89 protein-coding genes and 5 pseudogenes (1 of these 94 running past the window's edge) are annotated in these 98,146 nt (G+C 56.3%); 54 read left to right on the forward strand and 40 right to left on the reverse strand.

All coding sequences use genetic code 11. The features are described 5' to 3' along the window. The 11 genes from lpxA to ispD form a co-directional block, all read left to right on the forward strand. On the forward strand, positions 1 to 177 hold the 3' portion of the coding sequence (lpxA, locus tag AC07V4_RS15415; protein ID WP_492637040.1) for an acyl-ACP--UDP-N-acetylglucosamine O-acyltransferase. Its footprint begins 600 nt before the window's first position; 177 of the gene's 777 nt are visible here — the last part of the coding sequence; its start codon lies beyond the left edge, outside the window; the stop codon is at positions 175 to 177. A 2-nt stretch (positions 178 to 179) separates the two neighbouring features. After that, positions 180 to 1,319: a lipid-A-disaccharide synthase gene (gene lpxB, locus AC07V4_RS15420; RefSeq protein WP_492637039.1), complete on the forward strand. Its 1,140-nt coding sequence runs from the start codon at positions 180 to 182 to the stop codon at positions 1,317 to 1,319. After that, positions 1,316 to 1,948: a ribonuclease HII gene (gene rnhB / locus AC07V4_RS15425; RefSeq protein WP_492637038.1), complete on the forward strand. Its 633-nt coding sequence runs from the start codon at positions 1,316 to 1,318 to the stop codon at positions 1,946 to 1,948. Before lpxB ends, rnhB begins: the two co-directional genes overlap by 4 nt. A 75-nt stretch (positions 1,949 to 2,023) precedes the next feature. After that, entirely contained in the window at positions 2,024 to 5,545 is a 3,522-nt protein-coding gene (gene dnaE / locus AC07V4_RS15430; RefSeq protein ID WP_492637037.1) for a DNA polymerase III subunit alpha, read from the forward strand. 128 nt (positions 5,546 to 5,673) lie between these two features. Next, positions 5,674 to 6,621 (forward strand): acetyl-CoA carboxylase carboxyltransferase subunit alpha, encoded by a 948-nt coding sequence (locus tag AC07V4_RS15435; RefSeq protein ID WP_431750495.1) that lies wholly within the window; start codon positions 5,674 to 5,676, stop codon positions 6,619 to 6,621. Positions 6,622 to 6,796: 175 nt separating this feature from the next. Continuing rightward, positions 6,797 to 8,116, forward strand: a complete 1,320-nt coding sequence (gene tilS, locus AC07V4_RS15440) for a tRNA lysidine(34) synthetase TilS (RefSeq protein ID WP_492637036.1) — start codon at positions 6,797 to 6,799, stop codon at positions 8,114 to 8,116. A 273-nt stretch (positions 8,117 to 8,389) separates the two neighbouring features. Then, positions 8,390 to 10,021, forward strand: a complete 1,632-nt coding sequence (pyrG, locus tag AC07V4_RS15445) for a CTP synthase (RefSeq protein ID WP_492637035.1) — start codon at positions 8,390 to 8,392, stop codon at positions 10,019 to 10,021. Positions 10,022 to 10,026: 5 nt separating this feature from the next. Next, entirely contained in the window at positions 10,027 to 10,872 is an 846-nt protein-coding gene (kdsA, locus tag AC07V4_RS15450) for a 3-deoxy-8-phosphooctulonate synthase (RefSeq protein ID WP_003189190.1), read from the forward strand. A gap of 157 nt (positions 10,873 to 11,029) precedes the next feature. Continuing rightward, positions 11,030 to 12,319: a phosphopyruvate hydratase gene (gene eno / locus AC07V4_RS15455; RefSeq protein ID WP_123714904.1), complete on the forward strand. Its 1,290-nt coding sequence runs from the start codon at positions 11,030 to 11,032 to the stop codon at positions 12,317 to 12,319. A gap of 184 nt (positions 12,320 to 12,503) precedes the next feature. Then, the gene (gene ftsB, locus AC07V4_RS15460; protein WP_057723188.1) at positions 12,504 to 12,782 is read left to right on the forward strand and encodes a cell division protein FtsB; all 279 of its coding nucleotides are present in this window, start codon (positions 12,504 to 12,506) and stop codon (positions 12,780 to 12,782) included. Continuing rightward, complete coding sequence (ispD, locus tag AC07V4_RS15465) at positions 12,779 to 13,486, forward strand: 2-C-methyl-D-erythritol 4-phosphate cytidylyltransferase (protein WP_492637034.1); 708 nt, start codon at positions 12,779 to 12,781, stop codon at positions 13,484 to 13,486. Before ftsB ends, ispD begins: the two co-directional genes overlap by 4 nt. Before the next feature lie 236 nt (positions 13,487 to 13,722). On the opposite strand, the gene AC07V4_RS15470 is transcribed toward ispD, so the two are convergent. Beyond that, entirely contained in the window at positions 13,723 to 14,622 is a 900-nt protein-coding gene (locus tag AC07V4_RS15470) for a LysR substrate-binding domain-containing protein (protein ID WP_431751932.1), read from the reverse strand. Positions 14,623 to 14,731: 109 nt separating this feature from the next. Between AC07V4_RS15470 and AC07V4_RS15475 the strand changes: the two genes are divergently transcribed. From AC07V4_RS15475 to rpoS, 8 genes are all read left to right on the forward strand, one after another. Beyond that, positions 14,732 to 15,844, forward strand: coding sequence for an S-(hydroxymethyl)glutathione dehydrogenase/class III alcohol dehydrogenase (locus tag AC07V4_RS15475; protein WP_025855143.1), 1,113 nt, complete (start codon positions 14,732 to 14,734; stop codon positions 15,842 to 15,844). A gap of 8 nt (positions 15,845 to 15,852) precedes the next feature. Next, positions 15,853 to 16,698 carry an S-formylglutathione hydrolase gene (fghA, locus tag AC07V4_RS15480; RefSeq protein WP_492637033.1) on the forward strand — a complete coding sequence of 282 codons (846 nt, stop codon included), beginning with the start codon at positions 15,853 to 15,855 and terminating at the stop codon, positions 16,696 to 16,698. A 54-nt stretch (positions 16,699 to 16,752) separates the two neighbouring features. Then, positions 16,753 to 17,226 (forward strand): 2-C-methyl-D-erythritol 2,4-cyclodiphosphate synthase, encoded by a 474-nt coding sequence (gene ispF / locus AC07V4_RS15485; RefSeq protein WP_010563541.1) that lies wholly within the window; start codon positions 16,753 to 16,755, stop codon positions 17,224 to 17,226. Continuing rightward, positions 17,223 to 18,281 (forward strand): tRNA pseudouridine(13) synthase TruD, encoded by a 1,059-nt coding sequence (gene truD, locus AC07V4_RS15490; RefSeq protein ID WP_492637032.1) that lies wholly within the window; start codon positions 17,223 to 17,225, stop codon positions 18,279 to 18,281. The genes ispF and truD overlap by 4 nt, the downstream gene beginning before the upstream one ends. Beyond that, positions 18,269 to 19,018, forward strand: coding sequence for a 5'/3'-nucleotidase SurE (gene surE, locus AC07V4_RS15495; RefSeq protein ID WP_431751936.1), 750 nt, complete (start codon positions 18,269 to 18,271; stop codon positions 19,016 to 19,018). The genes truD and surE overlap by 13 nt, the downstream gene beginning before the upstream one ends. A 41-nt stretch (positions 19,019 to 19,059) precedes the next feature. Continuing rightward, on the forward strand, positions 19,060 to 19,695 hold the full coding sequence (locus tag AC07V4_RS15500) for a protein-L-isoaspartate(D-aspartate) O-methyltransferase (RefSeq protein WP_431751939.1): 636 nt from the start codon (positions 19,060 to 19,062) through the stop codon (positions 19,693 to 19,695). A 209-nt stretch (positions 19,696 to 19,904) separates the two neighbouring features. Then, positions 19,905 to 20,747, forward strand: a complete 843-nt coding sequence (locus AC07V4_RS15505; protein ID WP_431751937.1) for a peptidoglycan DD-metalloendopeptidase family protein — start codon at positions 19,905 to 19,907, stop codon at positions 20,745 to 20,747. A gap of 106 nt (positions 20,748 to 20,853) precedes the next feature. Continuing rightward, complete coding sequence (gene rpoS, locus AC07V4_RS15510; protein ID WP_492637031.1) at positions 20,854 to 21,861, forward strand: RNA polymerase sigma factor RpoS; 1,008 nt, start codon at positions 20,854 to 20,856, stop codon at positions 21,859 to 21,861. A 206-nt stretch (positions 21,862 to 22,067) separates the two neighbouring features. Here rpoS and AC07V4_RS15515 read toward each other — a convergent pair whose 3' ends face one another. Further along, positions 22,068 to 22,277 (reverse strand): cold-shock protein, encoded by a 210-nt coding sequence (locus AC07V4_RS15515; protein WP_002554837.1) that lies wholly within the window; start codon positions 22,275 to 22,277, stop codon positions 22,068 to 22,070. 400 nt (positions 22,278 to 22,677) lie between these two features. Here AC07V4_RS15515 and dcd point away from each other — a divergent pair, with 400 nt between their 5' ends. Further along, the gene (dcd, locus tag AC07V4_RS15520; RefSeq protein WP_065903042.1) at positions 22,678 to 23,244 is read left to right on the forward strand and encodes a dCTP deaminase; all 567 of its coding nucleotides are present in this window, start codon (positions 22,678 to 22,680) and stop codon (positions 23,242 to 23,244) included. A 107-nt stretch (positions 23,245 to 23,351) separates the two neighbouring features. Then, entirely contained in the window at positions 23,352 to 23,549 is a 198-nt protein-coding gene (locus AC07V4_RS15525; RefSeq protein WP_492637030.1) for a hypothetical protein, read from the forward strand. A gap of 51 nt (positions 23,550 to 23,600) precedes the next feature. Here the strand turns inward: AC07V4_RS15525 and AC07V4_RS15530 are convergent, their stop codons facing one another. The 11 genes from AC07V4_RS15530 to AC07V4_RS15580 all read right to left on the reverse strand — a co-directional run bounded on the left by AC07V4_RS15530 (position 23,601) and on the right by AC07V4_RS15580 (position 37,066). Next, positions 23,601 to 24,365, reverse strand: coding sequence for an ABC transporter ATP-binding protein (locus AC07V4_RS15530; RefSeq protein ID WP_492637029.1), 765 nt, complete (start codon positions 24,363 to 24,365; stop codon positions 23,601 to 23,603). Positions 24,366 to 24,378: 13 nt separating this feature from the next. Then, positions 24,379 to 25,497, reverse strand: coding sequence for a succinylglutamate desuccinylase/aspartoacylase family protein (locus AC07V4_RS15535; RefSeq protein ID WP_492637028.1), 1,119 nt, complete (start codon positions 25,495 to 25,497; stop codon positions 24,379 to 24,381). 25 nt (positions 25,498 to 25,522) lie between these two features. Further along, a complete protein-coding gene (locus tag AC07V4_RS15540; protein ID WP_492637027.1) occupies positions 25,523 to 26,233 on the reverse strand; it encodes an ABC transporter permease in 711 nt (236 codons plus the stop codon). Further along, the gene (locus AC07V4_RS15545; RefSeq protein WP_492637026.1) at positions 26,230 to 26,958 is read right to left on the reverse strand and encodes an ABC transporter permease; all 729 of its coding nucleotides are present in this window, start codon (positions 26,956 to 26,958) and stop codon (positions 26,230 to 26,232) included. The genes AC07V4_RS15540 and AC07V4_RS15545 overlap by 4 nt, the downstream gene beginning before the upstream one ends. A gap of 59 nt (positions 26,959 to 27,017) precedes the next feature. Continuing rightward, a complete protein-coding gene (locus tag AC07V4_RS15550; protein WP_492637025.1) occupies positions 27,018 to 27,797 on the reverse strand; it encodes a transporter substrate-binding domain-containing protein in 780 nt (259 codons plus the stop codon). Between the two features lie 329 nt (positions 27,798 to 28,126). Then, positions 28,127 to 30,568 (reverse strand): penicillin acylase family protein, encoded by a 2,442-nt coding sequence (locus AC07V4_RS15555; protein WP_492637024.1) that lies wholly within the window; start codon positions 30,566 to 30,568, stop codon positions 28,127 to 28,129. 227 nt (positions 30,569 to 30,795) lie between these two features. Then, positions 30,796 to 31,440, reverse strand: a complete 645-nt coding sequence (locus AC07V4_RS15560; RefSeq protein ID WP_492637023.1) for a glutathione binding-like protein — start codon at positions 31,438 to 31,440, stop codon at positions 30,796 to 30,798. Between the two features lie 105 nt (positions 31,441 to 31,545). After that, the gene (locus AC07V4_RS15565) at positions 31,546 to 32,331 is read right to left on the reverse strand and encodes an ABC transporter ATP-binding protein (protein WP_492637022.1); all 786 of its coding nucleotides are present in this window, start codon (positions 32,329 to 32,331) and stop codon (positions 31,546 to 31,548) included. Next, positions 32,328 to 33,386 (reverse strand): FecCD family ABC transporter permease, encoded by a 1,059-nt coding sequence (locus AC07V4_RS15570; RefSeq protein ID WP_492637021.1) that lies wholly within the window; start codon positions 33,384 to 33,386, stop codon positions 32,328 to 32,330. The genes AC07V4_RS15565 and AC07V4_RS15570 overlap by 4 nt, the downstream gene beginning before the upstream one ends. A 157-nt stretch (positions 33,387 to 33,543) precedes the next feature. Further along, positions 33,544 to 34,659, reverse strand: a complete 1,116-nt coding sequence (locus AC07V4_RS15575) for an ABC transporter substrate-binding protein (RefSeq protein ID WP_492637020.1) — start codon at positions 34,657 to 34,659, stop codon at positions 33,544 to 33,546. Between the two features lie 25 nt (positions 34,660 to 34,684). Next, complete coding sequence (locus AC07V4_RS15580; protein ID WP_492637019.1) at positions 34,685 to 37,066, reverse strand: TonB-dependent receptor; 2,382 nt, start codon at positions 37,064 to 37,066, stop codon at positions 34,685 to 34,687. Between the two features lie 197 nt (positions 37,067 to 37,263). Here AC07V4_RS15580 and AC07V4_RS15585 point away from each other — a divergent pair, with 197 nt between their 5' ends. Both AC07V4_RS15585 and AC07V4_RS15590 read left to right on the forward strand, forming a co-directional pair. Then, a complete protein-coding gene (locus AC07V4_RS15585; protein WP_492637018.1) occupies positions 37,264 to 37,974 on the forward strand; it encodes a response regulator in 711 nt (236 codons plus the stop codon). Next, positions 37,971 to 39,356: an ATP-binding protein gene (locus AC07V4_RS15590; protein WP_492637017.1), complete on the forward strand. Its 1,386-nt coding sequence runs from the start codon at positions 37,971 to 37,973 to the stop codon at positions 39,354 to 39,356. Before AC07V4_RS15585 ends, AC07V4_RS15590 begins: the two co-directional genes overlap by 4 nt. Before the next feature lie 149 nt (positions 39,357 to 39,505). On the opposite strand, the gene AC07V4_RS15595 is transcribed toward AC07V4_RS15590, so the two are convergent. Genes AC07V4_RS15595 through AC07V4_RS15605 form a run of 3 tightly spaced genes read right to left on the reverse strand, consistent with a single transcriptional unit; the run spans position 39,506 to position 40,677 of the window. Then, the gene (locus AC07V4_RS15595) at positions 39,506 to 39,706 is read right to left on the reverse strand and encodes an SEC-C metal-binding domain-containing protein (protein ID WP_026136698.1); all 201 of its coding nucleotides are present in this window, start codon (positions 39,704 to 39,706) and stop codon (positions 39,506 to 39,508) included. Continuing rightward, complete coding sequence (locus tag AC07V4_RS15600; protein WP_431752041.1) at positions 39,703 to 40,185, reverse strand: LEA/WHy family protein; 483 nt, start codon at positions 40,183 to 40,185, stop codon at positions 39,703 to 39,705. Before AC07V4_RS15600 ends, AC07V4_RS15595 begins: the two co-directional genes overlap by 4 nt. A 21-nt stretch (positions 40,186 to 40,206) precedes the next feature. After that, on the reverse strand, positions 40,207 to 40,677 hold the full coding sequence (locus AC07V4_RS15605; RefSeq protein ID WP_431752042.1) for a YchJ family protein: 471 nt from the start codon (positions 40,675 to 40,677) through the stop codon (positions 40,207 to 40,209). Positions 40,678 to 41,018: 341 nt separating this feature from the next. Between AC07V4_RS15605 and AC07V4_RS15610 the strand changes: the two are divergent. Beyond that, positions 41,019 to 41,721, forward strand: a pseudogene (locus tag AC07V4_RS15610) (integrase domain-containing protein); the annotation flags it as partial. Positions 41,722 to 41,741: 20 nt separating this feature from the next. Then, positions 41,742 to 41,957 carry a hypothetical protein gene (locus tag AC07V4_RS15615; RefSeq protein ID WP_492637190.1) on the forward strand — a complete coding sequence of 72 codons (216 nt, stop codon included), beginning with the start codon at positions 41,742 to 41,744 and terminating at the stop codon, positions 41,955 to 41,957. Here AC07V4_RS15615 and AC07V4_RS15620 read toward each other — a convergent pair. After that, positions 41,954 to 44,383: a penicillin acylase family protein gene (locus tag AC07V4_RS15620; RefSeq protein ID WP_492637016.1), complete on the reverse strand. Its 2,430-nt coding sequence runs from the start codon at positions 44,381 to 44,383 to the stop codon at positions 41,954 to 41,956. The two genes, AC07V4_RS15615 and AC07V4_RS15620, sit on opposite strands and share 4 nt — an antisense overlap. Beyond that, entirely contained in the window at positions 44,380 to 45,609 is a 1,230-nt protein-coding gene (locus tag AC07V4_RS15625) for a cation:proton antiporter domain-containing protein (protein ID WP_492637015.1), read from the reverse strand. The genes AC07V4_RS15620 and AC07V4_RS15625 overlap by 4 nt, the downstream gene beginning before the upstream one ends. Before the next feature lie 226 nt (positions 45,610 to 45,835). On the opposite strand from AC07V4_RS15625, the gene AC07V4_RS15630 reads away from it, so the two are divergent. The 10 genes from AC07V4_RS15630 (at position 45,836) to AC07V4_RS15675 (ending at position 54,547) form a co-directional block, all read left to right on the forward strand. Then, on the forward strand, positions 45,836 to 46,141 hold the full coding sequence (locus AC07V4_RS15630; protein WP_492637014.1) for a hypothetical protein: 306 nt from the start codon (positions 45,836 to 45,838) through the stop codon (positions 46,139 to 46,141). 97 nt (positions 46,142 to 46,238) lie between these two features. Next, complete coding sequence (locus tag AC07V4_RS15635; protein ID WP_492637013.1) at positions 46,239 to 47,051, forward strand: hypothetical protein; 813 nt, start codon at positions 46,239 to 46,241, stop codon at positions 47,049 to 47,051. Position 47,052: 1 nt separating this feature from the next. Then, entirely contained in the window at positions 47,053 to 47,748 is a 696-nt protein-coding gene (locus tag AC07V4_RS15640) for an SDR family NAD(P)-dependent oxidoreductase (RefSeq protein ID WP_492637012.1), read from the forward strand. Continuing rightward, on the forward strand, positions 47,745 to 49,112 hold the full coding sequence (locus AC07V4_RS15645) for a class I adenylate-forming enzyme family protein (RefSeq protein ID WP_492637011.1): 1,368 nt from the start codon (positions 47,745 to 47,747) through the stop codon (positions 49,110 to 49,112). Before AC07V4_RS15640 ends, AC07V4_RS15645 begins: the two co-directional genes overlap by 4 nt. Next, positions 49,109 to 49,726: an LbetaH domain-containing protein gene (locus tag AC07V4_RS15650; RefSeq protein WP_492637010.1), complete on the forward strand. Its 618-nt coding sequence runs from the start codon at positions 49,109 to 49,111 to the stop codon at positions 49,724 to 49,726. Before AC07V4_RS15645 ends, AC07V4_RS15650 begins: the two co-directional genes overlap by 4 nt. A gap of 15 nt (positions 49,727 to 49,741) precedes the next feature. After that, positions 49,742 to 51,454 (forward strand): chloramphenicol-biosynthetic FADH2-dependent halogenase CmlS, encoded by a 1,713-nt coding sequence (gene cmlS / locus AC07V4_RS15655; protein ID WP_492637009.1) that lies wholly within the window; start codon positions 49,742 to 49,744, stop codon positions 51,452 to 51,454. After that, entirely contained in the window at positions 51,444 to 52,001 is a 558-nt protein-coding gene (locus AC07V4_RS15660) for an RBBP9/YdeN family alpha/beta hydrolase (protein ID WP_492637008.1), read from the forward strand. Before cmlS ends, AC07V4_RS15660 begins: the two co-directional genes overlap by 11 nt. A 62-nt stretch (positions 52,002 to 52,063) precedes the next feature. Then, positions 52,064 to 53,467 carry a GNAT family N-acetyltransferase gene (locus tag AC07V4_RS15665; protein WP_492637007.1) on the forward strand — a complete coding sequence of 468 codons (1,404 nt, stop codon included), beginning with the start codon at positions 52,064 to 52,066 and terminating at the stop codon, positions 53,465 to 53,467. A gap of 19 nt (positions 53,468 to 53,486) precedes the next feature. Further along, positions 53,487 to 53,849 (forward strand): hypothetical protein, encoded by a 363-nt coding sequence (locus AC07V4_RS15670; protein ID WP_492637006.1) that lies wholly within the window; start codon positions 53,487 to 53,489, stop codon positions 53,847 to 53,849. After that, positions 53,846 to 54,547, forward strand: coding sequence for a 4'-phosphopantetheinyl transferase family protein (locus tag AC07V4_RS15675; RefSeq protein ID WP_492637005.1), 702 nt, complete (start codon positions 53,846 to 53,848; stop codon positions 54,545 to 54,547). Before AC07V4_RS15670 ends, AC07V4_RS15675 begins: the two co-directional genes overlap by 4 nt. Here AC07V4_RS15675 and AC07V4_RS15680 read toward each other — a convergent pair. The 3 genes from AC07V4_RS15680 to AC07V4_RS15690 all read right to left on the reverse strand — a co-directional run bounded on the left by AC07V4_RS15680 (position 54,534) and on the right by AC07V4_RS15690 (position 56,594). Then, positions 54,534 to 55,235, reverse strand: a complete 702-nt coding sequence (locus AC07V4_RS15680) for a helix-turn-helix transcriptional regulator (protein ID WP_492637004.1) — start codon at positions 55,233 to 55,235, stop codon at positions 54,534 to 54,536. The genes AC07V4_RS15675 and AC07V4_RS15680 overlap by 14 nt on opposite strands. A 76-nt stretch (positions 55,236 to 55,311) precedes the next feature. Further along, positions 55,312 to 56,238, reverse strand: a complete 927-nt coding sequence (locus AC07V4_RS15685; RefSeq protein WP_492637003.1) for a DMT family transporter — start codon at positions 56,236 to 56,238, stop codon at positions 55,312 to 55,314. Continuing rightward, entirely contained in the window at positions 56,238 to 56,594 is a 357-nt protein-coding gene (locus AC07V4_RS15690) for a hypothetical protein (RefSeq protein ID WP_492637002.1), read from the reverse strand. Before AC07V4_RS15690 ends, AC07V4_RS15685 begins: the two co-directional genes overlap by 1 nt. 138 nt (positions 56,595 to 56,732) lie before the next feature. Here AC07V4_RS15690 and AC07V4_RS15695 point away from each other — a divergent pair, with 138 nt between their 5' ends. Continuing rightward, entirely contained in the window at positions 56,733 to 57,644 is a 912-nt protein-coding gene (locus AC07V4_RS15695) for a LysR substrate-binding domain-containing protein (protein ID WP_492637001.1), read from the forward strand. A gap of 626 nt (positions 57,645 to 58,270) precedes the next feature. On the opposite strand, the gene AC07V4_RS15700 is transcribed toward AC07V4_RS15695, so the two are convergent. Next, on the reverse strand, positions 58,271 to 58,453 hold the full coding sequence (locus AC07V4_RS15700; protein ID WP_492637000.1) for a hypothetical protein: 183 nt from the start codon (positions 58,451 to 58,453) through the stop codon (positions 58,271 to 58,273). 95 nt (positions 58,454 to 58,548) lie between these two features. Here AC07V4_RS15700 and AC07V4_RS15705 point away from each other — a divergent pair. Continuing rightward, positions 58,549 to 59,034 (forward strand): annotated as a pseudogene (locus AC07V4_RS15705) (transposase); the annotation flags it as partial. Positions 59,035 to 59,234: 200 nt separating this feature from the next. On the opposite strand, the gene AC07V4_RS15710 reads toward AC07V4_RS15705, so the two are convergent. After that, positions 59,235 to 61,610, reverse strand: a complete 2,376-nt coding sequence (locus AC07V4_RS15710; RefSeq protein WP_492636999.1) for a membrane-bound PQQ-dependent dehydrogenase, glucose/quinate/shikimate family — start codon at positions 61,608 to 61,610, stop codon at positions 59,235 to 59,237. A 696-nt stretch (positions 61,611 to 62,306) separates the two neighbouring features. On the opposite strand from AC07V4_RS15710, the gene AC07V4_RS15715 reads away from it, so the two are divergent. The 12 genes and pseudogenes from AC07V4_RS15715 to AC07V4_RS15770 all read left to right on the forward strand — a co-directional run bounded on the left by AC07V4_RS15715 (position 62,307) and on the right by AC07V4_RS15770 (position 76,962). After that, the gene (locus AC07V4_RS15715; protein WP_492636998.1) at positions 62,307 to 62,579 is read left to right on the forward strand and encodes a hypothetical protein; all 273 of its coding nucleotides are present in this window, start codon (positions 62,307 to 62,309) and stop codon (positions 62,577 to 62,579) included. A gap of 184 nt (positions 62,580 to 62,763) precedes the next feature. Beyond that, a complete protein-coding gene (locus AC07V4_RS15720) occupies positions 62,764 to 63,372 on the forward strand; it encodes a paraquat-inducible protein A (RefSeq protein WP_492637188.1) in 609 nt (202 codons plus the stop codon). Between the two features lie 23 nt (positions 63,373 to 63,395). Beyond that, positions 63,396 to 63,983, forward strand: coding sequence for a paraquat-inducible protein A (locus AC07V4_RS15725; protein WP_492637187.1), 588 nt, complete (start codon positions 63,396 to 63,398; stop codon positions 63,981 to 63,983). Further along, positions 63,976 to 65,640, forward strand: coding sequence for a PqiB family protein (locus tag AC07V4_RS15730; RefSeq protein ID WP_492636997.1), 1,665 nt, complete (start codon positions 63,976 to 63,978; stop codon positions 65,638 to 65,640). Before AC07V4_RS15725 ends, AC07V4_RS15730 begins: the two co-directional genes overlap by 8 nt. A gap of 5 nt (positions 65,641 to 65,645) precedes the next feature. Beyond that, positions 65,646 to 66,239 carry a PqiC family protein gene (locus tag AC07V4_RS15735; RefSeq protein ID WP_492636996.1) on the forward strand — a complete coding sequence of 198 codons (594 nt, stop codon included), beginning with the start codon at positions 65,646 to 65,648 and terminating at the stop codon, positions 66,237 to 66,239. Positions 66,240 to 66,526: 287 nt separating this feature from the next. Then, positions 66,527 to 68,248, forward strand: coding sequence for an SMP-30/gluconolactonase/LRE family protein (locus AC07V4_RS15740; protein ID WP_492636995.1), 1,722 nt, complete (start codon positions 66,527 to 66,529; stop codon positions 68,246 to 68,248). A 376-nt stretch (positions 68,249 to 68,624) separates the two neighbouring features. Continuing rightward, positions 68,625 to 69,599 (forward strand): LysR family transcriptional regulator, encoded by a 975-nt coding sequence (locus tag AC07V4_RS15745; RefSeq protein ID WP_492636994.1) that lies wholly within the window; start codon positions 68,625 to 68,627, stop codon positions 69,597 to 69,599. 179 nt (positions 69,600 to 69,778) lie between these two features. After that, on the forward strand, positions 69,779 to 71,323 hold the full coding sequence (locus tag AC07V4_RS15750; RefSeq protein WP_492636993.1) for a class I adenylate-forming enzyme family protein: 1,545 nt from the start codon (positions 69,779 to 69,781) through the stop codon (positions 71,321 to 71,323). Between the two features lie 133 nt (positions 71,324 to 71,456). Continuing rightward, positions 71,457 to 72,203, forward strand: a pseudogene (locus tag AC07V4_RS15755) (SDR family NAD(P)-dependent oxidoreductase); the annotation flags it as partial. Between the two features lie 16 nt (positions 72,204 to 72,219). Then, positions 72,220 to 73,398 carry an acetyl-CoA C-acyltransferase gene (locus AC07V4_RS15760; protein WP_492636992.1) on the forward strand — a complete coding sequence of 393 codons (1,179 nt, stop codon included), beginning with the start codon at positions 72,220 to 72,222 and terminating at the stop codon, positions 73,396 to 73,398. 182 nt (positions 73,399 to 73,580) lie between these two features. After that, on the forward strand, positions 73,581 to 74,513 hold the full coding sequence (locus AC07V4_RS15765) for an alpha/beta hydrolase (RefSeq protein WP_492636991.1): 933 nt from the start codon (positions 73,581 to 73,583) through the stop codon (positions 74,511 to 74,513). An 85-nt stretch (positions 74,514 to 74,598) separates the two neighbouring features. Next, positions 74,599 to 76,962 (forward strand): DUF3772 domain-containing protein, encoded by a 2,364-nt coding sequence (locus tag AC07V4_RS15770; RefSeq protein WP_492637186.1) that lies wholly within the window; start codon positions 74,599 to 74,601, stop codon positions 76,960 to 76,962. A 180-nt stretch (positions 76,963 to 77,142) separates the two neighbouring features. On the opposite strand, the pseudogene AC07V4_RS15775 reads toward AC07V4_RS15770, so the two are convergent. After that, positions 77,143 to 77,253 (reverse strand): annotated as a pseudogene (locus AC07V4_RS15775) (LysR family transcriptional regulator); the annotation flags it as partial. 305 nt (positions 77,254 to 77,558) lie between these two features. On the opposite strand from AC07V4_RS15775, the gene AC07V4_RS15780 reads away from it, so the two are divergent. Continuing rightward, complete coding sequence (locus AC07V4_RS15780; protein ID WP_123359006.1) at positions 77,559 to 78,041, forward strand: GNAT family N-acetyltransferase; 483 nt, start codon at positions 77,559 to 77,561, stop codon at positions 78,039 to 78,041. 41 nt (positions 78,042 to 78,082) lie between these two features. Here AC07V4_RS15780 and tnpC (AC07V4_RS15785) read toward each other — a convergent pair whose 3' ends face one another. The 5 genes and pseudogenes from tnpC (AC07V4_RS15785) to AC07V4_RS15805 form a co-directional block, all read right to left on the reverse strand. Beyond that, positions 78,083 to 79,630 carry an IS66 family transposase gene (tnpC, locus tag AC07V4_RS15785; RefSeq protein ID WP_492636990.1) on the reverse strand — a complete coding sequence of 516 codons (1,548 nt, stop codon included), beginning with the start codon at positions 79,628 to 79,630 and terminating at the stop codon, positions 78,083 to 78,085. Positions 79,631 to 79,691: 61 nt separating this feature from the next. Continuing rightward, entirely contained in the window at positions 79,692 to 80,027 is a 336-nt protein-coding gene (tnpB, locus tag AC07V4_RS15790; RefSeq protein ID WP_038452917.1) for an IS66 family insertion sequence element accessory protein TnpB, read from the reverse strand. Further along, complete coding sequence (gene tnpA / locus AC07V4_RS15795; protein ID WP_492636989.1) at positions 80,024 to 80,380, reverse strand: IS66-like element accessory protein TnpA; 357 nt, start codon at positions 80,378 to 80,380, stop codon at positions 80,024 to 80,026. Before tnpA (AC07V4_RS15795) ends, tnpB (AC07V4_RS15790) begins: the two co-directional genes overlap by 4 nt. Positions 80,381 to 80,449: 69 nt before the next feature. After that, positions 80,450 to 80,542 (reverse strand): annotated as a pseudogene (locus AC07V4_RS15800) (LysR family transcriptional regulator); the annotation flags it as partial. Between the two features lie 241 nt (positions 80,543 to 80,783). Then, the gene (locus AC07V4_RS15805) at positions 80,784 to 81,116 is read right to left on the reverse strand and encodes a hypothetical protein (RefSeq protein WP_492636988.1); all 333 of its coding nucleotides are present in this window, start codon (positions 81,114 to 81,116) and stop codon (positions 80,784 to 80,786) included. Positions 81,117 to 81,316: 200 nt separating this feature from the next. Between AC07V4_RS15805 and AC07V4_RS15810 the strand changes: the two genes are divergently transcribed. Then, positions 81,317 to 81,652: a hypothetical protein gene (locus tag AC07V4_RS15810; protein WP_492636987.1), complete on the forward strand. Its 336-nt coding sequence runs from the start codon at positions 81,317 to 81,319 to the stop codon at positions 81,650 to 81,652. A gap of 378 nt (positions 81,653 to 82,030) precedes the next feature. Here the strand turns inward: AC07V4_RS15810 and AC07V4_RS15815 are convergent, their stop codons facing one another. Beyond that, positions 82,031 to 82,873 carry a LysR family transcriptional regulator gene (locus AC07V4_RS15815; RefSeq protein WP_307330130.1) on the reverse strand — a complete coding sequence of 281 codons (843 nt, stop codon included), beginning with the start codon at positions 82,871 to 82,873 and terminating at the stop codon, positions 82,031 to 82,033. 102 nt (positions 82,874 to 82,975) lie between these two features. Here AC07V4_RS15815 and AC07V4_RS15820 point away from each other — a divergent pair, with 102 nt between their 5' ends. Then, on the forward strand, positions 82,976 to 83,365 hold the full coding sequence (locus AC07V4_RS15820; protein ID WP_492636986.1) for a tautomerase family protein: 390 nt from the start codon (positions 82,976 to 82,978) through the stop codon (positions 83,363 to 83,365). 36 nt (positions 83,366 to 83,401) lie between these two features. Here AC07V4_RS15820 and tnpC (AC07V4_RS15825) read toward each other — a convergent pair whose 3' ends face one another. The 6 genes from tnpC (AC07V4_RS15825) to AC07V4_RS15850 form a co-directional block, all read right to left on the reverse strand. Continuing rightward, positions 83,402 to 84,928: an IS66 family transposase gene (gene tnpC / locus AC07V4_RS15825; RefSeq protein WP_492636985.1), complete on the reverse strand. Its 1,527-nt coding sequence runs from the start codon at positions 84,926 to 84,928 to the stop codon at positions 83,402 to 83,404. A 50-nt stretch (positions 84,929 to 84,978) separates the two neighbouring features. Next, positions 84,979 to 85,314 (reverse strand): IS66 family insertion sequence element accessory protein TnpB, encoded by a 336-nt coding sequence (gene tnpB, locus AC07V4_RS15830; RefSeq protein ID WP_492636984.1) that lies wholly within the window; start codon positions 85,312 to 85,314, stop codon positions 84,979 to 84,981. Next, the gene (gene tnpA / locus AC07V4_RS15835; protein WP_307330116.1) at positions 85,311 to 85,628 is read right to left on the reverse strand and encodes an IS66-like element accessory protein TnpA; all 318 of its coding nucleotides are present in this window, start codon (positions 85,626 to 85,628) and stop codon (positions 85,311 to 85,313) included. Before tnpA (AC07V4_RS15835) ends, tnpB (AC07V4_RS15830) begins: the two co-directional genes overlap by 4 nt. A 199-nt stretch (positions 85,629 to 85,827) precedes the next feature. After that, complete coding sequence (locus AC07V4_RS15840) at positions 85,828 to 88,098, reverse strand: CHASE2 domain-containing protein (RefSeq protein ID WP_492636983.1); 2,271 nt, start codon at positions 88,096 to 88,098, stop codon at positions 85,828 to 85,830. Between the two features lie 99 nt (positions 88,099 to 88,197). After that, positions 88,198 to 89,475 carry a FecR family protein gene (locus tag AC07V4_RS15845; RefSeq protein WP_492636982.1) on the reverse strand — a complete coding sequence of 426 codons (1,278 nt, stop codon included), beginning with the start codon at positions 89,473 to 89,475 and terminating at the stop codon, positions 88,198 to 88,200. A gap of 85 nt (positions 89,476 to 89,560) precedes the next feature. After that, positions 89,561 to 90,097, reverse strand: a complete 537-nt coding sequence (locus AC07V4_RS15850) for a hypothetical protein (RefSeq protein WP_492636981.1) — start codon at positions 90,095 to 90,097, stop codon at positions 89,561 to 89,563. Positions 90,098 to 90,315: 218 nt separating this feature from the next. Here AC07V4_RS15850 and AC07V4_RS15855 point away from each other — a divergent pair, with 218 nt between their 5' ends. Then, positions 90,316 to 91,044, forward strand: coding sequence for a response regulator transcription factor (locus AC07V4_RS15855; protein ID WP_492636980.1), 729 nt, complete (start codon positions 90,316 to 90,318; stop codon positions 91,042 to 91,044). A gap of 55 nt (positions 91,045 to 91,099) precedes the next feature. Here AC07V4_RS15855 and AC07V4_RS15860 read toward each other — a convergent pair whose 3' ends face one another. From AC07V4_RS15860 to AC07V4_RS15875, 4 genes are all read right to left on the reverse strand, one after another. Further along, positions 91,100 to 91,822 carry an OmpA family protein gene (locus tag AC07V4_RS15860; RefSeq protein WP_492636979.1) on the reverse strand — a complete coding sequence of 241 codons (723 nt, stop codon included), beginning with the start codon at positions 91,820 to 91,822 and terminating at the stop codon, positions 91,100 to 91,102. A gap of 95 nt (positions 91,823 to 91,917) precedes the next feature. Continuing rightward, positions 91,918 to 93,156 (reverse strand): beta-barrel domain-containing protein, encoded by a 1,239-nt coding sequence (locus tag AC07V4_RS15865; RefSeq protein ID WP_492636978.1) that lies wholly within the window; start codon positions 93,154 to 93,156, stop codon positions 91,918 to 91,920. Between the two features lie 53 nt (positions 93,157 to 93,209). Continuing rightward, entirely contained in the window at positions 93,210 to 95,336 is a 2,127-nt protein-coding gene (locus AC07V4_RS15870) for a type I secretion system permease/ATPase (RefSeq protein WP_492636977.1), read from the reverse strand. Next, a complete protein-coding gene (locus tag AC07V4_RS15875) occupies positions 95,333 to 96,763 on the reverse strand; it encodes a TolC family outer membrane protein (RefSeq protein WP_492636976.1) in 1,431 nt (476 codons plus the stop codon). Before AC07V4_RS15875 ends, AC07V4_RS15870 begins: the two co-directional genes overlap by 4 nt. A 657-nt stretch (positions 96,764 to 97,420) precedes the next feature. On the opposite strand from AC07V4_RS15875, the gene AC07V4_RS15880 reads away from it, so the two are divergent. Further along, positions 97,421 to 98,146 (forward strand): BapA/Bap/LapF family prefix-like domain-containing protein (locus tag AC07V4_RS15880; protein WP_495029366.1); only part of this gene is annotated, 726 nt, incomplete at its 3' end.

Here is a 98,146-nt window from a genome sequence, read left to right on the forward strand (position 1 = left end):
CGTGGTTTCAGCGAAGACGCTATCCACGCTCTGCGCCGCGCCTACAAGGTGGTCTACCGCCAGGGGTTGATGGTTGAGCAGGCATTGACCGAACTGGCCGAGTCGGCAGCGCAGTTTCCGGAAGTGGCAGTGTTCCGGGACTCGATCCAGGCGTCGACTCGCGGCATCACCCGCTGATCATGGCCAATCTGCGTATAGCGCTGGTGGCCGGAGAAGCTTCCGGCGATATTCTGGGGGCTGGTTTGATGCGGGCGCTCAAGGCCCAGCATCCTGCCGTAGAGTTTATTGGGGTCGGTGGGCCGTTGATGCAGGCCGAAGGCCTCACTTCCTACTTTCCCATGGAGCGCTTGTCGGTCATGGGCTTGGTGGAAGTGCTGGGGCGACTGCGTGAGCTGCTGGCTCGCCGCAAACTGCTGATCCAGACACTTATTGAAGAAAAGCCAGACGTCTTTATCGGAATCGACGCGCCGGACTTCACCCTCAACATCGAACTCAAATTGCGTCAGGCCGGCATCAAGACCGTGCATTATGTCAGCCCATCCGTGTGGGCGTGGCGGCAGAAGCGCGTGCTGAAGATCCGCGAAGGTTGCGACTTGATGCTGACCTTGCTGCCGTTCGAAGCCAAATTCTACGAAGAGAAGGGCGTGCCGGTGCGCTTTGTGGGCCATACGCTGGCCGACACCATCCCTCTGCAAGCTGATCGTGCGGCCGCGCGTGCCGAATTGGGCCTGGCCGATGGTCCCCTTGTGGCGTTGATGCCCGGCAGTCGTGGTGGTGAAGTCGGGCGGCTGGGCGCGTTGTTTTTTGATGCGGCTGAACGGTTGATGGCGCTGAAGCCCGGCGTACGCTTCGTATTGCCGTGCGCCAGCCCGCAACGCCGCGTGCAGATCGAGGCGCTGCTTGAAGATCGCAACTTGCCACTGACGCTTTTGGACGGTCAGTCGCACCTGGCCCTGGCGGCCTGTGATGCTGTGCTGATCGCTTCGGGTACTGCGACCTTGGAAGCCTTGCTGTACAAACGTCCGATGGTCGTGGCCTATCGCTTGGCGCCGCTGACGTTCTGGATTCTCAAGCGGATGGTTAAAAGCCCCTACATCTCCTTGCCTAACCTGCTGGCCCAGCGCCTGTTGGTGCCGGAGTTGTTGCAGGACGATGCGACGCCTGAAGCCCTGGCGCAAACCGTACTTCCCCTGATCGATGGCGGCGAGGAGCAGACCCGCGGTTTTGACGATATTCACCGTACCCTGCGTCGTGATGCGTCGAACCAGGCGGCGGATGCCGTGCTCACCTTGATCGGCGCAAAGCAGGAAACCCTATGACGACGCAAATGGGGCTGGATTTCAGCCTGGTTGCCGAAGCCCACGAGTTGGTGGCCGGCGTTGATGAAGTCGGACGCGGCCCGCTCTGCGGTGCTGTCGTCACGGCGGCGGTGATTCTCGATCCGAACCGTCCGATCCTCGGTCTCAACGACTCGAAAAAACTTACAGAAGCGCGCCGCGAGAAGCTCTTCGACGAGATCTGTGAGAAGGCCCTGAGCTGGCATATTGCTCGGGCTGAAGTCGAGGAAATCGACGAGCTTAATATTCTCCATGCCACCATGCTGGCCATGCAGCGCGCCGTCGAGGGCCTGCACATCACGCCAAAAATGGCGATGATCGACGGCAACCGTTGCCCGAAATTGACGATGCCGGCTGAAGCGGTCGTCAAGGGCGACAGCAAGGTTCCTGCCATCGCTGCGGCCTCGATCCTGGCCAAGGTCAGCCGGGACCGCGAAATGGCGGCTTTCGAATTGATCTACCCCGGCTACGGCATCGGCGGCCATAAGGGTTATCCCACGCCCGTTCATCTGGAAGCCTTGGCTCGCCTGGGGCCAACGCCGATCCACCGCCGCTCGTTCGCCCCGGTTCGCCTGGCCTACGAGGCGCGGGAGAGCCTCAACGAGGTGTAGTCGCGAGGCTGATGTTTTGCTCAAGGCCCGGTACAATCCGGGCCTTGTTGTTTCCACGTATAAGACAGGATCACTATGCCGGCTTCATTCGTTCATCTACGCCTGCACACTGAGTACTCCCTGGTCGACGGCCTGGTACGGATCAAACCGCTGGTCAAAACCCTGGTGGGCATGAACATGCCTGCGGTGGCGGTGACCGATCAGAACAACATGTGCTCCCTGGTCAAGTTCTACAAGAACGCCATGGGCGCCGGGATCAAGCCGATCTGTGGCGCCGACTTGTGGCTGTCCAACAAAGACCCGGATAACCCCCTGAGTCGCATCAGCCTGCTGGCGATGAACGGCGTCGGTTATCGCAACCTCACCGAACTGATTTCCCGTGGTTTTATCGACGGTCAGCGCAATGGTTCGATCATCATCGAGCGCGAGTGGGTAGCCGAAGCCAGCGAAGGCCTGATCATGCTGTCGGCGGCCAAGGAGGGCGAGATCGGTATCGCGCTGCTCGGCGGTAATCCGCAGGAGGCTGAAGTACTGGCCAGTGAGTGGATGAAGGTTTTCCCCGAGCGTTTCTACCTGGAAGTCCAGCGCACCAACCGTCCTAACGATGAAGAGCATTTGCACGCTGCCGTGGCGCTGGCCGACAAGCTCGGCGCGCCGTTGGTGGCGACCAACGATGTGCGTTTCATCAAGAAAGAAGATTTTGAAGCCCACGAAACTCGCGTGTGCATCGGCGAAGGCCGGGCCTTGGATGACCCGCGTCGCTCGAAAAACTACAGCGAAGAGCAATACCTCAAAAGTGCCGAGGAGATGGCTGAGCTGTTCAGCGACCTGCCCGAGGCCCTGGAAAACTCGGTCGAGATCGCCAAGCGCTGCAACATTGAAGTGAAGCTGGGCAAGCACTTCCTGCCCAACTTCCCGATTCCCGATGGCATGACCATCGACGAGTATTTCCGCAAGGTATCCTTCGACGGGCTGGAGGAGCGGCTGACCGTTCTCCTGCCCAAGGACACCACCGAAGACTACGACGCCAAGTGCCAAGTGTACGTCGATCGGCTGAATTTCGAGCTGGATATCATTATCCAGATGGGGTTCCCCGGTTACTTCCTGATCGTGATGGACTTTATCCAGTGGGCCAAGAACAACGGCGTGCCGGTTGGTCCAGGCCGGGGGTCAGGTGCTGGTTCGCTGGTGGCTTACGTACAGAAGATCACCGACCTCGACCCGCTGGAATATGACCTGCTGTTCGAACGGTTCCTGAACCCGGAACGGGTTTCCATGCCCGACTTCGACGTCGACTTTTGCATGGACGGCCGTGACCGTGTGATCGAATACGTGGCCGAGAAATATGGCCGCAACGCTGTAAGCCAGATCATCACTTTCGGTTCCATGGCGGCGAAAGCTGTAATCCGTGACGTGGCCCGTGTGCAGGGCAAGTCCTACGGCTTGGCAGACCGCCTGTCGAAGATGATCCCGTTCGAAGTCGGCATGACCCTGGAAAAGGCGTTTGAGCAGGAAGAAATCCTGCGTGACTTCATCAAGGTCGATGAAGAAGCCGCCGAAATCTGGGACATGGCCCGCAAGCTCGAAGGTGTGGTGCGTAACGTCGGTAAACACGCCGGTGGCGTGGTTATTGCCCCGACCAAGCTCACCGACTTCTCGCCGATCTATTGCGATGAAGAGGGCGATGGTCTGGTTACCCAGTTCGACAAGGACGACGTGGAAGCGGCCGGCCTGGTGAAGTTCGACTTCCTGGGGCTGCGGACCCTGACGATCATCGACTGGGCGCTCAAGACCATCAACCGCGACCGCGCCAAGGTCAATGAAGAGCCGCTGGATATTGCGTTTATCCCGCTGGACGACAAACCGACCTACGCCCTGCTGCAAAAAGCCGAAACCACGGCGGTGTTCCAGCTTGAGTCCCGGGGCATGAAGGAGCTGATCAAGAAGCTCAAGCCTGACTGCCTGGAAGACTTGATCGCACTGGTGGCCCTGTTCCGTCCGGGGCCTTTGCAATCGGGCATGGTGGATGACTTCATCAACCGTAAGCACGGCCGTGCCGAGCTGGCGTACCCGCACTCCGACTATCAGTACGAGGGCCTCAAGCCAGTACTGGCGCCGACCTACGGCATCATCCTGTACCAGGAACAGGTGATGCAGATCGCCCAGGTGATGGCTGGCTACACCCTCGGTGGCGCGGACATGCTGCGTCGTGCGATGGGTAAGAAAAAGCCCGAGGAGATGGCCAAGCAGCGCGGCGGTTTCATTGAAGGTTGCGCCACCAACAATATCGATGCCGATCTGGCCGGTAACATTTTCGATCTGGTGGAAAAATTCGCCGGTTACGGCTTCAACAAATCCCACTCCGCCGCCTATGGCCTGGTGTCGTACCAGACTGCCTGGCTGAAAGCCCACTACCCGGCGCCGTTCATGGCGGCGGTACTTTCGGCGGACATGCATAACACCGACAAGGTCGTGACCTTGATCGAGGAAGTGCGCACCATGAAGCTGCGCCTCGATGCGCCGGACGTGAACGCCTCGGAGTTCAAGTTCACGGTGAACGACGAAGGCCGTATCATTTATGGCCTGGGCGCGATCAAGGGCGTGGGTGAAGGCCCGGTGGAAGCCATCACCGAAGTGCGCCAGGACGGGCCGTTCAAGGACTTGTTCGACTTCTGCGCGCGGGTTGACCTCAAGCGCATCAACAAGAGAACCCTTGATGGCCTGATCCGCAGCGGTGCCCTCGACCGTCTCGGCCCCTATTTTCATGATGAGCCGAAGGCTTACCAGGCCAACATCGACCGCAACCGTGCGGTACTGTTGACCGCCATGGAAGAAGCGATCAAGGCCGCCGAACAGACTGCCCGTACCCATGACAGCGGTCACGCTGACTTGTTTGGTGGGTTGTTCGTCGAAGAAGACGCCGATGTGTACGCGAACCACCGCAAGGCCAAGGAGCTGACCCTCAAGGAGCGCCTCAAAGGTGAGAAAGACACCTTGGGCCTGTACCTTACCGGTCATCCGATAGACGAATACGAAGGGGAAATCCGTCGTTTCGCCCGTCAGCGCATCATTGACCTGAAGCCTGCACGGGATACCCAGACTGTCGCCGGCATGATCATCGCCCTGCGAGTGATGAAGAACAAGAAGGGCGACAAGATGGGTTTCATCACCCTTGACGACCGTTCGGGACGGATCGAGGCGTCGCTGTTTGCCGATGCGTTCCACTCTGCCCAGTCGCTGCTGCAGACCGACGCCATGGTGGTGGTGGAAGGGGAGGTCAGCAATGATGACTTCTCCGGTGGCTTGCGCCTGCGGATCAAGCGGGTGATGAGCATGGAAGATGCCCGTACCAACCTTGCGGAAAGCCTGCGCTTGAAGGTCAAAACCGAGGCGCTCAAGGGCGATCAGCTACGCTGGTTGGGTGACCTGCTCAAACGTCACCGTGGCGCGTGTCCTGTGACCATGGAATACACCGGTAACGACGCCAAGGCGATGTTGCAGTTCGGCGAGACGTGGCGAATTGACCCTGCGGATGGCTTGATTCAAGCTTTGCGTGACCAGTTCGGGCGAGACAACGTCTTCCTCCAATACCGCTGACGGTCAGAGCACCTGACCTCGGCTGAACATTTAATCTCGACCTAAACGCGCCTCTCCCTTAAGGTAGGGCGCGAATAGACAACCGGCTGGCCAGGCACTCCTTGGCCGTCGACCCAAGACGGACGCTTATGAACCCGAATTTTCTTGATTTCGAACAGCCGATCGCTGACCTGCAAGCCAAGATCGAAGAGCTGCGCCTGGTCGGCAATGACAATTCGCTGAATATCGGCGATGAAATCTCCCGCCTGCAAGACAAGAGCAAAACGCTGACCGAAGACATCTTCGGCAAGCTGACCAGTTGGCAGATCGCGCGCCTGGCTCGCCACCCGCGCCGTCCATACACCCTGGACTACATTGACCATATCTTCACCGAGTTCGACGAGCTGCATGGCGACCGCCACTTCTCCGACGACGCGGCCATCGTGGGCGGTATCGCTCGCCTGGACGACCAACCGGTGATGGTGATCGGTCACCAGAAAGGCCGTGAAGTGCGCGAGAAAGTCCGTCGCAACTTCGGCATGCCGCGTCCGGAAGGCTATCGCAAGGCTTGCCGCCTGATGGAGATGGCTGAGCGCTTCAAGATGCCGATCCTGACCTTCATCGATACGCCGGGTGCTTACCCAGGCATCGACGCTGAAGAGCGCAACCAGAGCGAGGCGATTGCCTGGAACCTGCGCGTCATGGCGCGCCTGAAAACCCCGATCATCGCCACCGTGATTGGTGAAGGTGGTTCCGGCGGTGCACTGGCTATCGGCGTCTGCGACCAGTTGAACATGCTGCAGTATTCGACCTACGCGGTGATCTCGCCGGAAGGTTGTGCTTCGATCCTGTGGAAAACCGCAGAAAAGGCACCGGACGCTGCAGAAGCCATGGGTATCACCGCTGATCGCCTCAAAGGCCTGGGTATCGTGGACAAAGTGATCGCCGAGCCATTGGGCGGCGCTCACCGTGACCCGGCTGCCGCTGCGGCGACTATCCGCGCTGAACTGGGCTCGCAACTGGCGATGCTCAAGAAGCTGGACAACGAAGCGCTGCTGGCCCGTCGTTACGAGCGTCTGATGAGCTACGGTCTCTAAGGCCAACGCAGCACCCAATGTGGGCGCTGGCTTTTGTGGGAGCTGGCTTGCCTGCGATAGCATCACCTCGGTGTAACTGATGTATCGAGGTGATTGCATCGCAGGCAAGCCAGCTCCCACATTTGCTTTGTGCATGCTTTGCCAATGTATTTCAGATTTGCGGCGATAATGTGTGATGAAACCAACTTTGCACGCCAAACTCCTGCAAACCCTAGCCCCCTGGCGCAACGCCCCGGCCTGGCATATCGCATTTTCCGGTGGGCTTGATTCCACCGTCCTGCTGCACCTTCTGGCCTCTCTGGCAAAAACCGAAACGCTCCCGCCGCTTAATGCCATCCATGTCCATCATGGCCTGCAAGCTGCGGCCGATGCCTGGCCCAGCCATTGCCAGTCAGTGTGCGACAGTCTTGGCGTGCCCTTGCACGTCATGCGCGTGCAGGTTCAGCCGGGTGCAAGCCTTGAGCGTTCGGCCCGTGACGCGCGTTATCGGGCGTTTGCCGAGGTGACGGGGGTAGGGGAGGTCTTGCTCACGGGCCAGCATCGCGATGATCAAGCAGAAACCCTGATGTTTCGCCTGTTGCGTGGGGCCGGGGTGCGAGGGTTGGCGGCCATGGCCGTGCAGCGTCCGTTGGCGAGGGGGTATCTGCTGCGGCCGTTGCTGGATGTCTCGCGTGAAGAGTTGGAGGCCTACGCACGTGGTCAGCAGCTCAAGTGGATCGAAGATCCTTCCAACGCAGATTTGCGATTTTCCCGTAATTACCTGCGCCACCGCGTATTTCCGGCGCTGACAGAGCGCTGGCCGCAAGCCGTTTCCAACTTGTTCCGCAGCGCCGAGCATTTGCATGAGGCTCAAGGGCTGCTGGATGAATTGGCGCAGATGGACCTGCACACTGCCGATCAGCCTTCGCCATTTCCCTGGTTGCCCTTGCCGTCACTGGCCCTTGCTTCACTTCGGACACTTTCCGACGCTCGTCAGCGCAACGCCCTGCGTCACTGGCTGGCGCCGCTGACGCGCTTGCCCGATAGCGATCATTGGGCTGGCTGGTATTCCTTGCGCGATGCCAAGGGCGACGCACAGCCGTTATGGCACCTTGCCGACGGTCAGCTTCATCGCTGTGGTGAGCGTGTCTGGTGGTTGCCTGTCGCTTGGCAGGCATTTTCCGACGCAGCGGTGAGCTGGTCACACCCGCAAAACCCACTAGAGTTATCCGGCAACGGGCATTTGAAATTTATCGGCACCGCCCCCGCAGGCCCATTGGAGGTCCGCTATCGTCACGGCGGCGAAATCATGGAAGTGCCAGGCCGTGGCAGGCGTGACCTGAAGCGCTTGCTCAACGAAAGTGGTTTGCCGGGGTTCGTGCGTGGCAGATTGCCGCTGCTGTATCGGGGGGAGCAATTGCTGGCTGTCCCAACCCTTGCGGGGCTATGGTCCAGCCCGGTGGATGGCTGGAAATTACATTGGTTGCCACAGAACTGCGATCAAGGTTTGAGCTGATAGAGCCTTTCCGGTAGACTACGCTCCCTTCTTGATACAACTTCTGTGGATTCTCCTGAATCGCAGCAGTTGCCGATTACCAAGCAGTCTTTGCTGGGCGATTCCAAAAAATGTGTAGCGATCAACGTACCGGTGTTTCATTGCTGGTCTGTCACCACGCGGCGGTTTTTTTGAAAGGTGCACTGTGATTAATGCAGGTGATCGGGGGCTTCGGCCTTCCTTCGCTTTCCCCGGCGGCTCGGACCGCTTTAACGCAGACTTCTAGGGTTTTTCATGACGCGCTACATATTCGTCACGGGCGGTGTTGTTTCTTCATTGGGGAAAGGCATTGCCTCCGCTTCATTGGCGGCCATCCTGGAGGCGCGGGGACTTAAGGTCACCATGCTCAAGCTGGACCCGTACATCAACGTTGACCCGGGCACCATGAGCCCGTTCCAGCACGGTGAAGTGTTCGTCACCCACGACGGCGCCGAGACCGACCTGGACCTGGGCCACTACGAGCGGTTCATCCGCACGACCATGACCCAGAACAACAACTTCACCACTGGCCGTGTCTACGAGCACGTGCTGCGCAAAGAGCGCCGTGGTGACTACCTGGGTGCAACCATCCAGGTGATCCCGCACATCACCGACGAAATCAAGCGCCGTATCATCAAGGGTGCAGGCGATGCCGACGTGGCGATGGTCGAGATCGGTGGCACCGTGGGTGACATCGAATCCCAACCGTTCCTCGAAGCCATCCGCCAGTTGCGTTTCGAAGTCGGCGCCAAGCGCGCGATGCTGATGCACCTCACCTTGGTGCCGTACATCGCTACCGCCGGCGAAACCAAAACCAAGCCAACCCAGCACTCGGTCAAGGAGCTGCGCTCCATCGGCCTGCAGCCGGACGTGCTGGTTTGCCGCTCCGATCATCCGATCGACATTTCCTCGCGTCGCAAGATCGCGCAATTCACCAACGTTGAAGAACGTGCGGTGATCGCGCTGGAAGACGCCGACACCATCTACAAAATCCCGGGCATCCTGCATTCGCAAGGCCTGGATGATTTTGTGGTCGAGCGTTTCGGCTTGCAGTGCGGCGGTGCGGACCTGTCCGAGTGGGACGCCGTGGTCGACGCCAAGCTCAATCCCGAGCATGAAGTCACCATCGCCATGGTCGGCAAGTACATGGAACTGCTGGACGCGTACAAGTCGCTGATCGAAGCGATGAGCCACGCCGGTATCAGCAACCGTACCAAGGTCAACCTGCGCTACATCGACTCCGAAGACATCGAGAACCAGGGCACTGCCCTGCTTGAAGGTGTGGACGCGATCCTCGTTCCGGGCGGTTTCGGCCTGCGTGGCGTGGAAGGCAAGATCACCGCCGTTCAGTACGCTCGTGAGAACAAGGTGCCGTACCTGGGTATCTGCCTGGGTATGCAAGTGGCCGTTATCGAGTTCGCCCGTAACGTGCTGGGCTGGAAAGACGCCAACTCCACCGAGTTCGATCACACCAGCGGCCACCCGGTCGTGGGCTTGATCACCGAGTGGGAAGACGCCACCGGCGCTGTTGAAACCCGTACCGAGACGTCCGACCTGGGCGGCACCATGCGCCTTGGCGCACAGGACTGCCTGCTGGAAGCCGGCTCGCTGGTCCACGACTGCTATGGCAAGGACGTGATCGTCGAGCGTCACCGTCACCGCTACGAAGTGAACAACAACCTGCTGCCGCAGATCAAAGAAGCCGGCCTGAAAATCTCCGGTCGTTCCGGCGATGGCAAGCTGGTTGAAGTGGTCGAGGCGCCGGATCATCCGTGGTTCGTGGCCTGCCAGTTCCACCCTGAGTTCACCTCGACTCCGCGAGACGGTCACCCGTTGTTCAGCGGTTTCGTCAAGGCAGCACTGACGCAACATCAGAAGAAGGCGTAACCCTGATGGCCCAGAAGATCATTCGCGTAGGCGACATCGAGATTGCCAACGACAAGCCCATGGTGCTGTTTGGCGGCATGAACGTGCTGGAAAGCCGCGACATGGCGATGCAGGTCTGTGAAGAGTACGTGCGGGTCACCCAGAAACTGGGTATCCCCTACGTGTTCAAAGCCAGCTTCGACAAGGCCAACCGTTCGTCCGTGACCTCCTATCGCGGCCCGGGCCTTGAAGAAGGCATGCGGATCTTCCAGGACATCAAGCAAGCTTTCGGTGTGCCGATCATCACCGACGTCCACGAGCCTGAGCAGGCTGCCGTGGTCGCCGAGGTGTGCGACATCATCCAGTTGCCGGCCTTCCTGTCGCGCCAGACCGACCTCGTGGTCGCGATGGCCAAGACCGGCGCTGTGATCAATATCAAGAAAGCCCAGTTCCTCGCGCCGCAGGAGATGAAACACATCCTGAGCAAGTGCGTGGAAGCGGGTAACGACCAGTTGATCCTCTGCGAGCGTGGTTCGAGCTTCGGCTACAACAACCTCGTGGTGGACATGCTCGGTTTCGGCATCATGAAACAGTTCGAATACCCGGTATTCTTCGACGTGACCCATGCGCTGCAAATGCCCGGTGGTCGCTCGGACTCCGCCGGTGGGCGTCGTGCCCAGGTCACCGACCTGGCCAAGGCGGGTATGAGCCAGTCCCTGGCCGGCCTGTTCCTGGAAGCCCACCCGGACCCGGACAACGCCAAGTGCGACGGTCCTTGCGCCCTGCGCCTGGACAAGCTGGAGCCGTTCCTGGCCCAGCTCAAGCAGTTGGACGAACTGGTCAAGAGTTTTCCGACGGTAGAAACCGCGTAACGGCGGTTTCTCCGGTAGACTTTCCCTCGTTTTACGCTCAGGCCTGCGGGCCTGAGCCTTGTCGCCTGCAAGCCTGCCCCGTTGTTCCACCCTTGCGGTCGGTCAAAAGTTTTCCTTCAGCTGCGTCGTTTTCGTCAACTTTGGAGTGTTTACAACAATGGCAAAAATCGTCGACATCAAAGGTCGTGAAGTTCTCGACTCCCGTGGCAACCCCACCGTCGAAGCCGACGTGCTTCTCGATAACGGCATCATCGGCAGCGCCTGCGCGCCGTCCGGTGCTTCCACCGGTTCGCGCGAAGCGCTGGAACTGCGTGATGGCGACAAGAGCCGTTACCTGGGCAAAGGTGTACTCAAAGCTGTAGCGAACATCAACGGCCCGATCCGTGACCTGTTGCTGGGCAAGGACCCGCTGGACCAGAAAGCCCTGGACCACGCGATGATCAAGCTCGACGGCACCGAAAACAAAGGCAGCCTGGGTGCCAACGCCATCCTCGCCGTGTCCCTGGCCGCTGCCAAGGCCGCTGCCCAGGACCAGGACCTGCCGCTGTACGCCCATATCGCCAACCTGAACGGTACGCCGGGTGTGTACTCGATGCCGGTACCGATGATGAACATCATCAACGGTGGCGAGCACGCCGATAACAACGTCGATATCCAGGAATTCATGGTGCAGCCGGTTGGCGCCAAGACCTTCTCCGAAGGCCTGCGCATGGGCACCGAGATTTTCCATCACCTCAAGGCTGTCCTGAAGGCCCGTGGCCTGAGCACTGCCGTGGGTGACGAAGGTGGTTTCGCACCGAACCTGGCGTCCAACGAAGATGCACTGAAAGTGATCTCCGAAGCCGTGGCCAACGCTGGCTACAAGCTGGGCACCGACGTGACCCTGGCCCTGGACTGCGCGGCCAGCGAGTTCTACGAGGACGGTAAATACAACCTGTCCGGTGAAGGCCACGTGTTCACTTCCGAAGGTTTTGCCGACTACCTCAAAGGCCTGACCGAGCGTTATCCGATCATCTCGATCGAAGACGGCCTGGACGAGTCTGACTGGGCGGGCTGGAAAGTCCTCACCGACAAGATCGGTGAGAAAATCCAACTGGTGGGCGACGACCTGTTCGTGACCAACACCAAGATCCTGAAAGAAGGCATCGACAAAAAGATCGCCAACTCGATCCTGATCAAGTTCAACCAGATCGGCACCCTGACCGAAACCCTGGAAGCCATCCAGATGGCCAAGGCTGCGGGCTACACCGCCGTGATCTCCCACCGCTCCGGCGAAACCGAAGACTCGACCATTGCCGACCTGGCTGTGGGCACCTCGGCGGGCCAGATCAAGACGGGTTCCCTGTGCCGTTCCGACCGCGTCTCCAAGTACAACCAATTGCTGCGTATCGAAGAGCAACTGGCAGGTAAAGCCAAGTACAACGGTCGCGGTGAGTTTCGCGGCTGATCGCTACTTGATGGTAAAGCATGGTAAAAAGTCGGCGGATGGCGTCGGAAAAAACACGACAGTGTGGATTTCAACGCTAATCTGATGGCTATCTAGCACAAGCCTGGTTCTTCCAGGCTTCGTGCTATCAGTTGCTGCAAAAGTTCTACATGGCTGGCTTTTTTCACTGGATACCCGGATTTCGATGCGCAGTCCCAATTGGTTGTTCCTCGTCTTGCTCTTGTTGCTGGCTGGCCTGCAGTACCGCCTATGGGTCGGTAATGGCAGTTTTGCGCAGGTAGAAGAACTGACCCAGCAGATTGCCGACCAGCACGCCGAAAACGAACGTTTGCTGGAGCGCAATCGGGTCCTTGATGCCGAAGTGCTCGAGCTGAAAAAAGGTACGGAGACCGTTGAAGAGCGGGCCCGTCATGAGTTGGGCATGGTCAAGGAGGGTGAAACCCTCTACCAGTTGGCCCAATGAGCTACCGTCTACCGGCCTTCTGGGCCGTGATTCCTGCCGCGGGCGTTGGTGCCCGTATGGCTGCGGACCGTCCCAAGCAATATCTGCAACTGGGTGGGCGCACTATTCTCGAACACAGCCTCGGCTGTTTTCTCGATCATCCGTCCCTCAAGGGGCTGGTGGTCAGTCTGGCTTCAGATGATCCTTATTGGCCTGCGCTGGCATGTGCTGCCGACGCTCGCATCCATCGTGCGGACGGTGGTTCGGAACGTTCGGGTTCGGTGCTCAATGCACTGCTGCAACTCAACGCCCTGGGCGCCAGCGACGACGATTGGGTGTTGGTGCACGATGCTGCGCGGCCCAACCTGAGCCGTGATGATCTCGACAAACTCCTGATTGAACTGGCGGATGACCCGGTCGGCGGCCTGCTGGCCGTACCGGCTCGCGATACGCTCAAGCGTGTCGACAAGCAGGGTCGGGTGATGGAGACCGTCGACCGCAGCCTGATCTGGCAGGCCTACACGCCGCAGATGTTTCGCCTGGGGGCGCTGCATCGCGCATTGGCCGACAGCTTGGTGGCGGATGCCGTGATCACCGATGAGGCGTCAGCGATGGAATGGTCCGGCCAGGCGCCGCGCTTGATTGAAGGGCGCTCGGACAACATCAAGGTGACTCGGCCAGAGGATCTGGAGTGGTTGCGGTTGCGGTGGGCTAACCGACGGTAGTCAGTTAAACCGGGTCGACTTCATCGCAGGCAAGCCAGCTCCCACATGGGTTTTCCTTCTCCCCAGACAACTCGGTCTGGTGTGGAGGGGGTAGGTTTGCCTGTGGGTAGCCAGTCGCACCGGGTCGACTTCATCGCAGGCAAGCCAGCTCCCACATGGGTTCTCCTTCTCCCCAGGCAACTCGGTCAAGTGTGGGAGCCGGGCTTGCCCGCGATGAGGCCCGTCCCGACACTTAATTATCCACTGCTGTACTCCGGCCGCTCAGCCAGACCTTCCTTTAAAAAATCCACCAGTTTCCTGACCTTCGGCGACAAATGCCGTTGCTGCGGATACAACGCCCACACCGCCGTGTTCGGCGGCTGATGCGCTTCCAGCAACGACACCAACGCGCCGCTGTGCAAATGTTCCAGCACGTAATAGTCCGGCAGTTGGCACAACCCAACCCCTTGCAGCGCCGCATCCAGCACTGCCTGGCCACTGTTGCAGCGCCAGTTGCCCTGCACACGTTGAGAAAACTCGCGCCCGTCCTGGGCCAGTTGCCAGATATCCGAGCTGCCGATCAGGCAGTTATGCCGACTCAATTCCGACAAGCTATGTGGCCGACCGTACCGCGCAAGGTAGGACGGTGATGCGCACAAATACATACGACGGGGTGCGAGCCGGCTGGCGACCATGCGTGAGTCTTGCAAGCGTCCCAGTCGGATCGCCAAGTCCAGGCCCTCATGCACCAGGTCCAGCTGGCGATTGGTCAGCTCGATATCCACGCGTAATTGCGGATACAGCGCCATGAACCGCGTCACCAACGGCACGATAAACCGCTCGCCGTAAGCCACCGCGCAGGTCATGCGCAACATGCCTTTGGGTTCGCTGGTGAGGTCGCCCACCGCGCGCAGCGCTTCTTCGCGGCCGTCCTGCAAACGCTGGCAGTGCTGCAGGAAGGTCTGGCCAGCTTCGGTCAGGGTCACCTTGCGCGTACTGCGATACAGCAACCGCGTCTGCAGTCGCTCTTCCAGGCGTGCCACTTGGCGGCTGATATGGGACGACGACACCCCAAGGCGTTCGGCGGCGGCGGTGAACTGGCTGCATTCTGCGACCGCAACGAACTCATCGATGCCTTCCCAGCGATTTTCCAGCATATCGATTGTCCCTGTGCAGCAATAATGTTTTGCTTTTGCCTAGATTATTCATCAATAGGCGGTGTTTTACACTCACCGCCTCAGTTTTCAATTCCCAGGAGAAACCCGGATGATCAAGTCCCGCGCCGCCGTAGCCTTCGAAGCCAAGAAGCCCCTTGAGATCGTTGAAGTGGATGTGGCCATGCCCAAGGCTGGCGAGGTGCTGTTGCGCGTAGTCGCGTCCGGCGTGTGCCATACCGACGCCTACACCCTGTCGGGCGCTGATCCGGAAGGTATCTTCCCGTCGATCCTCGGCCATGAAGGCGGTGCGGTGGTTGAAGCGATCGGAGAGGGTGTGACCTCGGTGGCCGTGGGCGACCATGTGATCCCGCTGTACACCCCGGAATGTGGCAAGTGCAAATTCTGCCTGTCGGGCAAGACCAACCTGTGCCAGGCGATCCGCTCCACCCAGGGCAAAGGTTTGATGCCCGATGGCACCACGCGTTTCTCCTACAAGGGCCAGCCGATTTTCCACTACATGGGTACCTCGACGTTTTCCGAGTACACCGTGCTGCCGGAAATCTCCGTGGCCAAGATCCCTAAAGAAGCGCCGCTGGAAAAAGTCTGCCTGCTGGGCTGCGGCGTCACCACCGGTATCGGTGCAGTGATCAACACCGCCAAGGTCAAGCCGGGCGACACCGTGGCGATCTTCGGTCTGGGCGGTATCGGCCTGTCGGCAGTGATCGGTGCAGTCAAAGCCAAGGCGGGTCGCATCATTGCCATCGACATCAACCCGGCCAAATTCGAAATAGCCAAACAGCTGGGCGCCACCGACTGCATCAACCCGAAAGATTACGATCGCCCGATCCAGGACGTCATCGTCGACTTGACCGACGGCGGTGTGGACTTTTCCTTCGAGTGCATCGGCAACGTGCAACTGATGCGCGCGGCCCTTGAGTGCTGCCACAAAGGCTGGGGCGAGTCGGTGATCATCGGTGTGGCCGGTGCCGGCCAGGAAATCGCTACTCGTCCCTTCCAACTGGTCACCGGTCGCGTCTGGCGCGGTTCGGCATTCGGCGGCGTACGCGGTCGTACCGAGCTGCCAAGCTATGTGGAAATGGCCCAGACCGGCGAGATCCCGCTGGATACCTTCATCACCCACACCATGGGCCTGGAAGACATCAACAAAGCGTTTGACCTGATGCATGAAGGCAAGAGCATTCGTACCGTCATCCACTTCTGAGGTCGGCCATGAGTCTGGAAAACCTGTCGTGCCAGAAGAGCTTCGGCGGCTGGCATAAACGCTACAAGCATCATTCCGATGTGCTGGGCTGCGAGATGACTTTCGCCGTCTATCTGCCGCCGCAGGCGGAGCAGGGCGGCAAGCTGCCGGTGGTGTACTGGCTGTCAGGCCTGACCTGCACCGACGAAAACTTCATGCAGAAGGCCGGTGCCCAGCGCATGGCGGCCGAACTGGGGCTGATCATCGTGGCGCCGGACACCAGCCCGCGCGGCCCTGGCGTGCCGGGCGATCCGGACAACGCATGGGATTTTGGCCTCGGCGCGGGTTTCTATCTGAATGCCACCCAGCAACCCTGGGCCAAGCACTATCGGATGCATGACTACGTGGTGCAGGAGTTGCCGGCGTTGGTTGAAGCGCATTTCCCGGCATCGGATAAACGTGGCATCAGCGGTCACTCCATGGGCGGTCACGGTGCGCTGGTGTGTGCCTTGCGCAACCCAGGGCGGTACCTGTCGGTGTCGGCGTTTTCGCCGATCAATAACCCGATGGATTGCCCGTGGGGCCAGAAAGCCTTCTCGCGTTATCTGGGCGAAGAACGCTCGAAATGGCGTGAGTGGGACGCCTGCGTGCTGATCAGCGAAGCCTCGGAAAAACTGCCGCTGCTGGTGGACCAGGGCGACCGCGACGATTTCCTCGCTGTGCAACTCAAGCCTGAAGCCCTGCGGCAAGTGGCGAAGGCGGCCAACCACCCACTGGAGTTGCGCCTGCAGCCTGGCTACGACCATAGCTACTTTTTTATCGCCAGCTTCATCGAAGACCATTTGCGACATCATGGTCGTGCTTTGCTCGGTTAATGTGAGGCAAAAGTAGGTAGAATCACGCCCTGAATTAAATCGGGGCGTTTTTTTATGCGTATTGGCCACGGCTACGATGTGCACCGTTTCGCCGAAGGCGACTTCATCACCCTGGGCGGCGTGCGGATCGCACACCACCATGGGTTGCTGGCTCATTCCGACGGCGACGTTTTGCTGCATGCCTTGAGCGATGCCTTGCTGGGCGCAGCGGCATTGGGGGATATCGGCAAGCATTTCCCGGACACCGACCCGACCTTTAAGGGCGCGGACAGCCGCGTCTTGCTGCGCCATGTGGTTGGCCTGATCCACGCCAAGGGCTGGAAGGTCGGCAACGTCGACAACACCATCGTGGCCCAGGCACCGAAAATGGCCCCGCACATCGAATCGATGCGAGCGTTGATCGCCGCCGACCTGCAAATTGAACTGGATCAAGTGAACGTGAAAGCCACCACCACCGAGAAACTCGGTTTTACCGGTCGTGAAGAGGGCATCGCCGTGCACTCCGTTGCCTTGTTGCTGCGCGCATGAATGACCTGCAACTGCTGGGCCCGCGAGCCTATGGCGAGGCGTTGGGCCGCGCGGTACTGAAGGCGACGGCTGAAGACTTCCAGGTCGACGAAGTGCTGGATATCCCGCTGACCGGGGACGGTGAGCACCTGTGGTTATGGGTGGAAAAACGTGGCCTGAATACCGAAGAGGCTGCACGGCGTATCGCCAAGGCCGCTGGGGTGCCGTTGCGCACCGTCAGCTATGCCGGGCTCAAGGACCGTCAGGCGTTGACTCGCCAATGGTTCAGCGTGCAATTGCCGGGCAAGGCCGATCCGGACATGAGCGGTGCGGAAAACGACACCCTCAAGATCCTCAAGATGACGCGCCACAAGCGCAAGCTGCAACGCGGCGCGCATTCGGCCAATGGCTTTACGTTGCGCCTGACGCAACTGGCCGGTGATACCGCTGCCATCGATGCACGCTTGCAATTGATCGCCCAGCACGGCATTCCCAATTACTTCGGCGCCCAGCGTTTCGGCCATAACGGCGGCAATGTGGTGGACGCTCGTGAGTGGGCGGCGCGCAAGGCCCTGCCGGAGCAGCGCAATGTGCGCTCGCGGCTGCTGTCTACGGCGCGCAGTTTTCTGTTTAACAAGGTATTGGCCGCGCGTGTCGCGGATGGCTCCTGGCAGCGTGCCCAAGTAGGCGACTTGCTGGCGTTTACCGACAGCCGCAGCTTTTTCCCTGCGGGGGAGGCTGAGTGCAGCGATCCGCGCCTGGCCATCCTGGACCTGCACCCTACTGGGCCGCAGTGGGGTGAGGGTGACTCGCCCGCCACCGGGGCGACTTATGCCTTGGAACAGGCCGTTGCCGCTGACGAAGCCGATCTGCGTGATTGGCTGGTGAATGCCGGCATGAGCCAGGAACGTCGCATTCTTCGACTGCCCATTGGCGGGTTGACGTGGCATTATCCCGGACCTGACATTCTGCAATTGGAATTCGTCCTGCCGGCCGGATGCTTCGCCACTGTCTTGGTGCGCGAGCTTGTTGATCTGGTGCCGGTGGGGCCGACGGACAACCCATGCGTATTCTGATATCAAACGATGACGGTGCCACCGCACCCGGTCTTGCCGCGCTCCATGCTGCGCTGCAGGATTACGCCGAGTGCGTGGTGGTCGCCCCTGATCAGGACAAGAGTGGCGCCAGCAGTTCGCTGACGCTTGACCGTCCGCTGCACCCGCAAGTTCTGGCCAATGGCTTTATCAGCGTGAACGGCACGCCCACCGACTGCGTGCACCTGGCGATCAACAGTTTGTTGGACCAGGAGCCGGACCTTGTCGTCTCGGGGATAAACCTGGGGGCCAACCTGGGCGATGACGTGCTGTATTCCGGCACCGTGGCGGCGGCGCTTGAAGGGCGCTTTCTCGGGCGAACCTCGTTCGCTTTTTCCTTTGCCTCACGGCAATTGGACAACCTCGCGACGGCCGCTTATTTCGCGCGCAAGTTGGTGGAGGCTCACGGCTCTCTGGATCTGCCGCCGCGCACGGTGCTCAATGTCAATGTGCCCAACTTGCCCCTCGATCATATCCGCGGTATCCAGCTCACGCGCCTGGGCCATCGCGCCCGCGCGGCGGCGCCATTGAAGGTGGTCGACCCGCGTGGCAAGGAAGGTTATTGGATTGCGGCAGCGGGTGATGCCGAGGATGGCGGCCCGGGCACTGATTTTCACGCGGTGATGCAAGGTTATGTTTCGATTACCCCGTTGCAACTTGATCGCACCTTCAGTGATGCCTTCAGTAGTCTCGATGGCTGGCTCGAGGGGCTGCGTTGATGGCACGTGAACAAGACGAAATGCTGCGCCGTGGCATCGGAATGACCTCCCAGCGTACTCGCGAGCGTTTGATCCAGCGCCTGTATGAAGAAGGGCTGTCCAACGCCCAGGTGCTTGAAGTCATCCGGCGTACGCCTCGGCATCTGTTTGTTGATGAGGCGTTGGCGCATCGCGCCTACGAAGACACCGCATTGCCGATTGGCCATAACCAGACGATCTCCCAGCCTTATATGGTGGCGCGCATGAGCGAGTTACTGCTGGCGGCTGGGCCTCTCGACAAGGTCTTGGAGATCGGCACGGGTTCCGGTTACCAGACTGCCGTGCTGTCGCAGTTAGTGGAGCGCGTGTTCTCGGTAGAGCGCATCAAGGTGCTGCAAGACCGTGCCAAAGAGCGCCTGGTGGAGTTGAACCTGCGCAATGTGGTGTTCCGTTGGGGTGATGGCTGGGAAGGCTGGCCGGCCCTGGCGCCGTACAACGGCATCATTGTCACGGCTGTGGCTACCGATGTGCCGCAGGCCTTGCTGGATCAACTGGCGCCTGGCGGGCGGTTGGTCATCCCGGTGGGGGCTGGCGAAGTGCAACAATTGATGCTCATTATCCGCGAAGACGAAGGTTTTTCCCGGCATGTACTGGGGGCTGTGCGCTTTGTCCCCTTGCTCAACGGCCCGCTGGCCTGATCATTTATTCGAGGACAGTGAATTCTGTTGACGGCGATGTGTCTTACAGCGGGGTCTATCGTGTCAACATGCTTGAAAACCGGAATTAAACATGATGAATTTTTCGTTTCAGTCGTGTGCCGGTAAAAACTCAATGCCCAGTTATACTTGCGTCATATTTCAGGCCTGATACAGGCGTTAATGTTCAGCCACCACAAAGGGAGCGGCGGGTGAGTCTCACAGGTCTTGCGCAGCGTATGAGTAAAACAAGTTTTCAGCGACTGGTGCTTGGCCTTGTCTTGAGTTCCTTATTGGCGGGCTGCTCAAGCTCTCCCTCAAGTGGCGCGCGGGTTGTCGACCGCAACGGTGCCAGTTCAGCGCCACAAAGACCGACGGTCACCACCGGGCAATATGTAGTGCGAAAGGGGGACACGCTGTTCTCGATCGCCTTCCGCTACGGCTGGGATTACAAGGCACTCGCGGCCCGCAATAACATTCCTGTGCCATATACGATACATCCGGGACAAACCATCCGTTTTGATGGGCGCACGGGTTCTACGCCTACGACAGTTGTGACAAACACTGGATCTTCGCCGTCGTCTTCGAGCAAAACCACCATCATCACTCGGCCTGCAGGCACCGCCGCGCCTACGGTTGCGAGCAAACCGGCACCCGCGCCGTTGCCACCTCCGGGCCCGGCACCAACGGGTTGGGGATGGCCTTCAAACGGGGTGTTGATTGGAAAATTCTCTTCAAACGGTAGTTTGAATAAAGGCATTGATATCGCCGGGGATTTGGGACAGCCTGTTTTAGCTGCGTCTGATGGGACAGTGGTTTACGCCGGGAGTGGTTTACGGGGCTACGGCGAGCTGGTCATCATCAAACACAGCGATACCTACGTCAGTGCCTACGGTCATAACCGCAGGCTGTTGGTTCGGGAGGGGCAGCAGGTCAAAGTCGGACAGACAATTGCCGAAATGGGGTCAACTGGTACAGACCGGGTGAAACTGCACTTTGAGATTCGCCGCCAAGGGAAACCTGTAGATCCACTGCAATTCCTGCCCCGTCGTTGATGTGTTGCACAGCCTGTTCCCTCACGTAGAAGGAACAGGCTCCAGCGTTGCCAAGGATAGAGGCGTCGCTTGAGCTTGAGGTCGAACTCACCAAAGGACTATAACAATGGCTCTCAGTAAAGAAGCGCCGGAGTTTGACATCGACGATGAGGTTCTCCTTATGGAGTCCAGCATCGATATGGAATCGATGTCGAATGATGAAGGAGCTGCTGCACCTTCAGTTCGCACCAAATCCAAAAACTCCACCGCGTTGAAGCAACACAAGTACATTGACTACACACGGGCGCTCGACGCGACCCAGTTGTATCTCAATGAAATCGGCTTTTCCCCTCTGCTGACCCCCGAAGAAGAAGTCCATTTTGCGCGTTTGTCGCAGAAAGGCGACCCGGCTGGGCGCAAGCGCATGATTGAAAGTAACCTGCGCCTGGTGGTGAAAATCGCCCGACGCTACGTCAATCGCGGTCTGTCCCTGTTGGACCTGATCGAGGAGGGCAACCTGGGCTTGATCCGGGCAGTGGAGAAGTTCGATCCAGAGCGCGGCTTCCGCTTCTCTACCTATGCCACCTGGTGGATTCGCCAGACCATCGAACGGGCGATCATGAATCAGACCCGCACGATCCGGTTGCCGATCCATGTGGTCAAGGAGCTCAACGTTTACCTGCGGGCAGCGCGTGAGCTGACACAAAAACTCGATCATGAACCTTCGCCTGAAGAAATCGCCAACCTGCTGGAAAAACCGGTAGGGGAGGTCAAGCGCATGCTCGGCCTGAACGAGCGTGTGTCTTCGGTCGACGTCTCGCTGGGTCCGGATTCGGATAAAACCCTGCTGGACACCCTGACGGATGATCGTCCTACAGATCCTTGCGAGCTGTTGCAGGATGATGATCTTTCCCAAAGCATTGACCAGTGGCTGTCGGAGCTTACCGACAAGCAGCGCGAGGTGGTGATTCGCCGCTTCGGCCTGCGCGGTCACGAGAGCAGCACCCTGGAGGATGTAGGCCTGGAAATTGGCTTGACCCGTGAGCGGGTGCGGCAGATCCAGGTGGAAGGGCTCAAGCGCTTGCGTGAGATCCTTGAGAAGAATGGCTTGTCGAGTGAGTCGTTGTTCCAGTAAACGAAGCAGGAGCAGGCTTGTGTGGGAGCTGGCTTGCCTGCGATGGCATCAACTCGGTGTAACTGAATAACCGAGGCGATGCCATCGCAGGCAAGCCAGCTCCCACATTTTTTGTGTCCGGCATTACATTGGTGCCACGACCAAATTGCAGGCATAAAAAAACCCCGCTTTTAAGGGCGGGGTTCTTTCGACTAAGTCAGTACAAGTTAGATAACTTGAACTTCTTCAGCTTGCATGCCTTTCTGACCGCGGGTAGCGATGAAAGAAACCTGTTGGCCTTCTTTCAGGCTTTTGAAGCCGTCGGATTGGATAGCTTTGAAGTGAACGAACAGGTCGTCACCGGATTGTGGAGTGATGAAGCCGAAGCCTTTTTCATCGTTGAACCACTTAACGGTACCAGTTTGGCGATTAGACATGGTGTATCTCCTTGGACAAAGTTAACTGCGACTCAGGAAAAGCCCTGGCCGAGACTGAGTGCAAAGAGCAGGAAAAATTCTTGGAGATGGTTGGATCGAAATTCAACATATCGTGTAGAGATTCTCAGTGACACAAGCAGCACAGTGGCGCCACCTTAACCCTTTTTCCGGGACGTGCCAATGATATTTCCGAAGGTTTCTCTATTTTCGTGACTGGCGGTGGTATTTACGGTCACCAACGGTGCCAGCATGGGTCCCGGCCCCGCTGACTGTGGCTTTATGCGGTCTGTCTGTAAGGGCGGGCATCATCAAGAAAAGCCCCGCGCCCTTTGAACCCTGGGGCCGGCCCCGGTAAGATGCTCCACAGAATTTTTCCACCTCGCTATTCAGGACACCCGCCATGAGCATCAAATCGGACAAGTGGATTCGCCGCATGGCGCAAGAGCACGGCATGATCGAGCCCTTCGTAGAGCGCCAGATGCGTGGCGAGGGTGCCGAACGCCTGATCTCGTATGGGGTTTCCAGCTACGGCTACGACGTGCGTTGCGCCGATGAATTCAAGGTGTTCACCAACATCAATTCGGCGACCGTCGATCCAAAGAACTTCGACGAAAAAAGCTTCGTCGACGTCAAGAGCGACGTGTGCATCATCCCGCCGAACTCCTTCGCCCTGGCGCGCACTGTGGAGTTCTTCCGTATTCCTCGCGACGTGTTGACCATCTGCCTGGGCAAAAGCACCTACGCCCGTTGCGGCATCATCGTCAATGTGACGCCGCTTGAGCCTGAGTGGGAAGGGCACGTCACCCTGGAGTTCTCCAACACGACTACCTTGCCGGCGAAGATCTACGCCAACGAAGGCGTGGCGCAGATGCTGTTCCTGCAGTCCGACGAGGCCTGCGAAGTGTCCTATAAAGACCGTGGCGGCAAGTACCAGGGGCAGCGTGGCGTAACTCTCCCACGCGCTTGATAGAAATGCCCTACACGTAAAGGGAATTTGTCTGCGGGAAGTGACTCTATTGGGTGTACAGCCTCGGCGCGTGCAAAACGCGCCGGGCCACGCTTGAGGAGTGCTTTATGAAGATCGACCCGCGAATCAGCGCCGAACTCGCCCGGCTTGAACCCAACCAGATTGGTGTTCTGGCTTGGTCCCTGATGGCCGACCCAGCCTATGCAGGCGGCATCCCCGGCCAACCTGAGCCGGATTATCCACAGCCTACCGAGCCCGGTGAGCCAACCCTGCCGGATGAGCCACCTCCCGCACCTATCGGCTGAGTCCTGTAGAGGCTCGCTACGGCACGGTATGCCCCTTGGCAGCGTCAGGGGCTACTTCAAGTTGCCACTCAAGAACTGCTGCAAACGCTCACTCTGCGGATTGCCCAGCACATCCGCAGGCGCGCCTTGTTCTTCCACCAAGCCCTTGTGCAGAAACAGCACCTGACTCGACACCTTGCGCGCAAAGCTCATCTCGTGGGTCACCATGATCATGGTGCGGCCTTCCTCGGCAAGGCCCTGGATCACCTTCAGCACTTCGCCGACCAGCTCCGGATCGAGGGCCGAGGTGGGTTCGTCGAAGAGCATGACCTCCGGCTCCATGGCCAGGGCGCGGGCGATCGCTACCCGTTGCTGTTGGCCGCCGGACAGAAACGCCGGGTACTGATCGGCGACACGTGCTGGTAGGCCGACCTTGTCCAGGTAGCGACGAGCGCGTTCCTCGGCGTCCCTCTTGCTGCAGCCCAGCACTCGGCGCGGTGCCATGGTGATGTTTTCCAGCACGCTCATGTGGCTCCACAGGTTGAAGTGCTGGAACACCATCGCCAAACGCGTGCGCAGGCGTTGCAATTCGGCATCGTCGGCCACACGCATGCCGTGGCGGTCGCTGACCATGCGGATCTGCTGACCATCCAGGGTCATGGCGCCGTCGTTGGGGGTTTCCAGGAAGTTGATGCAGCGCAAAAAGGTGCTCTTGCCCGAGCCACTGGCGCCGATCAGGCTGATCACATCACCGGTCTTGGCCTTGAGCGAAACACCTTTGAGCACTTCATTGTCGCCATAGCTTTTATGCAGGCCTTCAACGGTCAATTTGTACATGGAGCATGCATCCTCAAGGCGAAAGTAGGTAGCCGCTGCGGTAGGCCTCAGTGCCTGCGACATGGGCAATGACCATCCCGGCAGTGGCCATGCGGCGTAGCGAGCGGGCGTAAAGCAGGCCGGCGCTTTTACACGGCACGGGGGTTACGCGGTCAGTAATGGGGTCGATGATTTCGGCGATCAGTTGCCCGGCCTCCAGGTATTCACCGGGCAGGGCGCTGAACACCAGCAAGCCGCCGACCGGCGTGGCGACGGGTTCCACGCCCGCCAGCGGCGTCGCCGGGTAGGGCAGGTCGGGCAGTGGCGCGATGTCGCCTGCAATCGCACCGAAGTGAATCAGGTAATCAATGATCGCCTGGCAGTCGAGGGCCGCCAGCCCGTGGTTGACGTCGCCCTGGCCACGCAGTTCGACGGTCACCGAAAAGCTGCCCATGGGGATCGGGAAGCGCTCGCCGAAGCGTTGCTGCAATTGCCACCACACCAAGGTGAAACACTCATCGAAGGATTGCCCACCGGAATCGGTTGCGAGCAAGTTGGCTTCCGAACCCAGATACCGGGCCAACGGTTCAACCCGAGGCCAAGCCTCGGGCGTGGTGTACAGGTGCGCCACGGCTTCGAAATCGCAATGCAGGTCGAGCACCATGTCGGCATCACACGCCAAGCGTTGCAACACCAGGCGTTGGGAGTGCAATTGGGTGTCGGCGGTGTGCGCGGTGAGGGCGCTGGACAGCGCGGTGCGGATCAGCTCGACGTTGTGTTGCGGATCATCCCCGAGTACATCCTCGATCTGGTCTCCGACCTGCTCGCTGAGGTCGACGAACCATCGATTGAAGTTCTGCCCGCTTTCCAGCTCGTAGCGGCCCAGAGGGATGTCCATCAGCACCTGCTCCAGCCCCACCGGGTTGGCGATGGGCACCAGCACGATTTCGCTGCGCAGGCGACCGGCGGCCGCCAGTTCAGCCAGGCGCACCTTCAAGTGCCAAGCCACCAGCATGCCCGGCAACTCATCGGCATGCAGCGATGACTGGATGTAGATCTTGCCTTCGGCCTGTTCCGGGCCGAAGTGAAAACTGTGGATCTGCCGCGCCGTGCCCGGCACCGGTGCGATCAGATCATGTACCTCATGTCGCATGAATGCTCCTTACATGAAAGGCCGCTTAGTGACTTGGCCCGAGAAAGGCCAGCCAGCGGCGCTCCGCCAACCGAAACAGACCGACCAGGGCAAAGGTCACGGTCAGGTAGATCAGCGCAGCGATACCGAATGATTGAAAGGTCATGTAGGTCGCCGAGTTGGCATCCCTGGCCACCTTGAGAATGTCAGGCACCGTTGCGGTGAAGGCCACTGTGGTCGAGTGCAGCATCAGGATCACTTCATTGCTGTAGTACGGCAACGAGCGACGCAGGGCCGAGGGCATGATGACGTAGGCATACAGCTTCCAACCGGTAAGGCCATAGGCTTTGGCCGCCTCGACTTCGCCATGGGCCATGCTGCGGATCGCCCCGGCAAAGATTTCGGTGGTGTAGGCGCAGGTGTTGAGGGCGAAGGCAAGGATGGTGCAGTTCATCGCATCGCGAAAGAACGCATCCAGCATCGGTTGCGCCCGCACCGCCGCAATGCTGTAGATGCCGGTGTAGCAAATCAACAGTTGGATATACAGCGGCGTGCCGCGAAACAGGTAGGTGTAGAACTGCACCGGCCAGCGCACCCAGCGCTTGCGCGACACCCGGGCGATGGACAGCGGGATCGACACCACAAAACCGAACACCAGCGAGAGGCTCAGCAACCACATCGTCATTGCCAGCCCGGTGATGTGCTGGCCGTCGCTGTACAGGAAGGGCCGCCAGTATTGCTGCAATAGTTCGATCATCGCACGGCCTCCCGGGTCCCAGCGGAGTAGCGACGTTCAAGCCGACGCAGGACGAAGTTGGAAGCGCTGGTGATCAGCAGGTAGATCAGCGCGGCGAGCACCAGGAAATAGAACAGTTGATAGGTGCTCTTGCCCGCGTCTTGGGCAGCCTTGACCAGGTCCGCCAGGCCGATGATCGACACCAGCGCCGTGGCCTTGAGCATCACCATCCAGTTATTGCCGATGCCCGGCAGGGCAAAGCGCATCATCTGCGGGAAGGTTACGTAGCGAAACCGCTGCCCGCGCTTGAGGCCGTAAGCGGTCGCCGCTTCCAACTGTCCACGGGGTACGGCGAGGATCGCGCCGCGAAAGGTCTCGGTGAAGTAGGCGCCGTAGATGAAGCCCAGAGTGATAACCCCGGCGCTGAATGGGTCGATCTCGATGTAGTCCCATTCCATGAAGTCGGTAAAACCGGTCAGCCAGATTTGCAGGCTGTAAAAAATCAGCAGCATCAGCACCAGGTCGGGCACGCCGCGAATCAGAGTGGTGTAGAGCTGTGCGGGGATGCGCAACAGGCGCACGCTGGACAACTTGGCGCTGGCGCCGAGCAGGCCCAGCAAGACGCTGACGGCCAGGGAGGCGACCGACAGTTTCACGGTCATCCACGTACCTTGCAGCAACAGCGGGCCGAACCCCTTCAGACTGAAGGCACTCAGCCCCAGGGTTTGCAAAAGATCTTCAAACATGAATTCAGGACCTATGGCGATAAAAAAGCGCCCACCGCAAAACGGTGGGCGCCAGGGTGTTATTTACCGCTGTACAGGTTCAGGTCGCCGAAGTGTTTCTTCTGGATCGTGGCGTAGGTGCCATCATCGTGTAACGCTTTGATACCTTTATCGAGCAGTGCCTTGAGCTCTTTGTTACCTTTTTTGATACCGACCGCCGTCTTGGATGGCAGCAATGGGTCGTCGATCGCCTTGCTGACTTCGTAGTCAGCACCTGCCGGAGACTTCAGGAAACCCAGTTCGGCTTGCAGCATGTCTTGTACCGAGGCGTCGAGACGGCCGGAGGTCAGGTCGGCGTAGACCTGGTCCTGGTTGGCGTAGGCCTTGGTGGTCACGCCGGCTTTGTCCAGTACGGCCTTGGCGTAGGCTTCCTGGATGGTGCCTTGTTCATAGCCCACGGACTTGCCCTTGAGGGACTCAGGCGTGGAGTAGTTCGCACCTTTTTTGAACACCAGCGAGGTCGGGCCAGAGAACAGTTCGTTGGAGAAGTCGATCGCCTTTTCACGGGCTTCAGTCACGGTCATGGAGGAAATCACGCCATCGAACTTGTTGGCGTTGAGGCCTGGAATCATGCCGTCGAAGTCGCTTTCAACCCACTTGCACTTCACTTTCAGCTCGGCGCAGATCGCATTGCCCAGGTCGATGTCGAAGCCCACCAGGCTGCCATCGGCGGCCTTGGATTCGAACGGTGCGTAGGACGGATCGACACCAAAACGCAATTCCTTGTATTCCTTGGCCAGTGCGGTACCTGCAGCCATGCACAGAGCCAGTGCAGAAAGGGTCAGCAATGCTTTTTTCATTATGTATTCCCTGGAAACCAAGATAAGCGCTTGTGGCGCGTTTATGACTGTTACTGAACGGTGTCAGACGGATCACAAGTAGCAATTTCTGCACCATAGTTCCGAATGAGTGTTTCAAAAGGTAGGAGAAGGGAGTTCTGAGTGTAGGAGATGCTCAGAAATGGGCATCAAAAAGTGAGTGCACCACTTTGGCGCTGCGCTGATTGCAATGTGGGAGCTGGCTTGCCTGCGATAGCGGTGTATCAGTCACTTTAAGCGTGACTGACACGGCCTTATCGCAGGCAAGCCAGCTCCCACATTTTGATCCGGTTTCTTCAGGGGAAACCGGGTTACTTGCCAGGCGTCAGGGTCAGCCTGGTTTTTCCATACGCCTTGTCAAAGTTCTGTGGCTGCATCGGAAAGCTCAGGTATTGCGCCTTGAGCGATGGGTCGATGCCATTCGCATAGTTGGGGCTGGCTGGGTTGCCGGACTGGCCGATGCCGCCTTGGCCCATCATCGGTTCAGCCTGGCCGAAGTCGACGATCATGCGCAGCGCCGGGATCTGGGTGGTGTTGAAGTCCTGCCCCCAGCTGTACGGCGCCGGATTCAAGGTGTTGTGGTCGCCGCCGCTGGCAAACGGGCCGCGAATCACCTGGCCATTCGTGCTTTTCCAGGTGGTGCTGTGCAGTTTGCCCCATTGCCAGGCTTTGTGATCGCCCCCCAACAGGCTGTCGCCGGCGCTGATCGCGGCCGCGAGGCTGCGGGCGAGGATCGCTGGCTTGTCTTCTTTTTGCGGCGTGCGCGTATCATCCCAGAACGGGCTGTCCTCGCGGCCCAGCAGGTGGTCGGCGGTGGCGGAGTAAGACAGTCCGGCATTGCTGACAAAGGCTTTCCAAGTGGCACTGTTTTGCGGGCCAAGCTTGTCGAGGAAGATCTGCTTGGCGCTTTCCTGCAGGAACAGTTCGTAAATCGCGGCGTCAGCGGACGTGGTTGTCAGGCGACCATCAAAGGCCATCAAGCGACTCAACGCCTCACGAGCCTTGGCCTGCTCGGCCGCCGGCAATGCATCAATCGCCTGCTTCAGCGGCTGGGCCATGCCCGGTGCCTGGAACATGGTCTTGAGCTTGGCGGCAAAGGTGGTGGTCTGGTCGTATTGCATGGCGATCATGCTGCGGCTGTCATGTTTGCCGGCATTGGCCAGTTGCGCCAGGCGCTCGCTGCGCTCCGGGGCATCCCAGGAGTTGGACAGCTGCATGCCATAGCCGCGTGGTGCGGTGCGCTGGTTGGCGGTGCCGATCCAGCCCTGGGGCGGGTCCTGATCATAGGGATGCAGCATCGCGTCGGCGTAGCCGTCCCAGTCGAAGCGCGCGTCCCAACCTGGCGAGGGCAGCAGGCCTTCGCCTTCACGACGATTGGGGAAGCGGCCGGTGACTTGCCAACCGATATTGTTGGCGTCGGCGAAGATCATGTTCAGCGCGATGGCTCGGATCTCCCGGGTGGCGTCCGAGGCCTTGCCGGCGTTTTGTGCGCGGGACAGGTCGAAGAACGCGTCCAGGCTTTTGTCGTCCTTGAAGTCGGCGGTTTGCAAGGCCAGGCCGAAACCGCTGGTCAGCGCCTGGCTGCTGTTGAGCAGGGCGCCGTGGCGGGTTTCATACACCACTTCGCGAATCGGTCGCTGCCCCTTGGCGAAGAAGGTTTCGTTGCGCACGAAGGCGGGCAGCCATTTGCCATTGTTCTCGTAGTACAACGCGCTGCCTTGGCGTTTGACCTTCTCCAGGAACAGGTCCTGGGTATCGCCTTTCACCGCGCTCATGCTCCACGCGACTTTGCCGTTGAAGCCGGACAGCAGCGTCGGCAGGCCGGCAATCGAGGCGCCGACAGCCTGGTACTTCGGTGCGCGGATCTGCACGTAGCTCCACGGCGATGGCGCCTGGGGTTGGGCGGCCAAGTCGCCTGCCAACAGGCTTTTGCCGCTGCGACTACGCTGCGGGCCAATGGCCCAGTTGTTGGATGTGGTGACGGCCAGCGCGTTCAGGCTGCTCAGTTGTTGGCTGACCGCGTCCAACCCGGCGAGACCGGTGATCTGGCTTAGGTTCAGGCCCTTGAGTTTCTCGGTTTCCGCCGTCGGAATCGCCTCGTCCGGCGCGCTCGGGGTGAGCCAGGCGAGTTTGTCGACGCCGACTTTTTGCGCCAGCACCAGGGACGACAGTTCTTCCTGCAGGTTGCTCGACTCGCTGAAATTCAGCAGGCAGAACAGCAGCGCCGAATCCTCCGGCTTCCAGTACTCAGGCTTGTAGCCGGTCTGGGCCAGGTCCGGCGGCAGCTTGTCGCGGTAGCGGAACAGGTAGGCGTTGACGCCGCGGGCATACACTTCGAAGAAGCGCTTCAGGCGCGGCGACGAAGCGTTGTACAACTCACCGGCGCTTTTTTGCAGGTTTACCGCCCGCATGAAGCGGTCGACATCCAGCACGTCAGGACCGGACATCTCCGCCAGGCGACCTTGGGCCAGCAGACGCAAGGTGACCATCTGCGTGATGCGGTCACCGGCGTGCACATAACCGAGGCTGAACAGCGCGTCATGGAAGGTGTTGCTTTCGATCAACGGCATGCCTTGGGCATTGCGGCGTACCGACACATTCTGCGCGAGGCCTTTGATCGGCTGCACACCGGCAGCTGGTGGCAGGGTGTCCTGGGTGCTCTGGAGCTGGCAACCGGCCAGGCTTAATGCACTGGCTACTGCCGCGGCAACGCCGAACCGGGGAAGAAAATGTGAGAGGGCTGGCGAGGCCATGGCAAAGCTCCTGCGGGGGTAGCGTCAGTAAAGGCGTTACGTTAGTGAGCGCGGCGAAACGACGCAAGCGGGAGTTTGGGTTAAGCATTAGATCTTGAAACTTGCGTAGAACTAATGTGGGAGGGGGCTTGCCCCCGATAGCAGGCTGTCAGTCAATAAATGTATGACTGATCCACCGCTATCGGGGGCAAGCCCCCTCCCACATTTAGACTGTGCACGGCTTTGAATCAGGACTTGGGCGGATTCACTTTCTGCACGAGCTCATAGGCCCGAACCGTCGCTGGTCGTTGCTCAATGCTGTTGAACCAGCGCTGCACATGGGGGAAATCTTCCAGGCGCTGACTCTGGCGCTTATAGGAAGCAATCCACGGATAGATCGCCATATCCGCAATGCTGTAGTCCTCACCCGCCACAAAGGCGCGGTCGGCCAGGCGCCGGTCCAGTACGCCGTAAAGACGGGCGGTTTCATCGACATAGCGCTTGATCGCATAAGGAATCTTCTCCGGCGCGAACTGGCTGAAGTGATGATTCTGCCCGGCCATTGGCCCCAGCCCGCCCATTTGCCAGAACAGCCACTGCAACGCTTCCTGGCGACCACGCAGGTCCTTTGGGATGAACTGGCCGGTTTTTTCCGCGAGGTACAGCAGGATGGCGCCCGATTCGAACAGCGAAATCGGTGCGCCACCGTCTGTCGGGTGGTGATCGACGATGGCCGGGATGCGATTGTTGGGAGCGATTTTCAGAAAGTCCGGCTTGAACTGCTCACCCTGGCCGATGTTGATCGGGTGCACCTTGTAGGGCAGGCCGGCTTCTTCCAGGAACAGCGATACTTTGTGACCGTTGGGGGTAGTCCAGTAGTACAGGTCGATCATGAAGCTCTCCAAAAAGGGTGATGCTTGAGCGAATGCCTGTAGGTATAGGTGATGTTCGGTGTACGAAAATTCAATGAAACATTTGCGCATACCCTTAGACGTTTTTCACACTGCACTGTCCACCAACACCTGCAGCGATTGCTGTGAACACCTTTCGATGCGCGCCTGCACGCCGTACACCTCGGCAAACATCAGCGGGTCCAACACCTTGTCCGCTGCACCGCTGGCATACAAGCGCCCCTGGCGTAGCACGGCGATATGGTCGGCGAAACGCGCGGCGAGGTTGATGTCGTGCAGCACCACCACTGCAATCAGTTGATGTTGGCGCACCAGTCCACGTACGCAGTCCATGACTTTCAATTGGTAATTGAGGTCGAGGGCGCTGGTGGGTTCGTCCAGCAGCATGACCTGGGGGCGGCGGGCGATGAGTTGGGCGAGGCTGACCAGTTGGCGTTGGCCGCCAGATAAGGTGCTCAATAGTTGATCGGCCAAATGCGTGATGCCGATGCGCTGCAACGCCTCGAAGGCTTCACGCAGGCAGGCTTCACTGCTCAAGGGAATGCCCTCGACATTGGCCACGCGCAGCGCGGCGATCACGCTTTCCATCACGCTGAGGCTCAGGCCCGGTGGCAGGTTTTGTGGCATGTAAGTCACGCGCCGGGCACGCTCGGCCACGGACATGGCCGACAAGTCGAGGTCGCCCAAACGCACAACCCCCTGCATCTTTTCCAGCCCGGCCACGGCACGCAACAACGTGGACTTACCCGCACCGTTGGGGCCGATCAAGGCGGTCAGGCTGCCGTGGGGCAGGGAGGGCAAGCTCAGGTCATGCACAATCTGCCGACGCCCATAGCTGACATTGGCGTTGTGTACGGTTAACCCTTCACTCATAACTGCCTCCCGCGTTTGAACACCAGCATCACGAAAATCGGCACGCCCACCAGGGCGGTGACGATGCCCACCGGCACGATCACGCCGGGCATGATCCATTTGCTGGCAATCGATGACAGCGACAGCAATAAGGCGCCGGTCAAGGCGCTGGCGGGCAGTAGGAAGCGTTGGTCTTCACCCACCAGAATCCGTGCGATATGTGGACCGACCAAGCCGATAAATCCGATAGTGCCTACAAATGCCACGGCGGTGGCCGACAGCAGGCTGATACGCAACAGCGAGAAAAACCGCAGGCGCTTCACGTCCACCCCGAAGCTTTGCGCGCGGTCTTCCCCCATGCGCAGTAGGGTCAGGCGCGGGGCGGCGGCGAAGGAGAACGGCAGCACCACCGCGACCACCAGGGCCAGGATGCCGAGCTTGTCCCAGTTGGCCCGGGTTACGCTGCCCAAGGTCCAGAACACCAGTTGTTGCAGCACGTCTTCGGTGGCGACCAACTGCAGCAAGGCCACCACTGCGTTGCAACTGAACACCAGCGCGATGCCGAACAGCACCAGGCTTTCCACCCCGGCACCGCGCAAGCGTGACATGGCTTGCAGCAAAAATACCGAGGCGGCGGCGAAGATAAACGCCGAAATGGAAACCGCCGTGTTGGCCGATACCCATAGCGTGGTCACTGGAAATACGATGATCAGCGAGGCACCCAAGGCCGCCGCCGAGGACACGCCCAGGGTAAACGGGCTGGCCAGCGGGTTATTCAAGATCGCCTGCATCTCGGCCCCGGCCAGGGACAACGCGCAGCCCACCAGCACCGCCATCAGTGCGTAGGGCAGGCGCACGTTCCAGATGATCACTTGGTCGGTGGCGCTCAAGTGGGACGGGTGCAGGATGCCATCAAGCAGGGCCAGCAGGCCCATGCCCGACGGACCGCTCGCCAGGTCCACCAGAATCGCGCAGGCCAGCGCCGTACCGAGCAACGCCAGCAGCCAGGCACGCCGCGCCAGCAGGCGGCGATAGCCGTGGGTGGTGCTGGCGAGGTCGAGGGGTTGAGTGGTCATGGGGCTCACATGATTTTGAAAACGAAGAGGATCCAAATGTGGGAGCTGGCTTGCCTGCGATGGCGGTGTATCAGTCACCCAATGAGGTGGCAGACACGCCGCCATCGCAGGCAAGCCAGCTCCCACACTGACTGCATTCCAACAGAGGGGTGGAGGGTTACTTGGACTTGGCGTCAATCCAATAGGCACCTTGCAACGGCATCCCCAGGAATTGTTGGTTGATCTGCTCCATGGTCGCCTGCGGATCAAGCTTGTCGAACAACGCTGGGTGAACCCATTTGGCCAGCGCTTCAATGGCCAACAGGTTGTAAGGCGAGTTGTAGAAGTCATGCCACAGGCCATGGGCATTGCCTTCGCGGATGGCGCGCAGGTTGGCGAATTCCGGGCGGGCCAACACGCGATCAAAGGCTTCGCGTGCTTCATCGGTGCCGACGCCTGCGCCCAGGATCAACCCTGGCTTGTGGTTGCCGGTCGCCACATACACATCCGGATCGGCTTTCAGCGCGTACTCCACACTGATATCGCCCAAGGCACCCGGCACCACGTCGGCGGCGATATTGCGCCCGCCCACCAGCTTGATCACTTCGCCCATGCCGCTTTTACCGGTGGTGTGCCCCGGCGCTTGCCAGGCACCGGCCAGCAGTTCAAGGAACACACTCGGGCGCTTGCCGGCAGGCAGGGTGGCGACGGCGTCGGTAATGGCCTTGATGTGCTGGTCATAGAAAGCCAGGAAGGCATTGGCCTGGGATTCGCGTCCCAGCGCTTCACCCAGGGCCTTCATGCTGGTGTGGGTGCCTTGCACCGGGTTGATGCGAAAGTCGACAAACAACACCGGGATGCCGGCCTTGGCCAGTACATCCGCCACCGGGCTGTGTTCTGTGGGGCCGTGGCCGGAAATGCTGAACACCGCCAGATCAGGTTTCAACGACAGAATTTCCTCGGCACTGACGCTTTGTTCCGACGCCTGCCCGATCAGTGGGATGTCTTTCACCGTCGGAAACTTCGCCACGTAGGCGTTGTAGGTATGCGGGTCCAGCAGTTTCAAATCGTTCTGCCAACCTACGATGCGTTGGAACGGCGCCTCCTTGTCGAGCAAGGCAAATGCCGAAACCAAACGGCCTTCTCCGAGTACCACGCGCTTGACGTCATCCTTCACCTCGACCTTGCGGCCCAGTACGTCAGTGACTTCATGGGCCGCGGCGGTTTCGGCGTGACCGAGGAACAGCGCGGCGCACAACACGCCGAGTTTGAACAGGTGTCGGGATTTCAACATGGCGAGGGCTCCTGGAAGGGGAAAGTCAGAATTCATAATCGACACTGGCAGTGAGGGTGCGCCCGGCACCCGGGATGCCGTAGAGCTGGAAGCCATCGAGGGACGCGCCGACCTGGCTGTAATAGAACTTATTGAACACATTGTTGAGGTTGAGGTTGACCGTGGTGTCCTTGTTCACTTTGTATTGCGCCGCCACGTTGCTTAGCCAGTAACCGGGGGCTTTTTCGTGATCGCGGGTATAGATCGCATACACCCCGGACGGACCGTTGGTGTAGCTGCTGTTGTTGTTCAAGCCACCGACGTATTGGTTGTCGCTGTAGCGGCGCCGGCCGACATATTGCTCGCCGTAGCTCAGGCTCAGGGCGTCGGTGACGGCGTAGGTGGTCCACAGGTTGGCGGTCAGGTCAGGTACGTTCTTGGCTTCGGCACCTTTGTTGATGCCCTTGGTCTGGGTACTCTTGAGCGCCGAGAAACCCGCGTAGGCAGTCCAGCGCGGCGTGATATTGCCTTGCAGGCCAAGTTCTATACCGTCCACGCGCTTGGCGGGCAGGGCGCGTACCGGGGCGGATTCGCCGTCCTGGTATTCCCAGGCGTTATCCAGCTCCGTACGAAAAATCGCCGCCGTGACGTTGAGCATGTCGTGGGCAATGTCCCACTTGGTGCCCAGTTCATAGGTCTTGGATTTGGCCGGGCTGTAGTTGCTGGTACTGGCCGCGCCATAGATCTGGTTGTTGGTGGACGCGCCCAGCGCCGACGGTTGCGCCGCCTCGCTGTAGGACACGTAGATACTGCCGTTGGGCAAAGGCTTGAACACCGCGCCGACCCGACCGCTGACGGCACCGTCGGTGCTGCTGATGGTTGCTTGGCCACGTTGGCGGGTCTGGGCACGCCAGTGGTCGTAGCGCAGCGAGCCCAGGACTTGCCACTGCTCGTTGAGGGTGACGGTGTCGCCCAGATAGGCGCCGGCGTTGTCGATTACCGAGCGTGGGTCACCTTCGCCCTTGGTCACGTAGGTGCTGGCGAAGCTATGGCTGGGGTTGCTCATGTCAAAGAGCATGTCGCCGGCCGGCACCTCGGCGTTGCGTTTCAGGCCGCCGTAGGTCTCGTGGTAGAACTCAAGCCCAGATACCACCGCGTGTTGCAGGCTGCCCGTGTTGAACTTGAAGCTGAAATCGGTCTGGTTATCCAGGATGGTGTAGCGCTTGGACAAACCGAAGTCGCTGCCGCGCAGGATGCCGTAGCCGGTATTGCTGTTGTTCACGTAGTCGGTGTAGGCATTCACCGTGCTGCCCGGTACTTGGCTGATCGGGCCTACACCGGTGTAGCCCAAGGTCGCACAGCGTGTGCCGCTGCAGGTTTTTTTACCGTTGGTGTCGGCGGCGAAAAAGCGTGCCGGGGACAGTACGGCGAAGTTGTCGCTGCGTTCCCAGCGCGTCTGGTTGCGCAGGTTGGCGTCATTCCAGTCGAAGTCGTGTTCGAAGCGGGCGGTCAGCGAGGTGGTTTCGTTCTCTTGGGTGTACAGGCTGGAGGCGCCGTACCAATTGGAGCGTTTTACCCCAGGCATGCGGTGGCCGTCGGTGCCACGCTGGATCGGCACGCCGCCGTCCGGCGTGTTGGTGTCTTTTTGGTAGAAAGTGTCGACGAAAAAGCGCGTGTCGGTGCCCAGGCCGAAGCCGAAGGACGTCGCGATGCCCCAGCGGTCGTAGTCCACGTCGTCGCGGTCGGCCACTTGGTTGTAGTGCTTCATCAGGTTGATGCGGACGGCGGTGGTGTCATTGATTTGTTTGTTCAGGTCGGCGGTAAGGCGGCGGTAGCTGTCGGTGCCGATGCCGGCCGAGATTTTATTGGCGTCGCCCAAGTGTGCTTCTTTACTGACCAGGTTGACGCTGCCGCCCACTGCGGATACCCCGGACTCGATCGAGCCGGTGCCCTTGAACACTTCCGCCTGTTGCAGGTTGAACGTGTCGGTACGGGTCGACATACCAGCATCGCGCACGCCATCGACGGTCAGGCTCTGCTCGGAGGAAAACCCACGGATCGAAAACAGATCGCCCCAGCCCAGGTTGCCTTCACCCGACATGAAGGTAATGCCCGGCACATTGCGCAGCACTTCCTGCAGGGTTTGCGCGTTCTGCTCCTTGAGCACTTGCTGCGGCACGATGGTCACGCTTTGCGGCGCGTCCAGCAGCGGCTGGCTGATTTTGGCCGAGGTGACCCGGTCTACCTTGAAGGTGGAGGATGCTTCTCCGTCGACCTTGATTTCCGGCAGGTTCAACACCGAATCGTTGGGAGCGGCGGCGGCCGCATCGGCCCACGCCGTCGGAGCGACACTGCCGGCGGCCAGCAGGCCGAACATCGGCGCAAGGGTAGAGTGCAGAGGGTGACGCTGGGGTGTAGGCGAAGTCATTCAGGGCGATCCGAGCTAAATTACAATTAATCTCATTTAGATTCGGTAGTCTAAAGACCGCTTCCCGATGCAAGGCCGTGGCTTTGTATTGCTGATGCACGATTATCGTTGCCCACAACATTCCATTACATTTGCGAGCGCTGCCGGCTGAACTTTCGGCTATCTCCTGCGCTTTGAGTTTTTCGGATTGACTGCCCATGGCCAAGCAAGACCACCTATTGATCGTTGATGACGATCCGCAAATCCGCCAACTGCTTTGCGAGTACCTCAGCGACGCCGGTTTCCAGGTGTCCACCGCCGCTGATGGCAAGGAAATGCGTCGCCGGCTGGCACTGAACGTCATCGACCTGATCGTACTCGACCTGATGCTGCCCGGTGAGGACGGCCTGAGCTTGTGTCGCGAACTGCGGGTGAGTTCCAACACGCCAGTGGTGATGCTCACGGCCAAGGGTTCGTTGATCGACCGCATCGTCGGTCTGGAGATCGGCGCGGATGACTATCTACCCAAACCCTTCGACCCTCGTGAGTTATTGGTACGAATCAAAGTGGTGTTGCGTCGGGCGCAGAGTTTTCCAGACCGCGCACGCTTGGATGAGGCGCCGAGTATTCGTTTCGCTGGCTGGCAGCTCGACACTCGGGCGCGGCAATTGCTATCGCCAGAGGGCGTGGTCGTTAGCCTAGGCAACTCGGACTACCGCGTGCTGCGCTTGCTGCTGCAGCACCCCAATCGCCCGTTGAACCGCGATTTTCTGCTCAACCATGTGTTCGACAAGGACAGCACGCCGTTCGACCGCTCCATCGACGTATGCGTCAGCCGCCTGCGTTCGCAATTGCCCGCAGGACTGATTAAAACCGTGCGCAACGAGGGTTACATGCTCACCGCCGATGACGTGGTACTGGAGCCGTGAGACTGTTGCCGCGTTCGCTGTTCGGGCGGCTGGTACTGATCCTGGTCAGCGGCATGCTCGCGGCCCAGGCCCTGACCAGCAGCATCTGGTACGACCGGCGCCATGGCCAGGTGCTGGAAATCCCCGCGCGGCTGATCGCTACGCGCCTGGCGGATGTGGTTCGCCTGGTGCACAGCGATCCGCAGCAGGCCGATCTACTGATCAAGTTGCTCGACAGCCCGCACTTTCATCTGACGCTCAGCGACCAGGCCAGCAATACCGCCAGTACCCTGACCGACAGCGACCTGCCCACCGAACGGTTGATCAAGAACGTCCTGTCGGAAAAAACCGGCTACGCCCAAACCTTGATCCTGCTGCGTCTGTCGCTGGTGGATGGCCAAGGGCAAACGGCGGGCCTTTCTACATTGCTTGGTTCCAAGCCAGTGGTGGGACAATTCCTGATCGACCTGCGCCTGCCCGATGGGCGCTGGTTGCAGGTGGACGCCAGCGAGGAGCAGGGCTGGACCAGCACGTCGCCATTGGATTTGTTGTTCGACTACGTGATGCGTATTTACTTGCTGCGGGTGCTGGTACTGGTGCTCATCGCGTTGGTGGCGGTGCGCCTCGCGATTCGCCCGCTCAATGCCTTGGCCAAAGCCGCCGAAGCCCTGGGCCGGGACATCCAACGTCCCCCCTTGTCGGTAGATGGCCCGACGGAGGTGCGCCGCGCTGCCCAGGCGTTCAACGCCATGCAGCAGCGCCTGATCGCCAACATCGCCGAGCGCACGCGGTTTCTCGCGGCGATTTCCCATGACCTGCGTTCGCCAATCACACGCCTGCGCCTGCGTACGGAAATGCTTGATGACACCCGCACCAAGGAGCGTTTTCGCGCCGACCTGGAAGAAATGGAGCACATGGTCTCCAGCACCCTGGACTTTGTCAGCAGCGGCGAAATCAACGAGACGCGGCAGAATATCGACATCAATGCGTTGCTGCAGAGCTTGCAGGCGGACCTGCAGGACGTGGGTGAACGCGTGATTATCGAAGGTCGAGCGAAACAACCGTTGCCCGGTTATGCCCGCAGCCTCAAGCGCTGTGTGCAGAACCTGCTGGAGAACGCCGTGCGCTATGGCCGTGACGTGGTGGTGCGGGTCGAGGATCAGGCGGACAGCCTGAAGATCATCATCAACGACCGTGGGCCGGGGATTCCCCAAGAGCAGCTGGAGCAGGTGATGGAGCCGTTCTACCGCGTGGAAGGCTCACGCAATGCCGAAACCGGCGGCTATGGGTTGGGGTTGAGCATTGCGCACACGATTGCTCGAGCGCATGAGGGGCGGTTGAGTTTGAGTAATCGCGAGGGTGGGGGATTGGAAGTGGTGTTGCTATTTCAGCGCAAATCCTGAAATTTGGAATGCGATTAAACATGTGGGAGGGGGCTTGCCCCCGATTGCGGACTGTCAGTCACTGCATTGGGTGACTGAGCTACCGCTATCGGGAGCAAGCCCCCTCCCACATTTGGATTTTCAGTGTGGCTGGTGCCAGGGGAAATCGCTTACGCCCCGTGGCACTTCTTGAATTTCTTCGCACTGCCGCACGGGCAAGGATCGTTGCGACCAACGTCCTTCAAGGCATTGCGCACCGGCTCCTGGTGAGCGTGGCCGCAGTTCGGGCCGTGGACATGGCCGTGGTCGTGATCATGGTGATCGTGATCGTGGTTGCAGTCAGGACCATGGACATGGGGTTGCTGGGTCATCGATGTCGCTCCGGAATAAAATCGCCGGGGATTATCTCGCCATTGTGGGCCACCTGCACGTCATTACCGATGAATAATCCGGTTTTCAGCTCACCTTCCAGGCGATAGGGCACGGGCTTGGTGGGGTTTTTCAGCATTTGCACCACGTCCCGTATCTGTGGCCACAGGTTGGTACGCACCGTCACCCGAAAAAAACCGTGGCTGCGCGGTGGTACGGTCAGCCATTCGTTGGACTCGCCTTCGGTCAGTACGAAGTCACCCAAGGTGACCTTGTAGATCAGGCCGCGCACGGTCAGGTCGGCGTCGTCGCGGTTGTCCACGCGAAACCACAGTTTGAATTTCTGCTCCAGCAACTTGGCGCGCACCACTTCGACTTTGACCAGCGCGACGTGGGGCGCTGGCGCATCATCTTCAAACCACGAGGCGCAGCCGGTCAGGCCCAGGGTTAACGCCAGCATCAAGCTGTAGATCCGAAGCATGGCGTTATCCCTGTCAGGTGGTTAGAGGTAGCTGGAACAGCACTTCTTGAACTTCTGCCCGCTGCCGCACAAACATACATCATTACGTCCGGCCTTCACCTCAACCGTCGGGTCGATGAAGTACCAGCGTCCGTCGTTCTGTACGAAAGAGGACTGCTCACGGTGGCTATGTTCGCCAGTGCTGTCATGCCAGCGTGCGGTAAAGGTGACGAAAGCGTGTTCCGGTTGGCCGCCAAACACCTCGGAGCTTTCCACTTCGAGGCCCAGCCAAGTGCTCTGGGCACTCCAGGCGGCGATGGCTGCGCGGTCCAGTCCGGCCTGTTGCGCAGGCAGAGTGGTTGCGACCAGATAGTCCACCAGGCCTAGCACATAGGCGCTGTAGCGCGAGCGCATCAGCGCGGTGGCACAAGGCGCCGGGTGGCCTGCGTGATAGTGGCCGCAGCAGGCATCCAGCAGGTTGCCGCTGCCGCAAGGGCAAATGGATGTGCTCATCCATTCCGGAGCCTTACTAACTGTTACATTGGTTTTATTATCCATAAATCAGATACTTACCTAATCTAACTATTTTTTTGGTTTTTTTGGAGCGGTTCAAGTATATCTGCGCAATTGTCATTCCATGGAGGCCCCCTATCGTGAGCGCTGGTCCGAGGTGGCATTGGCCCTAATGGCTCACTTCGGTCTGGGGCATGCCTCCTTGCGCCAGTGGCAATGATCTCCGGATCATCTCCTGATGGTAAGAACAATGGAACCCGACTCATCAACCAATCGCCATCTCGTTTAAGGTTGTGTGGGGAAGGGCCCAAGAAACGGCCAAAGGAAATGAAGAGCTGCGTCGATCCGAGGAGGGACCGGGACTCAATGACGCGCGGCAGATCGACCGCGCCATCCTCATGCGGTACGCCACCCACGTACGTGAGCAGGTTGATCAGGGCAACGTTGGCATTGCCACCGCGCAGAACCGCCTGTCCAGTGTCAACCGAACCATGGCTGCGCTGCGCGGTGATCAGTACGTCAAAATCCCCTGTCCGAGCAAGGCGCTGGGCCTGCGGCGCTCAGGCGTGCGTCGTGAGGCACCGCAAGGCCAAGACCGGGTGCAGGTCCGGTTGATTGCGCAAGCGTTGTCGGAGCATGAGCAATCGAGGGTGAGTGCCATTGTGCTCTTGGCCCGGGAGACCGGCATGCGCCTGCGCGAAGCGATCTTGGCGGACCTGCCACGGCTGCAACGAGAAGCCCAACGACTGGGCAAGATCAATATCCAGGACGGCACCAAAGGCGGTCGATCAGGGGCCTCGGCACCGCGTTGGGTCGCCGGTCACGGATCAAATCCGTGGTGCCCTGGATAGAGCCTGCGAGGCGTCACCCAGTAGCAGTCGGAACCTGTTAGCACCCAACGAGAGCTACAAAGGCTTTATGCAATCAGTCGTGCGGCCGGCACGGGACCTCCTGCATGAGCAGGGATTGAAAGGCTTTCATGAGCTGCGGGCGGCTTACGCCTGTGAGCGCTATGAACAACTGACCGGCTTCTCCGTACCGGTGCGCCCGACTACCCAGAGCAATTGCAGCACCTGTTCGAGTGCACGCCGGTGTACCTGCTGGCAGGGGAGCGCTTGGTGTCAGGTTGGGACATCCCGGCCTGGGCACGTTCTGCCAGCCACGGCCTGACCTTGATGCCGGATACCGGCCATCCGATGATGCTGGAGAACCCGGCCGGTTTTGCTCAGCGTTTGGCCGCGATCCTCGTACAGCTTGACCAGCAGACGGCACGGGCCTAAGGCGCGGGCCGCAACTGCAAGGTGCTTTGGGTGGTCCGGGCAATGTCCGTCGAGGACAGGTGCAGCGATTGATACTCGCCACGCACAAAGGGCAGGGCCTGGTCCTGATAGTGCCGGTTGAAGGGAACACCGCTCTGCCCCACAGGCAGTATGCCCTGCGCCTGGTCCGGCATAGCCAGGTCGATTACCCGGCGCGTTGAAGGACCGTAGGTGACCGACCAAGGCGCGGCGCTTAGTGGCGCAGAGAAATTGTTCGGCACTTCATGGCTGCCGGGTACCGCGTAAGGGCCCACGTTAAGCAGCGGCGCCAGCAGTTTTTGACTGCCCAGCGGATGCATCTGGGTCAGTTGGTGCGCTTTGCCCCATTGCCAATGCGTAGTGTCGCTACCGAGGGTGGCCTGCAGGTGCGCGACGCTGGTCTTCCAGGCGCGCACCACCACATCGGCGCGCTGCTGGACCGCCGGTTGAGTCTTGTTCTGCCACCAGGGTGAATGCTCATCGGCGGCCAGGCGCGGCAAGGCGGCATCCAGGATGCGGGTGGCGAGCAGGTTCTGGAACATCACATCACCGAGTTCATCGTGCAAGGCGCCGTAGCTGAGGTCAAAGAGGAACTGGCTGAACAGCGTGGGATTGATCGAGTCCAGCGGGTAATCGCCCGGCCATTGCGCAAGCCCCTCCAGCCACTGGCGTTGCAGTGGGTCATCAATCGCTGTCCGCAGGATCGGCAATAGCGGTTGCAATACACGCTGGGCGTAGCCGGTTTGTGTATTGAGCTGCAGCTGCTTGCTCTTGTCGATGCTCCAGTGCGCGTCCTGGGCCAATTGCTGGTTCAGGCGTTGGCCACGGTCGGGCAGGTTGTAATAGCCAGGTATTTTCCGGCCGTCAGGTGAGGCGGGCTGGGCGTTGGCGGAGACGATATAGCCCTTGGCCGGGTTTTCTTCATGGGGATTGGCGCTGAAGGGGTAGTAGCCGAGCTTATCGGCCTGGTCGGTGCCGCCATCGAGGATGAAATTCGGATCGACCTGTGGGGGCCGCTTGGGCAGACCTGCTGCGGCCCACCAGGCAATGTCGCCCTGGGCATTGGCGTAGACCACGTTGAGTCCCGGCGCCTTGATCAGCGCCGCCGCCGAGCGGGCCTTGTCCAAGGTGTCGGCACGGTTGAGCTGATAGAAGGCGTCCACCACCGGATTGGGGCCGTCCAGGTACGCCCACCACATTGCGATGGGGCGGCCGAGGGCATTCTCGCCCAGTGCGTCATTGATGATCGGGCCGTGGGGCGAGCGTCGCAGGCGCAGCATGACGGGGTCGGCATCATGCACTTCGATACGCTGTTGTTCTTCCTCCAATGTTACCCAATGGCCCTGATACCAGACCTGTTCGGGATTGTCAGGGTTGGCGGTTTCGGCAATCAAGTCGATGTCGTCGTTCTGGAACATGGTCAGGGTCCAGGCGAACGCGTTGTTGTGCCCCAGCAAGGCGAACGGCACTAGGCTTTCATAGTCGCCGTAGAGTTCGAAGCCGGGAGCGTTGAGGTGCGCCTCGTACCAGACTGACGGCACCGAAAAACGAATGTGCGGATCACCTGCCAGCAGCGGCTTGCCGCTTTGGTTGCGTTGGCCGGACACGACCCAGGCGTTACTGCCCTCCATTTGCGGCAGCCCGGCGTCGCTCACGGCCTGTTCGCTGAGTTGTGCCAAGGCAGTTAGGGATTTCCAGTCTTCGCCGGTCAGGGGCTGGCCGGCAATCGTGCCCTGCGGGTTCCAACTGCGATCGAACAGGTCCAGGTAAGGCTCACCTAAGGTGTCCCTGACATAGGTCAGCAAGGGCTCGGTACGAAACGCTGCGGCAAAGCTGTAAGCCATGTACCCGACCACGCTGTAGACGTCCTGCGCGGTGAACGGCCGTCTTTCAATTCCGAGCAGGTCGAACTCAACCGGGCGCGGGCCCTGCTGTTGGTAGGCATTGATACCGTCCAGGTAGGCCTGCAAGGCGTGCCATGTCGGACTGTCATGATCGGCGTGAGTCACCTGCCAGTCAGCCTGCTCCCGGATGCGCAGCGTGCGAAAGAGTTTGTCGGTGGGCAGTAGCTTACTGCCCAGTACCGCCGCCAATTCACCACGGGCCAGGCGCCGCAGCATTTCCATCTGGAACAGGCGCTCCTGTGCATGCACGTAGCCCAGGGCACGGTACGCATCTGCTTGATTACCAGCGGTGATATGCGGCACGCCGCGTTCATCGAACTGCACGTTGACCGGCGCCTGCAGCCCGGGCAGGTCAGCCACCCCCTGGCGGCGCGGCTGTTTGCCATACAGGTATAGAGATACACCGACGGCGCCAATCAACAGCACGATAATCAACGCAGCGCCGCTACGTTTGAACCGGCGTGACCGCACCACAGCAGTGGCGGGGGTATTGAGTGCGGTCATGGCATGTCCAACCTTTGGCGCGCAGGGCGTAGCCTATCCAGAATGTTAAGTAAGGGGCCGGTCATGACGGTGGTGACCACGGTCATGATGACGAAGAGGGTGAACAACTCCTTGCCGATAATCCCCAGGTCGAGTCCGACTTTTAATACCACCAGTTCCATCAGTCCCCTGGCGTTCATCAGTACCCCGACGCTCAGTGCTACTGGTGCTGGATAACCGGCCAGACGCGCGCCCAATGCACTGCCCAGCAATTTGCCACAGATGGCCACCAGCAGCACCAGGGCCAGGAGGCTGATACCCACACCGGAAAACGTCGCGGCAGTAGTGTTGAGCCCGGCCAAGGCGAAGAAGCTGGGCATCAACACGATCACCGCCATGTGTTCTACGCGCTCGACCAGCATGTTCAGCAGCCGTTGATCGCGAGGCAGGCACGCGCCGAAGAGGAACGCGCCAAACACGGCGTGCACCTGCAACCATTCGGTGATGCTGCCGTAGAGCAGTGCTCCACAGAGCAGTACCGCGAGCAAGGGCAGCGTGCTCGTGTTGTCCAGTGCGGTTATCCACCGAGCCAGCAACGGACGCACGCACCAGAATGAGGCGGCGCACAGCGCCAATAGGCCGCACAGCCTGAGGATGAGAGCCTGCCATTGATGATCCAACTGCAAGCTCATGGCCGTGATAGCCAACAACACCCACGCGCAAATATCACTCACGGCGGCAGCCATCAGCGAGAGCGCACCGACTTCGCTATCGAGCATCTGCCGTTCCTTGAGAATGCGCGCCAGCACCGGAAAGGCGGTTACCGAAAAAAGCGTTGCAATGAACAGGGTAAAGCCCAGGTGCGGTGTGCCGGCAGGCGCGAAGGTGCTGTAGAGGGCGGGCGTGATCGCAATGCCCAGTGCGAAGGGCAGGACGATGCTGCTGCCGGCGACCAGCAAGACTTTGCCCAGTGCGTTGGCCGAGCGCTGAACCGGCATTCGAAACTCGGCGCCGACGACGAACATAAATAATAGGATGCCCAGGTCACTGAGTACTTTTAAGTGGGTGACGGTGTCGCCCTTAAATAGTGCATGGTGTGCCTCGGGAAATAGCAGGCCCAGAACTAATGGCCCCAATATAAAGCCGGCGATCATTTCACCAACCACTTCCGGTTGCCCTAACTTCTTTAGAGCGGCACCCGCTACCTTGGCCGTTAATATTATAAAAACGATGGGCAGGAAGAGCATATGACTACCTTGTCCGATTAGTTGAGGGCTAGCGACGCCGAGCGTCTATTTATCGCTTGCTTGCGGGTCGGCGCTGGATCCTAGCGGAGTGGTCAAAGTTAAAAAACCTACCTGATCTGGTAGTTTTTTTTGTCCAGATGAACCTGTTAGGTTTTGCTCACTACCGTTGCGGCGCGATTTGTAAGCGTGTGCGGTTCTTGTTCAATGATTACCCGGAAGGTCGATTATGCGAGACGCGATATTTATTATTATTCATGGTGCTTTGGTTGAAGTTAATGCCACGCGCAAAGAAAAGATCGATTTATCGAGTATCGATTCGCTGGCGCTTTATGGGACCACGGGCGTATTCGATTCCATGCAACTGGTGAGTTTCCTCGCGGCGGTGGAAGAAGGCCTGGACGACGAACTTGGCATTGAGATTTCGTTGACCTCGGAAAAGGCTGTGTCCCAGACCATCAGCCCTTTCAGCAGCGTCAGTTGTCTGATGGCTTTCATCATTGCCGAGCAACAGCCGTTGTTGGCATCCGCCTGACTGACACCCAGCAGGGAGCACTGACGTGAACGTGACGGTTCGTAGGGCGCTGAGCGCTGATATGTATCCCGTGTGTAAGTTATTGCGCGAATCTACCTTGAACTCCAACTGGATTGGGGTAAGCGTGCGCAAGCGCATGTTTAGCGATGTGTGGTCCGGCGGTGAAGACTACTTTGGCTACGTGATGCTCGACGGCGACACGGTGGTGGGGTTTCTGGGTTTGCTCTTTACCACTCAGCCCTGTAACGGCGAGCAGCGTTTCTGCGAGCTGCATAGTTGGTATGTACAGGCCGAGTACCGCAAGGAAAGCTTGAAGCTGCTGCTGCCGGTGCTGTCAATGCGCAAGGTCACGCTTCTTAACTACACGCCTACACCGGACGTTTATGAGATCAGTAAAAAGTTCGGTTTTACCGATCTGGAAACCGACTTGCGGCTGATTTACCCGCTGCCCAACCCGTTGAGCATTCGCCGGCGCTATCGTCTGGAAACCGATATTCATCGGGTTGCTGGCTGGTTGAATGAGCAAGAAGCCGCGTTGTTCCAGGACCACGTTGGGGTGGAGTGCCGACACCTGATGATTGTCGATTCGCAGACGGCAGAATCTTGCTACCTGATCGTCAAGCGTATGACCCGACGCTGGTTCGAACCCATCGGCCGAGTGCTCTATATCGGAAACCCGGCGCTGTTCGCGCGCAGCCTCGACAGTTGGCGGTTGTCATTATGTCTGCGCCTGCGTGTGCAATGCCTGGTGAGTAATGCCGAGGAACTGGCCGAGTGGTCCCTGAGTGGTTCGCGGGTTATCAAGCGCGAAGTACCGTCGTTGGTAAAACGTGCCTCATGCAGTTCACAGAATATTCAAATTAAACCGCTGTATAGCTTGCCGTTACTTATCGGCTATAAGTTGCATTGATATGATTATATTGCTGACCGGTACGCGCAAAGGCGTGGGCAAAGAAGCGGCATTGTATTTTCTCGAACACGGCCATGTCGTCGTCGGCTGCAGTCGCGGAGAAGGTTCAATTGAGCATGAGCGATATATGCACTTCTGCTTGGATCTGAATGACGCCAGTGCCGTCAGGAATATGATTAAGCATGTCCGTCTCGCCCATGGGAGGTTGGATGTGCTGATTAATAACGCGGGTGAGGCGAATATGGCGCCGTTTCAACTAACGCCCACTGAAACCGCTCACGATTTATTTGCCAGCAATGTATTCGGGCTGATCAATGTGACCCGTGAAGCCGTCAAGTTAATGCAAAAGAATGACGGCCCCAGTGCCATCGTCAATATCTCTACTGTGGCGACGCACTGGGCCATTCCTGGCCAGTCGGTCTATGCCGCGAGCAAGGCTGCGGTGGAGCAACTGACGCGCACCTTGAGCAAGGAGCTGTCCGGCTTTGGTATTCGCGTCAACAACCTGGTACTGCCGCTGTATCGCAGTTCCCTGACTCGCACACTTCCTCAAGAGATTAAACAGAAAATGATTGAACGCCAGACGATTGCCAGGCCCTGCGTGTTTGCCGATCTGATCGGGCCATTGACGTTTCTGATCTCCAGTCAGTCGGCCTTTGTCACTGGTGAGACCTTGAGTCTGGGCGGTGTGCAATGAGTCGCGAAGCCTTGCTCGCAACACTGGGCGAAACCGCAGAGCGCACGGCGCTGGTGCACGGTGAACGGCAGTGCACTTACGCCGAACTGCTGACTCGGGTGCGGCAATGCCTCGGGTGGCTGATCGACCAAGGCGTCAAGCCGGGCGATGCGGTGGTCCTCCACACGGATTACGGCGTGTCGGCGGTCTCCGCGTTGCTGGCCCTGTACCTGAACCGCAACATTGTCGCGCCGCTGGTGGATCTCAGTGAGCGAGCCCTGCTGACCTTGCAGGGCGCCGCACACTGTGAGCACCGCATCGAGATTATTGACGAGAACTGGGTCCATCACGGGTTGGTACAGCAAGCCACCGATGACATCCCCGCTTACTACAACGCGCTGCGTGACAAGGGCCGTGCCGGCCTGGTGCTGCTGAGCAGCGGCAGCACCGGGGCGCCCAAGGCGATCCTGCACGACTTTGATGATCTGGTCGACACCAAGTTGGGCAAGGAACACAAAAAGCCGATGTCGATATTGATGTTCCTGCTGTTTGATCACATTGGCGGCTTGAACTCGTTGCTCAACACCCTGACCGTCGGCGGTTGCGCGGTGATGCCGGTGGACCGCGCGCCTGAGGCCATCTGCGCGCTGATCGCACGGCATGGCGTCAAAGTCGTCCCCGTCAGCCCGACTTTTCTCAACCTGATCCTCATGGGCCGGCATCAAGAACAGCATGACCTGTCGTCGGTACGGCTGATTACCTATGGCACGGAAAGCATGCAGCAAAGCCTGCTCAAGCGTGTCCAGCAGGCATTTCCCAAGGCCAAGATGCTGCAAACTTTCGGCACCAGCGAAACCGGGATCAGTGCCACGGTCAGCCAGTCTTCGGCCAGCACCTTCTTCAAGCTGGCGGACACCAACACCCAGTTTCGGATTGTCGACGGTGAGTTGCAGCTCAAGACCCGCAGCCAGTTCGTCGGCTACCTGAATCAGGCCACCGATAACGTCACCGAGGACGGCTGGTTCCGCACCGGCGACCTGGTGGAGCAGAACGAAGAAGGCTACTTGCGCATCCAGGGGCGGCAAAAGGAACTGATCAACGTGGGGGGGCTGAAGGTGCTGCCTACCGAGATCGAGGATGTGATGCTGCGCAGCGCGCTGATCGACGATTGCGTGGTGTACGGCATGCCTAACGCCATTACCGGCCAGGCCGTACACATGGATGTAAAGGCCAGCGGTTTCGCCTGCAAGAAGGCCCTCAAGCAGTATGTGCTTGAACATCTGGCCGCTTGCCTGGAGGCCTATAAGTTGCCGGTCAAGGTCAACAAGGTCGATGAAATCGCGTTTTCCAACCGCTTCAAGAAAACCCGTGCGGTGGCCTCATGAGCGCAATCGTGATCCTTGGCTCCGGGCGATTTGCGCTGGAACTGGCGAGCTACCTGCAAGAAATCGAGCCCTCAGCGGTGGTGCGCCACCTGGCGGTGCAGGACGAAGGCGAGGTCGCCGCCGTGGTCGTACCATGGCCCGCCGACGTCCTGGACGTGGGTGATCGCTACGTGCTGGGCGTATCTGATATCACCTTGCGCCAAACGTTGATCGACGCGTATTTCAGCGACGGTCGCTTGTCGGCCCCCAACTTCATTCATCCCTCGGTGCGCCATCGCCTGGACCTTAGCGCCAGTCGCGGCAATGTGATCGCCGCCGACTGCCATATGGGTGTCAATACCCGGATCGGTTCCTGGAACATGATCAATTACCACTGCAGCGTGGGTCATCACTCGCAGTTGGGTGACAACAACTTCCTATCGCCGCATTTCAATGCCGGCAACAGCATAACCCTCGGTAGCCGTTGTTTCATCGGGCTCAGCACGGTGGTCACGCCGCAGACGGTGATCGAAGACGATGTCACGGTTCAAGCCGGTTGCACCCTCAGCGACTGCATTCCGGCCCATTCGCATTGCACATCCACAGCCCGTCAGAAAATCCTTCAACTGGTCTAAAGGAGTAGTACCCGCATGAACAAGTCTGCACACGTCATTATCATGGGCGGTGGTCCAGCTGGCAGTATCGCCGCGTTGACTCTGCAAAAGCTTGGGCACCAGGTGACGGTGTTCGAGAAAGAGAAGTTCCCGCGCTACCGGGTTGGAGAGTCCTTCCTACCGGGCACACTGTCCATCCTGCATCGCCTGGGGTTGAGCGAAAAGATCGAGCAAGCGGGCTACGTGCTCAAGCCTTCGGCCACCTTCCTGTGGGGCAAGACCGAGGCACCATGGACCTTCTCGTTCAGCACGCCTAAGACCGAAGACTGGGTGTTCGACCACGCCATCCAGGTACTGCGTTCGGACTTTGACCAGATGCTGCTCGACACCTGCCGCGAGCGCGGCGTGCGGGTGTTCGAAGAGGCCGCCGTGATCGACGTGGGTACCGAGCAAGCCGACAAGATCAGCGTGACCGTTCGCCACAAGAACGAACTCAGCGAGTTCACCAGCGACTACTTGATCGACGCCTCGGGCAGCAACAGCCCGCTGGTGCGCAAACTGGAGCTGCGCGAGTACGACGAGTTCTACAAAAGCGTGGCACTGTGGTCGTACTTCAAGACCCCGGACCCGTTCAAGAACGACCTCAATGGCACCACCTTCTCGATTACCTTCGAAGACGGCTGGATCTGGATGATCCCGCTCAAGGACGGTATCTACAGCGTCGGCACCATCGTCGACCAGAGCAAGCTGACCGACATCAAGACTCTTGGCCTGAATGCGTTCTATGACAAGACCTTATCCAAGAGCGAGCGCGCCCTGTCGATCCTCAATGGTGTAGAGCGTTCAGAAGACGTGAAGCTGGTTCGTGACTGGTCGTACGAAACCAAATGCTTTTCCCGTGACCGCTTTTTCCTCTGTGGTGATTCGGCCTGCTTCACCGACCCGCTGTTCTCCCAAGGCGTGCACCTGGCTTCGCAGTCCGCCGTCAGCGCCGCCAGCAGCATCGACTACCTGATGCAGAACCCCGAGCAGAGCGACAAGGTGCACGCCTGGTACAACCGCAGCTATAGCGAGACCTACAACCAGTACCACGAGTTTCTGGCGTCCTTCTATACCTTTGCCTCGTTCACGGAGCCGGCGTCCGAGTTCTGGACAAAGCGCCGCATCAGCGAGTCGGCGGACGAACGCTTGAAGCGTAAAGAGTGGTTTGAGCAACTGGTCAACGGCGAGAAACAGAACCGCCCGCAGATCGGCGATTTCAAGGACCGCGCCTCGACCATGATCGCGATCGGCCGGCACCAGCGCGACGAGCTGACCGACGAGTTCATGGACGCAGAGCTGAACCCAGCCCGTGTTCGCTGGATTTCCGATTTGACCAAGCAACTGAACCGCGTCGTAAGGTTCGACTGGTTGGGCGATCAGGTTGAGACCGCCGAGTACTTCAAGATCGAGCCCCTGAGCTTCAAGCTGAGCCTCAAGCAGATCCTCTCCAACGGCGCTGGCAAGGACATGACCAAGTACACCGTCAGCGATGCATTGGTGCAGTTGTTCAAGGACCTCAACGAACAGGGTTTCGGCTACAAAGAGTTGATGGTGCGCCTCAACGACGTGGGCGAAGTGAATTCATCGCAGTTTGTGATCCGCCTGATGGAAGCCGGTTTGATCGATGGTTTCGACAAGTACGGGCAGAAGGTGCTGGTGCAGGATCGCCTGCGCTTCGACGGGGTGGGGGTTGAATATGAAGTGTGACGAGGCGTTCAACTGGCTGTTCCTGGCGGGTGTCGGTAACTCCGGCGACACCCACTGGCAGCGACACTGGAGGGCCGAGCATCCGGATTCACTGTGGCTGGAGCACCGTGACTGGGATAACCCTGACTGCGAGGAATGGGTCGCCGATTTGCAGGCGCTGCTGGCTCGCCAGCAGCAACCGGTGGTGGTGGTTGCCCATAGCCTCGGTTGCCTGCTGTTGCTTGAGTGGGCCGCGCGCCATCGCTCGGAGCTGATGCGCGGGGCGTTTCTGGTCGCGGTGCCGGACCCCCATAGCGCGCAATTCCCGGCAGAGGCCCGCGGTTTCCGACCGGCTGATCAACTGGCGAGCGATTTTCCGATCACGCTGGTCACCAGCCAGAACGATCCCTACGGTGACCTCGCCTATGCCCAGCGCAGTGCACATAAGCTGAGGTGTGCGTGCGCGAACCTGGGCGAGTTGGGTCACATCAATGGGAAGTCGGAGTTGGGCTACTGGGATCAGGGCTATAACCTCCTGCAATCCTTCACGCGGTCACTGAGCCGCTGAGTGACGATCGCACACAGGTCGCTCAGGCGGCCTGTGTTTCGTTTATCCATCAGGACGATGCTATGTCAGCTAATGCTGCATCTGTGCTGCCAGGCGATGAGCTTGGGGCCGCATTATCGCCGTTGATCAAAGGGGGCGCACAGGGGCAGTGCCACCGTATCCCGGTGCAGGCCCAATTTGACGGGTACAGCGTGCCGGGCCTGCTGGTGGTTCAAGGTGAGGCCAATTGCCTTCTTGAGCTGCCCGCCGGGACGTACCGCGCCAGTATCGCGCCGGTCAGCGTGGCGCTGTACTTCCAACAGAACCTGCATCACCCGGCGGTGCCAGTGAAAATGCGGGGGCGCTGGACACCCAGCCAGCAACCTTGCCTTGAGCTGGTCAACAGCGGTCCCAAGCCGGCTCATCTGAATGAGTGCGAGCGTTGTGAAGGGGCCCTCAAGGCGTTGGCGCACAGCCCCGTGTTGTTCAATCGCCGCCTGAGCCTGGACCTGCTTTACCTCAGCCCGCTCAACGGCGTGTTCGAGGTGATGGACCACGATGTGGTGATCGTGTGCGGCATGGACCTTGAACTGCAGTTCAACTGTCCGTGGAGTGGCCTGGCCATTGCGCGTGTGCAGGTGCTCGGGCGTTTCGAAGAGCACGGGCGCTGGCTTTGCCATTTTCGCGTGCTGGACACCCCGTCGAGCCGCGCTGTGGCGTTGATGTTGCTGTGTCGGCAACGGCACTTCACGTTTGACAGCCTGCCGGCGGCTCTGCGCAAGGGGGCGGCGGTTGACCGCCTGATCAACGTCGCGATTATCCAAGGCGCCGATGCACTGGAAGAAGTGCTTGCCTGTCGGCTGGCGGCCAATCGGAACTACGGGCGTCTTGAATACGTGCAGGACCCGCACACCTTGTGGGACGAATGGGACCCCTACGCCATTCAGGTCTGTGCTCGATTGGGCAACAAGTGCGTGGGGAGCGGGCGTGTGGTGATCAACAGCAGCCACCGCGAGCGCTGCGAGATCGAAGTGTCGACGCCTCTGCCCGTCTGGTTGTGGGACGCAGGTTTTGTCGAGATGTCGCGGGTTGCAGTATTGCCCGAATACGCCGGGCACCGTGTGATGCTGGCCTTGCTGCGTGAGCTGGGCAGGGTCGCGCTGCACCTACGCAGTCGCTACATCGTGCTGGATGCCATTGAGATCCTGGTGCCGGTGTATACCCGTTTAGGCGCGCAATGCCTGCAGATCACGAAAAAACATCCGTACAGCGGTGAAACCGTACGCGTGATGTACTTCGACGTCGGCCGATTGCTCAGCCGCCTGAACTGGCATTTGCCTCAGTGGCTCTACGTATTCGGGCCGACCATCGAGCACAGTGTGCATCGTCAGCAAATTGGCGCTTTGGCCGCTCAATTTCGTGTGTCGTCCATGGGCATCCGGGTTAAATGGGGGATTGCGAGTGCGCTCAAAAAACTCAGGGGTTAGCCCTTCTATCGTGCGCCTGGTGAGCTCGATTGCGTCGGCCACGCTATATGCCGGTTGGGTGGCGTTCTGTGCACGGCACCTGCCCTGGACCGCCATGGCGCAATCAGCACTGGCGCAGTGGTTGCTCAGTTTTGCGGCGACCTTTGCATTTTCGGCCTTCATCAGTCGCCGGATCGGCTGTAGCTCGCGCCAGGCAGTTGCAGTACATGCGGCAGCCGTGGCGATGCTGATCTATGCGGCTATCCTGCTGACTGTTCACTTGGCCATCGGCACTCCCAACCCGCTGTTGACCTTGCTGCCGGTGCTGAGCCTGGCGGGGGCTTACGCCTTGTTCTTTGCGTGCCTACAAGTGCGCCACAACCTGCGCGAACAACCGGTGTGAGCGCAGTGCGGTTGGTGGTGTTTCCCGTACATGCTGTGGCGGATCTTGGCTGGCAGGGAACATTGGACGCCGAGCAACTGCAGCAGGCCGCGCGCCTGTGCGAGCGGCGACGGGCCCGCTACCTCAATGCTCGTGTGGCCTTGCGCTTGACCATCGCCGAGCTGCTGCACTGCGACCCTGGGCAGGTGATTATCGAGCAGGAGCCCAGCGGGCAATTGCGCGTGCGCAGCGAGCCGCCGCTGTTCGCCAGTGTGACGTACTCGCAGCGTCTGGGCGTGCTGGTGGTGGGAACGTCCGCTGTAGGCCTGGATTACGAGGAGGGTGCCGCCCCGGTATTCTGGCGCAGTGCGGTGCGTCGCTACTTTTGTGACAGCGAACGTACGTGGCTGCAAGGCCGTGATATCCATACGCAGGAAACCGACTTCGTCTGGTTATGGACCCGGCGCGAGAGTTTGGTCAAATACCGCGGTTCCGGGATTCGCGGGGATATGCGCTGCCTGTGTAGGCGGTACGGGGCCACCGCACCGTACCAGCACAGCTTCACGCTGGCAGGCGGAGTGGGCACACTCACGGGTGATGCGCTGACCGTCGAGCTGTCGCCCATGTGGCTGGCCTTGTGTGGTCACGAGTCGTTTAACCTGGGGTTCAGTTGGTACGCGGCGCCTGTCGGGATGGGATGTTGCTTCAAATCTGAATAAGATGCATCGACAGTGCCTGCACCACGGCAGCACTGCGGCTCGAGACGCTGAACTTGCGTCGAATATTCTTGAAATGGAAGTCCACGTTGGCTTCCGAGCAGCTGCAAATATTCGAAATCTCCCAACTGGTCTTGCCGAAGGCACTCCAGCGCAATATCTCTTTTTCTCGCTGCGTCAGTTTGATCTGGGCGGCAGGCACTTCGCGCGTCACCGGTGCCATTACGCGCAAGGCGGCCTGCAGCGCCGCGTCCCTGAGCATCAGCAAGGTCCCCATCTGACGCCTGATCAGCCATTGCGCCTGATCAGTATCACTCGCTTCAAGACTGAGGCTCAGCGTACCGAATTGGCCCTGGGGGCCGTGCAAGGCAAAGGTCACGCCATATTCGAGGCCGTGAGCCAGGGCCAGCTCGCGCAGGTTGACGTGCTGCGGCGAACTAAACAATGCCTCGGTCCAAATGATCGGGGTGACGTTCTCCATGCAGTGTAGTTGCACCGGATCTATCTTGGCGTAACCGGCTTGTTCGTACGCCTCGCGCAAGGCCTGGGGGAAATCGCCAATCCGGTTGCACGCGTGTGCGTTCCTGCTGGAGCTCAGGCACAGCTGAAACCGGCCGAAGCCCAGCTGCAGCACACGTTCCTTCAAGCAGGCCATCAACTCATTGCTGGTGGTGATGCACAGCAGGTCCAAGAAGGGCTCAAGTGCTTGCGAAATCATCGTTCATTCCTTTTTTAAGTGATTACCAGCTCAGCCCGGAGGGTGTTGATCAACGATTCATCAGCCATATCGACGCGGCTACAAGCATCCCTCCCAAACCTTGCCACAGGGAGAGTTGGGTGTTGAGAACGACCCAGGACAACAGCACCGCAAACAAAGGCGCTAGAAACAGAAAACCACTGGTGCTGGCTGCGTCTGAGCGTTTCAATGCCACAAACCACAGCCCGAACGAGCCGGTCGAGGCGGGTATAGCCAGCCAGGCAAACCAGCCCCACTGCTGCGCCGTGAGGTGGGCCGGCCAGTGTTCGCCGGCCAGCACAGCACAGACGAGCGCCCCCAGGGCGCCGATAAACATTTGCCAGAAGCTCAAGGCCCAAGTGCCCATGGGCAGCGGGTTGCGCTTGATGATCAGGGTCGCGGCGGCCCAGTTCAGGGCCGCACCCAGTGCCAGGGTCACACCGATCCACGCACCCGGTTGGGCGCCCTGCGCCAGGTCTGCACCCACGGCCAGCGCTACACCGATCACGCCGATCACCAGGCCCAGCAGGCGAATGGCCCTGAGCGATTGCTTGAAGAACAGCCGATTGCCCACGGCGACCCACACCGGGTTGGTAAACAGCAGGATTGCGGCAGTGGAGGCCGACACCGTACGCATCGCCAGGAATAGCAGGCTCATCACGACAGCGGTTTGGGTCAGGCCAATGACGGCGATTACGCGCATTTGCCGGGCGTTCAGGTGGCGCGGAAACAGGGCGGCGCCCCAGGCACGCCCTTCGAGCATTACCAAGGGCAAGGTCGCCAGCGCCGCCAACATGAACCGCGCGCCCACCAGCATCAACGGGTCGAACTCTTGGTTGAGCAGCACTTTGCCGGAGACGAAGCTTGAACCCATCAAAAACGTGGACGCCAGGATCGTCACGGCAAAGCCCAGGTAGCCACGGGTGCCGCTCGCTCTAGCAGTGATTGACACCACCATCAGCGAATTTCAATCCGCAACGGCTCGGCGCGGCTCGGCATAAACGGTGCGATCAGCCGTTGGATTAGTCGCTTGGCGGGCTCTTCCTGCGCTGGCGCCAGGGCGATCTGCAACACGCCTGCGCCATCGATCAAGGCTGTACCGGCGCTCAGGCGCAGGTCCTGGTGTTGCTCCAGAAACAGATCGCAGCCTTCCCAGCTCACCCAGTGACTGCCACTGAGCGAGCGCGCAATGATGTCTTGATTGAAGCGCAGCGACATCAATTCCGCTGCGTGCAGGTGAACATAAACCCACTCTGGCTCGCGGTCTGCCCAGGCATGAGGATTAGTGCTGGAAGTGACTGATCGCGTGCGCACCCTGATGCCTCCTGAAAGTTCGATGGTGGTGCGTCCGGTACTGAAAAAACTGTGGTGAGTGCACCTGCACTTACATTAAATTGGCATCGAGTTCTTAGATATCAGTCTTTTTTTTACATGTTTGTTAGGAGTGCTTACATGTCGGCTATCCCTCCCCTCAGTTGCCTGCGCAGCTTTGAAGCCGTCAGTCGTTTAGCGAGCGTCACTCTCGCGGCGGCAGAATTGCATGTCACACACTCGGCAGTCAGTCAGCAGATCAAAGTCCTGGAAGAGATGCTCGGGGTGACGCTGTTCGCGCGTGAGGGACGCGCCCTGCGCATCACTGAAGACGGCCGCCTGTACTCACTGCAGGTGCGTGAGTCGTTGAATAACATTGCCGACGCTACACGCCAGGTCAAAGCGCAGCCCAAGACTTCAGAGCTGGTGGTCGCGGTTATGCCGTCGTTCGGTTTTTCCTGGATGCTGCCGCGCATTGGACGGTTCCAGGCGCGCTACCCGCATATCACCGTGCGCCTGCAGGCCAGCCTGGCGGTGACCAACTTGGCGCAGGAAGCCATCGACGTCAGCGTGCGCATGGGCCGGGGCGATTGGGATAACGTGCAACAATTCATGATGTTCCACGATGAAATGATCGTCGTCGCCGCCCCCGGCTTCAACGGCGGGCAACTGCCCGAAACGCCGGCGCAGATCGTTGCCAGCCCGATCATTTTCACTATGGATTCCTGGCAGCCCTGGTGCGAAGCCGCCGGCCTGAACATCGAGGTAGCGCGTAAAGGCTTGTGCAGCAACGATTCGAACCTGGTACTGGAAGCCGTGCGCCTCAAGCAGGGAATTGCCCTCGTGCGCCGCAGCCTGGTACACGACGCCATCGGTCGCGGTGAGCTGGTGCAATTGAGTGACTATGCGGTGCCGTATGCCTATCCCTATTGGCTGCTGCTGCCGGACCGAGAACGCACCGCGGTCAGGCGCCAGCAGTTTGTCGAATGGCTGAGCGAGGAGGTGGAGCTCTATCTGCAAGAGGTCGATCAGCTGCGTAGATCGTCTGTGTAGCGACTCATCCCAGATGCCCTAAATCGCCCGGTGTGCGGCTAGTGCCTATTTAACTTTAATAGTTATGGATGGTGAGGGCTGGGCGAGATACCGCCGAAAAATAATGGTGACTGATAATGGCTGGTCCCTCACTTAAAGTGAATTAGCAGAAGTGCGAGTAGGTTAAAAGCTTAGACCTTGTGAAAAAATATAACTTTTTCGACTGATGCCTTACTTGGCGTTGCTAAGTAAGGCGTCAGGTTGATTTATGCTAGTGGATTTTCTATCTCTTGTAGGTGACGGCTAGCGTTGTCGGATAAAATTTAGCTATTTCGTAATCTGGGTTGTAGGTTGCGATATTGTGAGCCGCAATTGTAAGTCCGGTTGCTACCCCGCCAATGATAGTAAGTGCGCCGACTCCGAGGGCTGCTATACGACCGGCCGTGTATACCCTGCACGTGAATCCTTGAGCCTCAATTAGCTTTTCTATAGTTTCTACTGTGTCACCAAAAAATCAGATTCGATTTCTTTTATTTTGAAAGACTTTTTTCTGTGATCATTGAGGAAATGTCCTCATTAGAGATTTCGCTGGCTGAATAAACACTGATGTCCATGTTGATTCCATTCGCCAGTGATATTTGCACAGTTTAAAACAGGTCTTTGTTAAGGCCCAAGAGCATCATGTTTTTATCGTAGCAAAGTGGCACTGAGTCGCAGCTGCCACCTTTTTTCTTTACATCCTTTTTATCCACCTGCGGAAGATGTTTGGGTAAATCCTGATCTTCGATGTCTTGCCCATTGATCGAGCAGTTCAAAACCGTAGTTGCCATGCATACAACTTCAAGTTTGCTTATGTCTACCAGGCTTGATGATGGTTTTTTCCTTTCCTGTGGTTCGTAACGCTTTCCTCCGTAGCCTGGACCTGTACCTTCCTTGTAAGCCGATGACCTCTGGAGCTAAGGCTGACGGGCGTTTCAGTAACGATGCCTTCATCTATGACGCGGCAAAAAACGAATACATTTGTCCAGCTGGCGAAGCGCTGATCTGGCACTACTCCTACGTTGAAAAAGGCCTGAAGTTGCATCGTTACTGGAGTTCGAAATGCCAGGGCTGCGCGTTGAAGTCGCAATGCACTCCGAGGACGGAACGACGAGTTCGACGCTGGGAGCATGAAGACGTATTGGAGGAAATGCAGCTTCGGCTGAGCAAAGCGCCGGAGATGATGCGAGTCTGAAAACGGACGGTTGAGCATCCCTTCGGGACGCTCAAACAATGGATGGGTGCGACGCACTTCCTGACGCGAAAGCTGGCCGGGGTGAGCGCGGAGATGAGCTTGAATGTGCTCGCCTACAACTTGAAACGCGTTATGAAAATCATCGGTGCCAACGGTTTGATGAAAGCGCTGACGGCCAGAAAAAGGCTGATTTTGGCCCACCATCCCAGAGGCTGTAAAAACAGCGTTGGCGTGTTCCAAGCTGCGACTGATGCGGCCCGCAGCATGACTGTACGATCGCTCAGCCAACGAACGAACGTCACTGCTCCACGACGATGAGCTCCATGAGCGTTTTTACACACCCTGGGCCAATAGCTGCCGTTAATCCACCCGTCAGCCTATTCATCCAATGTGAATGCGATTACGTAATCTCCCCGATCAGATGAGCCACGAGACCCACTGGCGGTTAACACTACAAATTGTTTACCTGACTTTTCGGATAAGTAAGACATTGGCGTGCTTTGACCACCAACAGGAAGCTTTCCTTTCCAAAGTAGGCGCCCTGTATCTGTATCGAAAGCTCTGAGGTAATAGTCCAGTGTTCCGCTGTAAAAGGTTATTCCGCCATCCGTCGTCAATGGGCCTCCGACTGAAGGCATTCCGGTTTCCATCGCCATGTGCGTCTTTAGGCCTAGCGGGCCGGTGTCAGCCGGCGTGCCAAGTGGAACCTGCCAAGCTATTTTGCGGGTACGAAGGTCGACTGCGGTTAAGGTTCCCAGCAACGGCGCGTTACAAGGCACCCCTAGAGGCGAAGTGAGATAATTGTTGATTACACCGAAGGGCGTGCCGGCCTGCGGGGCATAGCCCGTATGACCGTCTCCAGCATTTGCTGGTTCCTGATCTCTAGGAACCAGCTTCGATAACATAACTATGCGAGTGTCGTTAAGAATCAAATACTGGCGTTTTTTATCCAGAGACGCTCCTCCCCAATTCATCCCTCCCGAGTTTGCCGGATACTCGAGTGTGCCCTTTACAGATGGGGGAGTGAAATCGCCCTGGTATCGATATTTGTGGAATTCGATCCGGCACAGTAGCTGATCGAACATCGTCATACCCCACATGTCCGCTTCTCGCAGTTTTCCGGTACGGATCTGCGGCATCGCTACGGAATATGGTTGCGTCGCAGAGAGGCGCTCTCCAGGCGCTGGGTCGTTTGTGGGAACCGGTTTTTCCTCCACTTCTGACAATGGCACGCCGGTTCTGCGATCCAGCATGAAGATTTCGCCGCGCTTAGTGATCTGGATGAGTGCGGGAATGTCAGCTGCACCATGTTCGCCTGGTATGTCGTATAAGTTGGGATGTGCGGGAACATCGTAGTCCCAAACATCGTGGTGAGTTGTTTGAAAGTGCCACTTTTCTTTACCTGTATGATAATCAACCGCCACAACAGAAGAGCTGTATTTATCCGATGCTGCCGTTCTTTTTCCGCCCCAATAGTCTGGCGTCGAGTTGCCCGTTGGAAGGAACACTAGACCTAGTTTTTCGTCAACGGATGGAAACGCCCAAACATTGGGGGTGCCACGTGTGTAGCTTTGGCCTGCTGGTGGGAGCTTATCGATGCGAGCGTTACCCAAATCCCATGCCCATAAAAGAGAGCCATCCATCACATCGAAAGCCCTAACTACTCCAGAAGGCTCGTCGACCGACATGTTGTCCCACACCCAGCCAGCGATAATTATCATGTCATTTTCGACCAGGGTAGGCCCTGAAGTTTGCATATAATAACCTGGTGAGACTTCTCCCATACCGGCCTTAAGATTAACACTTCCAGCGTCTCCGAAGGCGTTGCATGTTGTGCCTTTGTCGGCATCTAACTCAATAAGGCGATTGTCGATAGTTGACAATACAATTCGGTGAGCGCAGGTGGCATCGGGTGGCACTAGTACGTCAGGACGGAAAGTGTTCTTTGAGGTATCTACGTACGCCAAACTTCTACATCTTTGCCAAAGAGGCGATTTTGCTTCGCTCCTGAACTCCCATTTTTTCAATCCGCTGTCAGCATCTAGCGCGACAACAGTATCGTTAGGGGTACAAACATAAACAGTGCCGTTTACTTCTAGGGGCGTATTTTGATCTTCTGCGCCATCTCTAGCGACATCTCCGGTGCGATACATCCACGCGACTTTGAGATTTTTTACGTTCTTGCGATTTATTTTGCTATATGGGACATGACTGAAACGTTCATTGGAACCTGCAAACTGGGTCCACGGTTGCCCTGCATCGCTGAGTGGTTCTTCGGCTGCCGGGTTCGTATCTTTGGCAATCCCATGGACGATGAACAGACTGCCGAAGCTGAGGCACAGTGTCACTACCAATACTGAAGCCAAAGCAATGTGAGTGCGCGGCGTACATGCTTTAGGGCCTGTGCAAGGAAGCCACAGGTGAAGCAATACGATGGCCAGCGTGGCCGCGATTGGTGCGAATATCCGTGGAAAAAGATACCAGGCATTATCTCCTGATTCCCAGAGCGCCCATGCAACTGTCGCAACGGTACCAACCATGGATACTGGCACAGTCATCTCAGAGCGTCGTGTCAGCAACACAGCTATTGCTATCATAAATGCGCCATAGAGCGCGTAATAGTAAGCTCCTCCGAGGTTGATGAGTTCAATCCCAAACCAAGCCAAAAAAAAGCCCATGGTCAGGAAAGCAAAGCTAACCAGCCCGGCTACGAAAGCCTTTATTCGTGTAGGACTGCGTGACTGTACGGACATATCGTTACCTCTAAGATTGGACGTAAGGCTTCGGATACCTGACGCGCCTCAATGGACTTTCGTTTTAGTAATCAAGTGCTGCGATACGGTGGAAACGTTGAGTTTTAGTTGCTTAAGCTGAAAAAATTAAGCTCTGTTCAGTTGGTGGCGCCTATAAAAATGTTTGAAGTTTGTATTGTTTCACGCTTGGGAATTAATTGGTCGGCCCTGGTCGTTTCAATTATGAAACCCTGCGTTTCTATTTCTTGCTTATCAAGGCGTGTCTTATCCGGTTGTGTTTGGAATATACTGTGGCGGTGGAGTTGCGGTTCCCAGAGGCTCCGAGTCAAAAATAATCGTTATCTAACTGAAAGCCTGCGCGATTGCTTGGGGTTGAGAGCGGGTCGGTGAAGGCTGTCTATTTAGTTTTCAGTGCGTTGCTTGAGTTATGAGTTATGAGTTCTGGCATTTATTTTTATGAGGTATTTTAATGTGGGTTATGGTGGGTTGAGGCTACTCTCAATAGTTGTCATGTGTGTAAGCTACTTTTCGGAAAGTTATTTTTTTGTTCCTCAGTCGCGCGCCGTTTATGGGTTTGAGAGTGCGGACGTGAACGGGTGTGTTATAGCGCAGGGCGTCAAATGTAAGAGTTTTTACAGTTTGCCTTTTGAAGGTCGAGGATATAAGTGTGAGATGATTTTTTTGGATTGTTCTGGTGTGAGCAAGATTTCTAAATGCTATGGCGGACTATTTGATGAGCGTCGCCTTAAGTGTGGGATTTTATTTAAGGGTGTTGCGTGTTTGCACGGATCTGATCACAACAGCTGGCTGCAGGGTGAATGTCCGTTGGCCTTCGGCAGTGAAGATGAAGCGTGCCTTCGTTATGAGGTTAAGGATGCATGCAAGTTCGCGGAGCCAACAGTTTTCTATGAGGTTGGTGATGAACTTATCAATGCAGAAGAATTCAAAAGAAACAAATACATCTTTTGATATTGGCCGTTTGAGTGTCATGAAACGTTTCCCCAGGGCGTGTAACGGTGCCTTACTCCACAACAAATTGTCGGACGCGTACCTCGGCAAAAGCAGTTCGCTTGTATGACTGTGGAAAGCGTAGGTGATCCGTATGTACAAGCTCCTACCTGGAAACACTCTGGATATGATTGCTGGTGGCGCTATGAATACAACTAGCTGGAAAATTTGCGAGCACTGTGACGCCGTCTATCCACCCATATTTCTAGAGCGTGGGCAAAAAGCGAGTTGCTTGCGTTGCGGGGCTGTCCTTGAGGTGGTTGGCCGCTTGAGCATTCAACAAATGCTGGCACTTTCTATCAGCGCCGCGATTGTCTTTTGTTTTGCCAATGCATTTCCTGTGGTGTCTATCAGCTTGCAAGGTTTAGGTAATGAAGCGACTTTGTGGCAGTCGATAAATGCGTTGGCCCAAGGACATATCAGTGTAATCGCCGTTGTGGCCGGCCTAACTGTCATATTCGTGCCCATGCTTCAAATCATGGTGCTGTGTTGGGTTCTAAGCTTTGCTATGGCAGGCGTCGCCGCACCTGGTTTTTGTGCTTGTATGCGTGCGCTTGAATACCTCCGTCCGTGGAGCATGCTGGAAGTATGTTTGCTGGGGATTCTGGTTGCAATTATCAAGCTTAGTGGAATGCTTGATGTGCATCCTGGCTTGGGGCTTTGGGCATTGGCAATGCTGACGTTGTTGATCATCCCGATTTCCGGCAAGAATATTCACCGTCTTTGGGACGAACTTGAAGGGAGACGTTCGTGAGAAGGCCTCCCTATGCCCGCGATATGAATTTAATATTATGCCATATTTGCGGTAAGGCTTGCGCTAATATCGCTCATCGCTGCCCGCGCTGCAGTTCGGGGTTACATCGACGCAAACCAGACAGCCTGGCACGTACGTTCGCTTTCTTTATCGCCAGCCTAATTTGTTATATCCCCGCTAATTTGCTACCGATGATGTACACCGATATGTTCGGGAGTGGTAGCGAAAATACCATCTTGAGCGGGGTAGTCGAGTTTTGGGACAGCGGTTCCTGGGATATCGCTCTGCTGATTTTTATCGCAAGTATTGTGGTGCCGTGTATGAAGTTTTTAGTGCTCGGCACGTTGCTGGTTACATGCCAATTACGCAGTCGATGGGCCATGCGAGAACGCTCAAAACTCTACCGCCTGATTGAGTTGATCGGTTATTGGTCGATGCTTGATGTACTGGTCGTTGCACTGGTCGCGGCCCTCGTACAGTTCCATTCGCTTGGTAGTATCGAACCTCGCGAGGGTATTTTGTTTTTTGGTTTAGTTGTGGTGCTAACTATGTTCGCAGCTATGAGTTTTGATCCCCGACTTATTTGGGATGCAGAGGTAGAAGATGCCTGATCACCAACGCTCCACCCTGACGCTTTTGAGTCCAGAGGTTCGTAGTCGACGCGTCAATGTTTCTCTTGCCTGGCTTGTGCCTATAGTAGCTGGCTTGATCGGCATGTCGATGGTTGTGCACAAAGCTATGTCAGCAGGCCCACAAATTGTAGTCACCTTTCTCACGGCGGAAGGGCTCGAGGCCAACAAGACTCAAGTAAAATATAAGAATGTTGTAATCGGGAAGGTGACCTCAATCGCTCTAAGTGACGATCGGGTACACATTGATGCGAAGATTGAGTTGGATCAATCTGCCCGGGCTTTTAGCTCCCGCGGTACACGGTTCTGGGTGGTACGCCCGCGCATTGGTGCTAGTGGAGTATCGGGTGTAGATACACTATTGTCTGGAGCCTTTATCGGTGCCGATCCAGGCGAATCAGAGGCCACGGATAATACGTTCATTGGCTTGGAAAGCCCGCCGGCCATCATTTATGGCAAGAAAGGCAAGCGCTTTACCCTGCACTCCGCAGACTTGGGGTCATTGGATATAGGCTCTCCTGTCTATTATCGCCACATTCAGGTAGGCCAAGTGGTGTCATACCAACTTGCCGGTGCCGGAAAAGGGGTAGATGTTGATATCTTCGTTAATGCTCCGAACGATCAGTACGTGCGCAAGGACAGTAGATTCTGGAATGCCAGCGGCGTGGACGTCAGCCTTGGTGCCAATGGTCTAAAGGTAAATACTCAATCGGTGGCCTCAATATTAGCCGGCGGTATCGCCTTTATGGAGCCCAACTACAGCGATGATAAATCTCTCGCCGGCGAGCGCTCTGACTTCACTTTGTTTGATGACATGGAAACCGCGCTGGCGCGGCCAGACGGTCCAGGATTTTATGTACAGATGCGTTTCGACCAGTCCTTACGTGGCCTGGCGGTGAACTCGCCGGTAGAATTCTTGGGGGTGAACGTTGGGCGCGTGGTCTCGGTAGATCTAGATTACGACGCAAAGGAGGAGTCTTTCCCAACGATCATTGGAGTCGTTATTTATCCTAATCGCCTAGGCAAGGCGCACGATAAGTTAGTCAAGATGGGAGGCGATAATGATGCCAAGGGCGCCCATCTAGTCGCGCAGATGGTCACGCACGGCCTTCGCGCTCAGGCTCGAAGCGCTAACCTGCTCACGGGGCAGTTGTATATCTCAATGAACTTCGTACCAAACGCGAAACCCGTGGTTTTTGACTCGTCTGCGCATCCGTTGATCATCCCGACCATTCCGGGAAGCCTTGACAAGGCCCAAGAGCAGTTGCAGGCCTTCCTTGACAAGCTTAGCAAGATCCCGATTGATCAAATCGCCGACAGCTTCAACGGCAGCCTGGGACAGTTAAACAAAACCTTGGTTAACTTTAACGGCCAAGTGCTTCCAGAAATGCATGAGACGCTTGTGCAGACGCGCAAAACCCTGGCAACTGCAAATAGTAGTTTAGAAGAGGACTCTCCTCAGCGTCGGCAACTTAGCCAAGCAGTGTATGAAGTGCAGCGCACTGCGCGTTCGATTCGTGTGCTCACCGATTTTCTCGGGCGCCAACCAGAATCTCTGATCCGGGGTCGTTTTAAGGATGGAACGCCCGATGCCTATCAGCCTCCGTCTTCAAACTCTCGTCAGTTTGATCAGGAATAACCGACATGACTCTTCGTTTCGTGGCCCTGTTTTTTACACTTGGCTTGTCGGCGTGTGGTTCCCCGCCGATACGTTATTACACCCTGATGTCCACGGCGCCCGAGCAACGCCAGGCAGTGACTGCTCCAACTATTCAATTCGAGATGCTGGACGTGCGAATGCCAATGCAGGTAGACCAACCCCAAATGGTGGTGCGCAAGAACGGAGAAGGATTGGAGTTGTTGGAAAGCGAACGTTGGAGTGCGCCTTTGGCCGATGAGTTTCGTGACGCGGTTGCCGGGCAATTGGAGCGAAAGTTGGGGGGGCGTAATATTGCCGGGTTTCCCAAAGCGAACAGTACGCCTGTTATTTTGGTACAAATCGACATCCGTCGGTTCGACTCACTTTTAGGGAACTACGCATTAGTTGATGCAATGTGGAATTTGAGTAAACATGGTGAAGGACAGAAACCTGTAAATCTTACCTGTGCCAGTGTAATTCGGGAGCCAGCAGGCATGAGCTTGAACTCGATGGTATTCGCGCATCAGAGGAATATTGGCCGCTTAGCTGATGATATAGCGCGGGCTTCCAAAGTGTGGGCTTGCCCGGCGTTTGGGTAGTAGGCACCAGGCATTTATTACGCAGATCAATACGGATGGTGGATGATCTCGCAGGTCTGAGGGGAGAGGGCTGACCTTTAGGAAAACAGTGATCGGTTTAACGCTAGTGCTCGGTGCACGAATCTCAATAATAAGATGGCGGAGTTGCAGTGATGAATGGTCTCAGCATGGCTTCCAAAAACGCTACAGAACGGGCAGGCGTTCCGGTTTATGCTACGGACTCGATAATCCTTCTCTGGTTTCGGCCCGATTTACCGCGAGAGGAGGCTAGGTTTTACTGGAGGGGAGTGCATGCGCAAATTGTCGCTCGTAATCCTGCTCTTTCGGATTATCGGCAGCATCACTTCGCTTACGGATGCAGCGGGCTGTGGCCAGCTATTGATTTTGTTGAGACAACCATTCCACATGACCGCAGGATTGACGGAATACCGGAACTCCGCTTTAAAGGAAGAATGTCGTTACTTATCAACAGTAGATATAGCAAGAAGGTGTTGAGTGATGAGGTGAACGTATTTGCTCGTACACTTCTATATGTTACCGCGCCAAGAGGAGGGGCATGGTTCAAAGGCGGCTATGACAAGCCCGTTGGCTTTCGATGTGTCGCATTAATAAAACGGAAAAAAAGCGTGAGTGGTGAGCAGTTTGGGCGCTTTATCAGCGAGGAGCTTTGTACAATTCTGAATGATTCACCAGAAATCCTGGAGCTGCGCAGCCAAATATTTTTGGAGTGGAAAGAGAGTCTGTGGCAGTCCCCTGGTGTCGACCATGAGAACGCAGAACATGACCAATATCATGCAGCAGTGATTATAGGTGCTCGTTCTAAGGTGGGTATGGTGCATGCCCTTAAGCGTGTAACAGAGGGTGATTTACCTTCGAGGCATGCTTGGTTTTTTAGTGCTATCCATGCTTATGAGGTCGAAAGCACATATACATATTGTCGAGAAGGCCGCCCAACACTTCCACAAAAAACGCCGGCGCAAAAAGCATCAATTGAGCCGTTAAAGCGAACTGTTGCTCCACCTACCGGAAGAGCATTGAGAGCATCATCCGAACGGAAAATTCTCAAGGCAACTAGAATACCAATCTCTGGGTCTACTCCTGAGGACGTCATTGTTGACGCTCAAGATCAATTAATTTGCGGAGTGGGCGATGGCCGAATATTACGAATTGATCCTACAACACGATTAGAAGTTACATTGTGCAGTACGGGAGGGCGTCCCCTTGGGTTAGAGCTCGCTGCAGATGGCAGGCTAATAATTTGCGACGCACACAGGGGGCTGCTTTCTTTTGATTTTCAGACGCAAGCGCTGGTTCCCCTGGTCGAGTTTGTTAATACGTTTCCACTTCGATTCTGTTCAAATGCAACTGTGGCCAAAGATGGAACCATTTGGTTCACAGAGTCCACCTCCCGTTTTGACTTTGAGCAGGCTGCGGGAGCATTTATCGAGCACAGGCCATCAGGACGGCTGTTACGGCGTGATCCGAATGGTGAAGTTACCGTTGTTTTATCGGAGCTCTATTTTCCGAACGGGCTTAGCCTGAACGATGATGAGAGTGCTGTGCTATTCGTTGAGACTGCTGCCTACAGGCTCAGCCGCCTTTGGGTGCAGGGTGATCGCAAGGGCGATTTTGAAGTGCTGGCTGATAATCTTCCGGGACTGCCCGATAATATATCCCGCATAAAAGATGGACGCTTCTGGGTAGCCATGGTGAGCCCCCGTATACCGGCACTGGATTCATTTGCAAGCGCTTCGTTGATATTCCGTAAACTTATCTGGGCAATGCCTAAAAAATTCCAACCTAAACCCAAGCGCACGGTGTGGGTGTTGTGCTTTGATCAAGACGGCCGGCTTCTGGAGGATTTACAAAGTTCAAGCTTGGACTATGGGGAGGTAACGGGAGTCGCGGAGCTAAATGGACGGCTGTATCTTGGGACTGTTGCATCTGGCGAAAGAGCTCTGTTGGAAGTTGAGTTTGATTTAGAATCTTCAATCCTAGCAAATAGATAATAGAATAAATATAAAACGTAAAAGATGGATGATTTCTTTTGCTGGCTCAGCAGTCTTGGTAGTATTGAAATTAAGTTTCGCCTGAGGGAGAAGTTTTCATTGATTGTTGAGAAAGTGCAGCGTGCTATTGGCCTGAGGCGTAATGTTGATTATGTGGCGCTTTTTTTGTCTGGGTGGTGCTAATTTTCTTCACGGTTAAGCGTGAAGGTATGGTAAATAACGCGGGGCGTTCACAAGCCTGTTTTCACTTGTTCAAAACAACTGTAGTATTAATTGTGTTCCGTTTACAAGCGCAACTCATTGAGTCAGCTAGACTGCACGAGAATCAGTCTTTGCTATCACACACACACGGTGATTTTTAAATGAGGTTGTCCATATGACTTCAGATAAGCATGATGGTTTTGTGATTTTTGCTACGGTAGGCGATATCGAGTCAATTTCAGGTGCCGCGAGGGCTTTGGGCCTGCCTAAGGCCACCGTTAGCCGAGCGGTGTCAAATTTAGAATCGGTTTTTAACGTTAAGTTGATTGAAAGAACAGCACGCAAGAGCCTATTAACAGAAGCGGGAAAAATAATGTATGCTCGATGCTGCAGGATACGTGAAGAGATTGCTGATGTAAGTTCTGAAATCGCCGCATATCGTGGAGAACCCATGGGGACTCTTCGGGTAGGTTGCCCGAGTGATATTGCGAGAATTTTACTAACGCCCTATCTACATAAATTTCTGGAAAGATACCCTGATATTGATCTTCGTATAAACGTGGGTGAGCGACTAATGCCTGAGGCGACATCCCTTGATGTCGTATTGCACTCAGGATGGTTATCCGATTCGCGTCTAGTTGCTCGAAAATTGACGGAAATACAAACCATATTGGTAGCCAGTAAGCAATACGTTTCGAGAATGGGTGTGCCTGCTTCACCTGAAGAGTTATCGGAGCACGCTGTAATAGGGAATTATTATTTAGACGGCCATTCAACTAATCCTGGGCGATTACCTGCTTATGTGCCTAAGTTAGAGCTGATTCGTAATGATAAAAGATATGTATTACCAACATGGAAGCGGTTCGCATCAACAGATCATCATCAAATTTTAGAGTTAGTAAGAAACGGACAAGTTATCGCGCCGTTACCAATCGCTTCAATTATAGAGAGTATTCTCCGTCGTGACCTCGTGCAGATCTTGCCGGATTATAAAATTTCAAACTGTCCAGCCCTTTATGCGCTTTACACCGATAGGGTGTCAATGGTGCCAAAGTTGCAGGTGTTTCTAGGGTTTGTTGAGGATATAATTGCTCGTCAAAAAGAGGCTGTTAGCCAGGCTATTGAAAGTTATTTTAAGCAAAGCTTTTAATGGTTTAAAGTCCTTTGTACAGCTTTTGGGTTGGTTGGTTTGTAGCTTAACTTGGTCTGGCTCTGATCGTCTTATATAAATGCTATCGTTCCATTTTTGAAACGCTTGGTTTCGGTTTGAAGCCTTTTCGTATGATGTCTTACAGGTGATAGTAGGTCCTACATTAAAGGATCATCGCTATGGCCGCTATAAATATCTCATCTCGCGGGTTTGTTCGGTTACCCGAATTAATTGAGTTGCATGCAAATGAATGTCCGTCCAAGAATGCAATTGTCTTTGGTCGGGAAGAAGTTAGTTATGGACGGCTGTATGAGACCGTACTGCAAATCGCATCTGCTCTGCGCAGTGCCGCAGTAGTCCGTGGAAGCGTCGTTGCATTAGTTTCAAATACAAATGTTTCGTCGCTGCTGGTGTTTTTGGGAGCAGTGACCGCAGGTTGTGTTGCCGCTCCGATCGCGCCGTCAGGCAGTGCTGAGCAGATCGCAGCAATGATTGAAGATTGTGCTGCATCCATCGTGTTTATAGATTCATTTGCGAAGGCCAGAGTTTCCTTAGTTAATGTGCCGGTTGTTGAGTTGGAGTTACTGGGGAGTTGGATTAATAGCTGGCCTGAGGATTTGGAATATATAGCACCGAAAGTCAAATCCAGTGATGCATTTAATATCATCTATTCGTCTGGTACTACGGGTGTACCCAAAGGGATCGTCCAAACTCACGGTATGCGTTGGCGCCAGATTGTGGCCTGCGCAATTGCTGACTTTTGCGATGCAGTGACCTTGGTCGCTACACCATTGTATTCAAATACAACCATCGTTAGTTTGCTACCAACGCTGGCGTATGGTGGAGCCGTCGTGCTCATGGAAAAATTTGACGCAAGGGCGTTTCTCGAAGAAGCCGAGCGAACACGCGCCACTCATACGATGTTAGTGCCCATACAATATCAAAGAATCATGAGCCTATCTGATTTTGGCAGTTTCAATCTTAAAAGTTTTCGTTTTAAGTCTTGTACGAGCGCACCATTTTCCGCTGATTTAAAAAGAGATGTTATCAGTCGTTGGCCTGGACGTTTGGTGGAAATCTATGGCATGACGGAAGGCGGTGGCGCCTGTCTTCTATTTGCTGATGAATTCCCGGAAAAGCTTCATACGGTCGGACAGCCCGCTCTTGGAAATGATATCCGCGTTATAGATGAAAATGGACAAGAGTGTGCGAAAGGCGAAATTGGGGAGGTAGTCGGGCGCTCTAATATTATGATGCAAGGTTATCACGGTCTGGCTGATATAACTGAAGCTGCTCTATGGACCGATGCTCTGGGGGATATATTTATTCGCCATGGGGATCTTGGACGATTTGATGAGGACGGGTTTTTAACCCTCCATGGTCGTTCTAAAGATATGATAATAAGTGGTGGATTTAATGTTTATCCTCCTGATATTGAGTCAATAATTCGTCAACATCCAGCTGTCGAAGACTGTGCTGTTATCGGAGTGCCTAGTGATGTGTGGGGGGAGTCGCCATTCGCTTTTTTTGTGCTTAAAAGAAAAAGTGTTAGTTCATTGGAACTCATCGAGTGGGTTAACGCTAAAGTAGGCAAAACGCAGCGCTTATCTGGCGGTGAGATTATCGATGAGCTGCCGATTAGTTCGATTGGCAAAGTACTCAAGCGTACGTTGCGCGAGCGATACACAATGCGCGTGATATCAAGCAAAGGAGTTTTACTTTAATGGAGATTAAGCTAAAGGGGCGCGTTGCTATCGTTACTGGCGCGGGTGCAGGCTTGGGTCGTGCTCATGCGCTATTTTTGTCTCGTCAAGGCGCTCGGGTTGTCGTAAATGATGTGGGAATAGACGCTCAAAAGTTGCAGAGGAAATCAATGCACAGGGTGGCGAGGCTATCGCTTTCTTAGGCTCAGTCACGGATGAAGGGAAGATCAGCGAAATGATTTCTCTCACCGTGGAGCGATGGGGTGGTGTTGATATTTTAATTTGCAATGCAGGTATTTTGCGCGACCGGTCGTTCTCGAAGATGAGCCTAGATGACTTTAAGGCGGTATTCGATGTCCATTTAATGGGAAGTGTTATTTGTACGAAGGCGGTGTGGGATGTAATGCGTAAGCAGAACTATGGGCGTATCGTATTTACAACGTCTTCTTCCGGTCTTTATGGGAATTTTGGTCAGGCAAATTACGGCTCAGCGAAAATGGCGCTCGTTGGTTTGATGCAGACTTTAGCGCTGGAAGGCGTAAAACATAATATTTTAGTTAATTGTCTCGCTCCTACAGCTTTGACGGCAATGACTGACGGGCTTCTTGGCCCGCAGGCAAAGCGTGTACTTAAACCGGAGGCAGTCAGCGCTGTTCTTCTTTCTCTCGTACACAATGATGCTCCTACTAAAAGTATAGTATGCGCTGGCGGAGGCAATGTTGCCCGGGCATATATAACGCTCACACCTGGTGTTTTTATAGGGAGCTCAGAAGACGCATCTGATCGAATTATCGCCAACTGGACTGAGATCAGTAATCGCGAAAATGAGTTCGTTCCCGAGTCTGGTTTAGAGCAGTCGCAGCAAGAGCTAATTGCGGCATTCCGCCCAAATATGCTGTAACGAAAAGAAGGTTTTTATGCGTGAAGCCGTCATTGTGTCAACAGCTCGCACTCCAATTGGAAAGGCATATCGGGGGGCTTTCAACGCAACGCCCTCTGCGACTTTGGCTGGGCATGTAATTAAACACGCTGTTTTGAGAGCTGGTATTGAAGGTGGCGAAGTAGAAGATGTCATTATGGGATGTTCATTGCAACAGGGCGTTTCTGGGTTGAATATTGGTCGCCTTGCGTCACTCAGAGCTGGTTTGCCGGTTCAAGTTCCTGGTATGTCTATTGATCGTCAGTGTGGTTCTGGCCTTATGGCTATCGCCACTGCCGCAAAGCAAATTATCGTGGATGGAGTTACGATCGCAGTTGCCGGAGGCGTCGAGTCAGTTTCCATGGTACAAAACGAAAAATTGCGAATAGAACCAGATATGGAGCTTTTTGCGATAAAAAAGTCCGCGTATATGCAGATGGTAGAAACTGCGGATATCGTTGCCAGACGTTATGGTATTCGCAGAGATGATTGCGATGAATACGCGCTGCTATCACAGATACGTACGTCGGTAGCACAAAAAAATAATTTATTTTACGACGAGATTGTGCCGCTCGCCTCGATGATGGCATACCGGGATATTGAAACCGGCGATATGGCCTACAAGGAAGTTTTTCTCAAGAGAGACGAAGGGAACCGACCTAATACGACCCTGGCTAGTCTCCAGGCTCTCTACCCTGTAAGCGGGCCGGGGAAGAACGTTACTGCCGGAAACGCTAGTCAACTCTCGGACGGAGCTTGCGCACTGGTATTGATGGAGAGGCTGGAAGCTGAACGCAGAGGCTTACAGCCGCTGGGGCGTTATGTAGGAATGTCAGTCGTAGGATTGGAGCCCGATGAAATGGGGATAGGTCCCGTTTTAGCCGTACCAAAATTATTGAGCCTTAACGGTTTGAAGATGGATGACATCGGCCTATGGGAGCTTAATGAAGCATTCGCAGCACAGGTATTGTATTGCCGCGAAAGACTGGGTATTCCGAGTGATAAACTTAACGTTAACGGAGGCGCTATTTCAATTGGCCATCCGTATGGAATGTCTGGGGCCAGAATGACCGGCCATGCACTGATTGAAGGCCGTCGGCGCGGTGTTAAATATGCAGTAGTCACAATGTGTATTGGCGGTGGTATGGGGGGCGCTGGTTTGTTTGAGATTTTTTAATCTGGCGCACATTCAGTGGGTCAATAGGTTAGACGCTCGAAAGGGTAGTTTTACGGCGCACCGACTGGCTTCTCTTGGACGATTATAGAGCTGTGAGCCTTATAGGGCGATGCAATAACTTTGTTAGTGTTTTTTTTGCTGATGTTGTAATATTTATAATGGTTGTCTTGTTTGGAGCGTATATGCTGAAGCGGAATGATCGGATTAAAAGAATGAGTCTTTCTCTTTATCTCGCTCGCGTTTTTTTAGGCATGAAAACGAAAGTGGTCCCTGATGCAAAAACTATTTCTCGACTTGTCGCAAATCGGCCTTATCCCGACTCCGCGGAAATGCCCTCGCTGCTACGTTCAACTTGCGTGGTGGACGAATGGGAGTTTGAAGGGCAAAAAGTATTTGTTCTCACGCCGAAAAACTCACCTGTAAGGGGGGGGCGTATTATCTACTTGCACGGTGGTGCATATATATATCCATTGAAAAAGCCTCATTGGGAGATCATAGCTGCGCTACTTGATGCGACTGGCTTAAGTATTATTGTGCCACTTTATGCCCTTGCTCCCGAAAATGACTTTCGTAGGGGGACATCGCTAATTGATGTTGTTTATGAACGGGTATTAGAAGAGTGGCCAGGTGACCGCGTTGTTTTAGCTGGTGATAGCGCAGGCGGGAATTTTGCGTTAACTCTTGCAGTAAGACGACGTGATGCTGGGGCGGCATTACCTGACAAACTCTTGCTATTTTCACCATGGCTGGATCTTAGCCTAAGGGATGAGCGCGCCCGAACATTGGAGGAAAAGGATATTATGTTGAGAGTCGATGCTGTGCGAGAGTGCGGGAAATGGTGGGCAGGATCTGAGAACCCATCATCTCCGCATATGAGTCCGTTATATGCAGATCTTACAGGATTGCCCCCAATTAGCCTGTTTCAGGGTGATCACGATATATTGGTGTTTGATGCACGGACATTTGCAGAAAAGGCGACTTTGGCCGGTGTGGATTTAGTCTACGAAGAGTATCCCGGGGCTTTTCACGTTTTTGTGGCAATGACCTGTATCCCTGAGGCAAAGCACGCGTTCCAGCAGATCTCTTTGTCCGTTAGATTACTGCTTGAAAGTTGATTCAATAGCCTGAACGACAAAGGGGGGCGACTTGATTCGAATAAACAAAAAAAACATTCTCTGTCATGCATTGTTGATTTTTGCCATGATAATTAATGTATCAGCCCGGGCTGACGGGGCCGCTGCTATACGGCCAGTGACTGACGCAGGGGGGCTGTCTCATCAGCCAGAAAACGCTGATTTGAAACACCTTGGACAACAGCTTGACTTAATCCGTCAGGGCGCGCCCATCAGTACTAGCGACGAAGCATTAGCGGAGTTTCGACGAGGTGCGATACAGGTGCAGGAAAAAAGTGAAACGCTGTTTAAAGTGCGTGCTGCCGAAATAGAACGACTTGATGATCAGTTGAAAGTACTGGGGGGGTACCAGCCTGAGGAGGCACGCAGTCTTACGGTCCAGCGTGACGTACTCGCTCAACAAAAGAATAGTTTGCTGGACGATGAACACGATGCTAAACAACTCAGTCAGATGAGCACTGATCTCGCTGAGCAGATCGTCAACTTGCGACGCAATTTATTTAATTCCCAAGTCGCCTCACGAGCAGATTCACCTCTTAGTCCTTCGTTTTGGTCAACCCTGATTCGTCCCACTGATGAAGACCTCAAACGGCTGAACAGTTTGAAGAATGAAGCCCTTATTGCTCTGCACAGCGCCGTTAGCCCTGAGCGCCGCTGGGCCTTTTTCGGCAGTCTACTGGCTGCTGTAGTCGTCTGGAGCGTATGCAGACGTGTGCTTGAACACATTTTGACCTGGGCGATGATTAGATGGTTGCCCGAGGGGCGGCTGCGGCGCAGCACGCTAGCGTTGACAGTTGGGTTATCGTCAATCTTGACGATAATGGGGGCTGTCTCACTGGTGCATTGGGGGTTGGCAAGCAATGCCGTTTTGAGTGATACGTTAGCTCGTTTGTCCGACAGCCTAGTTACGGTAGCAACCTTTTGCGCATTTGTTGCAGGCTTGGGGCGTGCCTTGTTGATGTTGCCGCGGCCCTCTTGGCGACTGGCGGCCATTCCAGATGAGATAGCCTCTGCTTTAGGACCTTTCCCAGCGATTCTCGCTGTAGCGCTTATGTTTATGGCCACTGAAGAACGAATAAATGCTGCTACCGGCACCAGTTTGGCATTGACTGTAGCGCTCAATGGCTTGACTGCGCTGACCACGGCGCTGATCTTCGCTGCAGCACTCCTGCGTTTGCGTTATGTACGCAACATGCTCAAGTTGAAGCGCCATAGTGGCCTGGCCAACATCTTGCCTTTTGTTGCCTCCGTTTGGATCGTCGCTATTGTCCTCACCTTACTGACAGGATACCTGTCCCTGGCCTATTTCCTTACGCTCAAGCTGCTGTGGATCAGTGTTGTGGCGGGCACGGCTTATATAATCATTACCTGTTTCGGCGACATTTGCGAAGTTCTTCTCTCACCCAAGCAGCCTAGCGGTTTGGCTCTGGCTAACGCGCTCGGACTGTCACCGCGGCATCAAGCTCAGGCTTACACGGTGCTGGCTGGTGTCGGCCGTACCTTGTTGCTGCTCACTGCCATCATGGCGGCATTACTGCCCGCTGGAGCCAATCCAAGTGACATGCTCCAGAGCATCAGCCAATTGGGAGAGACTAGTAAGGCACTGGGTAACTTGCACATCATCCCACAAGATATCCTCATTGCGTTGCTGACCATCATTGTCGGGTCATTTGCTGTGCGGACCTTGAAGCGCTGGCTGAGCGAGAGACTGCTGCCGGAGACCAACATGGACGCTGGTATGCGTTCATCACTGGTTACGCTGGTGGGCTATGTTGGCTTCGTATTGTTGGCACTATTGGTGATGTCCACCCTGCGCATCAATTTGACCAGCCTGACCTGGGTGGTCAGTGCCTTATCAGTGGGTATTGGCTTTGGCCTGCAAGCGATTGTGCAAAACTTCATTTCAGGGTTGATTCTGCTAACCGAAAGGCCAGTTAAGGTCGGAGATTGGGTCAGCCTCGGGGGCGTTGAGGGCGATATTCGCCGAATCAATGTACGAGCGACCGAGATCCAGATGTCTGATCGCTCGACGGTAATCGTGCCAAACTCACAGTTTATTTCTCAAAACGTGCGTAACGTGACAATGGGCAACGCTCTTGGCGTAGTCAGCATCACCCTCACTTTGCCACTCGATACCGATGTAATAAAAGTTCGCGAATTGTTTGTAGCGTCGTTTATAGAGCACGATTTAATTCTCGACACCCCTGCGCCTTCAGTCACATTTAAAGATTTAGCCAGGGAAGGTCTCATTATTGGCGTCAGCGGTTATGTTAAGAGCCCACGCTCGGTGTCTGCTGCTCGTAGCGACTTGTTATTCATTCTACTTGCGCGCCTTAAAGAAATAGGTATTGGATTGTCATCGCCCCAAAGTGTGGTGTTATTTCAGGAAAAAAAGAATCAGTTAATGCCGGGGGCGCCTGAACAGTCCTAATAAATATGCGCTAAGTTTTAGTCTTATCTGAAGCAAAGCCGATTTTTAAGGTTTAGGGCTGGTTTTTGTTATTAAGAGCAGGGGAAATATATAAATACTGCATGTGTGTAATTTGTTAACTCTCTCCCCCCCCCCCGATGGCCTTGGCCTCGGTTTTTTTATTTTGTGGCTGGCAACTGGCTACAGATCGGTAGATGCGGCGTTCACCACCAACTCCCGAAACCGCTCCAGCACCGAAGATGTATCACCTGCCCGCGTAGCCAGGTGCAACGGCGCTACCAGACTCCTGCAGTATCCGTCCGGCCAAGTCATCTACCCAGCCCTGCAAAGCCAAGACATGGTGTGCACTTAAATTTAAGTGGGCACCAGTTCTAGCCTTTTAAGCGGGTATTTCGTAAGCGTCCGCCCAAAACACCTTGCGAGCGTTTGAATACGACCTGAACAGCCATTTGCCTCGCGCTTGACTCCTTCCTCATGCCCACGCTTGGCCTACACCGTCCCATGCCAGCAATCGATCAGAAACAACCGTTGGAATGGCTTGTTTAGTATGAGACAAAGATACTTCTCAGGAGCGCCTTAACATGGAGGCTAAACGTATGGACGAAGTCATAAGCTATCGAGAAGCAACAGAAAAGGACGCGCCAACGATTTGTGAGTTAGGACAATTGCTCAACTCGGTTCACCATGCTGCACGCCCAGATATCTACGCCGCTGCAACGCCTGAACCTACGCGCGACCTGCCACACTGGATGAGTTTTTTTGAAAATACGTCACAGATTGTTTTTATAGCGCATGTAGGTCTCCATGCGGCAGGTTTTATCACTGCCAGCCTATCGTCAAGCTCCGGGCCACTGATGGAGCCACTGAGCTTCGTGCGCATTGGATCTGTGTGTGTAGCAGAGAAATATTGGGGGAAGAGCATCGGGCGGGGCCTTGTCCAAAAAGTTCAAAAATGGGCTGCTGAGCGCGACGCTAAAGACATCAGGCTGTCGGTCTGGGCTTTCAATGCACCGGCAATTCGGTTGTATGCAGAACTGGGGTTCGAGACTCGTGCATTCGAGATGGGAATGCGCCTCTAACAAGCCTCTTATTGGTTTTCATGCCTAATTAGTCAAATCCTCTAAGTGCGCTGGATTTCCACAGCCCACTTATGTGGCAGTAGATCGTTAATTTCACTCGCCCGCTGCGTCGGCAAACGTGTGAGAACGTCCTTCAGGTAAGCATACGGATCATGCCTGTTAAGCCGTGCCGATTGGATCAAACTCATGATTGCAGCCGCACGCTTGCCGCTGCGTAACGATCCAGCAAACAACCAGTTGGAACGTCCAAGTGCCCATGGCCTGATCTGATTTTCGACCGCATTGTTGTCTATGGGCACAGCCCCATCTCCCAGATAGCGCGTCAGCGCTACCCAGCGTTTAAGGCTGTAATCCAAGGCTCTGGCCGTCGCTGATCCGTTGGGCACCATATCTCGCTGGGCCAACATCCAGTCATGCAGTGCTTTGATTATTGGTGCGGCTTTTTCCTGGCGTATTTGCCAACGATCCGCATCACTCATGTCTCGCGCTTGACGTTCAACTTCGTACAAGCCGCCAATCGAGTGCAGTGCTTGTTCGGCCAACTGGCTTTTATTCGCCACGTGCAGATCAAAAAACTTGCGGCGGGCATGAGCCATGCAGCCGATTTCAGTCATGCCTTTCTCGAAGCCTGCCTTATAGCCGGCAAAGTCGTCGCACACCAACTTGCCGTTCCAGGAGCCGAGGAAGTTGCGCGCATGCTCGCCCGCTCGGCTTGGACTGAAGTCGTAAACAACGGCTTTGAGCGCCGAAAACGGTGTCGTGCTGTAGGCCCAGACATACGCTCGGTGGTTTTTCTTCTCGCCGGGTGCCAGCATTTGCACCGGAGTTTCATCGGCATGAATTACGCTTTCGGCCAGCACCGCTTCGCGCAACGCATCGACCAAAGGCTGAAGCTGTACGCCGGTTTGTCCAACCCATTGTGCCAGCGTTGAGCGTGCGATCATCAGCCCTGCTCGGCCAAAGATTTTCTCTTGGCGGTACAGCGGCAAGTGGTCGGCGAATTTCGCCACCATCACATGCGCCAGCAGGCCTGCGGTCGGGATGCCCTTGTCGATTACCTGGGCCGGCACCGGCGCCTGGATCAGCGTTTCGCACTGCCGGCAGGCCCATTTCCCACGCACATGCTGTTCGACGGTGAACACGCCGGGTGTGTAATCGAGCTTCTCGCTGACGTCTTCGCCGATGCGTTGAAGCTGGCAGCCACAGGTGCACTGCGTATTTTCTGGCTCGTGACGGATCACGGTGCGTGGGAACTGTGGTGGCAGCGGCGCACGCTTGGGTTTCTGGCATGGCTCGGTCGGTGCAGGTCGCGGATTGACCGCGTTTAGCTCTGCTTCGATGGCTGCAATATCAGCATCGAGCAGGTCATCTAGCAAGCTGCCTTGGTCAGGACTGAGCTGTTCGCTGCGCTTGGCAAACTTGTGCCGCTTGAGGATGGCGATCTCATGGGCGAGTTGCTCGTTGACCGTTTCTAGGCGGTGGATTTTCTGGCCCATGGAGTCGACTTGGGACAGCAACTGAATGGCCTGTTCGGCCAAGGCACGTAGCTGTTCCGGTGTCATCTGGTCGAGATTGGGAGAGGAAGTCATGCCGCTGATTGTGCCAGAGCAGGCCTTCAGCGGCGATAAACCGATAGGCTAATAGCCGGTGCTACAGCACTGTGATCGAACCACCCGCGCCGACCCGCTGCCACGGCAAACCCAGTACCAAGGCTTGAAGTTGCTCGTTATCGAGTTCGACTTCCGATCCGTGACGGATGCCGGGCCAATGAAACTTGCCTTGGTTCAATCGTCGCGCTGCAAGCCAGATGCCCACGCCGTCATGCACCAAGACTTTCATCCGGTTAGCGCGGCGATTGGCAAAGAGATAAGCACTGTGCGGCTTCGCCGCACCGAATACCGCGATCACTTTGGCCAATGCAGTCTCGGTACCGGCGCGCATATCCATCGGTTCGGTGGCTAGCCAGATAGAGTCGATGCGGATCACTGGGCAAGCTCACGGATAAAATGGGCGCACCCTTCAGGGTCTGAAGATGGCCAGTGCACGGTTAATTTTTGCTGCCCGAAAGGGATCTCGATACTGACAGGCATTTGCTGATCAGGCCGAGTCGCGGGCTCTAGTTTCATCGGGACGAAAGCGGGCAACGCCGGCGCCTGACGATCACGATAAGCGGGTATCCATTTTCGAACCAAGTTAGCGTTGATGCCATGGCGCAGGGCTACGCTGGCCATGGACACACCAGGTTGCAGGCATTCCTGGACGACTTGGGCTTTGAAAGGTTTGGGATAAGAAGTTCTTTGGCGCATGGCAATCCTGAAGATAAGGGCGATGGTGTCCACGTATTTTTAAGTGGAGAACATCGCCCTTATCGCAGGGATAGGGTAGGTGACTTCGCCGGACGCTTACCTCCTGCATTCCGAAAGCTCGCGATAAACAATCCCGTCCCCCCGCAACCGTTGCATTGAGGCGGGCACAACCGAAACCCCAAGCCCGGCAGCCAATCGCCGCTCAAGGCTTTGAAACGCAGTGAGGAGCTAAATCCGCACACCTAGATCAGTGCTGGCAGTTTTTCCAGGCTGTAAATCGCATTCCACTCGGCTTCGCTGGCGGGTCCAGCGTAGTTGCATTCGACTGTATAAATCATCATGTCACTGAATCGGCATCAGCAGCCATACCGACAGAGGTAGATTGGGGGGCTGCAGGATTTGGAAAAGTTTGTCCGCGTGCGACGTGAAAATCCACTTACATCGACTTGATCGAAACGACTTCAACAAACCGGTATTTTTTGCTGGCCGCCTTAGTAGCTTCTTGCTCAGCGAGGAGGGTGCTCAACGTATCGGCTTCATAGACCATTTCGTGCGTCTTTCCTTCATATTCATTGCCCACCCGTAGCGTGACCCTCAGCCTCGGCGTGAATGGTTTCGCGACTTTCTTTTTCTCAGGCGCTTTCGCCGACGACGTGGTCGCGATATCAGGGAGTGACTTTTGCACTGGAGGTGCATCGTTCTGCACTAATTGCTCGCCATCACCGAACAGTGCGCGGCGCATCTCTTCTTCAGTTAATTCTGGGTTCATGCAAATTCTCAAAGGGATTGTTGTGAGTAGCTCGTACGATTCTATCAGGATGACGAATTACGCTATCGCCCCCTACGGAGTTCAGAAAAATCGTAAGTATTCTTTGATCAATCACGGCCCTGGATCTACTAAGGGGAGAGTAGGGGGCTACCGCCACCACGTTCTTGATGGAATCAGGTGGCACGAACAATCGCTGCTTCATGATCAGTTGGCAATGCGCAAGCCAAGGCGCAGCGGCATTGGTCGGTGCTCTGACCGGACCGCTGCTCACCTCTACCCTAATGCCCGAGCAGATTGAAAACTGGGGCTGGCGCTTGCCCTTCATCATCGGACTGCTGATCGGCCCAGTGGGGTGGTACATCCGCCGCCATCTAGATGAACCCCATGCGCCCGCTGACGCGCCGTTGCCCGTACTCAAAGTGTTGGGCCTTCGTAGTCGGGACCTTCTTCTGGGCATGGTGGACATGGCTGGCTCCACCGTCTCAATGTATATGGTGATCTACTACATGCCGACCTACCTGACCTTCTATTATTAAAGATGAAATCGACTTTCACTGCGGGGTTTAGCTTTAGGTAGGCGGGTAACAGCGGCGCAATTAGGCGCGCCCCCAGCGTCGCCGGGGCGCTCACTCGCAACAGCACCCGCCTAGACCGCCAAGGGCGCATTCACGTAATCACTGGCAACAAGAATGGCTTTATCGATGCAGAGGCCATCTGCGAAGCTGCGTTGCGACCCAGAATCCGCTCAGTTCCAGTAAAGGTATGCGTCCGGGCAAGTCGTCTTGCACGGCGACACCACCTGTGTGGCAGCAGCCCTAAAATCCTACTTGCCCGCTGCGTCGACAGCAGCGTCAGCACATCCTACAGGTAGGCATATGGATGTGCCTGAAACGAGGATTGTCTTATCTCGAACCTTATGCGAGATAACCCAGCAACAATTGCCGCACATTTTCCACTAGCGCAGACTCCCCCTTACGCGGAGGAAGTAGCAGGAACCTGGCTTGCGCCAACGCAGGCAGGCCAGCCCTGTAGGGCTCGACGCCAAGCGGTATGGCACTCGCGTTTAGGCACGCAATGCCAAGCCCTGCCCTCAATGCCGATTGCAACCCCGCCACCCCTGAGGTCGAGTAAACGATCTCATATCCGACATGGTCGCGTTCCAACACTTGGCAACTGTATTCCGACAATCCGCACCCGCTGATCGCGAGCAGTGGTAGCGGCTGCCCAGGCTCTGGAACCCAGCCAGAAGCGGCTACCCATTGCAGTGGTTCCCGCCTCACCTCAAAGGTGCTGGATGTGAACACGCGCTCGTTGAAACGCATGGCCAAGCCAATGTCTAGGTAGTCACTTGCCTGGTCAATTTCCAGACTCTTTTTCATCACCACATGAAGTCGAAGCCGTGGATGCCATTCACGTAGTTTTTTCAGTAGCCCGGCAATGTCGTCGGGGCGGAAGTAATCGGTTATCGCCAAGCGTATCTCACCTTCGAATTGTTCGCCTCGAACATCAGACAGCGCTCGCTCTCCCAGGGTGAGGATCTGCTTGGCGTGGCGCAAAAGTCGTTCACCCGCAGGGGTGGGGCGGACGCCTTGCTTGCTTCGAATGAGCAACTCGACTCCGATGGCATCTTCCAGCTTCCGCAGTTGTTCACTGATGGCGGAGGTCGAGCGAAACAGAGCCGGAGCGGCTGCAGAGATACTGCCTGCGTTACAGACCGCCAAGTAGACGTAGAGCTGGCTAAGATCGAAGTGGTACATGCAAGTTCCGGATAAACAGGAAGATGAACACTGATTTTCCCGCTTTTTAGGATGATGTTCAAAGGCTAAGTTACTGGTACATCACTTACGAGGATTACTGAAATGCCTGGTATCACCCTGACCTTATCTGGGGCGCCTGATGCTGCCTTAGCGTCCCAACTCAGCCACGAGCTGACTGAACTGACTGCACGCGTTCTGGACAAGCAGCCATCTCAAACGATGGTGATCGTTGGGTTCGTTGATCCTAGTTTGTGGTTTATCGACAGTAAATCGCTTGAGAGCTTGGGGCGAAATAGCTTTCGCCTGGAGATCACGATTACCGACGAGACAACCACAGTGGCGCAGAAACGGCGCTATCAGCGTGAGTCGTATGATTTGCTCTCAGAGCGCGTTGGGAATGTACACCTTCATTCGAACGTCCACATCATAGACGTGCGTGCTACGGCGTATGGCTATGGCGGAGTGCCGCAAGCGGAGAAACTATGGGGATGAAAAAGGTAAGCCTCCGCCCAGCTCACCTTGTGTAAGCTAGGCCGGCACCCACTGATGCGGCAGCAATTGCCCGATCTCACTCGCCCGCTGCGTCGGCAGCCGCGTCAGTACATCCTTGAGATAGGCATACGGATCATACCCATTCATGCGCGACGATTGGATCAAGCTCATGATCGCCGCCGCCCGTTTGCCGCTGCGCAGCGACCCAGCAAACAACCAGTTCGACCGCCCAAGCGCCCACGGTCGGATCAAGTTCTCGATCTGGTTGTTGTCGATGGGTACAGCCTCATCCTCAAGGTAGCGCGTCAGCGCTAACCAGCGTTTAAGGTTGTAATCCAGGGCCTTGGCCGTAGCCGAACCATCGGGCACAAGCTCGCGTTGGGCCAGCATCCACTCATGCAGTTTTTCAGCAATGGGCACCGCCGTTTCCTGGCGTAGTCGCCAACGGTCTTCATCGCTCATTTCCTTGGCGTGTCGCTCGACTTCGTACAGCCCACCAATCGAGTGAAGCGCCTGCTCCGCCAATTGGCTTTTATTGGCTACATGCAAGTCAAAGAACTTACGGCGTGCATGGGCCATGCAGCCGATCTCGGTAATGCCCAGCTCAAAGCTGGCTTTGTAGCCGGCAAAGTCATCACAGACCAGCTTGCCGTTCCAGGTGCCCAAGAAATTACGCGCATGTTCGCCAGCACGGCTGGGGCTGAAGTCATAGACCACGGCCTTTAAGGCCGAGAACGGTGTAGTGCTGTAGGCCCAGACATAAGCGCGGTGAGTTTTCCTCTCGCCGGGCGCCAGCATTTGTACCGGCGTTTCATCGGCGTGAACCACGCGCTGGGCCAGCACCACTTCGCGCAGCGCATCGACCAGGGGCTGGAGCTGCACGCCGGTTTGACCCACCCACTGCGCCAGTGTCGAGCGCGGTATGGCCAGGCCGGCACGGCCGAAGATCTTTTCCTGTCTATACAGCGGCAGATGGTCGGCGAACTTCGCCACCATCACATGCGCCAGCAGGCCGGCAGTGGGGATGCCCTTGTCGATCACCTGCGCCGGTACCGGGGCCTGGATCAGTGTTTCGCACTGCCGGCAGGCCCATTTCCCGCGAACGTGCTGTTCGACGGTAAACACGCCCGGTGTGTAGTCCAGCTTTTCGCTGACGTCTTCACCGATGCGCTGAAGCTGGCAGCCGCACCCGCACTGGGTGTTGTCCGGCTCGTGATGGATCACAGTGCGTGGGAACTGCACTGGCAACGGCGCGCGCTTGGGTTGCTGGCGTGGCTCTGTCTGTGCAGGAGCGGGATGAAGAGCTTTTAACTCGGACTCGATGGCTTCGAGGTCGGTATTGAGCAGGTCGTCGAGCAAGCTGCCTTGCGCCGGGCTGATCTGCTCGCTGCGCTTGGCGAACTTGTGGCGTTTAAGGATGGCGATCTCGTGAGTGAGCTGCTCGATGATCGTTTCATTACGATGGATCTTTCGGCTCTGGGTGTCGACCTTGGACATCAACTGCGCAGCCAGTGTGCGCAGTTGTTCGTGGGTCATTTGGTCGAGATCGGGCAAGGAAGTCATGGTGCGGATTTTACCAAAGCAGCCCGCTGCTTCAGCAAAAGAGGCAACATTTAAAGCAATGTAATTGCGCCGCCCGCACCGACTCGTTGCCAGGGTAATCCAAGTACCAGCGCCTGAAGTTGTTCGGGGTCGAGTTCGACCTCCGTCCCACGATGGAGGCCTGGCCAATGAAACTTACCTTGATTCAAGCGCCGGGCGGCAAGCCAAATCCCCACACCATCATGCACCAACACTTTCATACGATTGGCGCGGCGGTTGGCGAACAGATAAGCACAGTGCGGCTTCGCCGCACCGAACACCGCGACCACTCGAGCCAACGCAGTCTCAGTGCCTGCGCGCATGTCCATAAGCTCGGTGGCGAGCCAGATGGAGTCAATGCGGATCATTGAGCCACGCCACGAATGAAACACGCGCAGCCGTCCGGATCCGAGGCTGGCCATTTTACGGTGATGGATTTATCACCCAGAGGCAGCGAGATGATCACCATCTCTTCTGATGCTCGCCTTGGTACCGTTTTTACCGGAACGAAAGCAGGCAAGGTTGCAGGCGATTGATCCCGGTAAGTCGGTAGCCACTTGCGGATCACGTTGGCGTTGATGCCGTGATGGATGGCTACGCTGGAAATCGTCGCTCCGGGTTGCAGGCACTCCTGGACGACCTGGGCTTTGAATGGTTTGGGGTAAGAGCTGCGTTGGCGCATGGAAATCCTGGCGATAAGGGCGATCGCGTCCGCTTAAAATACGCGGACACCATCGCCCTTAATGCTGGAGTTCGGTAGGTGACTTGGCCGGACGCTTACCAGTAAAGACCCTTGAGCATCGATCCTGTCGACTGAGCACAGACTGTACGACAGCTCGCAACTGCCTTGTGTCAATGCTCAGATTTCTAGAGTTAGGATCCTAAATCGCGCGAAAGTAGAGCTCGAAGGTGGTCCCCACATTTAGCCTGCTGGTGCATTCGATACGTGCTCCGTGTCGCTGTATCACCTTGCTGACAAAGGCCATCCCAAGCCCATACCCGTCACCTTTATTGTTGCCTTTGCCGAATTGGCGGAATTCATCGTAAAGCTGTGGCAGATCCTCTTCGCTGATACCTTGGCCTTCGTCTTGAATTCTCAATAACGCTTCGCTCTCCAGTCGCGATAACTGGATGCGTATGGTGGTGGACGGATTACTGTACTTTACGGCGTTTTCCAAGAGATTGAAGATAGCCCGAGTCAACAGTTCCCTGGAGCCGAAAACTACGCAGCTTTCATCATCGACAAAGCTGTGTTTTAAACGGATTTTCTTGCTTTGCGCCAGTGGCCAGACCTGATCCACCGCATCCATGACTATGGCTCCCATGAGGAGTTCTTCGAACATCTGCGGTTTGGATTTTACAGCATCTAACAACATGAAACTGTCAGTCAGGCCCAAAGTGCGTTTGACCTGATGCTCAATCTGGCGACGCAGTTCGTTGGCGGGTAAAGGCGTCGTGGACCTCTCCTGCATCGTGAGAAGTGCCAGAATCGCTGACTGTGGGGCGCGCAAGTCGTGAGAGAGAAAGCGCAACATACTGTTCCTTTGCTCCTCGGCCAGACGTTCTACGGTGAATTCTAAGAGTCCAACCAGCCAGCCGGTGGGCTCGTTTTTCTCTGTATCCATAGGGGATACCTGAATTTTAAAACTGCGCCCAGACGGTGTGAATACTAGCTGGCCTGTTAACAGCTGCATATTGCAGGCGTGATTGTGCCAGGGCTTCTCACTGGCCATCTGCTTGGCCATATCGAGTGCTTCAATATTTCGAAGTATCTGAAAAATGTCCTTTCTGCCTGGCCTGCTCAAATCGTGTGTTTCTTCGGTTTGTAACGTCAAGGCACTCAGGTTGGCCAGTAGTACTTGCCCCGCAAGATCGGTCACAAATATTGCATCGGGAAGACTGTCCAGGCTCTGGGCAATAAAGCGCCGCGAGCTACGTACGTGGTTGATCATCGCTTCTAGGGTCATCGTACGATTGATCAGTTTGTCGCCGTGATAGGCCGTCGCAGGTAGCATAGGCTGGGAATTCAGCTCCAGGGAAATACGATCAATTTCCAGGCCGAAATAGGTGACGATGGCCTGCAGTCGCCTCCAGTTCCAGACCAGATAGGTAAGCACGACTCCAATGATGCTAGGTGCTGGTGACCACCAGCGCCCCAACATTAGAAGGACCACGCTCAGAGTAGAACTGGCAAATATAAAACTCAGGCAAACCAGAAACGTGCGGGGCAAGCGAGATGTGAGAAGCAAGCCGAGAACAATCAAAACTGAGATCATGGAGACACCGACCGACACCCAGGCTGGTACCCTTTTGATCAGGTGGTTTGTGAGCAGCCCATTGAGCAAATAAGCATGGGTTATTACTCCCGCCATAGCTCCTTCAGAGGAGGCCACGGGAGTGGGATAGCGGTCACCAAGCCCAGACGCGGTGGCCCCAACTAGAATAATTTTGTTGTGTAGCGTGTCGGAGGGGATGTTGCCATTGAGCACGTCTATCACCGAGACACTATTGGTCAGGGTGCTAGCACGGCTGAAAGGGATAAGTACTTCATTCCAGCCGAACCAGTGGCCTCCAAGATCGGTTGCACAACATGCAGGAGGCACTACCGGTTGTTCGCCGCCAGGGAAGGTGGCGGCGTAGGCCCTCCAGGTTAATTGGGTTAACTGCTGATGAGCGTTGCCTTCCTTAAGATAGACACGACGCACCACTCCATCGACATCGGCCGCGATATAGATGTGTCCCACCGCTTTTGCCCCTTTCGCGACGGGGCCTATGGGCGGCAGGAAGTGCGGAAGTTCATCCGGCTGTGTTTTTGCCTCACGTAAGGTCGGAACCACTACAGTGCCTATACGCGCCATGGCTTCGCCTAGCCGGGCATCAATCCGGGGGTCGAGATCAGGCTCGGTGAAGATTACGTCATATAACACGCTCTTAGGCGAGAGCAGCGCCAGTTTGTTCAGCAGTTGAGTGTGGATATCCCGAGGCCAAGGCCAGCGGCCCAGGGCCGAGATGCTGTCATCGTCGATGGTGACCAACAAAATGCTCGAGTCGAGCGCAGAGGAGGTTAACGGTACGAGTGTGTCGTAGATCAGTCGGTCTGCTGGGAGGTCAGGCTTATACGCCAGCAGACCTACACTCGACAACAGAATCATTGCAATGATGATCCATTCCCAGAAGCCTCTCCGAAACAACATCTGGGCACTACGCACCATAAGTTAATTAGCCTTGTAGGAGTGGATCGTCAATACCAGTCAGTGCAGAGTGCCGGAACCGAGGACAGAGGACTGAAGGCCCTCATCGGTATCTACCTGCCAATATAGTAGGCCCGGCGGTAAGTCTTTGATGGCGATTACAGTACTTTGAATACCATGTTGATCAATGAGCGGCGCAGACAGATCTGCATTGCTGGAGACCTTCATACGATAGCGTGCATCGGATACGTGAGGTACCTCGGTCCAGTTGAACACAGTATCTTGGCCTTCTTGACGTACCTCGACACCGCCTTTGGCTGCGCGGTGTAATAGTAGGAATTCGGCCGGCATGCCGCGCAGTCCCTGCTTGTCGATTGCGACGATACGCACGTAATAGAATGCATCCTTCAACTCCTTGAAGCGGAATTGGGGAAGAGGGCTGTATTGGCTCTGTTCTATGGACAGAAAGTCGGCGCTACGCGAGATCTGCGCCAAGTATTCCTTCGCAGCCGGCACAGGTTGGGCGCGGATCTGCCACTCGAGATCGATTGGCGCGCTCTTAGCCTCTTCGGCACCCGCAGTAGCGGGTAACAAGTTACTGACCTGTAGCGTACCTTTTTCGTTTAACACCAGGCCCTGATGGGGGTTGACTGAGGTCTCAGGGTGGTTTGCCCTTCGAGTCGTATTGGCCACGACCCGGCCATCCAGCACCTCGATCAGTGAGCTCCCGGGCGTATCAATATGCACCCGAAAGTGAGTGCCGCGAACACCCAGCACACCTTGAGGGGTGATTACTTCAAAGCTGTTGAATGGCATGCCTCGCTTGGGCACGTAGGATTCGACTTCACCCCTCTGTAGCAATATTTGCGGTGCACCATCTGCTTGGTCTTGGCCGAGGGTGAATTGGCTGGGGGACGGTAGGACAGTATTGATGCCATTACCGAAGCTCACGGTAACAAACGACGCTTCGCCGGTGCGAACACTTTGTCCAGCATCGAGCGTCATGCCCTGTGTGAGAGGGCGCTCCCCATGATCCGGGGTGAGAAGCCAGGCATGGCCTTGCAGATGAATGACCTTGGCGGGGAATGCATTACCCTGAATCGGAATGTTCAGCTCGGTGCCCACTTGCAGGTTTTTTGGCGCTCCCAAGGCATTAAGCTTCTGGATTTGTGTCCAGCCCGTGGAGTTTTGCAGATATTGCCCGGCAATATTCCACAACGTCTCACCTTTTTTGACGACATGTATTTGCGCGGGCGGGTCGGCCAGCACGAGGAGCGGCATGAGAATGACTGATAGCCCCGCACAGAAACTAAGGGCAAAAAAAATGTTATTACGCATGACGCTATCCTTGCTGGTGTTCCAGACGACCGTTGGAGACGTACAGCAAGAATAAATGAGTTCAGGCCTACGTGCCGCCATGCTGCTATATTTTTGAGAAGGGGAGATGATGCCCTGCACGATCAGTGATTAGCGTGTGTTGCCATCGCCCAAGCCCCAGGGGGGCTGGAGGAAATTGGTTTTTCCGGGCATGGACCCGCGCTAGCGCCCGGCCGTAGCCTGTTGAGGACAGTGGCTTCTCGAAGGTTCCGAGAAACTGTAGGCCCTGTGCGTTGAGATCCTGCAAAAACGTCGTGAACTTGTCTTGGGGGATGGGATCGCCGAACAGAGAGTAATAATCTGTCAAGTGGTCACGAGAGGCTATCTCCAGTAACGCGCAGAGCTCTTCAGCGTCTAGAGCGGTGCTGCAAAGAAGGACGTCATATGGCTTCTTGGTGTCGCGCAGGGCAACCAATGCTTCTACGCAGCTGAGTACTGGAAACGTACAGAAATAGCCCGCGTCATTCAGCATTGTAAGTGTGCTCAACAGCTGAAAAGACCATTTTTCTATAATCAGGATGCGCGTATTGTTTTTCTCCAATGGCATAACGTCATGGATGACACTAAAAGAGGCGCTGGCCATGAGGGTAAGAAGCCTTTTCGGTGGTGATGAGTTGGATCTTTAACTAAACTAATCAGTTAAAGTACGACGAATTATCTGGAGTCGAAAGCTCGGATGATGCATTTTAAAGAAAACTGTCACTGTTCGCCACTTAGGTGACAGTTGTTCAGAATGTAGAGTGTGTTTTCTGTTTCTTTGACCAGTGGTCAATGCCATATATTTAATTGGAGGCGTTTTCTATGCGTATAGCCATTCTTGATGATGAATCTGTAGAGTTGGAGTTGTTATCCCGCGCGCTTGGCTCATACACCCTGCCTGATGGTACATCGCCTATTTGCACGCAGTTTTCCAGCAGCAAGGAACTGTTGCGTCGATTTAAACAAGAGACCTTTGACCTGGTTTTTCTGGATTGGCAGGTAGCTGAAATCAATGGCCTGCAGGTACTTCAATGGATCAAGGAGCATCTTGTTCCGCCTCCCCCCGTCATCATGCTGACTTCCCGCACAGCCGAGCAAGACGTGGTTCAGGCTCTCAATGCGGGGGCTGCCGAGTACGTCAGCAAGCCCTTTCGCCAAGGGGAACTGTTGGCTCGTTTAAACAATGTCATACGCCGACACACTCAGGACAACGTCGCGAGTGAGGCTTTTTTGGCCTTCGGGAATGTCCGATTTAACGCTCAGGAAGGGCTGGTAACGGTCAACGATAAGCCGGTTGACATGACGTTGCGAGAGTTTAACTTGGCATTGCTGTTATTTAAAAATCAAGGGCGGCCCTTGTCGCGAGGCTACCTATATGAGCACCTGTGGTCACGGGATGAGCATTTGTCCTCGCGTACGCTGGATACTCATATCTACCGTATTCGCAACAAGCTGCAACTGACCTCTGAGTTCGGTTGGGCCCTGAGCACGGTGTATGGCTATGGTTATCGTCTGGAGGCGGTGGATGGCAAGGCTGGTGCTGAGGAGTAGCCATTATTACTGGGTGCAGTAGCAGCTTCCTGTCGCTTCTATTTTCTAGGCGGTTTCAGTTTCCAATTACTTCGATAGTGACTCGGCGATTAGGCTGCAGACAGTGAACGAGCTCGGGGGTGAGTCTGAGGCCTGGACAGTCTACCAGAGGATTCGCACTGCCTTTGCCAGCAACAGTAATTCCATCACGACGGATGCCTGAGCGCTGGAGTATCTGCGCCACGGATTCGGCGCGTTTAAAAGCCAATATCTGGTTGGCTTCAGGCGGGCCAATCCGGTCGGTGTAACCAGTCAACACAAGTTGTGGCTGCTGGTGGTATTCGTTGCGCAGCAACTTGGCGAATTGCTCGATATTTTGGCGGCCTTCGGCCTTCATATCCTGCTCACTGGACTTGCCAAAATCGAACAACGCATCGGAAGAAAGATTCAGTTCTCGTATAGAGACGGGCGGCTTAAGCTCTTGGAGGTTAGGTCGCGAACAATGCATATCCCATTGTTTTTTTTGTATTATTTTTTTATTTTCGTCCAGTATGACTGGAGTCTGGCAGGTGATGCGCTGGCCCTCATCATCAAAACTGAATGCGTATACGAGGCTTTTGTTGGTCCTCACTATTTTGGCCGGTTCGCCGGCCAAGGTGGCTTTTTCGTCGACAGCAATGGAGTGGGTTGTCGTGCCAGGTTGGCCGCTCTTCACTGCACAGGCAGTCAGTGTCAGGACGAACAGGCTCATAAAAAATTTAATTGTGTATTGCATTTTTAAAGCTCCATAAGCTTTCATGAGACTTCCATATTATGTTTGTAACGGTTAGTTGAGTAAAAATGTTAACAATTGCTCAGGATTCTCGATTTTAAAGTTGTGAAAAAATTTAAAATCTATCTTTCTCTTAAAGCTTCGCGGGCCTTGTTGAAGGGTTTTGTTAAGTAGGAGAGTACGGTTTTTTGCCCGGTATGAATATCTACAGTCGCAATCATCCCAGGGACAATCGGCAGTCGTTTGCCATTTTTACTCTGCAAAGAATCAGAGTCGGTCAATATATATACGCGGTAGTAATAAACATCTCGATGAACATCATCTTGAATGGTGTCGGGGGAGATTAGTATGACTTTTCCCGGTAGGCCGCCATAGATGGAGTAGTCATAAGCGGAGATCTTTACTGTTGCGCTCTGATCTGGATGGATATACGCGATATCCCGAGGAGAAATCCGCGCCTCAACCTGCAAGCGATCATCCAAGGGTACGATCCGCATGAGTTGGCCGTTGGGTGGGATTACGCCGCCAACAGTGTTGATCTCGATGTCCTTGATGATCCCACGAACAGGGGAGGCGAAGGTCAGCCTCGTCAACGAGTCATTACGCCCGCGGGTGACCGACTGCTGGGCTTCAATTTCTGCGTTGGCTTTTGCTAGCTCTTCGCGAGCCTTGACTAGGTATTGGGTCTGAGTGTCGGTGTATTTGTTCTGCAGTTCGTTGAGCTGACGCTTGAGCCGCAAAACCTCTACCGCACTGGCGGCACCTCGGGTGACCAAGGGTTCGGTCATTTGCAGTTCACTGCGGATCAGGCGCATCGCTTCGCTCATGCCCAAGAGTGACTCTTCCAAGCTCTTACGACGGGAGTGATACAGCGCTGTTTCGGCCTGCACCAGGTCAGGTTCACTAAGCACATCCTTGGGGAATTGCAACACGGTGCCGTTAACTTCTGCCATTAGGCGAGCCGAGGTGGCTTGGGCTGCACGACTGCGCGAGGCGCTTTCCTCCACCGCTGATTCAATTCGAGTGCGATCCAGCTGAGCCAGAACTTGGCCTTTCTCGACTATTTCGCCTTCCTGTACCCGCAGGCTGGCAAGTACGCCACCTTCGAGGGATTTAATCACTTGCTCCTTGGACGATGCGATCACCTTGCCGGTACCGGTAGACACTTCATCAAGCTTGAAATACCAGGCCCAGGCCGCGAATGCGAAGACCAGCGTGGCTATCAGCCAGATCAGCTTTGAAGCCCGAGGCAGCTTTTTTTCCGACAGGCCGAAGCCATCGATTTGTTGGGAGTCGGGGGCACGCGTCAATACCTTGGGTTTGGCTGCGGGTTTGGGGGCGGTGGTGACGGACTGGGGCATGGTGTTTGGCTTCGCTCGCAAAATAATGATAGTGAGGTGAGATTCAGGCCGGGCTATTTTTGCCCGAACTGAGCGAGCACCTGCTCTTTGGGGCCGTCAATGACGATTCGCCCGCCATCAATCACCAGAATTCTTTCGACCCACTTGAGTACTGTCAGACGATGAGTCGCTACGATCAGGGTGCGGCCTTCGAACCAGGGGGCCAGTTGATCCAGAATCTGCATTTCGCTCACCTCGTCTACGGAAGCGGTAGGCTCATCGAGCAGCAATGTGTTGGGTTCGCGAATGAGCGTGCGAGCCAGCAGCAAGGATTGCTTTTGCCCTCCTGAAAGACCGAGGCCGCCTTCCAAGATTATGTAATCGAGGCCACCTTCCTGGGATTGAACCAGGCTCAAAGCGCCGCTCAACGTGAGCGCCTGGAGAATCTCGGTATCGGTTGCCATTGGGCGACCCATGATCAGGTTGTCGCGAATCGACCCGAAAAACAGTCGCGAGTTCTGGGTCAACAAACCTACATCTCGTCGTACATCGGCAGGATCAATCAGGGGCATTTCCAGGCCGTCGAGTTTGACCGAGCCACGCTGCGGCAGGTGCATGCCCGCCAATAACTGCAGAAGTGTGGACTTGCCGGCACCGTTGCGCCCCAATACCGCAATGCGCTCGCCGGGCTTGATGTGCAAACTCTTGATGTCCAGCGCTGGGGATTTGTCCTTCTCGCCGTACTGGTACTGCACACCACTCAGGGTGAACTCGCCATGGATCAGTGGCCGATGCAGCAGTCTTGAGTGCTCCGGCTGATCCACTGGACGTTTCATCAGGTCATCAAGGCCCTGACGTGCAACCTTGGCTTGCTGCCAGCGGGCAAATACGCTGGAGATTTGCGCCAAGGGCGCCATCATCCTTGACGCGAGAATTGAGGAGCCCACCAAGGCGCCGGTGGTCATCTCTCCACTCATCACCAAGTAGCAACCGGCCAGTAACACCGCGGCATAGACCACGCTTTGCAGTTCCTGTGTCCAGGTCATCAGCAGGTTGGTGATATGGCGTTGTTTGATGGATATATCCGCCGAGACTGCGTGCAATTGGTTCCATTGGTTCTGGAAGCGCGGCTCAGCGCGCAGCAGTTTGATGTCTTCAATACCTTGTACAGCTTCCACCAGCACAGCGTTGCGAATCGCCGATTCACGCATGCCTTCGGTAGACAGCCTGGCTAATGGCTTTTGTGCTAGCAGGCCAGGCAGGATCAATAAGGGCAGAGCTGCCAGTGCGATGTATACCAAGGGGCCTCCCGTAAGGTAGAGGACCACCAAAAACAGCAGAACAAATGGCAAATCAGTGAGCGTGCTGATGGTCGTTGAGGTGATCAACTCACGTATCTGCTCCAATTCCCGGATCTGCGAGATGAAGGTACCTGTGGATTTTGAGCGAACGTCGTTGCGTAGCCGCAACGCATGGCCAAACACCAGATCGGTGATTTTCAGGTCGGCACGTTTGCCAATCAAATCGGCGATCCTGGAGCGGGACATACGTAACATGAATTCGAAACTGATCGCCAGCATCACCCCGAGAAACAGTACCCACAGGGTTGACGCAGATTGTGCTGGCACCACCCGGTCGTAAACCTGCATGGAAAAAATCACTCCGGCCAGGGCCAGGATGTTGGCGAGCATGGCAGCCAGTGCCACATCGCCATAACGCTTCCAGTCCCGCAGCGCGATGCTCCAGAACCAGTTGGGTTCGTAGGGCTTGATGTAGTCATCGACCCTGGCGTCGGGCACCGATGACTCGGGGCGCAATATCGCGACCCGGGCCGCCCTTGCGCGCAGGTGTTCAACGGTCAGGCTGATGTACAGCCCCTGCTCGCCACTCATGAGAATGCTGACATTTCCCTTGCCATCCGCTTTCTCAACGATTGCCACCTGGCCGTCCTGCAATTGAACTGCCAAGGGGAGGCGCCAAGGGTCGAGAGCGGCATCTGAGTAGGGCTCAAAGCGTAACATCAGGCCCATTTGCGAGGCCATGCGATGAAGTACCACATCAGGGTCGCTGCCTCGTTCCCATGAGAGCGAGACGCGCACCACTTCTTCGGAAACGCCCATCCGATAATGTTTGGCGATGTTGAGCATTGTCTCCAGCCATGACTGATACGGAGCGGCACTACTGGTCTCTTGAACCGTCATTGCTGGATCTCGATTTGTTGAATGGACGTGTTGTTTAGCGCATAAGCGTCACGGCTTCGGCCGGAAGCTCCGATGAATGTGACCAGGCCCGCCCAAAAGTCATGGCGGGTGATTTCCTCGTCGGCAGCAGCCTGATAAACCTCCTGCTCGGCGTTGAGCAGGTCCAGCACCGAACGCGTTCCAACGGTGTACTGTTCCTTATAGAGCTCGCGGGTCTCTGTCATGGTGGCCATGCGTTGACCCAAAATGCCCAGGCGCATGCGAGCACCGATGGCTTGTTCTCGCGAGCGCAACAACAAATCTTCTGCTGACAGACGGGCCTCGTTGATGGTGGATTCTGCGCGGTCAATGCCGGACAGAGCTGAGCGGATCTGTGCAGAGACGGCGCCACCTTGATAAAGCAGCATGGAGCCGGTAAGCATCACGGTGTTGTAGCTGCCGCGATCAATGCCATTACTTGGGTTCGTGCCGCTGAGCGCCTCGTTGGCCGACGCTTCAATCGCGATGGTCGGATAGCGTTGGGCTTTTGCGTTTTCTAGTTGACCATAGGCGGATTTTCGGTCGGCTTCGGCTGCCAAAACATCCGGCAGGATGGCGTAATCCAAAGGGCTATTGAGGTGCGCCGCTTGCTCAAGGTCCGTTGGCAAATCTGCAACCGAGGCCGGCAATGGATTGCCGACCAGAGTCGATAATCGCGCTCGCCACTGGCGGAGTAACGTTGTGACTTGTTGCAGGTTGGCTCTGGCACTTTGTTCCCGGGTGGTGGCCTGTATGTAGTCCGACTGGGACGTAAGCCCTGAGTCGGCGCGCATTTTGACCATTTCCAGCACCCCCTGGACTGCCTTGACTTGATCGGTAGCGATTTTCAGCAGTGCTTGCTGGCGATGTACTTCCACCATGGTTTCGGCAGTCTCCAGGGCGATGGCGTCAATTTGCTTGAGCAGTAATGCCTGTTGTTTGAATACCTGGCCCTGGGCTTGGTTGACGGAGCCGCTGACTTTGCCGAAGTCGTGAATCATCTGTGACACAGAGACTGTTGCGACTTGGCTATTACCGTAGGTGTTGACTCTACCTGAGTTAAAACCCGCACTGATTTTTGGGTAGTATCCGGCCTTGGCATAATCCACCGCACCTTCCTGCTGGGTAATCGCGGAGACGGCCGAAAGGACCGATGGGTGACGAATTACCGCGATAGCTACGGCTTCACGAAGTGCGAGAGGGTCCGCACGCAACGGTACGCTAGAGCGAAAATTCGCAGGCCCGGGTGTAACGTCAAGTTCATCTGCCAGCCGTTGTGATCCTATTCCCTGGGCTATGGTGGGGGTTTCTTTAGACAACCAAGGAAGTTCAAGTGTGGCCGCCTGAGCAAGTTGGCCGAACGATGGAAGCAGCAGCGCGCTAACTAAAAAGCAGCGAGATCCAAGCATTTATTCGAATTTCCTCGTTGATAAATAAAACCCAGAGGGGAACGAGTCCACAGAAAAAAGGGCTGTTCAATAATTACAAAGACCGAGACGGCGAGGTGGCCCAAATTTTGGGCCCCTTAGGGCAACTCCGCCGAGTTGTAATGCAGCAGCAATTCGATTAGTAATGATATTGAGATCTTTATAAGTGACCAGGGAGCAGCCTTGAAAAACAGCAATCGGCCGCGGGCGCTTGATGGCATGAATTGCAATGAAATCGGGCGCGTGAACAAACGTGCGAGTGGCTAGCCGGAGCGATCTCACAATGTGAATCCTATATTTTGTTATGAGCACTATCTCCTTAGAAAGCGATGGTAACCAGTCGCATAAATGGAACGATGAGTTTCAAAAATGAAACGAAATTAAAAAACCGAGCTTGATCGTAAGCAGGTTCTGGAAAGAGCATGCACTCGGCCAGGCCAGTTAATAACTGTTGTCTATGAGCGTGAACTGATTTGTAACCATGTGGATGAGTCATGCCTATGGCGTATGTTTTGCGATTTTTTAAAATGTGCGGCTTGTGAACAATTGTGACGGCAAAGTCATGGGGTGGGCGAGACTTGATATTTTACGGCAAACATAGTTGTTGCTTGCCTTCTCAAGCCTGTCGAGGTCGTGTCTATGAAAGGTTTTATGTCTATTACAAACAAAGCAACTCATGTGGAGATTTCTGCCTCCGGTAATGAGCTGTCTTTGAGTGCGCCATCGGTTGTCCAGTTGGCGGTCAAGCGAGCAGATATAAAAAACATTGAGCGTCAGGGGGACATGCTCGTCGTGATCTTGGCCTCGGGTACAGTGGTCAAGATTCACGGTTTCTTCCCGGCCCAGGGGCCGCAGCAAAACGATCTTGTCATCAATAACGAGAATCACCTCTGGCTCGCTGAGTTTTCGAATGATGGTCAGATGGTGGCGCAGTACGATGCCATCGATTCCATCGAACCACTGCTGGTCAATGAAAGCTTCGATCTTTCTAATCTGGCTTGGGTTTTAGGCGGCCTTGCGTTGGTCGGCGCTGTTGCAGGCGGCGGTGGCGGTGGTGGTCACGATCCTGTTGCGCTGCAAGACACCACTGCACCGACCGCACCGACCGTTGCGGTCGCCACCAATCCGGATGGCAGCCTGACCATCGGTGGCACAGCCGAACCAGGTACGACGGTAAAAGTGACCAACCCGGACGGTTCGACTGAAACGGCCACTGCTGGCCCGGACGGTTCTTATTCGGTCACCACACCGCCGAACCAGCCTACGGGCGAAGTGACTGCGGTCACGGCTGACCCAGCGGGCAATACCAGTCCAGCGACTTCGGTTTCGTACACCGACACTACTGCACCGACCGCACCGACCGTT

This window comes from Pseudomonas sp. GW821-FHT03A09 (assembly GCF_059421065.1).

What these genes read in the sequence shown, in the direction of transcription:
- AC07V4_RS15555 (WP_492637024.1), bottom strand. Translation starts at nt 30,568, where the DNA reads ATGGCCTCGCCAGCCCTCTCACATTTTCTTCCCCGGTTCGGCGTTGCC.
- AC07V4_RS15645 (WP_492637011.1), top strand. Translation starts at nt 47,745, where the DNA reads ATGAGTCGCGAAGCCTTGCTCGCAACACTGGGCGAAACCGCAGAGCGC.
- AC07V4_RS15720 (WP_492637188.1), top strand. Translation starts at nt 62,764, where the DNA reads ATGAATACAACTAGCTGGAAAATTTGCGAGCACTGTGACGCCGTCTAT.
- AC07V4_RS15470 (WP_431751932.1), bottom strand. Translation starts at nt 14,622, where the DNA reads ATGCTGGAAAATCGCTGGGAAGGCATCGATGAGTTCGTTGCGGTCGCA.
- AC07V4_RS15780 (WP_123359006.1), top strand. Translation starts at nt 77,559, where the DNA reads ATGGACGAAGTCATAAGCTATCGAGAAGCAACAGAAAAGGACGCGCCA.
- kdsA (WP_003189190.1), top strand. Translation starts at nt 10,027, where the DNA reads ATGGCCCAGAAGATCATTCGCGTAGGCGACATCGAGATTGCCAACGAC.
- AC07V4_RS15620 (WP_492637016.1), bottom strand. Translation starts at nt 44,383, where the DNA reads ATGACCGCACTCAATACCCCCGCCACTGCTGTGGTGCGGTCACGCCGG.
- rpoS (WP_492637031.1), top strand. Translation starts at nt 20,854, where the DNA reads ATGGCTCTCAGTAAAGAAGCGCCGGAGTTTGACATCGACGATGAGGTT.
- AC07V4_RS15685 (WP_492637003.1), bottom strand. Translation starts at nt 56,238, where the DNA reads ATGGTGGTGTCAATCACTGCTAGAGCGAGCGGCACCCGTGGCTACCTG.
- rnhB (WP_492637038.1), top strand. Translation starts at nt 1,316, where the DNA reads ATGACGACGCAAATGGGGCTGGATTTCAGCCTGGTTGCCGAAGCCCAC.
- fghA (WP_492637033.1), top strand. Translation starts at nt 15,853, where the DNA reads ATGAGTCTGGAAAACCTGTCGTGCCAGAAGAGCTTCGGCGGCTGGCAT.
- AC07V4_RS15710 (WP_492636999.1), bottom strand. Translation starts at nt 61,610, where the DNA reads ATGTCCGTACAGTCACGCAGTCCTACACGAATAAAGGCTTTCGTAGCC.
- truD (WP_492637032.1), top strand. Translation starts at nt 17,223, where the DNA reads ATGAATGACCTGCAACTGCTGGGCCCGCGAGCCTATGGCGAGGCGTTG.
- AC07V4_RS15725 (WP_492637187.1), top strand. Translation starts at nt 63,396, where the DNA reads ATGAATTTAATATTATGCCATATTTGCGGTAAGGCTTGCGCTAATATC.
- AC07V4_RS15840 (WP_492636983.1), bottom strand. Translation starts at nt 88,098, where the DNA reads ATGATTCTGTTGTCGAGTGTAGGTCTGCTGGCGTATAAGCCTGACCTC.
- AC07V4_RS15850 (WP_492636981.1), bottom strand. Translation starts at nt 90,097, where the DNA reads ATGGCCAGCGCCTCTTTTAGTGTCATCCATGACGTTATGCCATTGGAG.
- AC07V4_RS15865 (WP_492636978.1), bottom strand. Translation starts at nt 93,156, where the DNA reads ATGCCCCAGTCCGTCACCACCGCCCCCAAACCCGCAGCCAAACCCAAG.
- AC07V4_RS15735 (WP_492636996.1), top strand. Translation starts at nt 65,646, where the DNA reads ATGACTCTTCGTTTCGTGGCCCTGTTTTTTACACTTGGCTTGTCGGCG.
- ispF (WP_010563541.1), top strand. Translation starts at nt 16,753, where the DNA reads ATGCGTATTGGCCACGGCTACGATGTGCACCGTTTCGCCGAAGGCGAC.
- AC07V4_RS15580 (WP_492637019.1), bottom strand. Translation starts at nt 37,066, where the DNA reads ATGACTTCGCCTACACCCCAGCGTCACCCTCTGCACTCTACCCTTGCG.
- AC07V4_RS15700 (WP_492637000.1), bottom strand. Translation starts at nt 58,453, where the DNA reads ATGGCAACTACGGTTTTGAACTGCTCGATCAATGGGCAAGACATCGAA.
- AC07V4_RS15630 (WP_492637014.1), top strand. Translation starts at nt 45,836, where the DNA reads ATGCGAGACGCGATATTTATTATTATTCATGGTGCTTTGGTTGAAGTT.
- AC07V4_RS15605 (WP_431752042.1), bottom strand. Translation starts at nt 40,677, where the DNA reads ATGAGCACATCCATTTGCCCTTGCGGCAGCGGCAACCTGCTGGATGCC.
- tnpB (WP_492636984.1), bottom strand. Translation starts at nt 85,314, where the DNA reads ATGATCCGCATTGACTCCATCTGGCTCGCCACCGAGCTTATGGACATG.
- tilS (WP_492637036.1), top strand. Translation starts at nt 6,797, where the DNA reads ATGAAACCAACTTTGCACGCCAAACTCCTGCAAACCCTAGCCCCCTGG.
- AC07V4_RS15570 (WP_492637021.1), bottom strand. Translation starts at nt 33,386, where the DNA reads ATGACCACTCAACCCCTCGACCTCGCCAGCACCACCCACGGCTATCGC.
- AC07V4_RS15535 (WP_492637028.1), bottom strand. Translation starts at nt 25,497, where the DNA reads ATGCGACATGAGGTACATGATCTGATCGCACCGGTGCCGGGCACGGCG.
- AC07V4_RS15860 (WP_492636979.1), bottom strand. Translation starts at nt 91,822, where the DNA reads ATGAAAGCTTATGGAGCTTTAAAAATGCAATACACAATTAAATTTTTT.
- AC07V4_RS15525 (WP_492637030.1), top strand. Translation starts at nt 23,352, where the DNA reads ATGAAGATCGACCCGCGAATCAGCGCCGAACTCGCCCGGCTTGAACCC.
- ispD (WP_492637034.1), top strand. Translation starts at nt 12,779, where the DNA reads ATGAGCTACCGTCTACCGGCCTTCTGGGCCGTGATTCCTGCCGCGGGC.
- AC07V4_RS15550 (WP_492637025.1), bottom strand. Translation starts at nt 27,797, where the DNA reads ATGAAAAAAGCATTGCTGACCCTTTCTGCACTGGCTCTGTGCATGGCT.
- ftsB (WP_057723188.1), top strand. Translation starts at nt 12,504, where the DNA reads ATGCGCAGTCCCAATTGGTTGTTCCTCGTCTTGCTCTTGTTGCTGGCT.
- AC07V4_RS15640 (WP_492637012.1), top strand. Translation starts at nt 47,053, where the DNA reads ATGATTATATTGCTGACCGGTACGCGCAAAGGCGTGGGCAAAGAAGCG.
- AC07V4_RS15475 (WP_025855143.1), top strand. Translation starts at nt 14,732, where the DNA reads ATGATCAAGTCCCGCGCCGCCGTAGCCTTCGAAGCCAAGAAGCCCCTT.
- AC07V4_RS15650 (WP_492637010.1), top strand. Translation starts at nt 49,109, where the DNA reads ATGAGCGCAATCGTGATCCTTGGCTCCGGGCGATTTGCGCTGGAACTG.
- AC07V4_RS15870 (WP_492636977.1), bottom strand. Translation starts at nt 95,336, where the DNA reads ATGACGGTTCAAGAGACCAGTAGTGCCGCTCCGTATCAGTCATGGCTG.
- AC07V4_RS15875 (WP_492636976.1), bottom strand. Translation starts at nt 96,763, where the DNA reads ATGCTTGGATCTCGCTGCTTTTTAGTTAGCGCGCTGCTGCTTCCATCG.
- AC07V4_RS15815 (WP_307330130.1), bottom strand. Translation starts at nt 82,873, where the DNA reads ATGTACCACTTCGATCTTAGCCAGCTCTACGTCTACTTGGCGGTCTGT.
- AC07V4_RS15820 (WP_492636986.1), top strand. Translation starts at nt 82,976, where the DNA reads ATGCCTGGTATCACCCTGACCTTATCTGGGGCGCCTGATGCTGCCTTA.
- AC07V4_RS15810 (WP_492636987.1), top strand. Translation starts at nt 81,317, where the DNA reads ATGATCAGTTGGCAATGCGCAAGCCAAGGCGCAGCGGCATTGGTCGGT.
- dcd (WP_065903042.1), top strand. Translation starts at nt 22,678, where the DNA reads ATGAGCATCAAATCGGACAAGTGGATTCGCCGCATGGCGCAAGAGCAC.
- AC07V4_RS15765 (WP_492636991.1), top strand. Translation starts at nt 73,581, where the DNA reads ATGCTGAAGCGGAATGATCGGATTAAAAGAATGAGTCTTTCTCTTTAT.
- tnpA (WP_307330116.1), bottom strand. Translation starts at nt 85,628, where the DNA reads ATGCGCCAACGCAGCTCTTACCCCAAACCATTCAAAGCCCAGGTCGTC.
- AC07V4_RS15435 (WP_431750495.1), top strand. Translation starts at nt 5,674, where the DNA reads ATGAACCCGAATTTTCTTGATTTCGAACAGCCGATCGCTGACCTGCAA.
- pyrG (WP_492637035.1), top strand. Translation starts at nt 8,390, where the DNA reads ATGACGCGCTACATATTCGTCACGGGCGGTGTTGTTTCTTCATTGGGG.
- AC07V4_RS15515 (WP_002554837.1), bottom strand. Translation starts at nt 22,277, where the DNA reads ATGTCTAATCGCCAAACTGGTACCGTTAAGTGGTTCAACGATGAAAAA.
- tnpC (WP_492636990.1), bottom strand. Translation starts at nt 79,630, where the DNA reads ATGACTTCCTCTCCCAATCTCGACCAGATGACACCGGAACAGCTACGT.
- AC07V4_RS15545 (WP_492637026.1), bottom strand. Translation starts at nt 26,958, where the DNA reads ATGTTTGAAGATCTTTTGCAAACCCTGGGGCTGAGTGCCTTCAGTCTG.
- eno (WP_123714904.1), top strand. Translation starts at nt 11,030, where the DNA reads ATGGCAAAAATCGTCGACATCAAAGGTCGTGAAGTTCTCGACTCCCGT.
- surE (WP_431751936.1), top strand. Translation starts at nt 18,269, where the DNA reads ATGCGTATTCTGATATCAAACGATGACGGTGCCACCGCACCCGGTCTT.
- AC07V4_RS15595 (WP_026136698.1), bottom strand. Translation starts at nt 39,706, where the DNA reads ATGACCCAGCAACCCCATGTCCATGGTCCTGACTGCAACCACGATCAC.
- AC07V4_RS15660 (WP_492637008.1), top strand. Translation starts at nt 51,444, where the DNA reads ATGAAGTGTGACGAGGCGTTCAACTGGCTGTTCCTGGCGGGTGTCGGT.
- AC07V4_RS15845 (WP_492636982.1), bottom strand. Translation starts at nt 89,475, where the DNA reads ATGCGTAATAACATTTTTTTTGCCCTTAGTTTCTGTGCGGGGCTATCA.
- AC07V4_RS15540 (WP_492637027.1), bottom strand. Translation starts at nt 26,233, where the DNA reads ATGATCGAACTATTGCAGCAATACTGGCGGCCCTTCCTGTACAGCGAC.
- AC07V4_RS15745 (WP_492636994.1), top strand. Translation starts at nt 68,625, where the DNA reads ATGACTTCAGATAAGCATGATGGTTTTGTGATTTTTGCTACGGTAGGC.
- AC07V4_RS15695 (WP_492637001.1), top strand. Translation starts at nt 56,733, where the DNA reads ATGTCGGCTATCCCTCCCCTCAGTTGCCTGCGCAGCTTTGAAGCCGTC.
- AC07V4_RS15625 (WP_492637015.1), bottom strand. Translation starts at nt 45,609, where the DNA reads ATGCTCTTCCTGCCCATCGTTTTTATAATATTAACGGCCAAGGTAGCG.
- AC07V4_RS15500 (WP_431751939.1), top strand. Translation starts at nt 19,060, where the DNA reads ATGACCTCCCAGCGTACTCGCGAGCGTTTGATCCAGCGCCTGTATGAA.
- AC07V4_RS15665 (WP_492637007.1), top strand. Translation starts at nt 52,064, where the DNA reads ATGTCAGCTAATGCTGCATCTGTGCTGCCAGGCGATGAGCTTGGGGCC.
- AC07V4_RS15730 (WP_492636997.1), top strand. Translation starts at nt 63,976, where the DNA reads ATGCCTGATCACCAACGCTCCACCCTGACGCTTTTGAGTCCAGAGGTT.
- AC07V4_RS15530 (WP_492637029.1), bottom strand. Translation starts at nt 24,365, where the DNA reads ATGTACAAATTGACCGTTGAAGGCCTGCATAAAAGCTATGGCGACAAT.
- lpxB (WP_492637039.1), top strand. Translation starts at nt 180, where the DNA reads ATGGCCAATCTGCGTATAGCGCTGGTGGCCGGAGAAGCTTCCGGCGAT.
- cmlS (WP_492637009.1), top strand. Translation starts at nt 49,742, where the DNA reads ATGAACAAGTCTGCACACGTCATTATCATGGGCGGTGGTCCAGCTGGC.
- AC07V4_RS15565 (WP_492637022.1), bottom strand. Translation starts at nt 32,331, where the DNA reads ATGAGTGAAGGGTTAACCGTACACAACGCCAATGTCAGCTATGGGCGT.
- AC07V4_RS15575 (WP_492637020.1), bottom strand. Translation starts at nt 34,659, where the DNA reads ATGTTGAAATCCCGACACCTGTTCAAACTCGGCGTGTTGTGCGCCGCG.
- AC07V4_RS15560 (WP_492637023.1), bottom strand. Translation starts at nt 31,440, where the DNA reads ATGATCGACCTGTACTACTGGACTACCCCCAACGGTCACAAAGTATCG.
- AC07V4_RS15585 (WP_492637018.1), top strand. Translation starts at nt 37,264, where the DNA reads ATGGCCAAGCAAGACCACCTATTGATCGTTGATGACGATCCGCAAATC.
- tnpC (WP_492636985.1), bottom strand. Translation starts at nt 84,928, where the DNA reads ATGACTTCCTTGCCCGATCTCGACCAAATGACCCACGAACAACTGCGC.
- AC07V4_RS15760 (WP_492636992.1), top strand. Translation starts at nt 72,220, where the DNA reads ATGCGTGAAGCCGTCATTGTGTCAACAGCTCGCACTCCAATTGGAAAG.
- AC07V4_RS15600 (WP_431752041.1), bottom strand. Translation starts at nt 40,185, where the DNA reads ATGCTTCGGATCTACAGCTTGATGCTGGCGTTAACCCTGGGCCTGACC.
- AC07V4_RS15770 (WP_492637186.1), top strand. Translation starts at nt 74,599, where the DNA reads ATGATAATTAATGTATCAGCCCGGGCTGACGGGGCCGCTGCTATACGG.
- dnaE (WP_492637037.1), top strand. Translation starts at nt 2,024, where the DNA reads ATGCCGGCTTCATTCGTTCATCTACGCCTGCACACTGAGTACTCCCTG.
- AC07V4_RS15805 (WP_492636988.1), bottom strand. Translation starts at nt 81,116, where the DNA reads ATGAACCCAGAATTAACTGAAGAAGAGATGCGCCGCGCACTGTTCGGT.
- AC07V4_RS15750 (WP_492636993.1), top strand. Translation starts at nt 69,779, where the DNA reads ATGGCCGCTATAAATATCTCATCTCGCGGGTTTGTTCGGTTACCCGAA.
- AC07V4_RS15855 (WP_492636980.1), top strand. Translation starts at nt 90,316, where the DNA reads ATGCGTATAGCCATTCTTGATGATGAATCTGTAGAGTTGGAGTTGTTA.